This is a genomic window from Vibrio sp. zbq_1 (assembly GCF_043102935.1).
GTDB lineage: Bacteria > Pseudomonadota > Gammaproteobacteria > Enterobacterales > Vibrionaceae > Vibrio > Vibrio parahaemolyticus.
This window is the reverse complement of sequence record NZ_JBICJH010000032.1, coordinates 1-115,343: the sequence shown is the minus strand read 5'-3', so window position 1 is coordinate 115,343 and position 115,343 is coordinate 1. Positions and strand designations below refer to the sequence as shown.

At 44.6% G+C, this 115,343-nt stretch carries 96 protein-coding genes (1 of these 96 running past the window's edge); 50 read left to right on the top strand and 46 right to left on the bottom strand.

All coding sequences use genetic code 11. The features are described 5' to 3' along the window. Nucleotides 1-563, bottom strand: the 5' portion of a protein-coding gene (locus ACF8CV_RS14680) for an OmcA/MtrC family decaheme c-type cytochrome (protein WP_023585474.1). The gene continues 1,702 nt to the left of window position 1, outside the view; the window shows 563 of its 2,265 coding nt (coding positions 1-563); it begins with the start codon at nt 561-563; its stop codon lies off the left edge, out of view. 452 nt (nt 564-1,015) lie between these two features. On the opposite strand from ACF8CV_RS14680, the gene ACF8CV_RS14675 reads away from it, so the two are divergent. Together ACF8CV_RS14675 and ACF8CV_RS14670 are read left to right on the top strand one after the other, a co-directional pair. After that, nucleotides 1,016-1,639 carry a c-type cytochrome gene (locus ACF8CV_RS14675; protein ID WP_023585475.1) on the top strand — a complete coding sequence of 208 codons (624 nt, stop codon included), beginning with the start codon at nt 1,016-1,018 and terminating at the stop codon, nt 1,637-1,639. A 22-nt stretch (nt 1,640-1,661) separates the two neighbouring features. Further along, on the top strand, nt 1,662-2,246 hold the full coding sequence (locus tag ACF8CV_RS14670) for a NapC/NirT family cytochrome c (RefSeq protein WP_023585476.1): 585 nt from the start codon (nt 1,662-1,664) through the stop codon (nt 2,244-2,246). Here ACF8CV_RS14670 and ACF8CV_RS14665 read toward each other — a convergent pair. Then, nucleotides 2,203-3,681, bottom strand: a complete 1,479-nt coding sequence (locus ACF8CV_RS14665; RefSeq protein WP_208871020.1) for a DUF2867 domain-containing protein — start codon at nt 3,679-3,681, stop codon at nt 2,203-2,205. The genes ACF8CV_RS14670 and ACF8CV_RS14665 overlap by 44 nt on opposite strands. A gap of 94 nt (nt 3,682-3,775) precedes the next feature. Between ACF8CV_RS14665 and ACF8CV_RS14660 the strand changes: the two genes are divergently transcribed. The 8 genes from ACF8CV_RS14660 to fabV all read left to right on the top strand — a co-directional run bounded on the left by ACF8CV_RS14660 (nt 3,776) and on the right by fabV (nt 15,934). After that, the gene (locus ACF8CV_RS14660; protein WP_023584323.1) at nt 3,776-5,152 is read left to right on the top strand and encodes an MATE family efflux transporter; all 1,377 of its coding nucleotides are present in this window, start codon (nt 3,776-3,778) and stop codon (nt 5,150-5,152) included. A 273-nt stretch (nt 5,153-5,425) separates the two neighbouring features. Then, nucleotides 5,426-6,097, top strand: a complete 672-nt coding sequence (locus tag ACF8CV_RS14655) for an ABC transporter ATP-binding protein (RefSeq protein WP_005462397.1) — start codon at nt 5,426-5,428, stop codon at nt 6,095-6,097. Continuing rightward, nucleotides 6,078-8,531, top strand: coding sequence for an ABC transporter permease (locus ACF8CV_RS14650; protein ID WP_208871019.1), 2,454 nt, complete (start codon nt 6,078-6,080; stop codon nt 8,529-8,531). Before ACF8CV_RS14655 ends, ACF8CV_RS14650 begins: the two co-directional genes overlap by 20 nt. Before the next feature lie 38 nt (nt 8,532-8,569). Further along, nucleotides 8,570-9,655: a lipocalin-like domain-containing protein gene (locus ACF8CV_RS14645; RefSeq protein ID WP_208871031.1), complete on the top strand. Its 1,086-nt coding sequence runs from the start codon at nt 8,570-8,572 to the stop codon at nt 9,653-9,655. Between the two features lie 330 nt (nt 9,656-9,985). Then, complete coding sequence (nhaA, locus tag ACF8CV_RS14640) at nt 9,986-11,137, top strand: Na+/H+ antiporter NhaA (RefSeq protein ID WP_208871018.1); 1,152 nt, start codon at nt 9,986-9,988, stop codon at nt 11,135-11,137. A gap of 426 nt (nt 11,138-11,563) precedes the next feature. Further along, entirely contained in the window at nt 11,564-12,190 is a 627-nt protein-coding gene (locus ACF8CV_RS14635; protein ID WP_005462382.1) for a TetR/AcrR family transcriptional regulator, read from the top strand. 82 nt (nt 12,191-12,272) lie between these two features. Next, a complete protein-coding gene (locus ACF8CV_RS14630) occupies nt 12,273-14,555 on the top strand; it encodes an acyl-CoA dehydrogenase (protein ID WP_005495596.1) in 2,283 nt (760 codons plus the stop codon). Nucleotides 14,556-14,731: 176 nt separating this feature from the next. Then, entirely contained in the window at nt 14,732-15,934 is a 1,203-nt protein-coding gene (gene fabV, locus ACF8CV_RS14625; protein ID WP_020840437.1) for an enoyl-ACP reductase FabV, read from the top strand. An 84-nt stretch (nt 15,935-16,018) separates the two neighbouring features. Here fabV and ACF8CV_RS14620 read toward each other — a convergent pair whose 3' ends face one another. After that, the gene (locus ACF8CV_RS14620) at nt 16,019-17,701 is read right to left on the bottom strand and encodes an aspartate:alanine antiporter (protein ID WP_005483552.1); all 1,683 of its coding nucleotides are present in this window, start codon (nt 17,699-17,701) and stop codon (nt 16,019-16,021) included. A 176-nt stretch (nt 17,702-17,877) separates the two neighbouring features. Then, nucleotides 17,878-18,144, bottom strand: coding sequence for a GrxA family glutaredoxin (locus ACF8CV_RS14615; protein WP_005459605.1), 267 nt, complete (start codon nt 18,142-18,144; stop codon nt 17,878-17,880). A 357-nt stretch (nt 18,145-18,501) separates the two neighbouring features. On the opposite strand from ACF8CV_RS14615, the gene ACF8CV_RS14610 reads away from it, so the two are divergent. Continuing rightward, nucleotides 18,502-19,740, top strand: coding sequence for an iron-containing alcohol dehydrogenase (locus ACF8CV_RS14610; RefSeq protein ID WP_029809640.1), 1,239 nt, complete (start codon nt 18,502-18,504; stop codon nt 19,738-19,740). Nucleotides 19,741-19,805: 65 nt separating this feature from the next. Here the strand turns inward: ACF8CV_RS14610 and ACF8CV_RS14605 are convergent, their stop codons facing one another. The 5 genes from ACF8CV_RS14605 to ACF8CV_RS14585 form a co-directional block, all read right to left on the bottom strand. Continuing rightward, the gene (locus tag ACF8CV_RS14605) at nt 19,806-20,660 is read right to left on the bottom strand and encodes a MurR/RpiR family transcriptional regulator (RefSeq protein ID WP_005483567.1); all 855 of its coding nucleotides are present in this window, start codon (nt 20,658-20,660) and stop codon (nt 19,806-19,808) included. A 312-nt stretch (nt 20,661-20,972) separates the two neighbouring features. Continuing rightward, on the bottom strand, nt 20,973-22,619 hold the full coding sequence (gene panP, locus ACF8CV_RS14600; protein ID WP_025551080.1) for a pyridoxal-dependent aspartate 1-decarboxylase PanP: 1,647 nt from the start codon (nt 22,617-22,619) through the stop codon (nt 20,973-20,975). A gap of 160 nt (nt 22,620-22,779) precedes the next feature. Then, nucleotides 22,780-23,292: a hypothetical protein gene (locus ACF8CV_RS14595; RefSeq protein WP_005485575.1), complete on the bottom strand. Its 513-nt coding sequence runs from the start codon at nt 23,290-23,292 to the stop codon at nt 22,780-22,782. 207 nt (nt 23,293-23,499) lie between these two features. Next, entirely contained in the window at nt 23,500-24,405 is a 906-nt protein-coding gene (locus tag ACF8CV_RS14590) for a lysine exporter LysO family protein (protein ID WP_005483516.1), read from the bottom strand. Nucleotides 24,406-24,512: 107 nt separating this feature from the next. Continuing rightward, on the bottom strand, nt 24,513-25,433 hold the full coding sequence (locus ACF8CV_RS14585) for an HDOD domain-containing protein (RefSeq protein WP_005483559.1): 921 nt from the start codon (nt 25,431-25,433) through the stop codon (nt 24,513-24,515). Nucleotides 25,434-25,803: 370 nt separating this feature from the next. Here ACF8CV_RS14585 and ACF8CV_RS14580 point away from each other — a divergent pair, with 370 nt between their 5' ends. Next, nucleotides 25,804-26,391 (top strand): TfoX/Sxy family DNA transformation protein, encoded by a 588-nt coding sequence (locus ACF8CV_RS14580; protein ID WP_005459593.1) that lies wholly within the window; start codon nt 25,804-25,806, stop codon nt 26,389-26,391. Nucleotides 26,392-26,564: 173 nt separating this feature from the next. On the opposite strand, the gene ACF8CV_RS14575 is transcribed toward ACF8CV_RS14580, so the two are convergent. From ACF8CV_RS14575 to ACF8CV_RS14565, 3 genes are all read right to left on the bottom strand, one after another. Next, the gene (locus ACF8CV_RS14575; protein ID WP_193288917.1) at nt 26,565-27,110 is read right to left on the bottom strand and encodes a hypothetical protein; all 546 of its coding nucleotides are present in this window, start codon (nt 27,108-27,110) and stop codon (nt 26,565-26,567) included. A 197-nt stretch (nt 27,111-27,307) separates the two neighbouring features. Beyond that, entirely contained in the window at nt 27,308-27,805 is a 498-nt protein-coding gene (locus ACF8CV_RS14570; protein WP_140103392.1) for a response regulator, read from the bottom strand. Then, nucleotides 27,802-29,742, bottom strand: coding sequence for an ATP-binding protein (locus ACF8CV_RS14565; protein ID WP_169615839.1), 1,941 nt, complete (start codon nt 29,740-29,742; stop codon nt 27,802-27,804). The genes ACF8CV_RS14570 and ACF8CV_RS14565 overlap by 4 nt, the downstream gene beginning before the upstream one ends. A 186-nt stretch (nt 29,743-29,928) precedes the next feature. On the opposite strand from ACF8CV_RS14565, the gene ACF8CV_RS14560 reads away from it, so the two are divergent. The 3 genes from ACF8CV_RS14560 (at nt 29,929) to ACF8CV_RS14550 (ending at nt 33,864) form a co-directional block, all read left to right on the top strand. Beyond that, nucleotides 29,929-31,194, top strand: coding sequence for a DUF945 family protein (locus ACF8CV_RS14560; protein ID WP_021822704.1), 1,266 nt, complete (start codon nt 29,929-29,931; stop codon nt 31,192-31,194). Between the two features lie 138 nt (nt 31,195-31,332). Then, nucleotides 31,333-32,427 (top strand): 3-phosphoserine/phosphohydroxythreonine transaminase, encoded by a 1,095-nt coding sequence (gene serC, locus ACF8CV_RS14555; protein WP_069544456.1) that lies wholly within the window; start codon nt 31,333-31,335, stop codon nt 32,425-32,427. A gap of 105 nt (nt 32,428-32,532) precedes the next feature. After that, nucleotides 32,533-33,864: a D-serine ammonia-lyase gene (locus ACF8CV_RS14550; RefSeq protein WP_138937453.1), complete on the top strand. Its 1,332-nt coding sequence runs from the start codon at nt 32,533-32,535 to the stop codon at nt 33,862-33,864. A 70-nt stretch (nt 33,865-33,934) separates the two neighbouring features. Here ACF8CV_RS14550 and cydC read toward each other — a convergent pair whose 3' ends face one another. The 3 genes from cydC to trxB form a co-directional block, all read right to left on the bottom strand. Next, entirely contained in the window at nt 33,935-35,656 is a 1,722-nt protein-coding gene (cydC, locus tag ACF8CV_RS14545) for a cysteine/glutathione ABC transporter ATP-binding protein/permease CydC (protein WP_138937454.1), read from the bottom strand. Beyond that, nucleotides 35,649-37,436 carry a cysteine/glutathione ABC transporter permease/ATP-binding protein CydD gene (cydD, locus tag ACF8CV_RS14540; RefSeq protein ID WP_138937455.1) on the bottom strand — a complete coding sequence of 596 codons (1,788 nt, stop codon included), beginning with the start codon at nt 37,434-37,436 and terminating at the stop codon, nt 35,649-35,651. The genes cydC and cydD overlap by 8 nt, the downstream gene beginning before the upstream one ends. A 103-nt stretch (nt 37,437-37,539) precedes the next feature. Continuing rightward, entirely contained in the window at nt 37,540-38,499 is a 960-nt protein-coding gene (trxB, locus tag ACF8CV_RS14535) for a thioredoxin-disulfide reductase (RefSeq protein ID WP_005495561.1), read from the bottom strand. Between the two features lie 360 nt (nt 38,500-38,859). On the opposite strand from trxB, the gene ACF8CV_RS14530 reads away from it, so the two are divergent. Both ACF8CV_RS14530 and ACF8CV_RS14525 read left to right on the top strand, forming a co-directional pair. Next, complete coding sequence (locus ACF8CV_RS14530) at nt 38,860-39,516, top strand: 2OG-Fe dioxygenase family protein (protein ID WP_015296577.1); 657 nt, start codon at nt 38,860-38,862, stop codon at nt 39,514-39,516. After that, a complete protein-coding gene (locus ACF8CV_RS14525; RefSeq protein ID WP_208871017.1) occupies nt 39,500-40,735 on the top strand; it encodes a cysteine desulfurase-like protein in 1,236 nt (411 codons plus the stop codon). Before ACF8CV_RS14530 ends, ACF8CV_RS14525 begins: the two co-directional genes overlap by 17 nt. 92 nt (nt 40,736-40,827) lie before the next feature. Here the strand turns inward: ACF8CV_RS14525 and ACF8CV_RS14520 are convergent, their stop codons facing one another. Further along, nucleotides 40,828-41,652, bottom strand: coding sequence for a DUF2797 domain-containing protein (locus tag ACF8CV_RS14520; protein WP_083151066.1), 825 nt, complete (start codon nt 41,650-41,652; stop codon nt 40,828-40,830). A 349-nt stretch (nt 41,653-42,001) separates the two neighbouring features. On the opposite strand from ACF8CV_RS14520, the gene ACF8CV_RS14515 reads away from it, so the two are divergent. Next, the gene (locus ACF8CV_RS14515) at nt 42,002-43,339 is read left to right on the top strand and encodes a diguanylate cyclase (RefSeq protein ID WP_208871016.1); all 1,338 of its coding nucleotides are present in this window, start codon (nt 42,002-42,004) and stop codon (nt 43,337-43,339) included. Nucleotides 43,340-43,712: 373 nt separating this feature from the next. Here ACF8CV_RS14515 and ACF8CV_RS14510 read toward each other — a convergent pair whose 3' ends face one another. The 3 genes from ACF8CV_RS14510 to ACF8CV_RS14500 form a co-directional block, all read right to left on the bottom strand. Continuing rightward, nucleotides 43,713-45,083, bottom strand: coding sequence for a DASS family sodium-coupled anion symporter (locus ACF8CV_RS14510; RefSeq protein WP_015296581.1), 1,371 nt, complete (start codon nt 45,081-45,083; stop codon nt 43,713-43,715). 232 nt (nt 45,084-45,315) lie between these two features. Then, complete coding sequence (locus ACF8CV_RS14505) at nt 45,316-46,050, bottom strand: vancomycin high temperature exclusion protein (RefSeq protein WP_005462605.1); 735 nt, start codon at nt 46,048-46,050, stop codon at nt 45,316-45,318. A gap of 165 nt (nt 46,051-46,215) precedes the next feature. Continuing rightward, nucleotides 46,216-47,904, bottom strand: coding sequence for an NAD-dependent malic enzyme (locus ACF8CV_RS14500; protein WP_005462599.1), 1,689 nt, complete (start codon nt 47,902-47,904; stop codon nt 46,216-46,218). Nucleotides 47,905-48,118: 214 nt separating this feature from the next. Here ACF8CV_RS14500 and ACF8CV_RS14495 point away from each other — a divergent pair, with 214 nt between their 5' ends. The 4 genes from ACF8CV_RS14495 to ACF8CV_RS14480 all read left to right on the top strand — a co-directional run bounded on the left by ACF8CV_RS14495 (nt 48,119) and on the right by ACF8CV_RS14480 (nt 54,087). Next, entirely contained in the window at nt 48,119-50,473 is a 2,355-nt protein-coding gene (locus tag ACF8CV_RS14495; RefSeq protein WP_208871015.1) for a helicase-related protein, read from the top strand. A gap of 187 nt (nt 50,474-50,660) precedes the next feature. After that, entirely contained in the window at nt 50,661-51,419 is a 759-nt protein-coding gene (locus ACF8CV_RS14490) for a phospholipase A (RefSeq protein ID WP_097371773.1), read from the top strand. A 236-nt stretch (nt 51,420-51,655) separates the two neighbouring features. After that, on the top strand, nt 51,656-52,033 hold the full coding sequence (locus ACF8CV_RS14485; protein ID WP_005462601.1) for a hypothetical protein: 378 nt from the start codon (nt 51,656-51,658) through the stop codon (nt 52,031-52,033). 380 nt (nt 52,034-52,413) lie between these two features. After that, nucleotides 52,414-54,087 carry an alkaline phosphatase gene (locus ACF8CV_RS14480; protein WP_138937461.1) on the top strand — a complete coding sequence of 558 codons (1,674 nt, stop codon included), beginning with the start codon at nt 52,414-52,416 and terminating at the stop codon, nt 54,085-54,087. 80 nt (nt 54,088-54,167) lie between these two features. Here the strand turns inward: ACF8CV_RS14480 and ACF8CV_RS14475 are convergent, their stop codons facing one another. The 7 genes from ACF8CV_RS14475 to ACF8CV_RS14445 form a co-directional block, all read right to left on the bottom strand. Next, nucleotides 54,168-55,271: a phosphoribosylaminoimidazolesuccinocarboxamide synthase gene (locus ACF8CV_RS14475; protein ID WP_138937462.1), complete on the bottom strand. Its 1,104-nt coding sequence runs from the start codon at nt 55,269-55,271 to the stop codon at nt 54,168-54,170. 202 nt (nt 55,272-55,473) lie between these two features. Beyond that, nucleotides 55,474-55,866: a SulA-like leucine-rich domain-containing protein gene (locus ACF8CV_RS14470; protein WP_138937463.1), complete on the bottom strand. Its 393-nt coding sequence runs from the start codon at nt 55,864-55,866 to the stop codon at nt 55,474-55,476. Between the two features lie 383 nt (nt 55,867-56,249). Beyond that, the gene (locus ACF8CV_RS14465) at nt 56,250-56,435 is read right to left on the bottom strand and encodes a hypothetical protein (protein WP_025526771.1); all 186 of its coding nucleotides are present in this window, start codon (nt 56,433-56,435) and stop codon (nt 56,250-56,252) included. A 177-nt stretch (nt 56,436-56,612) separates the two neighbouring features. Beyond that, nucleotides 56,613-57,590, bottom strand: coding sequence for a J domain-containing protein (locus ACF8CV_RS14460; protein WP_138937464.1), 978 nt, complete (start codon nt 57,588-57,590; stop codon nt 56,613-56,615). 76 nt (nt 57,591-57,666) lie between these two features. Further along, entirely contained in the window at nt 57,667-58,326 is a 660-nt protein-coding gene (locus ACF8CV_RS14455) for an OmpA family protein (protein ID WP_005495535.1), read from the bottom strand. A 187-nt stretch (nt 58,327-58,513) separates the two neighbouring features. Then, nucleotides 58,514-59,209, bottom strand: coding sequence for a DUF2786 domain-containing protein (locus tag ACF8CV_RS14450; RefSeq protein ID WP_005462644.1), 696 nt, complete (start codon nt 59,207-59,209; stop codon nt 58,514-58,516). Nucleotides 59,210-59,421: 212 nt separating this feature from the next. After that, the gene (locus ACF8CV_RS14445) at nt 59,422-60,102 is read right to left on the bottom strand and encodes a DUF3334 family protein (protein WP_005462648.1); all 681 of its coding nucleotides are present in this window, start codon (nt 60,100-60,102) and stop codon (nt 59,422-59,424) included. Nucleotides 60,103-60,365: 263 nt separating this feature from the next. On the opposite strand from ACF8CV_RS14445, the gene ACF8CV_RS14440 reads away from it, so the two are divergent. After that, a complete protein-coding gene (locus ACF8CV_RS14440; protein WP_025576198.1) occupies nt 60,366-63,404 on the top strand; it encodes an FAD-binding and (Fe-S)-binding domain-containing protein in 3,039 nt (1,012 codons plus the stop codon). Between the two features lie 70 nt (nt 63,405-63,474). After that, the gene (locus ACF8CV_RS14435; RefSeq protein WP_020840461.1) at nt 63,475-63,936 is read left to right on the top strand and encodes an isoprenylcysteine carboxylmethyltransferase family protein; all 462 of its coding nucleotides are present in this window, start codon (nt 63,475-63,477) and stop codon (nt 63,934-63,936) included. Nucleotides 63,937-64,041: 105 nt separating this feature from the next. On the opposite strand, the gene ACF8CV_RS14430 is transcribed toward ACF8CV_RS14435, so the two are convergent. The 6 genes from ACF8CV_RS14430 to hutC all read right to left on the bottom strand — a co-directional run bounded on the left by ACF8CV_RS14430 (nt 64,042) and on the right by hutC (nt 71,480). Continuing rightward, nucleotides 64,042-64,767, bottom strand: coding sequence for a DUF3581 domain-containing protein (locus ACF8CV_RS14430; RefSeq protein WP_005462640.1), 726 nt, complete (start codon nt 64,765-64,767; stop codon nt 64,042-64,044). 270 nt (nt 64,768-65,037) lie between these two features. After that, nucleotides 65,038-66,573 carry a histidine ammonia-lyase gene (gene hutH / locus ACF8CV_RS14425; protein WP_138937465.1) on the bottom strand — a complete coding sequence of 512 codons (1,536 nt, stop codon included), beginning with the start codon at nt 66,571-66,573 and terminating at the stop codon, nt 65,038-65,040. An 11-nt stretch (nt 66,574-66,584) separates the two neighbouring features. Continuing rightward, the gene (hutU, locus tag ACF8CV_RS14420) at nt 66,585-68,282 is read right to left on the bottom strand and encodes a urocanate hydratase (protein WP_138937466.1); all 1,698 of its coding nucleotides are present in this window, start codon (nt 68,280-68,282) and stop codon (nt 66,585-66,587) included. A gap of 84 nt (nt 68,283-68,366) precedes the next feature. Further along, on the bottom strand, nt 68,367-69,389 hold the full coding sequence (hutG, locus tag ACF8CV_RS14415) for a formimidoylglutamase (RefSeq protein ID WP_053306232.1): 1,023 nt from the start codon (nt 69,387-69,389) through the stop codon (nt 68,367-68,369). A 1-nt stretch (nt 69,390) separates the two neighbouring features. After that, nucleotides 69,391-70,641 carry an imidazolonepropionase gene (gene hutI, locus ACF8CV_RS14410; protein WP_102600477.1) on the bottom strand — a complete coding sequence of 417 codons (1,251 nt, stop codon included), beginning with the start codon at nt 70,639-70,641 and terminating at the stop codon, nt 69,391-69,393. A gap of 131 nt (nt 70,642-70,772) precedes the next feature. Next, entirely contained in the window at nt 70,773-71,480 is a 708-nt protein-coding gene (gene hutC, locus ACF8CV_RS14405) for a histidine utilization repressor (protein WP_063517396.1), read from the bottom strand. A 248-nt stretch (nt 71,481-71,728) separates the two neighbouring features. On the opposite strand from hutC, the gene ACF8CV_RS14400 reads away from it, so the two are divergent. Then, on the top strand, nt 71,729-72,472 hold the full coding sequence (locus ACF8CV_RS14400) for a sporulation protein (RefSeq protein WP_025518315.1): 744 nt from the start codon (nt 71,729-71,731) through the stop codon (nt 72,470-72,472). Here the strand turns inward: ACF8CV_RS14400 and ACF8CV_RS14395 are convergent. Continuing rightward, nucleotides 72,467-73,462 carry a DUF3187 family protein gene (locus ACF8CV_RS14395; RefSeq protein WP_138937467.1) on the bottom strand — a complete coding sequence of 332 codons (996 nt, stop codon included), beginning with the start codon at nt 73,460-73,462 and terminating at the stop codon, nt 72,467-72,469. The genes ACF8CV_RS14400 and ACF8CV_RS14395 overlap by 6 nt on opposite strands. Nucleotides 73,463-73,766: 304 nt before the next feature. Between ACF8CV_RS14395 and thrS the strand changes: the two genes are divergently transcribed. From thrS to pheT, 13 genes are all read left to right on the top strand, one after another. After that, nucleotides 73,767-75,695: a threonine--tRNA ligase gene (gene thrS, locus ACF8CV_RS14390; RefSeq protein ID WP_005490070.1), complete on the top strand. Its 1,929-nt coding sequence runs from the start codon at nt 73,767-73,769 to the stop codon at nt 75,693-75,695. A 3-nt stretch (nt 75,696-75,698) separates the two neighbouring features. Next, nucleotides 75,699-76,250 carry a translation initiation factor IF-3 gene (gene infC, locus ACF8CV_RS14385; protein ID WP_071651979.1) on the top strand — a complete coding sequence of 184 codons (552 nt, stop codon included), beginning with the start codon at nt 75,699-75,701 and terminating at the stop codon, nt 76,248-76,250. A 119-nt stretch (nt 76,251-76,369) separates the two neighbouring features. Then, nucleotides 76,370-76,564, top strand: coding sequence for a 50S ribosomal protein L35 (gene rpmI / locus ACF8CV_RS14380; RefSeq protein ID WP_005462620.1), 195 nt, complete (start codon nt 76,370-76,372; stop codon nt 76,562-76,564). A gap of 40 nt (nt 76,565-76,604) precedes the next feature. Beyond that, entirely contained in the window at nt 76,605-76,958 is a 354-nt protein-coding gene (rplT, locus tag ACF8CV_RS14375; RefSeq protein WP_004727974.1) for a 50S ribosomal protein L20, read from the top strand. 245 nt (nt 76,959-77,203) lie between these two features. Then, nucleotides 77,204-77,521 (top strand): heavy metal-binding domain-containing protein, encoded by a 318-nt coding sequence (locus ACF8CV_RS14370; protein WP_005462608.1) that lies wholly within the window; start codon nt 77,204-77,206, stop codon nt 77,519-77,521. 476 nt (nt 77,522-77,997) lie between these two features. Next, entirely contained in the window at nt 77,998-78,807 is an 810-nt protein-coding gene (locus tag ACF8CV_RS14365) for a helix-turn-helix transcriptional regulator (RefSeq protein ID WP_005462617.1), read from the top strand. A 322-nt stretch (nt 78,808-79,129) separates the two neighbouring features. Then, nucleotides 79,130-79,918, top strand: a complete 789-nt coding sequence (locus ACF8CV_RS14360) for a TetR/AcrR family transcriptional regulator (RefSeq protein ID WP_392417046.1) — start codon at nt 79,130-79,132, stop codon at nt 79,916-79,918. Nucleotides 79,919-80,120: 202 nt separating this feature from the next. Continuing rightward, nucleotides 80,121-82,499 (top strand): RND family transporter, encoded by a 2,379-nt coding sequence (locus ACF8CV_RS14355; protein ID WP_171055873.1) that lies wholly within the window; start codon nt 80,121-80,123, stop codon nt 82,497-82,499. Between the two features lie 24 nt (nt 82,500-82,523). Then, nucleotides 82,524-83,315, top strand: a complete 792-nt coding sequence (locus ACF8CV_RS14350; protein WP_138937470.1) for an outer membrane lipoprotein-sorting protein — start codon at nt 82,524-82,526, stop codon at nt 83,313-83,315. A 15-nt stretch (nt 83,316-83,330) separates the two neighbouring features. After that, nucleotides 83,331-84,503: a hypothetical protein gene (locus ACF8CV_RS14345; protein WP_031809330.1), complete on the top strand. Its 1,173-nt coding sequence runs from the start codon at nt 83,331-83,333 to the stop codon at nt 84,501-84,503. Between the two features lie 174 nt (nt 84,504-84,677). Continuing rightward, entirely contained in the window at nt 84,678-85,823 is a 1,146-nt protein-coding gene (locus tag ACF8CV_RS14340) for a GGDEF domain-containing protein (RefSeq protein ID WP_029795138.1), read from the top strand. Nucleotides 85,824-86,108: 285 nt separating this feature from the next. Further along, a complete protein-coding gene (gene pheS / locus ACF8CV_RS14335) occupies nt 86,109-87,092 on the top strand; it encodes a phenylalanine--tRNA ligase subunit alpha (RefSeq protein ID WP_005480737.1) in 984 nt (327 codons plus the stop codon). An 18-nt stretch (nt 87,093-87,110) separates the two neighbouring features. Continuing rightward, a complete protein-coding gene (gene pheT, locus ACF8CV_RS14330; protein ID WP_031777705.1) occupies nt 87,111-89,516 on the top strand; it encodes a phenylalanine--tRNA ligase subunit beta in 2,406 nt (801 codons plus the stop codon). Nucleotides 89,517-89,698: 182 nt separating this feature from the next. On the opposite strand, the gene ACF8CV_RS14325 is transcribed toward pheT, so the two are convergent. Then, the gene (locus ACF8CV_RS14325; RefSeq protein ID WP_138937471.1) at nt 89,699-90,577 is read right to left on the bottom strand and encodes an AEC family transporter; all 879 of its coding nucleotides are present in this window, start codon (nt 90,575-90,577) and stop codon (nt 89,699-89,701) included. Nucleotides 90,578-91,123: 546 nt separating this feature from the next. On the opposite strand from ACF8CV_RS14325, the gene ihfA reads away from it, so the two are divergent. Next, a complete protein-coding gene (gene ihfA / locus ACF8CV_RS14320; RefSeq protein ID WP_005462650.1) occupies nt 91,124-91,420 on the top strand; it encodes an integration host factor subunit alpha in 297 nt (98 codons plus the stop codon). Nucleotides 91,421-91,539: 119 nt separating this feature from the next. On the opposite strand, the gene ACF8CV_RS14315 is transcribed toward ihfA, so the two are convergent. Then, on the bottom strand, nt 91,540-92,313 hold the full coding sequence (locus tag ACF8CV_RS14315) for a phosphoribosylglycinamide formyltransferase (protein ID WP_069508512.1): 774 nt from the start codon (nt 92,311-92,313) through the stop codon (nt 91,540-91,542). Between the two features lie 317 nt (nt 92,314-92,630). Here ACF8CV_RS14315 and ACF8CV_RS14310 point away from each other — a divergent pair, with 317 nt between their 5' ends. Continuing rightward, the gene (locus ACF8CV_RS14310) at nt 92,631-93,281 is read left to right on the top strand and encodes a thiopurine S-methyltransferase (RefSeq protein WP_021486580.1); all 651 of its coding nucleotides are present in this window, start codon (nt 92,631-92,633) and stop codon (nt 93,279-93,281) included. 101 nt (nt 93,282-93,382) lie between these two features. Here the strand turns inward: ACF8CV_RS14310 and purT are convergent, their stop codons facing one another. From purT to ACF8CV_RS14275, 7 genes are all read right to left on the bottom strand, one after another. Next, entirely contained in the window at nt 93,383-94,558 is a 1,176-nt protein-coding gene (purT, locus tag ACF8CV_RS14305; protein WP_021453637.1) for a formate-dependent phosphoribosylglycinamide formyltransferase, read from the bottom strand. A 147-nt stretch (nt 94,559-94,705) separates the two neighbouring features. Continuing rightward, the gene (gene cdd, locus ACF8CV_RS14300) at nt 94,706-95,593 is read right to left on the bottom strand and encodes a cytidine deaminase (RefSeq protein ID WP_392417039.1); all 888 of its coding nucleotides are present in this window, start codon (nt 95,591-95,593) and stop codon (nt 94,706-94,708) included. Between the two features lie 363 nt (nt 95,594-95,956). Next, nucleotides 95,957-96,634: an LrgB family protein gene (locus ACF8CV_RS14295; RefSeq protein ID WP_024701131.1), complete on the bottom strand. Its 678-nt coding sequence runs from the start codon at nt 96,632-96,634 to the stop codon at nt 95,957-95,959. A gap of 1 nt (nt 96,635) precedes the next feature. Continuing rightward, a complete protein-coding gene (locus ACF8CV_RS14290) occupies nt 96,636-97,010 on the bottom strand; it encodes a CidA/LrgA family protein (protein ID WP_005455074.1) in 375 nt (124 codons plus the stop codon). A 55-nt stretch (nt 97,011-97,065) separates the two neighbouring features. Then, a complete protein-coding gene (gene sbcB / locus ACF8CV_RS14285) occupies nt 97,066-98,487 on the bottom strand; it encodes an exodeoxyribonuclease I (RefSeq protein WP_138937472.1) in 1,422 nt (473 codons plus the stop codon). Nucleotides 98,488-98,642: 155 nt separating this feature from the next. Further along, nucleotides 98,643-100,016 carry an L-cystine transporter gene (locus tag ACF8CV_RS14280; RefSeq protein WP_138937473.1) on the bottom strand — a complete coding sequence of 458 codons (1,374 nt, stop codon included), beginning with the start codon at nt 100,014-100,016 and terminating at the stop codon, nt 98,643-98,645. A 192-nt stretch (nt 100,017-100,208) separates the two neighbouring features. Further along, nucleotides 100,209-100,904 (bottom strand): NAD(P)H-binding protein, encoded by a 696-nt coding sequence (locus ACF8CV_RS14275; RefSeq protein WP_138937474.1) that lies wholly within the window; start codon nt 100,902-100,904, stop codon nt 100,209-100,211. A 683-nt stretch (nt 100,905-101,587) separates the two neighbouring features. Here ACF8CV_RS14275 and cobT point away from each other — a divergent pair. From cobT to btuD, 8 genes are all read left to right on the top strand, one after another. Continuing rightward, entirely contained in the window at nt 101,588-102,631 is a 1,044-nt protein-coding gene (gene cobT / locus ACF8CV_RS14270; RefSeq protein WP_025627178.1) for a nicotinate-nucleotide--dimethylbenzimidazole phosphoribosyltransferase, read from the top strand. Between the two features lie 44 nt (nt 102,632-102,675). Next, nucleotides 102,676-103,428, top strand: coding sequence for an adenosylcobinamide-GDP ribazoletransferase (locus ACF8CV_RS14265; RefSeq protein WP_031809668.1), 753 nt, complete (start codon nt 102,676-102,678; stop codon nt 103,426-103,428). Beyond that, on the top strand, nt 103,425-103,958 hold the full coding sequence (cobU, locus tag ACF8CV_RS14260; protein WP_138937475.1) for a bifunctional adenosylcobinamide kinase/adenosylcobinamide-phosphate guanylyltransferase: 534 nt from the start codon (nt 103,425-103,427) through the stop codon (nt 103,956-103,958). The genes ACF8CV_RS14265 and cobU overlap by 4 nt, the downstream gene beginning before the upstream one ends. Nucleotides 103,959-103,970: 12 nt before the next feature. Beyond that, on the top strand, nt 103,971-104,585 hold the full coding sequence (cobC, locus tag ACF8CV_RS14255; protein ID WP_138937476.1) for an alpha-ribazole phosphatase: 615 nt from the start codon (nt 103,971-103,973) through the stop codon (nt 104,583-104,585). A gap of 143 nt (nt 104,586-104,728) precedes the next feature. Next, nucleotides 104,729-106,528 carry a M3 family oligoendopeptidase gene (locus ACF8CV_RS14250; RefSeq protein ID WP_138937477.1) on the top strand — a complete coding sequence of 600 codons (1,800 nt, stop codon included), beginning with the start codon at nt 104,729-104,731 and terminating at the stop codon, nt 106,526-106,528. Nucleotides 106,529-106,958: 430 nt separating this feature from the next. After that, a complete protein-coding gene (locus ACF8CV_RS14245) occupies nt 106,959-107,987 on the top strand; it encodes a succinylglutamate desuccinylase (protein WP_138937478.1) in 1,029 nt (342 codons plus the stop codon). Between the two features lie 82 nt (nt 107,988-108,069). Beyond that, nucleotides 108,070-109,065, top strand: coding sequence for a vitamin B12 ABC transporter permease BtuC (btuC, locus tag ACF8CV_RS14240; RefSeq protein ID WP_023667280.1), 996 nt, complete (start codon nt 108,070-108,072; stop codon nt 109,063-109,065). Next, nucleotides 109,052-109,819: a vitamin B12 ABC transporter ATP-binding protein BtuD gene (btuD, locus tag ACF8CV_RS14235; RefSeq protein WP_029854498.1), complete on the top strand. Its 768-nt coding sequence runs from the start codon at nt 109,052-109,054 to the stop codon at nt 109,817-109,819. Before btuC ends, btuD begins: the two co-directional genes overlap by 14 nt. A gap of 79 nt (nt 109,820-109,898) precedes the next feature. Here btuD and ACF8CV_RS14230 read toward each other — a convergent pair whose 3' ends face one another. From ACF8CV_RS14230 to ACF8CV_RS14220, 3 genes are all read right to left on the bottom strand, one after another. Then, nucleotides 109,899-110,474: a nucleoside triphosphate pyrophosphohydrolase family protein gene (locus tag ACF8CV_RS14230; protein ID WP_392417032.1), complete on the bottom strand. Its 576-nt coding sequence runs from the start codon at nt 110,472-110,474 to the stop codon at nt 109,899-109,901. A 113-nt stretch (nt 110,475-110,587) separates the two neighbouring features. Beyond that, nucleotides 110,588-111,169, bottom strand: coding sequence for a DUF1415 domain-containing protein (locus ACF8CV_RS14225; protein ID WP_005495484.1), 582 nt, complete (start codon nt 111,167-111,169; stop codon nt 110,588-110,590). A gap of 50 nt (nt 111,170-111,219) precedes the next feature. Further along, on the bottom strand, nt 111,220-112,443 hold the full coding sequence (locus tag ACF8CV_RS14220; protein WP_017448620.1) for an MFS transporter: 1,224 nt from the start codon (nt 112,441-112,443) through the stop codon (nt 111,220-111,222). 106 nt (nt 112,444-112,549) lie between these two features. On the opposite strand from ACF8CV_RS14220, the gene ACF8CV_RS14215 reads away from it, so the two are divergent. Next, nucleotides 112,550-113,419 carry a LysR family transcriptional regulator gene (locus ACF8CV_RS14215; RefSeq protein WP_029855844.1) on the top strand — a complete coding sequence of 290 codons (870 nt, stop codon included), beginning with the start codon at nt 112,550-112,552 and terminating at the stop codon, nt 113,417-113,419. A gap of 54 nt (nt 113,420-113,473) precedes the next feature. On the opposite strand, the gene ACF8CV_RS14210 is transcribed toward ACF8CV_RS14215, so the two are convergent. After that, nucleotides 113,474-113,704, bottom strand: a complete 231-nt coding sequence (locus ACF8CV_RS14210) for a glutaredoxin family protein (RefSeq protein WP_005454961.1) — start codon at nt 113,702-113,704, stop codon at nt 113,474-113,476. Nucleotides 113,705-114,009: 305 nt separating this feature from the next. Between ACF8CV_RS14210 and ACF8CV_RS14205 the strand changes: the two genes are divergently transcribed. Further along, nucleotides 114,010-115,343 (top strand): hypothetical protein (locus ACF8CV_RS14205; protein WP_392417028.1); only part of this gene is annotated, 1,334 nt, incomplete at its 3' end.

Here is a 115,343-nt window from a genome sequence, read left to right as displayed (position 1 = left end):
CCTTGCTCGCCATACGCCATGACGATTCGGTGGAGTTTATCCGCATCCCAAGCGATAAAACCGTTGTTGCTAGAAGAGTCGGCAGTATAAGGATCGGACACTTTTAAAACGTCAGGAATGGCAAACGTGTAGCGATACCCTTCGTCTGTTTTTACTAGTGTTCCATCCCAAACACTCTCCATGCTGGCACGGTTATTTGTGGTATTACTTGAGTGATGGAAACTCTTCCAATAGGTATTGCCATGACGCCCATTGAAGGCAAAGGCTGGATCGCTCGAATTTTGTGTATCGACACGAGAGGGCATTGCTTTAAGAAGTGCGATGCGAAAGTCTTTCGTTTCGTCTAGCTCATGAGATCTGCCACTGCCGTCTTTGACGGTAAAATCGACCACCAGTTTGGTTTCTCCGGTTTCTTGAGTGACCAATGATGGCTCGGAAACACTGATTTCGAAATCACCAAGTGCAGGTGGTGATGTATTCTGATCGTTTTTGCTGTCTGGACCACATCCGGTGAGCAGTAAAATAAAAAATATTAATGTAGCGATCGACTTTAAACCGTTCATAGTCCCTCTCGATTCGTCCTAAAGTAAGTGGGATTGCGTTGGAATGGTTAAATATCTCAATAAGCAATTGATTGAAATATTAATTTTGTATTCAAGCCAAAAGCAAAATATCCATATTTACATCGCTTGAATAAATCGAAATACATGGCTTGTAAGAGTATAGACGCAATATGAAATATTATGAAAATAAACCGCTTTTTCTATGCGTGAATTTTGGGTTTTAAATTATTGTGTTTTTAAATCAATTATTTGTATTGAGGTTTGTTGTTCTTGAAGAGGTCGGTGCAGAAAAAGTAAGGGTATTGAACTACGCTACTTTAAATGGTTGACGGCTTAATATTTTTATCTTGGATATCGTTGGTTTTAAGTCGCGTTTATAAAATGATTTTCTTATCGTTTATTCGCTGTCTGGTTTTGATTAACAAAGATAATTACTACGGAGTCAGTCTAATATGCACCAACTAATTAAATTATCTCTAAAATTTTCCTCGGTGTTAGCCATTAGCTCAGTTTTGGCCTCCCACAGTTTAGCGTCACCAAGTGAGCTAATTTCACAACATGAATGTGAAGCTTGTCATGGGCCAAACGGTGTTAGCTCAGACACGAATATTCCGACCATCGCAGGGATTCCCGAGTTCAACTTTTTCGACCAGATGTTGCGTTACCTTGAGGGCAGACCCTCAGCTTCGGTTAATCACGTATACGGAGACACGAGCCAAAAAGGCGACATGGTGACGATAGTCACATCTTTATCTGAAGCGCAGATTGAAGAGTTAGCAAAACATTATGCTGGGCTTGAGTTTGTGCCTGCTAAGCAGTCTTTCGATCAAGCGTTAGCGATGAAAGGTAAGGCTATCCACGCGAAAAGTTGCGAGAACTGTCATTCGGATGGTGGCAGTAACGCTCTGGATGAAGCTTCGATTTTAGCTGGTCAGCAGAAGGGCTATCTCGCCACTACGTTACAGCAGTTTAAGCAAGGCAAACGCTCCGTTGATAAAAAAATGGATGAGGCGTTCAAAGGGCTTAGTGCCGATGATTTAAACGCGCTCGTAGAATACTATGCGAGTTATCGCTAGCGCTGCTTTGGGATGAACACCAATGAGTTTATGGCGTAAACCAAACAGAAAATGGATGCTCGGCATACCAATTGGTGGCTTATTGGCGTTTATCCTTGGTGGGGCGGCCCTCAGTGTTTTTCACTTTGGTATGGATTACACCAATCGCAACGAGTTTTGTTACAGTTGCCATATTGGGATGGATACGATAGTTGAGGAGTACCAAGCATCCCCACACTTCAAAAATGCTCAGGGTGTGATTGCCGCTACGTGCAGTGATTGTCATGTCCCTAGGGAGTTTTTTGCTAAAATCGCATTGAAAATAGGCGCTACAGCCGACATCTATCACAAACTGACTGGTGACATTACACTTGAGAATTTCGAGGCGGAGCATCGTCCGAGGTTGGCTGCTGAAGTCACACAGCAGTTTATCGAGAATAAATCAAAACAGTGTCGATATTGCCATTCTGTTGACAAGATGGATTTCGAAGCGCAAGGACGAACCGTTGCGCGTCGACATCAGATGATGGAAAGTCGAGAGCAATCGTGCATTGATTGCCATGCGGGGATTGCTCATCACCTGCCTATTTCTCTAGATTCTCCAGAGACTGTCCCACCTGAGGAGTAACACTGATACTTTCGGCTTCTTTCGCGATGGCTTTGACCATGCCTTTGAATATGAATAGATGGGCTGGCATCATGGCAAACCAGTAAAGCAGCCCGAGAAATCCCTGTGGGTGCCACCAAGCGGTGATATCCAGTTCTCGTTCATCACCATAGTCTTTGATGGTAATTTCTAAACGTCCAAGCCCTGGGCCTTTCATCCCAAAAAACAGTGAGAGGAACTGATCTTCCTCGCAGCGAATCACTTTCCAAGAGTCTATATAATCGCCGACTTTGAGCTCCGGCCCCGGAGGAGAAACGCGAATCGGTTTCCCACCACCAAAAAAGATGTCGAGCCATTCGCGTGTGCGCCACAAAATGTTGGCAAAGTAATAGCCTTTTTCACGACTCCCGATTTTTTGAGCCACTTTCCATAATGCCGCAGCAGAGGCTTGAGTTTTTATGCTCGCACCGGCTTGTTTAGGGTAGTAGCCATACCCCGGCTGCCATCGACGAAGTGCCGCTGGCTCAAAGCCCCAAACATTACTGCGCACAAACGTGCCTTCATCTTGGATGGTATCGGATACCGCTTGCTCGTAGCTGATCAGCGTTTGCGGAAATCGTGCTTCAATCGCTTTGGAATCGGCGATGTAGTCATGCTCTAACCCTGCGAGTAATGCTTTGCCGATGTTTGCTGGCACAGAGGTGACCAAACCGAGCCAGTACGATGCCATTTTGGGTGTAAGCAACGGTGTCGACCACAGCCGATAAGGCTTGTTGGTGATTCGGCAAATGATTTTAAATTGCTCGCGGTAGCTGAGTGTATCTGGCCCACCAACTTCATAAATTTGGCTTTCTTCTGGGGGTGATGCTTCGGCCAACTGCAATAAATAGTGATTGAGGTTGGGTAGGGCGATGGGGTTGGCTTTTGAGTCGACCCATTTAGGCGCAATCAAAATAGGTAAGTTGTAGACAAAATCTCGCATGATCTCGAAAGCGGCGGAGCCGGGACCAATGATGACGCCAGCACGTAACTCTGTCACCGGAACACCAGATTGTCGAATGATCTTTCCAGTGGCTTTACGAGCGGCTAAATGGCGCGAGTTTCCAGTTTGTGGCTGTATGGCACTTAAATAAATAACGTGTTTGACACGGCTTTGCTCCAATGCGTATTTAAAGTTCAAAGCAAGGTTCAATTCGTATTCAACAAAATCATCACCTTGTGCCATGCCGTGCACCAGAAAGAACACCAAATCAAAGTCATCAACTAATGAAAGTGTACTTTCTGCGTCCGCCAAGTCTAAGTAAGTCAGTGTGAGGTTGGGATGTGGGCTAGTCCTAGACTCCAAATAATCAATATGTCGAGATGTTGCGGTTACGCTGTAACCTTTGTCGAGCAGTTGAGGAAGAAGCTGAGAACCAATGTAACCAGAGGCACCTAATACCAACACCTTTTTCATTATCCGTCCTTTTATTGCTGGTGGAAAAATCACCGCTGGGTATAATCATGAGACACTTTTCCCATTCTATCAATAAGTTGTCGTTGGAGTGCTCGTGACTTTTCTATCTCAACTTTCAACTCACGCAGATAAAGCCTTTTTGCGTCGATTGTTCGCAATAGCACTTCCCATCACGCTGCAAAGCATTATGTTTTCCAGCCGAAGCCTAGTCGATGTATTGATGCTAGGGCAACTTGGTGAAGCCGAAATTGCCGCTGTGGGAGTCGCAGCTCGAGCGACGTTTGTTACCACCATCATGTTAGTTGGGGTGACCACGGGTGGCGCACTGCTTACCGCGCAGTACTGGGGAGCGGGAGACAAAATTGGTGTAAGACAAAGTACGTCGCTGACTTGGATGATTGCGATGGTGTTTGCCGCGCTGGCCGTTTGTTTATTCGTCTTTTTCCCGCAGCCAATCATGGGCTTGACCACGGACTCCCAAGAGGTGATTGAGCTTGGGTCAAGCTACTTGGTAATTTCATCAGCCAGTATGTTCGCAGTGGCGTGTGTTGCCAGTATGGCGGTGGGGTTACGTGCTATGCATCAACCAGGGTTGAGTACTTTCTTTAGCGGCATCGGTATTCTCTCTAACGTGTTTTTAAACTGGGTGTTGATTTTCGGTCACCTAGGCTTCCCTGCCCTTGGTATTACCGGTGCCGCAATTGCAACGGTGATCAGTGGAGCCATTGAAGTTGGTTGTTTATTTGGTTATTTGTGGTTGAAAAAACACATTATCGCCTTTGGTTGGTGCGATATTCGTGCCAGCTTAGTGTTGGACAAAATCACTCGTTTTCTTAGCTTATCTTTACCCACGACGTTCAACTTTCTCGCTTGGGCTGGAGGGCTGTTTGCTTACCACGCGATCATGGGACAAGCTGGCGTGCAAGGATTGGCAGCGTTGTCGGTGATGACGCCCGTTGAGTCGATTGCTCTCGCTATGATGATTGGCCTATCGAACGCGGCTGCGGTTTTAGTGGGTAACCAACTCGGCGCGAAAAACTTTGAACCTGTGTATTACCAAGCTTGGGCGACGGTAATCTTGAATGTCCTGATTGCTTTCGGTGTTGCGGTACTTCTATTTTTCACCAATAAGCTCATACTCGATGCGTTCAGTGCATTGAGCGCCGAGACTCGTCATTTGGCAGAGCAGTTCATGGTGATTCTGGCACTTGGTGTCATATTGCGCTCAGTGCCTATGATGGTCATTGTGGGGGGTCTTCGTGCTGGTGGAGATGTGAAATTCTGCCTGTATCAAGATGTGTTTGCTCAATGGATAATCGGTATTCCGCTCGCTGCGTTTGCAGCGATATATTTGGGGTGGGAACCACAGTGGGTGTATCTACTTTTCCTCACTGAAGAGGTAGTGAAGTGGTGTATCTGTTTGCCTCGAATGAAGAGCAAAAAATGGATGAAAAACTTAATTGAAAAGTAGCGATATTGAAGCTGGTTGAAGTTTCTAATAAATCTCGTTCATAGTTTGCTTATATTTCGCATTTTGCAGCCGTTTCAAGTTTTTTGCTTGCTATAGCTAGAAAAATTGCTGCAAAAATCTGCTTATAACGTCAACAAAATCTGTTGTAGAAAGTGAATCGAGTTGCATTTGTACTCTCATAGTGTGATCAAGCATTCAAAATACTTCCTACTAACAGGATTTTAGTGTAGATTCTGATCCCAATTTTTAAACACCATTTGAGCGGCAAAATCAATGTTAAAACTGTCAGACCTATGTAAAGGCTATGTAGACGGGGGAGAGTTTCATCCTGTGCTACAAGGGGCAGAATTAACATTACAGCAAGGTGAGCAAGTCGCTCTGATGGGGGAAAGTGGTTCTGGTAAAAGTACGTTGCTGAACGTCATTGCTGGTTTAGATACCGCCGATTCAGGCGAGGTTCAGTTTCCAAACTTTGCGATGCATGATGCTCCAGAACACTTAAGAACGCTCTACCGCCGCAACAATATTGGTAACATCTTCCAACAATTCAACCTTCTTCCTACTTTGAACATCGCCGATAACATCCGTTTTTGCCGTCAACTAAAAGGGTTACCGGAAGATAAAGGTCTCTGGCGTCAAATTCTTTCGGCTCTGGATCTCATGCCTTTATTAGGACGCTATCCAGAAGAAGTGTCGGGTGGCCAGCAACAACGTGCTGCGATTGCGCGCGCGTTGTACATGGAACCCAAAATTCTGCTTGCCGATGAACCAACGGGAAGTTTGGATGAGCGAAATGCGGAAGCGGTAATGCGTTTGCTGACCAGTCTTGCACGCCAATTGGACTGCACCTTGTTATTAGTGACGCACAGTGAGAAAGTTGCGGCACACATGGAAGGGAAAATTCGTCTTCAAGGAGGGCAACTGCATGTTATGGCCCGTAGTTAAGGCACTACTCGGTCATTACCGTCGTTACCCACTGCAAATTATTCTCGTCTGGTTAGGCTTAACGCTTGGTGTTTCGCTTCTCGTTGGTGTTACTTCTATCAACCAACATGCGAAGCAGAGTTACGAAACAGGTGAGAAGCTTTTCTCAAACCCTCTTCCTTACCGAATTCGTACCAAACATTCTGCAAATAAAATTCCTCAAGGGTTTTACATTCAGTTGCGCCGTGCTGGTTTCAACCAATGTTCGCCTTTTGACGTCCTTCATCTGGATGCCAAAACGGACATGAACTTGATGCTCGTTGGCATCGATCCTGTCGCAATGATCCCCCTTCAGCACGGCAAGTCACTTAATGAGATGCCCGTTCTCTCCTTGATGAAGCCGCCGTATCCGATCTTGATCAGTCAAGATTTGGCGTCTTACATGAACTGGCAAGACGGCGACTTTATTGAGTTGAATGACGGCAGTCGTCTTGGCCCTGTCCAAGTGGATCAAAACAAGCTCTTATCAGGTACACGTTTAGTTACCGACATTTCTTTATTAAGAATGTTGAAGCGAAGCTCGGGCCTTTCAGCGATTTCATGTGGCGAGATGCCAGAAGAAAAACTGATCGCATTAAAAAACATACTGCCAAATGGCATGACCTTGGTACGAAACACTCGTACTGAGCTTGAATCTTTGACCAAAGCATTCCACATGAACCTAACCGCGATGGGGATGTTGTCGTTTTTGGTTGGACTGTTCATCTTCTATCAAGCGATGTCATTGTCTTTTATTCAGCGTCAGCGATTAGTCGGCATTTTGCGTCAAACCGGTGTGAATGGAACCCAATTGGCGCAAGCGCTATTACTTGAGCTCTCGATCCTCGTTTTGGTCGCTTGGGCTTGCGGTAACTTCTTTGGACTCATGTTGGCGAACGAGTTGATCCCTGCAGTATCTTCCAGTTTGAGCGATCTATATGACGCCAACGTTGGCCTTACTATCGGTTGGTCGTGGCAGTCGAGTTTATACAGTTTGATTATGTCGGCGATGGGCGCTTTGATTTCCTGTTTGTGGCCACTGATTCGATTGTTGAAATCGCAACCAATTCGTTTGTCTTCGCGTTTATCGTTAATGCGCTTTGCTGGAAGAGAGTTTTCTTGGCAAGCATTGGCGGCATGTGCTTTCTGTGTAGCCGCGGTTGCGGTTTACCAAGCACCTAAAACGCAAGAGACGGGTTTTGCCATTATCGCATTGATGTTGGTGAGTGTGGCTCTATTCATGCCATTTTTGATGTGGCACATGTTCCAAAGCTTCTCATACACGTTACGCTGGGTTCGTGTGCGTTGGTTCTTTGCTGATGCGGCGGCAAGCATGAGCTATCGTGGTGTCGCAACGATGGCGTTTATGTTGGCACTCGCTGCTAATATTGGTGTTGAGACCATGGTGGGTAGCTTTAGAGACACCACTGACAAATGGTTAAGCCAACGCTTGGCCGCAGATATCTATATTTATCCAACAAACAACTCGGCTGGGCGAATGAGCGCATGGTTACAAGATCAGCCAGAAGTTGAATCGGTTTGGTGGCGCTGGGAAAAAGATGTTCCTACCGAGCATGGCGCGTTGCAAGTGGTCAGCACAGGCCCTTCTGAAGGGGAGCTAGATTCGCTAACGGTTAAGCTGGGTGTTCCAAACTACTGGTATCAGCTGCATCAAACTAAGAGCTTGATGGTCAGTGAATCTATGGCTCTCAAACTGGATATTCGTCCGGGCGATTACATTGATCTGCAAGCGCCACTGGGTGAAGGTTGGCAAGTCGTGGGTGTGTACTACGATTATGGCAACCCATACAACCAAGTGATGATGTCACACCGAAACTGGCTTTATGCGTTTGCCGGAACGGGTAACGTAGGGTTAGGCGTATTGCTGAAAGACAGCGTGAATGGAGAAGGGTTGAAGAATCGTTTAGAAAATGTCTTCCGATTGCCACAAGACCGCGTATTCGACAACAGCAATATCTACAATCAAGCCATGAGAGTATTTGATCACACGTTCGCCATCGCTGGCACGCTAGGCAACATTACTCTTATCATTGCTGTATTTGGTCTTTTCTTTGCAACCCTAGCAGGAGAACTCTCTCGTCAAAGACACTTCTCGCTGCTGAGATGCATGGGTGTTTCTGGCAAAGAGCTGGTTGCCCTAGGGGGCTTGCAACTGTTCGCCTTTGGTGCCATTTCTGCGATTATAGCAGTACCGTTAGGATTGGCCTTGGCCCACCTAATTGTTGATATCATCATTAAACAATCTTTTGGTTGGTCACTCGAACTGCAAACCATTCCTTGGGAATATGCACAAACTATCGCTTGGGCAATGCTCGCGATTATGATCGCCGGGGCGTTACCCGTAATTCGAATGATTAAGAGTACGCCAATGAAGTCGTTGAGGGATGCGTTGTAGTGGAAAAACAAAACTCTAAAAAACGCGTTTTTGCTTCGATGCTGATCGTAGTCGTTTTTGCCATGTTGACTGGAGCGACGTTGTATTCAACGTTTTGGCTAGAGCCTACTGCTACCCAAGAAAACGAAATCAATTCGGTACTGACGCGAGAAAATAAAACCATTTTTGAGCCGGTTTTACCGGACGAGCATGTCTCATTGCCTTCAGACTTTCGCTTCCATCCTGAATATCAACATGAATGGTGGAACTACTTTGCAAAGCTGCAAGATAAGCAAGGTCGCACTTACAACGTGCAGTGGAGCTATTTTCGCGTCGCCACCGATGAACGAGAAACCAGCGGTTGGCAAAACCCGCAACTGTACATTTCACATGTTGTCGTGAGCCATGGTTCGCATGTGTGGAAAGAACAGCGTGTTGCGCGCGGTGGTATTGGTCAAGCTGGCATGACAAACCGACCATTCCGTTTATGGATAGATAACTGGACTTGGCGCTCATTAGGCTCTACACCATTTCCAGGCAACCTCAATGTTACAACGGACACATTCGGACTCGAACTGAATACCATGACAAGCGGGCCGTTTGTGGTAAATGGAGACAAAGGCTTTCAAGTTAAACATGCACTGCAATCTGTGGCGTCGTTTAGCTTTAGCGCACCGTTTCTTAATGTAAAAGGTAGGTTGAACTTAAATGGTCGCCTCATCCCCGTAACAGGCTCAGCCTGGACGCAAAAAGAATGGGGCAGTGGCTTAATCGGCCAAGGCCAACAAGGTTGGGATTGGTTTGTCTTTAACTTGGATGATGGACGTGCGTTAACGGTTAGCCGTTACCGTCACCACGGTCAGACGCCTCATATTTTCGGTACGCTATCGACCCGTTCGGGAAAAGTGGTCAATCTATCAGAGAAAGAGGTCTCGATTACGCCAATGCAGGTAACAAGCCTGTCGAATGGCAGACGTTTACCATTGCAATGGATCATCAATGTACCTGAACACAAAATTAATTTGACGACTCGTATCATAAAATCCGATATGTGGTTGCCATTTGTTATCCCTTACTGGGAAGGTCCAATCTTGGCTTCTGGCTCCAACGAAGCGTGGGGCTTTATGCAGCTCACCGGCTACTAAAATCTATCGAAAGCCACTTAGTAAAGTGGCTTTTTTGTGTCTGAAGCACGTTAGTTCTGTCTAAAAAATCACAGACTTACCGTGAAGTGAGACATCATCTTATGCTACTTTAATAACGATCTTGGTTAATAACTGGATAGACAAGAGGAGGCGAGAAGGCTTACTTCGTCTCAATAGTTTGTTGAAAAATACGATGAGTAATGAAGATAACCTCGGAAAAATCGAAGTTTATACTCTGAACAAGCGATTATTCTAAAATTTTCTGCAGCTATACACTCTTATCATTCTTTGTTAATCGTTTATTAAGATAATAAATATAAGGACGAAACCATGAACGATGTCATCCGTGACTTTTTCAAAATGGAATCCGCAGGTGGTATTCTTCTCGTGATTGCAGCGGCAATTGCGATGACCATTGCAAACTCACCACTGGGCGAAACTTATCAATCTCTACTGCATACTTATGTATTTGGTATGTCTGTTTCTCATTGGATCAACGACGGCCTGATGGCTGTGTTCTTCCTACTTATTGGCCTTGAAGTAAAGCGCGAGCTGCTTGAAGGCGCGCTAAAATCGAAAGAAACTGCCATCTTCCCTGCAATTGCTGCGGTCGGTGGTATGTTGGCTCCGGCACTTATTTACGTTGCTTTTAATGCAAATGACCCTGAAGCGATCTTTGGTTGGGCAATTCCTGCGGCGACAGACATTGCATTTGCTCTGGGTATCATGGCGTTACTTGGTAAGCGCGTACCAGTGAGTCTAAAAGTATTTTTGTTGGCTCTTGCGATCATTGACGACTTAGGTGTTGTAGTCATCATTGCTCTGTTCTACACCGGTGATCTTTCTTCAATGGCATTGCTTGTCGGCTTCGTCATGACAGGTGTACTGTTCATGCTGAACGCGAAAGAAGTCACCAAGCTAACACCGTACATGATTGTAGGTGCTATTTTGTGGTTTGCTGTACTTAAGTCTGGTGTGCACGCAACATTGGCAGGTGTAGTGATCGGTTTCGCGATTCCGCTGAAAGGAAAGCAGGGCGAACACTCTCCACTGAAACACATGGAGCATGCTCTTCACCCTTATGTTGCATTTGGTATTCTTCCTCTGTTTGCATTTGCGAACGCAGGTATCTCGCTAGAAGGCGTATCGATGTCTGGCCTAACTTCAATGCTGCCTCTAGGTATTGCACTAGGTCTATTGATTGGTAAACCTCTAGGCATCTTTAGCTTTAGCTGGGCAGCTGTGAAACTGGGCGTTGCGAAGCTACCAGAGGGTATAAACTTCAAGCATATCTTCGCGGTATCAGTGTTGTGTGGTATTGGCTTTACGATGTCGATCTTTATCTCTTCACTGGCGTTCGGTAATGTAAGCCCTGAGTTTGATACATACGCTCGATTAGGTATTTTGATGGGCTCAACTACTGCGGCGGTACTTGGTTACGCTCTACTGCATTTCTCATTACCAAAGAAAGCGCAAGACTAACTTCGTATTTAACTGATTTTTAACTCAAAGCCTCCCACTTGGGAGGCTTTTTGTTTTTGAAGAGCGTTAGATTAAGCCTGATCGACAGGCGAAAAAAAGCCCAGCCGAAAAGTTGACTGGGCGGATACAAACATAGGAGTTAATAAGAAAAAAGCAGCAACGTAACAATTAGATTGAAACAAGTTTGACGGCCAGTGAAACTTTAAATGCCCTAGTTGTTACATCTATTCAGACCGAGCTATTTCAGAACAGTTCCATTTTTTTTCAAAAAATTTTTCACTGAATTTATTCGTTTCAAATTCATTCTTTTAAGTGGCTTATCTACTTCGTGGTCCGACCAATGTCTGGAAATGTGATGTTAATCATTTGTTAATCTAAAGTTTCGGGAGTATATTTTCAAACAGTTGTTTAATACGAGTGATTAAAATGGCCCCGAGAAGCACAACAAAAGAAAAAATACTCGATGTCGCAGAAGGACTTTTTGCTGAATATGGTTTCAATGATACGTCGCTAAGAACCATTACAGGCAAAGCAAATGTGAATCTTGCATCGGTGAATTATCACTTTGGTGACAAAAAGACGTTAGTGCGCGCGGTATTAGACCGATACCTTGAAGCACTGATGCCGAGCATAAAGGCGTCTCTCATTGAGTTGAATACCCGCGAAAGCTACAACATGGATGAAGTGTTTGAATCATTACGTTTACCACTGCGTACACTTAATGATGTTAGACCAAATGGTACTGCACTATTTATGTTGTTGATTGGTCGAGGTTACACCGATGTACAAGGACATTTGCGTTGGTTTATCAGCACTCGATACTCAGAAGTATTGAATTTGTTTACTTTCTCAATCATGAAAGCAAACCCAGAGTTGACGGAAGAGTTGTTGTTTTGGCGATTACATTTCACGTTGGGAACGTGCGTATTTACGATGGCCTCAAGTCAAGCTTTGACTGAGCTGGCAGAAAGCAAATTTGAAAAAGAAATCGATGTGAAATCTGTCGTCGATTTACTGATTCCTTACTTGTCCGCTGGTATGTCGGCGAAATAGTCGCTCGATAACGACAAGTAAAAAGTGAAACCAATAATAAGGATTAGCCGCAAGCGGTGACGTGAACAAAAGGATCTGAACTATGAGCTCTCTACGAAGAAAATGGATTAGTGACCCAGCATTTAAAGTGTTTAAGAAAGTTCTTCCTCCGCTGTCGAGTACAGAAAAAGAAGCGATGGAAGCCGGTAGTGTATGGTGGGATGCCGAGTTGTTTTCTGGCAAGCCAAACTTTACGACGCTACACCATTACCCAGCGCCGACGTTAACAGCTGAAGAGCAAGCGTTTATGGATAATGAACTTGAAACGCTCTTAGACATGCTAGACGATCAAAAAATCGTGAAAGAAGATCGTGATTTGCCACCGGAGGTGTGGGAATACTTGCGCAAAGAACGTTTCTTCTCACTGATTATCTCGAAAGAGTACGGTGGCCGTGAGTTTTCTGCATTGGCAAACTCAACGATTGTGTCTCGTATTGCAACGCGCAGTATTAGTGTTGCGGTATCGGTAATGGTTCCTAACTCGTTGGGGCCAGGTGAGCTTCTTTCTCACTACGGCACTCAGGAGCAAAAAGATTACTGGTTACCACGTCTTGCTGATGGTACGGACATTCCTTGTTTTGCTTTGACTGGACCGGAAGCAGGTTCAGATGCGGGCGGCATTCCTGACCAGGGTGTGGTGTGTTACGGCATGCACGATGGCGAAGAGGTGCTTGGTGTTCGAGTTAGCTGGAACAAGCGTTACATCACACTTGCACCTGTTGCGACTGTTCTTGGTCTAGCTTTCAAGCTGCAGGACCCAGACGGTTTACTCGGCGATAAGAAAGACGTAGGCATTACTTGTGCGCTCATTCCTGCTGACCATGACGGCGTTGAAATTGGTGAGCGTCACGATCCACTTGGTTCTGCTTTCATGAATGGTCCGACTCGTGGTGAAGATGTTTTCATTCCAATGGATTGGCTCATCGGTGGCTCAGATTACGCGGGCAAAGGCTGGCGTATGTTGGTTGAGTGTTTGTCTGCTGGCCGCGGTATTTCACTGCCAGCACTTGGTACTGCAATCGGCCACCTGACAACCAGAACCACTGGCGCTTATGCATACGTACGTAAGCAGTTTGGTATGTCTATCGGTAAGTTCGAAGGGGTAGCAGAAGCGATGGGCCGTATTGGCGGTCTGACTTATCTTTTGGAAGCAACGCGTACGTTGACGACTACCTCTCTCGATATGAAAGAGAAACCTGGCATTGTTACGGCTATTGCCAAATACCACATGACTGAAATTGCACGTACGATTTTGAACGACTCGTTCGATATTCACGCAGGTCGTGCGATTCAAGATGGTCCAATGAACTATCTTGCGAAACACTACTTGGGTATTCCTGTTGCGATTACAGTTGAAGGTGCAAATATCCTAACGCGTAACTTGATGATCTTTGGTCAAGGTGCGACACGTTGTCATCCATATGTGCTTAAAGAGATGGAAGCGGCGGCGAATCCAGACTCAGAGCAGGGTGCGAAAGAGTTCGATTCTCTATTGTTCAAACATATTGGTCATGCGATGGGGAATACGTTTGGTGCGCTAGGTGCAGCACTAACAGGCTCGCGCTTTGTGAAAGCGAATATGAGTGGTCCAACTCAGCGCTATTATAAAGACATCACCCGCCTGAGCCGAGCGTTAGCAGTAAGCGCCGATTTTGCCATGTTGACGTTAGGTGGTGACTTGAAGCGTAAAGAGATGATTTCTGCACGTTTGGGTGATGGTTTGAGCTACCTGTACATGGCATCCGCGACGCTGAAAAAATACGAAGATGAAGGGCGTCAGCAAGGCGATTTAAACTTCGTGCATTACGCTGTCCAATACTGTTTGCACAACGCGGCTAAATCGCTGAATGAAGCGTACGCAAACTTCCCAGTGAAATATGTTGGTGGCGTGTTGAAAGGCTTGCTATTTCCACTAGGGAATCACTTCGACAAACCAAGTGATGAGTTAAGTGTCAGCATTGCTGAAGCCATGATGACCCCAGGCGTGCAGCGTGACCGTTTAACCCACTTGTGTTACATCGGCAAATCCGAAAATGATAGCGTAGGTTTGATGGAAAATGCCTTCCTAGCCATGTACGACGTCAAACCATTGGAGCGTAAGCTAATGAAAGCAGCGAAAGATGGCAAAGTGGCTCGTAAAGGTCTTCTGCAAGATCGCTTACAGCAAGCACTTGACGCTGGTGTGTTGACAGAGCAAGAGGTTGAAAAGATCACTGCTGCTGACCAACTTCGTTACAAAGCTATTCAAGTAGACCACTTCAGTCATGATTTCTCTGAAGTTCGTACTGATAGCCCGAAAAAATCACACTTGAATCCAGCAGCCTAATGAGTGAACCTCGGTAATGAAAAGCACCTCCTAGAGGTGCTTTTTTGTGTCTTTTATTCGTTACAAGGAGAGATAGTGCTCCAACCACTTGCATTTTCGAAGCATTTTTACAGAAATTAGATGCGAACTTCGAGCGAAACTTTTATCCTAACAAGGTTTTTTAAAGGAAGTTGAATATGATCATCAAACCTAGAATTCGTGGATTTATCTGTACTACAACGCACCCAGTTGGTTGTGAAGCTAACGTAAAAGAACAAATTGCTTACACAAAAGCGCAAGGCCCAATCAAAAACGCGCCTAAACGCGTTCTTGTCGTTGGTGCTTCAAGTGGCTACGGTCTATCTTCTCGTATCGCTGCGGCATTTGGTGGCGGCGCATCAACTATCGGTGTGTTCTTCGAAAAAGAAGGCACAGAGAAGAAACCTGGTACGGCAGGCTTCTACAATGCGGCAGCTTTTGAAAAGCTTGCTCGTGAAGAAGGCCTATACGCTAAAAGCCTAAACGGCGATGCTTTCTCAAACGAAGCGAAACAGAAAACCATTGATCTGATCAAAGAAGACCTAGGTCAGGTTGATATGGTGGTTTACTCACTGGCTTCACCAGTGCGTAAAATGCCAGAAACAGGTGAGCTTATTCGTTCAGCTCTTAAACCTATCGGTGAGACTTACACATCGACAGCGGTTGATACCAACAAAGACGTAATCATTGAAGCAAGCGTTGAGCCTGCGACAGAAGAAGAAATCAAAGACACAGTAACCGTAATGGGCGGTGAAGACTGGGAACTTTGGATCAATGCACTTTCTGACGCTGGTGTATTAGCGGAAGGTTGTAAGACAGTCGCTTACAGCTACATCGGTACTGAACTAACGTGGCCAATCTACTGGGATGGCGCGCTAGGTAAAGCTAAAATGGACCTAGACCGTGCGGCAAAAGCGCTAAACGAGAAACTGGGTGCAACTGGCGGCAGCGCAAATGTTGCTGTACTTAAGTCAGTTGTTACTCAAGCAAGCTCTGCAATTCCGGTTATGCCTCTTTACATCGCAATGGTATTCAAGAAGATGCGTGAAGAAGGTGTACACGAAGGTTGTATGGAGCAAATCTACCGCATGTTCAGCCAACGTCTTTACAAAGAAGATGGCAGCGCAGCAGAAGTGGATGATATGAACCGTCTACGTCTGGATGACTGGGAACTGCGTGAAGATATCCAACAACACTGTCGTGAGCTATGGCCACAAATTACAACTGAAAACCTAAAAGAGCTAACTGACTACGTTGAGTACAAAGAAGAGTTCTTGAAGCTATTCGGTTTTGGTGTCGAAGGTGTTGACTACGACGCTGACGTAAATCCAGCAGTAGAGACAGACTTCATTCAAATCTAATTGATTGGAAAGATATGCAAAAGGCGCTCATTGAGCGCCTTTTTTGTATTTGATGATTGAGCCGTTTCATTAAACTCAAACCGGTTAACTCAAAATTATCAAAATCGTACCAGCTAGCGTCATCAGGATGTTGGCTATCGCATAAGTACCCGCATAACCAAGAGCTGGAATCGTCGACTTCGCGTATTCGTTTACAACATCCATCGCCGGTGCACAAGTACGTGCGCCAATGATCGCCCCGAATAGCAATGCGCGGTTCATCTTCAAAATGTATGCACCAACAAGGTAAGCAATCACAACAGGCACGACACTGACAATAAACGCGAGACCAATCACCTGTGGGCCAACTTGAGTCAAATGCTCGAACATCTTGCCACCAGCACTCAAACCGATACCGACCATAAAGAACATTAAACCAAGATCTTTGACCATGTTTAACGCGCCTTGTGGTACGTAGCCGAAAGTAGGGTGGTTGGCTCTAAGGAAGCCTAGTGTAATACCTGACAGCAAAAGGCCTACTGCATTACCTAAGCTAAACGACACTTGACCAAATGTCATGGTCACTAGGCCAAACATAATGCCAAGAATAAAGAAGCTACAGAACGCCAATAAGTCGGCCATTTGGCTGTGAATCGAGATGAAACCGATTTTCTCAGCAAGGCCATGTACACGACTCTTCTCGCCACTCACCTGAAGTACATCACCTTTGGCAAGAACAATGTCTAAATCCATTGGCATTTCGATTTGCGCACGAACTACGCGGTTAAGGAAACAACCGAACTCAGACAGGTTCAAATCAGATAGACGTTTGCCGGCAATCGCGTCGCTCTTAACGACAATCTCTTCTTCCACAATACGCAGATCGAGAAGGTTACGGTCGAACACTTCTTTACCGTTGCGGAAGCTTGGGTCCAAACGAGCGTGGCTGTCAGGGAAGCCTACCAGTGCTATTTCATCGCCTTCTTGCAAAATCGCATCACCATCAGGGTGGGCGAGAATACCATTACGGCGAATACGCTCAATGTAACAACCCGTTTGGCGATAAATACCAAGTTCTCGTAAGTTTTTGCCGTCTGTCCAATCGATAAGCTCCGGGCCAACTCGATATGCGCGAATAATAGGTAGATAAACTTTGCGCTGGCTTGAGTTACCAAGGCCACGCTCTTGAGCGATTTGTTGAGCAGAGTCTGAAAGGTTCTGCTTTTGTAACTTTGGTAGCAACTTAGCGAACATGATCATGCTGATCAGACCAATCAGATAAGCCATCGCGTAACCTACGGATAGATTTTCTAATACCAAAGAAAAATCCATATTGCGCGGTATTGTCGCAAGACCTGAGTTCAAAGCATCTTGAGCACCAACTAGAACAGGTGTCGCCGTCAATGCTCCTGCCATCATACCGGCAGAAAGACCGAAATCGAGGCCAAAGTAGTGGCTTAAACCGTAAGTTAAGCTCACTGCAGCGACAAGCACGGTCATACTGAGGATGAAGTAGTGTTTACCGTCCCTAAAGAAGATGCCAAAAAAGTTAGGTCCAGCTTCTATGCCAACGCAATAGATAAAAAGCATAAAGCCGATGGTTAGCGCTTCAGCGTTGAAGGAAAAGCCTAAATGACCCATGATCAGCGAGGTAATTAGAACACCTATAGAGTTACCTAACTGTAGGTTTCCAAAGCGAATTTTTCCGATGGCAAGGCCAATGGCTAATACGACGAAGATTAGAAGAATGGGGTTTTGATCGAGAAGTTGTACGACGTCTATGTTCACTGTGTGGCTCGGTAAAGTGTGTGCCAAAAAAAGTTTAGAACTGCAAATTGTAACTAAATATAGCAAAAAGATAAGTGAATTTTTTTAGGTTTTGCTATTAGTTGACTTAGGGAAGTAACAAGCTGAAAAATAATAAAAAAGCCGCATCATGCGGCTTTTAAAAAATCTAATGCTTATTACTCGTCGAATAGACCTAGATGCTCTTTCGCGTAAGCTTCGAAATCGTCACAACCACCGATGTGTTCTTGGTCGATGAAGATTTGAGGAACAGTTTCAACTGGTTTGCCAACTGTCTTCTCAAGGTCTGCTTTAGAAATGCCTTCAGCTTGGATATCAACGTAACGGTAGTTAAAGTCATCACGTTTAGCTTTTAGTGTTTCTGCGTGTTCTTTAGCGCGAACACAGTAAGGACATGCAGGACGACCAAAAATAACAACGAACATATTCTTATTTCTCCTAAATCTATTCTTTTTTGAAAGCGTACAAACATAGAGGCTTGGTGCGCTCTCTTTTGTTGAAGTAACTATGCCTTATCCAGATACGGAAATAAAGCAGCAATTACCTCTTGTATCTATAGGCGAAATCTATCGGATAAAAACTAAACGAGCTTTAAACCAAAAGACGTAAATAACCGCTTAATCGGACAAAAATAAGCCTTAAAAATGACATGGTAACTATGTGAAGTGACGCATAAAAACATACTTTTTGAAGGGTTATTGATGGCAAGGTGGATTTGGTCAACTTTTTTTAACGCAAACCATAGCAATCTATTAAAAGTTGTCGTTTTGGGGAGGAAGTGTATGTTTCAGTTTATGACTGCAACACGGATTATTTTCGGTGAAGGAGCGCTCCAATCTTCACTATCAGTTATCAATCAATTTGGGTATAGCGTCTTGCTCGTGACGGGAAAAGAGACTCAGCGCGCCACGCCCATCATCAATTATCTCAAAGCTCAAAATATGCGTTATCAGCACGTCGCCATCAATGGGGAGCCCAACATTACGATGGTGGAAGAAACGGCGGTGCTCGGGCGAAAATTTCAACCTGATATGGTCATCGCGATCGGCGGTGGTAGCGTCATCGACATGGGCAAGGCATTGGCCGCAATCATTCCCAATCAGGGTAATGTCTACGATTATGTGGAAGTAGTTGGAAGAAACGTTCCTCTCAAAGCAAAACCGATTCACTTCATCGCGATTCCCACAACTGCGAGTACTGGCTCAGAAGTGACTAGAAATGCCGTTCTTAAGTCTGGGCAGGACAAAGTAAAAGTAAGTTTAAGAAGTCCGGACATGTTCGCTGACGTTGCGATTGTCGACCCAACATTGACTTATGGGACTGATCAATACACATCTGGACGAGGCGCTATGGATGCATTTACGCATCTGATGGAAGCTTATGTGTGCGGCGAGCCGAATCCTCTCACTGACATGGTATGCGAAGAAGGGCTTCGTCGATTGAGTCGATCAGTGATTGCAGGCTGCAAGCAGGATAATCATAAGGCTCGTTCGGATTTATCTTTTGCGGCTTTGCTTGGAGGGATGGCGATCACTAACGCTAAATTGGGCGCTGCTCATGGGTTAGCCTCTGCACTTGGTGGGAAACTTGATGCTCCGCACAGTGTGATAACTGCACGTTTAGCACCTCATGTGATGCAAGAAAACATCAATGCAGCAAAGCAAGCGGGCAGAAATGATGTGATCAATCGTTATCGAAAACTGGCTCAACTTGTCACGGACAGAGCGAATGCGAATGAACATGACGGCGTGCTTTGGGTCAAGATGGTGTTAGATAGGCTAGAGTTGCCATTGCTTGGTAAGTTTGGTGTTTGCCAAACTTCGTTTGAACAGGTAGCAAACGATGCGCTTAAGTCTGTTGCGATTAAAGGTAACCCTTTACCTCTTAATCAGGAGCGTTTGGTGTTCATACTAAAACAAGTGTGCGATTGCAGCGGAGATTGCGCTGCAGAAACCACGCCGCACATGAGTTCAGTAGAGGTATTGGAATCGAGAAGCGATTTATCAAGTGTGAACGAGTAAATACAAGTAAAGTCGTTGCGAGAAGAAATAAAAAGGGGAGCCAATTGGCTCCCCTTAATCAATGCTTAGTACTGACTTAGCTTGTCATAACGACTGTCTTTTAAGGCATCTTTCACGCGTTTTAGATTTTCGCGGAAACCTGTACCTCGGCGAAGTGTAAAGCCTGTGGCTAATACGTCGATAACGGTCATTTGAACGACACGGCTTGCCATTGGCATGTATACGTCCGTATCTTCAGGAATATCTAAAGTGATAGCCAGTGAACTTGCTTTCTCTAATGGAGAATCTTTCGCAGTGATAGCGATGACAGTTGCACCGTTCTCACGAGCCAGATTCGCAATTTCAACTTGGCTTTTCGTGCGACCAGTATGAGAAATGAGAACAATCACGTCGTTGTCGCTGCAGTTAATACAGCTCATGCGTTGCATGACAATATCTTCAAAACAAGTAATTGGGATATTAAAACGGATGAACTTGTTTTGAGCATCGCGAGCAACAGATGAAGACGCACCAAGACCAAAGAAAGAAATACGTTTTGCTTGAGTCAGCAAGTCAACCGCACGGTTTACTTGCATCGGGTCTAGGCTATTTTTAGCAACATCCAAACACGCCATTGTCGATTCGAAAATCTTATGCGTGTATGCATCTGGGCCATCATCTTCTTCCACATTACGGTTTACATATGGCGTACCGTTAGCAAGGCTCTGAGCTAAGTGAAGTTTAAAATCCGGGAAACCTTTGGTATCCAGGCGGCGACAGAAGCGGTTTACAGTGGGCTCACTCACGTCAGCCATTTTTGCTAACGTTGCAATGCTAGAATGAATCGCAGTTTGTGGAGACGCCATAATTACTTCTGCAACTTTGCGCTCTGACTTACTGAAATTCTCCAGGTTTTTTTGAATTTTTTCTAATGTATTCATAGTGTTCACGAGGGTATAGAGAACAACTCGCTGGCTCTGTTAACGGGTGGAAACACATCGGTTTCTAAGTTAGAGAGGGGCGTTAACGAAAACTACCAGCGCCATAGTTTCAGTATAAACCTGATCTTCAATCTGGCTAAACCAAATACGGTTACTATTTAGTGAGAATTTGACAGGCCTCAAACAAAATGTTGTAAAAACTACAGAATTGAATGTGGAATCGTAGTTTTGTTGCGCCAGTCGCACGAGAATGATGTTTGAGTTACATCAAAAAGAAAGAAATTTTCAAGTTGATGTAACTCATTCTTAGGCTTACACGCCTAAAATATCTGAGACCATTTCTTCGATTTTTGCTGTCAAACTTGGTGCTTGTTTGGCGATTTCGCGTTGTTCGTCCAGTACTGAGCTCAAGATATCTCTGGTCGTCAATGGGTTGGCAAGTACCACTCGGAATACGATGGTGTTCATTCTTTGCCATTGGTCAGGGTTCAGTCTTGTACGAGAAACAAACGATTTGCCCGTTTCACGTTGACGCTTCTGGATAAACTGCGTGAGCTGGTTGATGAGCTCGTTTAGTTTTTCCTTTTGAGTCCCTTCCGCTTTATCTAGCGCTTCACGAATCAATGGCGGTAGATAGCGGTAGGTCAGTAGGCAAAGCTCCGGTTCAGAAACGAGTTCGAAGTCATCTTGCTGTTTGATGAGGTCAGCAAAGTAGCGCGCTTTCTCGATACTTTGATCGATCAATAGTTCGTAGCCTGGGCGACTAATAATGTGCATCGCCGCATACACTAACATGGCCATACCTGAGCGAGAACCTTCTAGCGTATGACTACCTAAGTCTTTTGAACCTTTACGTAAGATGTATTGCGCATGGTGTTCAATGGATTTCATCGCGTCTGGGTCTTTGAACAACACCATGCCTGCACCCATAGGGATGTACAGTTGTTTGTGCGCGTCGATAGTTACTGAGTCAGCCAGTTCAACACCTTCGAGAAGGTGACGGTAATGATTAGACATCAACGTTGCACCACCCCAAGCGGCATCTACATGGAAGTGACAATTGTGCTCTTGGCACACTTGAGCGATCTGCGACAGAGGATCGACGTTCCCCGTTTCTGTTGTGCCAGCTACACCGATAACCGCAATTGGTTTGATGTTTTGTTCTTTAAGCTCGGCAATTTTTGCTTTTAGGTCGTCAACAACAATACGGTTGTTTGCATCGGTTTTCACCGCGACTAAACCCTCTTGACCTAAGCCAAGTACGTCTGCTGCTTTTTTCAGTGAATAGTGACCACGTTCAGAAACCAGAACTGCAAGGCCTTCGTAGCCATAGTGCTTCATGGCTTTGAATAGACCTTCTTTTTCTACCCCTTTGAAATCACCATCTGCTTTCAACGCTTTATTGCGTGCAACCCAAAGTGCCGTAATGTTCGCGATTGTGCCACCAGAGCAAAACGCACCAAGTGAATGGTTCGCGCTGTGCATCCATTTACGATAAAACTTGTCGTTTTGACCGTAAATTAATCGGTGTAACATCCCTAAAACTTGACGTTCAAGAGGTGTGAATGCTTTTGATGTTTCGATCTTAACCAAGTTTTGGTTTAGCGCGATCATGATCTTGGACAAAGGCATCAAGAAGTAGGGTAGCGCCGAGGTCATGTGACCGATAAAACTTGGGGCTGAAGTGTGAACCGAGTGCGACACTAACGTGTCTAGCAGGTGCTCGGTGTGATCTGACACGAATTCAGGTTGCTCAGGAATCTGAGCAGAAGAAAAGTCTTTCTCGATTTCACGTAAAGGCTTTTCTTCTGCCACGATGTGTTCACGAAGAAATTGGTTCAAGTTTCGGGAGAGACTTTCGTCAATTTTTGTCAACGTAGAATCAGGACCTTCAGGTACGGTGAAGATCTTTAGCAAGCTCTCAAAGCTAACGTCAGCGGTTTTTTGTTCCTTAACCATGGCAAAGAATCATTTGTAGTTATTTTGGTAATGCGAGCGGCACAATCTAAACTAAAACGGGCGCAAAGTCCCGTTTTAATTATTGAAACCCATGTTACTGAAATGAAAGCGTGGTCATATCTAATCGCTCTAAACCGGAGGTTTTAGAGTCAGTTAGAGATTAGTCACACTTTTGTTTTTCAAGCTTCTCAATCGATTGGTTGTACTTGTTGAGTGCTGAGTCAATTTGTTGAGGGTGACTTAACAAATCAGCAAACGCTGAGCGAAGTTCGTAGTTTTTCGGATGATTGGTTGATTGACGATCACTAAATGTTTTCTTAGCGGCTTCACCTAAATCATCACTGCGACTTGCAAGCTGTTTGACATCGTGTTGCTCTAATTTCAACCAAGCTTCGATAGGTTGTTCTGTTGCTACGCGGCTTGGATCATTTTTAAGAAAGTAATGAACAGCCTCACGATTAAGTTCAAAGTGGTGTTTGCGACCATCTAAGAACCACTGGCTGACTTCTTTTAAGTCAGGATATTGGGAGACCGTTAAATCAACAAGATCTTGATACCATTGTAGTGAAGCATCGACATAGCCATCGTACTTGTTAGCAAGACACTGTTGATCTGCGGCAAACGTAAAAGTTGAGCTTGTAGCGAGGAGCGCTGCAACGACAAAGCGTTTCATTCTTCTTCCTTCTGGTTGTTATCCCTTCATTAACGTCAAAGCGCATCGAATGATGTTGCTCTTATCAATTGGATTTGTTGTATAAATCGTTGGGCTAAATAACAAAATTCAAATTAATAAGTTGTCAGTGTACTGACCAATTTAACGTTAACTGGGTATTTAAATTTTTGCCGTATTGTAATGGATGTTAAAGATAAAACCTGAGATCTAGCTAGCAAGTGATACAAAGAAAAGCATCATAACGGGCACAAGTAAACTCAAGATAAAACCACTAACAATAGCGACAGGGACGCAGCGGACGCCACCTGTGGTTTGAATCACAGGTAATGTAAAGTCCATCGCAGTTGCGCCCGCATAACCGATAGCTGTACAAGGGTAGCTACGGATAAAGAGTGGGATCGCGACCAGCGCTATCAACTCACGCATGAGTTCGATAAGGAAAGACGCCCCACCAAACACAGGACCAAATGCGTCGCCCATCAAAATGCCTGCTAATGAATACCAGCCAAATCCGGAAGACATCGCTAATGCTTGATAAAGTGGTAAGTCTAAAATCACAGAAGCGATAACGCCGCCGAGCATACAAGTGGCGATAACAATGGCAGCAATCGCCATGCCTTGTTTGTTGAGCAAGATCTGTCTCAGAGTTAAACCGCTGTTTCTGAGTTGAATGCCGATGAAAAAGAGCAGAAGGAAGAGGATCCATTCGCTCGCGGTATCTACCCACTCCAGACCTATCGGCAAAATGAGACCAGCAATTAAGCCTCCACCAACGACAACAATCAGTTTTACTGATTCTAATGCCATAGAAGAAAGTGGAAGCTTGTTTTGGTTGTGATTGGTCTGTAACGGGATAATCTTATCGATTATTGGCAGAGCGAGTAAGTTACATACACTCAAGCAGACGAAAAAAGTACCAGCGTACAGTAGTATACTCTGCAAGTTGCTACTCAAGTTGTCTAAGGCAGCTAAACTTAAACCCATCAACGAAAGAATGACGTAAATAAGGTATGAAGTTGATTGGTTAATTTTCTCTAGTAAAGCTGCGCGAGAAATAGGAATTAAGTACCCCACAACAAGAGGGGCAAAAATGAATAGCATCCCTGAGAACATAAAACTTGATAATTCCTTAGTGAGACAAGCCGGAGACAAAAGCCACTGACAAAACAACACTCGACCTTGAGTTTAATGTTTATCGTGGATGACGTTAGTTAACTTAATTACAAGCCGCTAGCACTGAGTACTGCGTTGATTTCGTTTTGAAAGTCAGTATCACTCATATTGCTTAGGTCATACAAGACCTCTGCACCTGTTAAATTGAATTCCACTTCATGTTCATCAATACGTTCGTCTTGATTGCGGAACATCAATAAGTGGTTTGCAATTCGAGCAATGTCTAAATAACTGACTTCTGGACGAGCGGTAACAAACTTTTCGTTTGAAGAGACTTCTCGAAAATCGTTGTCGAACCCCCAGCGTTCTAGCACCAACTTACTGGTTGCAGAGCAGCGAGTTTGGAAGATTTGCAATGCGATATCAGGGTCGAGGTAATTGCCACTATCCAGATACAGGTGATATTCGTTAATGAGGCAGAACAAGCCAATATCGGCCAATAAACCAACTAGAAGTGCCTTTTCCAGCTCTAGATGTGTGTAAACAGAAGGCTCGTGTTTGTGGAATTCTTGTACGACCAGCACCATCGTGGCGCCAAGCTCTCGAGAGACGGCCGCACTTTTTACCAGTATGTCATTACACTCTTTACTCAGATTGACCGCGTGTTTCAATTGCTCGATAGCTTGTGCGGTCACGATGTCTCGGACGCGGAAGATACCTAAACGAGAGACGGCGGTAGTTAAATCACTACAAGTAATGTTTCTTCGGTTAAAAATCACCGAGTTGGCTACGCGAATCACAATAGCAGCTAACCCTGGATCTTCTAAAAGGCAATTTGCGACATCAGAAACCGTGGTGTTTTCTTCTATACAAAGTTTTTGAATTTTGATGACTACATCGGGGATGGGTGGTAACGAAATTTTACCGGTAGATATGGATTGTTCGACCAATTGGGCGAATTCAGATTCAAGCGCTTGTATAAGCTTATCTTTGTTATTTGGTAGCCAAAAAAATGATAGATGTTCCATTGTGACGTGGTGTTAGAGAACTTTCGTACAGTGTACCCTTACCCGAAGAACATTATCAATGAAATGCGTACTAAGTTCTCTATAAATGGTATACGGATCATAACGATGCGTGGTTTTTGGCACGCCATGCGTCAAAAAAATATCGCTAAATACCCAATAAGTGTGAAACTAATCACGTATGATGAATTTATACTTTTTTATATGTGACCTATGTCCTAACTTATTTTTCAACGTTAAGTATGATTAAGCAAGTTGGTGAGCACAACTCACAAAAATATCGCCAACAAATCGACATTTTAAATTCGCTACAAGCTGCTGTTTATCTGGTGACATCGCTAATCGGGGTAATTTATTCAGATTAAAGAGGTCAATGGACATGACAGACCAAGCTTTTTTTAAATATGTACGCAATTTTAATGAGTATCAGAAACGTTCTATGTTTGGTGGTATCGGCTTGTTTAGCGATGACGCCATGTTTGCGCTTGTCAGCAATGATTGCTGTTATTTGCGCGGCGGTAATGGTTTAGACGAAGAATTTACTCTGCTTAATTGTGAAAAATACAAGCACGTCAAAAAACAGACGACGGCTACTGTAAACTATTATGACGTAACCGATTTATTTGAGTCCGGATTTACTGGCCTTGACGATTTGTTACGCAAATCTATTGATTGCTCAATTAAGGAGCGAAAATACCAAAAGTCTTCTGCAAGTAAACGTTTGAGAGATCTACCGAACATGCAGCTTACATTAGAGCGCATGGTTAAAAAGGCGGGTATTGATGATGTTGAAACCTTTTTGGAACTTGGTCCAGTTGAAGTGTTCAACAAAGTAAGAGTTGCTTACGGCAATGATGTTGACGTTAAACTGCTGTGGAAGTTCGCTGGTGCCATTGATGGTGTGCACTGGAAACTAATCCAAGAGCCGCGCAAAAAACAGTTACTGGCACTGTGTGAATAAGGCAACTGAACCACACAATGATTGACTCGTTTCTAATGGAGTTAGCGAGTCAGAAAAGTAAGTGTTAAAAGCAGAAAAGGGATGTTGATGTTTTTGACCACTTCATTTGAGTTAGTCATTTTATGAATAAAAAAACCGAGGCAATTGCCTCGGTTTTGCTTTTTTCACGCCAATTAGAACTTGAAGCGTGTAGTGAGCATGATTTGATCACCGTAGAAATCGTTGATGCGAGCTTCAGCACCAAGAGAGAAAAGCTCTGTTGAATGGAAGCGTGCGTAAGCAGAACCTGTCCAATCATCATCGTTGTCGATTGAAACGTAACCAACTTTACCACCCACTTCAAGTTGAGGACCAAGCCATTGGCGAACGCCTAGGTTTAGCTCCATACCAACATCTGTGCTGCTTGAGCTTGTTGGCTGAACCACACGCATTAGCATTTCACCTGTAAGGTCTGCCCAGTTGTTTAGCGGTGAGTGAAAGCCAAAACCTGCAGCAGAATCAAAGTCGCTATCAAACTCAGAGTCGATACGAGCAATAACGTGCGCATTCGGGTGAATAGATTTGCTGAAGCCAGCACCAAATGTCACAGGGCTTGCGCCGATACGAGCTTCGAAATAATCGTAGCTAAAGTTGCTCATAGTTGCAGGCGCGTTGCGGTCTGCGGCTAGGGCATGGCTTGATGCCATTAATAGGGCAGCGGCTAATAGTGTTTTACGCATAACTAACGATAAACCTTGTTCTTTATTTCCATGGATTCAGGCAAATGCTTGAACCGTAATCTGATTTGTCCGACATCATAATAAAAACGAAGGTCTACGACCAACAAAAATGTGTCGAGGTTTTGTCAATTGACTTAATGGTGACGTAACAAAAGCAAAAAGCGCGCCACTAGTTGTTAGAGAGCTACTCTCAACTATTACTCTCCGAAGCTAGCTCTGCGATCTGCCATTGCATTCAAGATTGCTTCTGAATCGAGAATCGTCGTCCAAGACAACAAATTGTCATCATTTTCAATAACAAAGGCTGTTAGCTGGGATGTAATTGCTTGTCTTAGATCCTCACCTTTCCAAGGCTTGGCAATGTAATAATCTAAGCTAGCATGGTTTACCGCTTCAACGGTGTCTTCAAGACCCGCTTGCCCGGTTAGGAGTACTTTTCTTGCTGCTTTGGTGTCACCATTTTGACTCAGTTCTATAAGAAAGCTGATGCCCGTTTGTTCTGGCATGATGTGGTCGCACAAAATCAGCGCAAGCTGAACTTCTTCTTCCGCCATGTCTTCAATCACTTGCTTTGCTTCCGTAACGGACTCTGCGCCTTCAACGATGAAATGTTCTTCGAATGGTGCTAAATCTTGAAGGACACTATCCAAGACTTCTCGTTCGTCATCGACACATAAAATCAGATACTTAGTCATGTTTCATCTCCTTCTTCAATGACTGGTAACCAGACGGTCATACAAGTAAAGGCATTGAGTTCCGATTGAACATCAATCCAGCCTTTGTGTGCTGCAACGATTTGTTGGCAAATAGACAGTCCAATACCTAAGCCAAAGTTGCCTTCTTTTTTGGTTGTAAAGTTGAGTTCAAAAATTGCTTTTTTCTGCGAATCCGGAATACCGCATCCATTATCTTCAAATGAAATCACGGCATAACGCTGTTGGTTTTTGTCAACTTCTCTCGTTTGTATTTTTAACGACCCTTTTTCAGGAAAGGCGTCAATCGCATTGGATATTAGGTTGGTCCATACTTGTTGCAATGCAATAGGTTGGCAAAGCATACGCGGAAGTGGGGCGTAATCTGTTGAAACTTGATGTACCTTTAGCTTGTTTTCGAAAATCACTAAAGTGTCTTCGATGCCTTCATGGATATCGGCGTAGTGCATGCGTTCATCATCAGATCTCGCGTAGCCTTTTAGGCTCTTCACCATGTCAGCGATGCGAGCGGCACAAACATTGATAGAACGGAGAGAAGCACCTGCTTGATGGTATTGTTCTAACGTCTCTAGCGTAGAGGAGGCATTGTCTTTCTTCTTGGCGAGCTGGGAAACGAGTTCGGAATCGCTCTCTAGGCCTAAATTGACGACTTTTTTGGCAATGGCACGATCAGGTAACGTGCTGTTGAGCTCTTTGACGCGTGAGCGCAGTTCCGCAGTCGAGGCTGGCTTGGCGGTTTGAGCTCTGGTTAGAAGCTGAACGCCTTTGATTTGTACTTCTGCTGTCGGAAGTTGAGTTAATAGCCCTTCGAGGGTATGAGTGAGGTTTTCTACACCACGCAAAATCGCAGCTATTGGGTTGTTCAGCTCATGGGCCACTCCCGCAACCAACTGGCCGAGCATGGCCATTTTTTCTCTTTCAATCAGTTGTTGATGAGCAGATTCAAGTGACTCGAGTGTTTTCTGCAATTGTAATTTTGTGTTGATGCTTCTCTGTAATCGGCGATTGAAATGACGAAGAAGTAAGTTCGTAAATAGAGGGAGAAGGTTTGAGTCACTCTGCATTACTTTACGGAACACATTTCTATCAAGTTTAATTACTTTTGTTTCGGTAAGCGTAAGTGCAGTAGAAAAGGAGCATTCCCCAGTTACAAATGACATGCCGCCGACAATGTTCCCTTTGGTATGGCGAACCACTTCTCGTTGCATACCTTGTTCGTCTCTTTTGTAAAGCGCCACTTCTCCGCTGGTTATGAACCATAAAAAGCTGTTAGGTTCCCCTTCAACCGTCAGCAAATGCTCAGGAGAGTAGGTTCGACAAGCTTTTGTTTCGTCATTTTCTTTGAAAAATTGTTGCAAGGCAGAGATTACTTGTTCTGCCAGTTCATTATCAGACATCGAGTGATAGTCGTGTAAGAAACCGGCTTGGTAATTGCTCATCTGATTTTCGATATGAGCACGTAGCAATTTGTGCTGGTCCAAGATTTGGCTATAACTGAGCAAGTCTTCTTTGCAATTACGTAAGATAAACTGCGTCAGCTCTTTTTGAGCCGTATTAAAAAGGACGTTATCTGGTAGAGGCTTGGTCAAACAATGATCCAAACGACCTTCATTGACGGCCGTGAGTATCGCGTCAATATCTGAAGAGCAACTGATGAGAATTTTACGAGCGCGCTCTGTGTGCGGTGTTTTGTCCAGCCCAATGAGAAAATCCACACCATTAAAGTGCGCGTGATGGCTGGCGATCACTAACGCGACAGTTTGTTCTCTTTCTTCAAGATATTCCAACGCGCTTTGCGCTTCTTCTATCGACTCGACAGAAAAAATATCAAACTTGCTAGAGAAAGCCGACAGTTCCAATCGAAACTGCTCTGCACTGATTGGATTATTGTCGAGACACAATACAGCGTAACGATTCACAGGTGGTTGAGCTCCGGTTAAAACTTGGCCAAGCAAACTTTATCAATAAAACGGCGTAATGAGTGCGAGCTGCGTATGATTCCTGACTAATGGACTAGAATTAGCATCAATAGTCTGATTTATCTCAATGTTTTATCCGTTAATAGTTTCGGGTAGACTGAGCGCAAATACCTGAAAAGTGATGTTATGCAAAACTTAAAAAAACTAGGCGCCATCGGTGGTGCAATCTCATTGGCGTTGTGTTGGCCGCTTGCGGTTGGTCAAATTGGTCAGTCGATCATTGAAGACGGTATCGCCAATATGAACGATAAGATGATCAAAGGCGAAGTTGTTGAATACCAACGCGGCTACCTTTCTTCCGTTGTATTAACTCGATACTCAGTGGTTGACCCTGAACTGAAAACACAGTTTGAACGCGATGGTTTGCCGATTATGTTCGAAGTCACGAGTGATGTAAGCCATGGCTTAACTAGCCTGACAGCAGACTCTAAGCTGGTGGATAATGATTTTCTGCCGCTTACCATGCATAGCAAAACACAGCTTAATGGTAACACTGCGTTTACGTTGGATTTAGACAGCTGGAACTATCGCAATGAAGCGCAAGGCGTATCGGTTTCGACAAGTCCTGCGCAAGTGACTGGCGATGTTACCGTGCTCGGTGATTTGAAGTACCAAGTATCGATTCCTTCGGTTCAAGTCGATTTTGAAAATGGTGACGAGCTACACCTGAATGATCTGAGTGGACAAGGTAAGGGTAAGCAAGCGAAAGGCTATTGGCTTGGTGAACAAACCTTTTCTCTAGAAAAGTTAGATGTGGTTGATTCATCGCTTAAACAGGTATTTTTGATTGAAAAGGCGAGCTACAGCGGTAACACGTCGAATGACGAAGCCGGTGAGAAGCTAAACAGCCAATTGAACATTAATGCTCAAAAAATGCGCCTAACGGATGGCACTGATGTTGATAACTTTAAGTTGAATTTTGCTATTGCAGATGTAGATAGTAATTCGTTCGATCAAATCATGTCGATCTATCAAAGCTCACCAGTACTTGATGAACAACAGGTGTCCGAATTAATGCCTCACATCGACACGCTATTTAGTAAGGGCTTTAAGCTTTCAGTTAATGAGCTTTCTTTGGCGTTTGGTGAAGGTAAATTCCGCAACGAGTGGCAATTATCTGTCCCTCAAGGTACAGACCATATCACGCAAGACCCAATGAAGTTGATGACCGCAACAAACGGCGAATTGAGTACTTACTTCTCAGATGAACTTGTTAAACACTATCCATTTATCCAAGAAGGCATTGATGAGCTTTTGATCATGGAGTTGATTGAAAAAGTCGATGGTGGTTATGAACTTAAAGCTCAAATCGGTGAAGGCAAGCTTAAGTTTGAAAATGGTCATGAATTTCCATTGATTGGTCTGTTAATGCCCGCGTTGATGCAGAAATAAGCCGATTACGATTCGAGCTTTCCGTTAATTTGACGTTTTCAGTTTAAAAGAGGTCTTAAGACCTCTTTTCTTGTTTTTATCACCATAAAAACGTGATATTAATTTCGTAATATTTACATAGCAGGAGCAATGAGCATCATGGAACAAAATACGGACAACGTATTTAACTTCAGTGCAGGGCCAGCGGCTTTGCCAAAAGCTGTCATGCAGCAAGCACAACAGGAACTGGTCGACTGGCAAGGCCTTGGTACTTCGGTAATGGAAATCAGTCACCGAAGTAAAGAGTTCATCAAAGTTGCAGAAGAAGCAGAGCAAGATCTACGTGATTTGCTGAATATTCCAGACAACTACAAAGTACTGTTCTGCCAAGGTGGTGCTCGTGCTCAGTTTGCCGCTGTTCCGCTAAACTTACTTGGTGATGCAGAAACTGCAACCTACATCGATGGTGGCTACTGGGCTGAAAGTGCAGTCGAAGAGGCGAAGAAGTACTGCGAACCTGACGTATTTGATGCCAAAACAGAGATTGACGGTAAAGTCGCTGTTCTACCTGCAAGCGAATGGAAAATTGCCCCAGAAGCGGCTTATGTTCACTTTTGCCCAAATGAAACCATCGATGGCATCGAAATCAATGATCTTCCGATCACCGACAAACCAATTGTTGCTGATATGTCTTCGACAATTCTTTCTCGTGAAATCGACGTGTCGAAATACGGTGTGATTTACGCGGGCGCTCAGAAAAACATTGGCCCATCAGGTATTGCCATCGCGATCGTTCGTGACGATCTACTCGGCATGGCAAAACAAGTGCTGCCAAGTATTCTTGATTACAAAGTTCTTGCTGAAAAAGAATCAATGTTTAACACGCCACCAACGTTTGCTTGGTACTTGTCTGGCCTTGTTTTCAAATGGCTTAAAGCACAAGGCGGCGTTAAGAGCATTGAAACAGTGAATCGCGAAAAAGCAAAACTGCTTTACGATTACATTGATCAGTCTGATTTCTACCGCAACGGCGTTCATCCATCGAACCGTTCATTAATGAACGTTCCTTTCCAATTAGCGAAGCCTGAACTTGACGCGACTTTCCTTGAGCTTGCAGATGCAAAAGGACTAAAGGCGCTAAAAGGTCACCGTGTGGTGGGCGGTATGCGCGCATCGATTTACAATGCAATGCCGCTAGAAGGTGTGCAAGCGTTGGTCGACTTCATGAAAGAGTTCGAGCAAAACTACGCATAGAGCACAAATTGAATGAGTTAAAAGCGTCGCAATTGCGGCGCTTTTGTTTATGTGCGTAACCAATTGAATGGAAGATTCTAAAGAACGAATTGCAGGATAGAGGATATGAACAAGCTGAATGTGGAAGTGCTTAAAAAACAATTCCCACTTGTAGAGCAACTGATCAACCTAGATGAAGTTTGCTGGTTTAATCCCAACGTGACCTCGCTTGAAGAAGGTTTGCCGCACGTAGGATTGAACGCAGAAGATATTCATGTCGCGAGTGCAAGGCTCAAGCGCTTTGCTCCTTATCTTATGAAAGCTTTTCCTGAAACCAAAGCCGCTTCTGGTCTCATTGAGTCGCCTGTAGTGGACATTCCAAAGATGAAAGCGGCTTTGGAAACTCAGTACAACGTCCCAATATTCGGCCGCCTTATGCTCAAGCTAGATAGTCACCTACCAATATCCGGCTCGATAAAAGCCCGTGGTGGCATTTATGAAGTGTTAGTTCATGCAGAAGAACTGGCGATTGCCGCAGGGTTGTTAAGTGAGAGTGATGATTACAGCAAGCTGCTGAGTGGTGAGTTCCGACAATTTTTCCAACAATACAGCATCGCGGTTGGTTCAACGGGAAATCTAGGCATGTCGATAGGCATGATGAGTGCCAAGCTTGGCTTTTCAGTATCGGTTCATATGTCCGCCGATGCGAGAGAGTGGAAGAAAAACAAACTTCGATCGCACGGTGTCAACGTGGTTGAGTACGAGCAAGATTATGGTGTTGCGGTTGAGCAAGGTCGAAAACAGGCAGAGAGCGATCCCAACTGCTTCTTTATCGATGATGAAAACTCACAAACCTTGTTCCTAGGTTACTCGGTTGTAGGTGAACGCTTAAAACAACAATTTGATGATTTAGGTATTGTGGTTGATGAACGTCATCCACTGTTTGTGTATTTACCATGCGGTGTTGGTGGTGGGCCAGGTGGTGTTGCTTTTGGGCTCAAGGTGGCTTTTGGTGACCACGTGCATTGCATCTTCGCTGAGCCAACACATTCTCCTTGCATGTTGTTGGGAGTACATACTGGTTTGCATGATGAGATAGCGGTGCAAGATATTGGTATAGATAATCTCACCGCGGCAGATGGCTTGGCCGTTGGTCGTCCTTCTGGTTTTGTTGGGCGAGCCATGGAGCGGCTAATTGATGGTTACTACACAGTGACGGACGAACGTATGTATCAGCTTTTAGGAGAGTTGAGCGAACGAGAAGGCCTCAATTTGGAGCCCTCTGCATTAGCCGGAATGATGGGCGCGGTGCATGTCTCGAGTTCTCTACACTACCAGACTCGTTTACAGCTTACGGATGAACGTTTGAAAAATGCCACACACTTAGTTTGGGCGACCGGGGGAGGGATGGTGCCAGAAGCTGAAATGTCAGCTTACTTGGCGAAGTCTGGTCGTTAGAGCGTTCTTCAAATTTTTTGAGTTAGTCAAAATGAAAAAGCTCATCCGAAGATGAGCTTTTTAGTCTTACTTATAGAGATTGAAGCAACTGGTAGTAACGACCGTGTTGAGCGAGTAGCGTTTGATGGTCGCCTTGCTCAATGATCTCGCCCTGTTCCATAAGGCAAATGTTGTCCATGTTCTCTAATTCGATGAGTCGGTGAGTGATGAATACAACCGTCTTGTTGGCAAAATACTCGTTGAAAAGCGCCATGACTTTTTGTTCGGTACGCTTGTCGAGGCCTTCGGTTGGCTCATCAAGAAGCAAAATCGGAGCATCTCGTAGTAACGCTCGCGCAATACCAATACGACGTTTCTCGCCACCAGAAAGCTGACGACCGCCATCACCCAACCAAGCATCAAGACCCGGCTCTTCAAGCAGTGCACCCAGTTCTACTTTCGTTAGGATCTCCGCTAGTTGCTCATCAGTCGCATTTGGTGACGCCATTAACAAGTTGTCACGTAGTGTGCCGTTTAACACATCTACTCGTTGGCTCACTACGGTAATTGCTGAGCGCAGATCGGATTCGCACCAATCTTTTAGTGAAGCGCCACCAATGCGAACCTCACCTTGGTTTACATCCCAGTAGCGACAAAGTAGTTGAATCAGAGTCGATTTGCCTGAACCCGTTTGACCAACAATTGCGGTTTTTGAGCCTAAAGGAAGTGAAAGCGAAAGGTCTTTCAGCACTTTCTGTTGTCCATCAGGGTATGCAAAATCAATGTTGTCGAACTCGATATCCAGTGGCTTTTCTTCGCGTTTAGATTGCTCAGGGAAGACAACATCAGGCTCTGCGAGAATCACTTCGTTCAAGCGACGGGCAGAAGTCAGCGTTTGACCAAGGTATTGGAACGCACCCGCAATAGGCATCAAAATTTCAAAACTTGCCATTGTTGCAAAAGCGAATAGGGCGATCCAAGGATCAGGTGCCCGACCACCAACGCCATCAGCAGCAAACCAAAGCATGACAACTAAAGTCAGGCCGTTCACCAACATCAGAAGTCCTGACGCCATACCAGTCAGATTAGCGTTTACAAACTGGTTTGAAAGCAGTTGTTTTTGCTTTTCAAGAATCAGGTTACGGTAGCGTTCTTCTGCACCAAAAATACTCAGCTCGCTATAGCCTTGTAGCCAATCGAGTGTCGCGACACGAAGCTGAGCTTTGTTATGCGTTAAGTGCTCACCATTGTTTTTGCCCAGTTTGTAAAAAAGCACTGGCCACACCAAAAGCATGATCGTAAGAATTGAGCCTAAAAGTAGCGCAAGATGCCAGTCAAAGAACGCTAAGACTGCGGTTAAACTCAGAATGCCAAAGATGCCAATAATGACTGGGCTGACAAGTCGCAGATAAACGTGATCCATTGCGTCCACATCGGCTACCAGACGGTTCAGCAGATCAGCATCGCGCATTGTTGATACTCGGCCTGGGATCAGCGGAGCAAGTTTCTTGAAGAAGAAGATGCGCAGGTCTGTTAGCAACTTAAATGTCGCATTGTGGCTTACAACGCGCTCACCCCAACGGCCAGCTGTTCGTGCCATTGCAGCACCGCGCACGCCAGCACCTGGCAGCATGTAGTTGAAGGTTTCACGCGCAACGGTTAAACCAGCCACTGCTGCTGCGGAGATAAACCAACCAGACAGAGTGAGCAAGCCGATAGATGCAGCAAGTGTTAGGAACGCCAATAGCATACCCAGCGACAAACCGAACCAATGTTTTTTATACAGTTTTAGATAAGGGAGTAAATCACGCATCTAGGTTCCCCTTGTCTGATTCACGCTGCGCTAGGTTTGCAGCTAACAAGTCTTTAAACAAACCTTCTTGTGAGGCTAGGGTAGCGTAGTCGCCACGTTGTACGATTTGACCATCTTGCATCACGAGAATTTGTGAAACGTTTTGCAAAGGCGCAAGTTGGTGAGTGATCATCAAGTTAGTGGTGGATTGGGTATACTTATTAATTCCCTCCATCACCAGTTTTTCACTGCGCGCATCTAAGCTTGCTGTTGGTTCGTCAAGCAACCAGAAACGGCCGTTTTGTAGCATTGCTCGAGCAAGTGCAAGACGTTGAGCTTGTCCTACAGATAAACCGCCTGAACGGTCAGAGATTGCGTAATCCAGGCCATGCATTTCAACAAACTCAGCTGCGTAAGAATCTTTGAGCACTGTATTCACTTGTGTGTCTGGAATATCGTGTTTACCAAGCGTGACGTTATCACGAATGCTGCCGTGCAATAACATTGGGTTTTGACCAATCCAGCTGACAGCTTCGCGCCAAGTCGATAGATCAAGTTGAGACAACTCGCAGCCGTTAATTTTCAAACTGCCCTTGTATGGCATAAAGCCAAGAATGGTATTAACCAAACTGGTTTTACCTGCGCCACTTGGGCCAACAAGCGCAGTGCTTTGATTGGCTTCCAATGAAAATGACAGAGGGCCAGCCAATTGTTTCCCTTCAGGGCTGAAAACAACCAAATCTTGAGCTTCGATTTGAATTGGCGTGTTCTGTTCAAGAGATTGAGTTCCATCTTTCACTTGATCTACCTCTAGTTCAAGAAACTCGACAATACTTTCGGCAGCGCCCACCGCTTGTTGCTTCGCGTGATAGAAAGTGCCGAGATCTCGAAGTGGTTGGTAAAACTCAGGAGCTAAAATCAGGATGAACAGGCCAGCAAACAAGGTGACGCCAGCACCGTAGTAACCAAAGTTCAATTCACCGATGTAACTGAAGCCGAAGTAAACCGCAGTAATAGCGATAGAAATAGAAGTGAAGAACTCCAGTACCGCAGAAGAAAGGAATGCGATTTTTAGTACATCCATCGTGCGGGTACGAAATACCTCTGATGCCCCTTTTAGGGTCTCAGTTTCTGACTTTGTACGGTCGAAAAGGCGAATAGTCGTCATCGCTTGCAATCGGTCATAGAAGTGACCGGACAAGCGTTGCATTGCTTTGAAGTTTTTACGGTTAGCTTCCGCGGCTTTGATACCAACTAATGCCATAAAAATAGGCACTAGCGGGGCCGTCACAAGGAAGATTAAACCTGCCGCCCAGTTAACTGGGAATACCACAACCAAAATGATGAAAGGAACTAATACCGACAGCGACATTTGAGGTAAGTAGCGAGAGAAGAAGTCTTGCATGTTCTCAACTTGCTCTAGAATCAATGTTGCCCAACTGCCTGCTGGTTTGCCTTTAATGTAAGCAGGCCCCAGCTTGTGGACTTTGTCTAAAATGAGCTGTCGAATGTAAACTCGGATTTGTTCGCCACAGCGGTAGCCCGCAATTTCGCGGCCCCACGTACATGCAGCGCGGCCGATGACGGTTCCGACTAATCCGACAAAGTGCCAAATGAGCTCACTTTTATCGACTTGTTCGATGATTAATTGGTGAAGAATGGAGGCGAGCAGGGCTGCTTGAGCCAATAAAAACACGCTTGAAAGTACGCCTAGGCCTATCGCAATCATGAGCCAGCGCTTGGCTAACTTGCTCTGTTGCTTAAGCCACTTATTCAAGCTGCTTTGCTTTTTCTTATCCATCGTGAAGGCTTAATGATAATTGTTTTAATGAGGCGGTAGTATACAAAAGAAAACCCAGCGGGAATACCGCTGGGCTTTAAGGATATGACACAAATGTGAAAAGTTATTTGTCACTAAGTGCGTCTAGGAAGCGTTCCGCATCCAGAGCTGCCATACAGCCTGTACCTGCTGATGTGATTGCTTGACGATAGTTGTGATCCATTACGTCACCAGCTGCAAATACACCTTCAATGCTAGTTTGCGTCGCGTTGCCTTCTAGACCCGACTTCACAACGATGTAGCCATCTTTCATTTCTAGCTGGCCTTCAAAGATCTGGGTGTTTGGCTGGTGGCCGATCGCGATAAACGCGCCCATCACTTCAAGATCTTCAGTTGTGCCTGTGTTTACATCTTTAATGCGAACACCAGTTACGCCCATATCGTCGCCCAGAACTTCATCTAGTGTGCGATCGGTGTGAAGAATGATGTTGCCATTTTCCACTTTGTCCATAAGACGATTAATGAGGATCTTCTCCGCACGGAATGAATCACGACGGTGGATCAAGTGAACTTCAGATGCGATGTTAGATAGGTACAGCGCTTCTTCAACCGCTGTGTTACCGCCGCCGACAACCGCAACTTTTTGGTTGCGGTAGAAGAAACCGTCACACGTAGCACATGCCGATACGCCGCGACCTTTGAACGCTTCTTCTGATTCCAGACCTAGGTATTTAGCGGATGCACCTGTTGAAATGATCAAAGCATCACAGGTGTACTCACCAGAATCACCTTTTAAACGGAATGGACGTTGAGACAGTTCAACTTCGTTGATGTGATCGAATACAATTTCTGTTTCGAAACGTTCCGCATGTTCTTTCATGCGTTCCATTAATGCTGGGCCTGTTAGGCCTTCTGCATCACCTGGCCAGTTTTCTACTTCTGTTGTAGTGGTTAGCTGACCACCTTGTTGCATTCCCGTCACAAGCACAGGGTTTAGATTCGCGCGCGCAGCGTATACTGCCGCGGTGTAACCTGCTGGACCAGAACCAAGAATTAATAGTTTACAGTGTTTTACGTCGCTCATTGTGGCTCCAAAGAGGGCTGAACATTTCTCTCGATTGTATGGAAATTCTTATAGCTTTAAAAGCATAAACGGCGATTGAGATCGAATAAATGGTTATAGATTAGAACTCACTATCGCGTGATAGAAATTGTCTCAATCCAGCATAAAATTCTATTTACAGTAGAGAAATCTAGTTTCAAATGTTGCTTAAGCTTTAATCTAAAACATATACCTAATTTAACTTTTGTTTGTGGGTTTTCATCTCGTTTTTTTATTTATGTTGAAGCTATCAACGTTAAAAGCTGGTAATTGCAGAATATTTGCGTAATCTATGTTGTAAATTAAATGTTAATTAAATGTGCCTCATTAAAGGAGTCAATGATGTTACATTCGCGTGAGAACACTCTACATTTAACTCAGCTCAGCATGGCAGCAATTGAGCAACTTTCGCCTTCATTTGAAGCGTTACCTCATACTGAGCACGCTGATGGGCAATATCGATTACGACGCTACTCAGTCGTGAGTTTTGAAGATGGACAAGTGATCGATTTGAACAAGAACAGCTTTGTACAGTCTTCAGATATCAACCGATTTCAGGGTGATGTCATTCGTCAATTTGAACCTATCGAGAAAGACATTTTAGCAAGTGAAGGCTTTCGCGAAATGTGTGCGCTATTCGTGAGCGCGAACCACCTTCCAAATGGTCAAGAAATCGAAATTCACCAGATTCGAATCACTGCATTAGATAGCGAAACGCAGGTCGCGCCAGAAGGTGTGCACCAAGACGGTTTTGATCATATCGCGATGGTTGGTGTTGGTCGTCACAACATCATTGGTGGTGACATCATGCTATACAGTAGCCATAACCAAGCCCCATTTTTCCGCAAAGTATTAGAAAACGGGGAAGTGGCGATGTTGGCTGACAGCAAACTTTGGCACAACGCTTGTCCAATTCGTTCTGTGATTGATGACCAAGCAGGCCACATGGATGTCTTTGTATTAACCGCAACGGACAAACGTAATGAACTTCAATCTTAATCAAATTAGAGAACAGTTTCCCGCGCTGGCTCAGTATCATAATGACAAACCAGTTACGTTTTTTGATGGGCCTGGCGGCTCGCAAGTTCCTCAATCTGTGCTTGATTCAATGGTCGGTTACCTTGGGCGTTTTAATTCCAACTTGGGTGGGCATTACTTCTCTAGCCAAGCTACAGTCGATGTCATGCAGAGTGCGCGCGAGTCGGCACAAGCGCTATTGAATGCCCCTTCGTCTGGTAATATTGTCTTTGGCGCGAACATGACATCACTGACGTTCCAGTTAAGCCGTGCAATCAGTCGTGATTGGCAAGAAGGGGATGAGATCATTGTCTCAGCGCTTGACCATTACTCGAACGTTTCAAGCTGGCAACAAGCAGCGGAAGACAAAGGTGCTAAGGTTCACCAAGTTCGAATCAATAAAGCTGATTGCACTTTAGATCTTGAGCACTTACAAAGCCTGCTTTCAGAAAAAACACGTTTGGTTGCAGTGACATATGCGTCAAACACCACGGGATCGATAGTCGATATTCAGCGCGTAGTTGAAATGGCGCACGGTGTTGGTGCTCAAGTTTATGTCGATGCCGTGCATTATGCACCCCACCACTTAGTCGATGTACAAGCGCTGGGCTGTGATTTCTTAGCGTGTTCAGCTTATAAGTTCTTTGGACCGCATGTAGGTATCGCTTACGTGGCCGACCAATGGTTGCACAGCCTTCGTCCTTATAAAGTAGAACCGGCTACGAATATTGGTCCGGGTCGTTTTGAAACGGGGACACAAAGCTTCGAAGGCCTTGCTGGTGTTGCGGCCTCAGTGGAATATTTGGCTCAGTTTGGCGACAACGACTTATCACTTCGTCAGCGATTAGAACAAAGTTACGCGCTTTACAATCAACACGAACAGCGTTTAAGTGAGCGTTTTTTGCAACGACTCGATGCGCTAGAAGGTGTGAAACTGTATGGCATTGAGAGCGAAGATTGTCAGCAACGTACGCCGACGTTTGCCCTAACATTTGACAAGTATTCACCAGAGTTTATCGCTAAGACCTTAGGTGAGCACAATATCTGTGTTTGGAATGGCCACTTTTATGCACTTGGTTTGGTTCGTCAGCTTGGCATTGAAGAATCAGGTGGGGTCGTACGAATTGGTTGTATGCATTACAACACTATTGAAGAAGTGGATATGTTGTTTGATGTGCTAGAAAGCATCCTTGATGCTTAATCTCTTATCGCTCTGAACGAAGAAAAACAAAAGCTCGAGCCAGTGCTCGAGCTTTTTCTATCTAGGAAGTTTGTATAGTAAAGCAGACGTATCTACGCGCTTACTTCAACTTCGTAAGATGTAAATTTGCGGACGTTAATCACACCGGTATCAAAAATCAGATACTGACCTTTGATGCCTTGCAAAATGCCAGTCACAACCGGGTTTTTGTCGAAGTTATGAGAGGTGATTTTCGTTGGGTGTTGCTGAACGGGGTAGCTAAGATCGGTAATGGTTTCGCTCAGCACCTCGATGGCATCTTCACCAAATTGCTGTTTGATTTCAGCAATCTTGTCTTGCACAAGAGGAAGCAGTTCAGCAAAATGATCTTGTAATTCAATCGGTTCACCATCGCCTTTAAGCAAAGTGCGCCAGTTTGTTTTGTCTGCAATATGCTTTGCCAGTTCCACTTCAATCAAGCCTGAAATATGACGCGTTTTGACTTTGAAAATTGGCAGACCCTGAGTTGCACCTTGATCAATCCAACGTGTTGGAATTTGAGTGTGGCGAGTGATGCCCACTTTCAAGCTTGATGTATTTGATAGATACACGAAGTGATCCACCATACAGTTTTCTTCTCCCCACTGCGGTTCGCGGCATGTGCCTTGGTCGTAGTGGCAAGTCTCTGGCTTCATGATGCACATATCGCAGCTCGCAAGTTTCTTCATACACACGAAACAGTGACCTTGAGAATAGCTCTTCTTGGTTTTCTTACCGCATGAGCAACAAAAAATATTGCCAGTATGCGTCAACGTGAGTGTTTTACCGAGAAACGGTGACAGATCGACTTCTTCATCACCCACAGGAAGACGATAGCTGACAGCACCATCGAGAGAAGCACGCATTTTGTTTAGCGTACCAGTAGCAATTAATGACATGACATTACTCGTTATTGTGTTTTTCGACAGTATATAACGAAGTGCGCTCAAGATGCAGGGTTGACAGGGTTAATAACTGGCAATGTTTCCACAATGAATGACCATTGTTTCTCGTCGCAAAGCATGATGGTGCCTCGCTTGAGTGGTTGTGAATTGCTTCGCAAATAACAAGTAAGTCATCAAATTGGACGATTTTAAACCGTGATAACGGTTCAAAACGCGTTACCATGTATCGGAAGTAAGAACTCAAGCCAAAAGTAATTTTGTTTCTTGATAAATGACTTTATTTGAAGTTCGAAATATCATTGAGTACACTGTGTTGTATATAAGTTAAGCAGGTCACTTGCCTATGAAGTGGATACACAAATTAATCTTCGCTCTTTCGATTTGTACGATAAGTTTAGTTGCTCTGTACAGTGTGTTAGGTGACACGCGTAAGCTCGTCATCACACCTGAACAATTCAATATTTATGCGACAAAAGATGCGAGTGAAGGTGGGCTAAGCTCGGCCGATATCACCTATGATGCACAAAGCTTGGTACTCAATTGTGAGCTGAAAAAAAGCAGTTATGCTTGGCCGTATTGCGGTATCTCGGTTTATACCGATGTAGCGAAGCCAACGCATGGCATCGATCTTTCTAATTACCATACCATCCGATTAAAGCTTCATTATGAAGAGGCGGGAGATGGGCAAAACCCAAGCCATGACTTGCGTCTTTATCTGAGAAACTACAATCCGGAATACTCGAAACCGGATGATGAATACACCATCAAATACAATGGCATGCAGTTTTCTCCATCGAGTTTTAGTGAAACCATCGAGATTCCGATTAAGAACTTACAGGTAATGACGTGGTGGCTTGCGGATAACAAGGTCGATATTGAACATTCTGCGCCAGAGTTTTCGAACATTACGCGTATTGATATTGCCACTGGTTCAGGTGCTGCGCTTGGTCAGCACAAAATTGTGATTGATAAGATCGAATTTGAAGGTGCCTATCTTGCACAAGAGACGTTGTTGTTTGCTCTATTGTTTTCTTGGATGGCTTTAGGGCTGGCTTTCTCTCTGCATGAACTACGGAAAAACAGAGCGGCGTATGAAAAAGCGAAGCGTCGTCATCGTCATCTAGAAAAAGTGAATGGCACTTTGCGCGCGCAGAATTATGAATTTGCCGAGTTGGCGCACCGAGATGCGCTAACCGGAGCGATGAACCGTCATGCTGTACAAACTTGGTTAGAACAGCAAGCACGCCAAGTACGTTGGGGGCACTCGACGTTGAGCATCCTTTATATGGATTTAGACAACTTTAAGAAGATTAACGATAAGTTCGGGCATCAAATGGGGGACGACATTCTGCGTGAGTTCGTCATGGTCGTTGCCAGTTCTATTACACCTGATGACCGTTTGGTTCGTTGGGGTGGTGAAGAGTTTGTGGTTTTCTGTCCAGATACCAATATCGAACAAGCCGTGAAAAAGGCCGAGATGATACGCAAGAATGTCGCAAACCACTTGTGGGTTCATGGAGAGGCACTTACTTGCAGTATTGGTGTGGCTCAAATGCAAAATGAGCGCGTAACCGAGACCATGGCAAGAGCCGATGAAGTATTGTATCTCGCTAAACGTAATGGTCGAAACCGCGTTGAAGTGAATTACGGATTGTTGAGTTGCCAAAGGAATGAGGCATAAATAAATAGCATGACGTTCTAGCGATTCACACTTTTCGTTTAAACGCGCCGTTGTACTGAGCTTATGAAAGCAAAGTATGACGGCTTTTTTGTGTCTACAGTTTGTGTTGGCAGGCTATTGAGCTCGATTGTTCATTGAAGCTGGTATGAGAGTTTGTTCAGGCTTTAAGAGTTGAGGTTGATTGAGCGCTAGGAATTCCCCTATAGAGGGACGAATGCAAAGTGAATCTGCCAATACGAGGTAAGAAAGAATAAAAAAAGGTGGCCAACTGGCCACCAAGAGGGAAACTGCTGAACACCACTTTAGGGGAAGTTTGGGCTATCAATTCGATCACCGTGAACAGCAGTGTAGTGCTAATCGAGTCAGTGTTTCTTTACCAGAACAACCAAGCGAACAGTGTCAGTGCACCGATACAAGCAATGTTTAGTACGAAGCCGATTCTCATCATTTCTTTTTGCTTGATGTGACCCGTACCGAACACAATTGCATTTGGTGGCGTTGCAACTGGCAACATGAAGGCACAAGATGCGGCTACCGCGATAAGCGCTGACAGAATCACTGGTGATAGACCGAGTGCTTCGGCAATGGTCGCGAACACTGGGACCAGTAGCGCAGCACTTGCTGTGTTACTTGCAAACTCAGTCAAGAAGACGACAAAGGCAACAACAGAAAGGATAGTGAGTAATACACCTGCTTGCTCGAGGAAGCCAGTTAGGCTGTGCGCTAGGAAAACGCTGGTGCCTGTCGCTTTTAGAACGTTACTCAAACAGATACCGCCGCCGAACAGGATCAGAACACCCCAGTCTGTTGTCTTTTCAATGTCCTTCCATTCGACTGCTCGAGATGCGCCTAGCAGCAAGATGGCACCAATTGCAACCAAGGTGTCGAATTTTGCAAAACCGCCAAGCATGGTGTTGATCGGCTTGCTGAAAATCCACAAAGTGACGGTAAGTAAGAAGATTGCCAGTGTGACCATTTTGCCGTTTGTCCACTCAACAGGTTTGTGGTCAAGTTCAAACTTGTGGCTCAAATCTGGCTTGGTCATGGTGTACAGAACCAAAATCGCAATTGGCATCAAAATCAAAGAGATTGGCAGACCTAGCTTCATCCATTCCGTGAAGTTCAAACCTACTTCGGCCGCAGCAATTGCGTTTGGCGGGCTACCAACTAGCGTAGCAATACCGCCGATAGAGGCGCTGTAAGCAATACCGAGAAGAACGAACAAGAAAGTGTTGTGGTTTTTCTTCGCGTCCAGTTTCGTCATGACACCTAATACCAAAGGAAGCATCATCGCAGCTGTTGCTGTGTTGGAAATCCACATTGAAAGACCTGCGCTCACACCGAACAGCATAAATACCGCGACAGACATTCGACCACGAGCAATCAGCAACACTTTGTCAGCAAGTGCTTGGTCAAGTTTCTGCTTGTGCAAAGCAGCGGCGAGAGCAAAGCCACCCAAGAACAAGAAGATGATTGAGTTCGAGAAGTTATTCAGTGCTGTTTGGGTGTTAAACACGCCCAAGAAGACGGCAAGCATCGGGATCAGCAAAGCAGTAATGCTGACGTGAATCGCTTCTGTTAACCAAAGAATCGCAACAAAGACTAAGATGCTGATGCCGGTTACGACTTTTGGTTCAAAGGGTAGGGTATTAAACAAGATAATGAACAGCAGAATGTTGGCATTCAAAATCATGCTGTTGCGAGTGAAGAACCAATTCTTCAGTGTCACAGCGAGTGCGGTCATGGGTGTGCTCCTTTTGCATTGCCTTTTTGTCGGTTTTTTATGGCAAGGTAACTGACTTGTAGTTATTTATTGATTAAATGTTACTGCGAATGCGAAGGGCAATTTGGCCTGAATCGTTGGCGAAATAAGAAAATGTGAGGTTGAGATTTGGAAATGGGTAGAACTCTACCCATTTGTTTTTAACGAATTGTTATTCATGTGTGACGTGATGCACGAAAATGGTGCCAGCCGATTATTCTATAGGAATGTTGCGCTCAGCATTTGATGCTTCTGTTGGGTCTTCTACCGCAAGAATTGGCTCTTGAGGGCCAAGGAAGCGTGGCTGCGTATTCATCACGTAGAGATCCAAAAATGCTTTCACACGAGCAAGCAGTTCACGAATTCGCATCGAAGTTTTTTGTTTGTTCGCCGTTGGGCCTGCGACTGCAAGGCACTGTGCATCAATGTTATACGCATCGGCAATGAACAACGCGCGCTCACAGTGAAAGCGTTGAGTCACTATCAAAAAACGCTCTGAGGCGAAGATCTTTTTTGCTCGCACTATGGAATCCAAAGTCCGAAATCCAGCGTAATCGAGATGGATGACTTCTTCTGGAACTCCGGCTTTAAGCAGATCTCGTTTCATGGTCCATGGCTCATTGTAAGAGCGATGTGCGTTGTCTCCGCTAAGCAAAAACTGTTTCACTTTGCCTTGCTTATAAAGCTCGATCGCTGCATTGATGCGATGAGTGTAATAGGTGTTGAGTGTCTTTCCGATGTATTTACTCGTACCAAGCACCACCGCGACTTCGTGCTGGGGTATTTGGTCGTAATCGATAAAGATATTGTCTTTGGCCTGCAATGCGACCCAGCGGTCGATGGCAACAACAGACAGGAGGAGTCCAAATAAAGAGATCGACAAAATCAAAGCAATTCGCTTCCACGAACACTTAAGCTTCCACTTTGACCTTATACGAGAAAACAGCAAAACGTCTTATACCCTTTAATAAATGTGTATTCCTCATCATATCTGATAGAAACAAAAAGAGAGAAGCCCATTTATGCCAAAATCTGGTTAGGATGATAAAAAACAGCTTAAAAAACAAAAGCCCCTACAGAGTAGGGGCTAATAATTATACAAGTTGTCTCAAGCTTAGAATGCTGTGCGTTTGTAGCGGCGGTAAACTGGCTGCCAGAACGCTTGGTCAATAGCATCGTTTAGCGCTTCGTCTGTGATTTCCAGTGCCACACCTTGCTCGATTGCTTTCTTCGCAACGGCAAAAGCAATCTTCTTCGATACTAGGTGGATTTCTTCCAAAGGCGGTAGAAGTGCACCACGACCATTAATCGCAAGTGGAGAGCATGTAGCCAGCGCTCGGCTTGATTCCATTAGCATTTCATCAGTCACGCGTTTTGCGTTAACCGCTAAAACGCCAAGACCGATACCTGGGAAGATGTAGCTGTTGTTACATTGTGCGATAGGGTAAGTGCGACCTTCGTGAACCACAGGATCAAACGGACTACCCGTTGCCACTAGCGCTTCACCGTTTGTCCAACGGATGATGTCGTTTGGTGTTGCTTCAACACGGCTGGTTGGGTTTGACAGCGGGAAGACAATCGGACGCTTGCAGTGTTTGTGCATCTCTTCGATGACTTCTTGGCTAAATAGGCCAGGAGCACCTGATACACCAATCAGTACCGTTGGTTTCGCGTTACGCATTACATCCAGTAGTGAGAAGCCATTTCCTTCATTTTCCCACTCTTTTGTGTTGCTGTGTTTTTGGACCAAACGCTGTTGGAAATCAAGCAGGTTAGGCATACCTTCTTGTAACAGACCCCAGCGATCGACCATGTAAACTTGAGAGCGTGCTTTCTCGTCAGAAATCCCTTCCGATACCATTTGCGCAATGATCGCTTCTGCGATACCACAACCCGCAGAACCCGCACCTAAGAAAGTGATGCGCTGTTTAGAAAGTTGAGTACCCGCCGCTTTACATGCTGCCAGTAGAGAGCCTACGGTTACTGCTGCCGTACCTTGGATGTCATCGTTGAAACAACAAATACGGTCTTTGTAGCGCTCTAGTAGAGGCATCGCATTTTTCTGCGCGAAGTCTTCAAACTGGATAAGTGCATCCGGCCAACGGCGTTGTACTGCTTGGATGAATTCTTCTACAAATGCATCGTAGTCAGGGCCCGTAATACGAGGATGACGCCAGCCCATGTACATCGGATCAGCAAGACGTTGAGGGTTGTTTGTACCCACATCCAGAACGATAGGCAATGTGTAAGCAGGGCTGATACCACCACATGCGGTGTACAGAGAAAGCTTACCGATAGGAATACCCATACCGCCGATACCTTGGTCACCCAAACCTAGGATTCGTTCGCCATCAGTCACAACAATCACTTTTACGTTGTGGTTGGCTGCGTTGTTTAGCAGGTCATCGATACGATCACGGTTCGGGTAAGAGATAAATAGACCACGACCACGACGGTAAATGTTCGAGAAGTTTTCACACGCAGCACCAACGGTTGGCGTGTAGATGATCGGCATCATCTCAGAAATATGGTTTTGTACTAAACGGTAGAATAGGGTTTCGTTGGTATCTTGGATATTGCGCAGGTAAATGTGCTTATCCATGTCGCTTTCGAAACTCTTGTATTGTTGGTAGGCACGTTCTACCTGTTCTTGAATTGTTTCTGTTGTCTCTGGAAGCAGACCTTCTAAGTTGAATGAACTACGTTCTTCAGCAGAAAAAGCACTGCCTTTGTTCAATAGAGGGGTTGCCATAAGAGCCGGACCCGCATATGGAATATATAGTGGGCGTTTATCGTTGTTCATTGGGTGCCTTAATGTAGGGTTGAAGGATGCGCACGAAATTTTAACGGGTTCACCATTTAGTTGTAAACATGCGTTGACGCACATCAATGTAATGTCGCAAAAAAACTCGTTTACCGACGAAAATATCGTCAATATTTGTTGTAAGAGATACCTAAAGCAGGATTTTTTCACTTGGGTATAATGCTCAGCATTATCACAACAAAATCCATTCTTTATGTTTCAACTGCCTATCGATAGCTTACAAGCTGAATTTGACCAACACGTGAAGCACCACCACCTCGTTGTGGAAGCCGAAACGGGTTCGGGTAAGTCAACACGCCTTCCTCTTTGGGCGGCAAAGCACGGACGTGTTTTGGTCATCGAGCCACGTCGAATTGCTTGTACCTCATTAGCTGAGTTTCTTGCGGAGCAATCTGGTGAGCCGATAGGTAACAAAATTGGTTACGCGATCAAGCTGCATGCGTATTTCGATGAGAACACGGAAGTCGTGTTTGTGACGCCGGGTGTAGCGCTGCGTTGGTTTGCGGAAGACAAACTTGCAAGCTTCGACATCGTGATAGTGGACGAATTTCACGAGCGTCGCTGGGACATTGATCTACTAACCGCAATTTTGAAGCAAGAAAATCAGCATCGATTGATAGTGACATCTGCCACATTAGAGGGCGAAAAACTCGCACATTATCTTAATGCTCATCGTCTTCGCTCAGAAGGGCGCTGTTTTCCTGTCTCGGTGACTCATCGAGTACTAGACAGCCGTCATCTGCCCAATAAAAAAGGGTGTGAAAATGACGTGGTTAAAACAGTAAAAGAAGCCCTTGAAGATGAGGAAGGCGATATCTTGGTGTTTTTACCGGGTCGAAAAGAGATCACTCAGTGCGCGCAGATGTTACAGCACTTGGATGATGTGCTGGTGGTGAAGCTTCATGCTTCGGTCAGTGATGAAGAGCGACATCGAGCTTTAACTGTTCAAGCGCAGCGCAAAGTGGTGCTGGCAACCAATGTCGCGGAAACGTCGCTTACCATTCCTAACATCCGCGTTGTGATTGATAGCGGTTTGGAGCGAAGAACGGTTCAGCGCAACGGACGTACTGCTCTCACATTAGCCAACATTTCAAAAGCCAGTGCAGCACAGCGAATGGGGCGTGCAGGGCGCGTAGCAGAAGGCTCCTGTATCCGTTTATTTGGCGAACATGCTCCATTAGAGTTGGTCACGCCACCGGAGTTGCATCGTGAAGAGCTGGTGGAGCCCATGCTTGCGGCGGCGTGTTGTGGCTATCGTTTATCTGAGTTGCATTTCCTTGATGCAGTTCCAGAAAAGTCATTGAACGCGGCACTTCTGTATTTGCAAGAGATGGGTGCATTAGACGACAACGGTGACGTAACAGAGCACGGCAAAAAAGTTTATCCGCTGCCAATTGACGCGTTATTCGCCGATCTGGTGACTCGTATTCCGACCAAAGCCGAAAAAGAAGCCATGATCGATTTAGCGGCAGCGCTCTCCGTGCCTGCACAGCTGTATCAACTGCAAAGGGGAGAGGCAGCAGAGGCACTAGAGCGAGAAGAACCTTTGGGGTGTGACGCGTCGCTAATGATTCGGTTGGTGCGTGGAGAACAGCTTCCTGCTGTGATTGTTGATACCAGTGTGCTGGAAGAAGCGCAAGGCTTAGCAAAGCAGATGCGGGACGTATTTGAATTGCCTCAATTGGAAGTGGCTTCGCGCTATCGACGAGATCAACTGACTCAAGCGATAGCGGCTTTGCATCCTGAATTGGTGTTTGTGCGCAGAGAGCGTCGCCGAGATGCACTTGGCAATGGTTCGATGGAAATGGTCGTTGGTCGAAACAGTCGTTTTCCGGATAAAAGTGAAGCGGCTTTGGTGCTAGATAGCCACAGCGTACCGGGTAGGGGAGTTAAACAAACGCTCAACCTTGCATCTGTCATGATGCCGATTTCGCTCGACCTCATTAAAACGCTCGAACTGGGAGAATGGCACCAAGGTGATACTCAATACGAAGATGATACTCCGCTAGCAACTATGCACTTAGTGTACGCTGGTCGGACAATATTCACCGAGCATCAAGCGTTACAAGGTGAAGTGGCGATTCAATCTATTGCCGAGATGATCGAACAAGAAATGTTGTTGCCAGGCTTTGCTCCATTACGAAAACAACAAATTCAGCACTGGAAAATCTACAACTCTCTAGGTCTGAATACTGAACTGGTGGATAAGAAAGTCATTGATGAACTTTGTTTTTCTACTTGGCTGACTGAACAACTGGCAACGCTCGGCGTTGAAAGTGTTGATGACATCGAGTTGTTCGAGGCAGATGACCTTCCATTTGAAGGCATTCCCGAGTGGGAATACAACGACTTCGCAGAGCTGTACCCTCTGAAACTTGTGTTAGCTGAGCTTAAGCTTGATGTGGAATATTTTGTGTCTCGCAAGTTGGTTCATGTCATCTACACAGAAGGAAATCGCAAAGGTGACCCTAAACGCTGGGAACTTCCAAGATGGGCTGGGTGGAAAGTTCAGTACAAAAAAGCCAGCCGTGTAGTGGATGTCAAATAAACGAATTTTATCAACGAGTTGGTAGAAATTGAGCTGTGTATCTACGGCTTATTGTAAAATCTTCAGCTAATTATAAAATCCGGAATGAAAATTGCTTTAACCGCTTTTCCCTTGCTGTTTATTGTCGAAGTTATCGATGATAAGGAATGATATTGCCGCTTTATGATTTTGCGGCAAAAGGATAACGATGAAGTATAAAGTAATTCCTCTCTTGTTGTGCCCCGTACTTGCTTACGGAAAAGACATTACCCATATCTCAACCTACGAAGACAACTACGTTCTGGGTACATACACCACAGACATCAACCAAAGCGCCTACAGCGAAATGGGCTCAGAGATGGATTCATTGCAAGATTTTGAAGTGAAGTTTCAGATCTCTGCATCAATTCCATTTTATCGCTTCAGCTCAGGCACTGCTTTGATGGGGGCTTATACTCAAAAGTCCCTATGGCAACTGGCAAACTCTGATATCTCATCGCCATTTAGAGAAACAAACTACAAGCCGCAAGTGTTCTTAGCGCATCAATCGAACATGTTGTTGTTCAATCATGTTGAGGCCGGTTACAAACATGAATCGAACGGTCAATCCAGCAAACTGTCACGCAGTTGGGACCGTCTATATGTCGCTGCCGAGCGTTTTTCTGGCCCAGTCGAGTATGGCGTACATGCATGGTGGGTGATTACCACAGAAAATGACGACATGGAAAATTACTACGCACCTTACGAGTTGTGGGCGAAAGTTTATACCCGTGCGGGCGTGGTCAATACACGCGGTTTTTACAACTTTGCTGATGATAAAGGAGGGGTTGAACTAGGTTACACATTCTATTTCAATGACATTCTTGGTGTATATCTTCAAGGTTACCATGGCTATGGTGAAACGCTGATCGACTATGATCATTCTCAAACCCGTGTTGGGCTTGGTATTAAGCTGGTGAATCTATAAGCTTTTGGTATTGACATCGTCACTTAAGCCCTGTTTTTAGTTTGCTGTTTGAAATATTAATCAATTGAATGCTTATATATGGCGAAGCTGTGCATCACTTGTTACAAAGCTGGTTTTAATATTTCCTTTTGAATGTAATTAAGGGCATAAAAGACTATTCTTTTATATCCCATTGCTATATCAAAATAGTTGAACGATATTTGGTATATCTCATTTTCGAGTGTCGGGGGCAGAGAATGGATCAACAAGGAAAGACATGCATCGAGTTCGACTACACCAGCTTTTTAGGAGCTACAGGAAGTAAGAAATGGACCTTCTTAGAGGCGTTCGCGACCATTGCGCCCATTTTTGGTTTGATGTGGAAGCAGAACATTGCAGAGTTGAGCCGACCGGAAGATCGACTCTGGGATGCGGCATTAAAATCGATGTCTTCACGCCAAAGTGACGAATCGAACTTAGTTCGTTTAACTCAGCTCGCAAAGCATGAAGGGATAAATGAATTACGTGTTGTCATGCCATATTCACTCGACTCAAAGCAGATTGAATATATTGAATCTCGCAGTAAGTTGAAGGTCGATGCGTCGGAGCAAGATGTTCTGAATATCAAGTTTTAAGCGTGGCCTTCTAATCTCACTTATACGCTTAAATAGAATCACCACAAAAGCGACCTCTCTGGGTCGCTTTTTTCGTATCTCAAGTGCTATGCATTCCACCTACTCTGTCTAGCTCATATTATTGATTGGCTTAGTCCCATGCCACTTTTGTTGGAAGTGTGATGAATATAGAGTATTTACACTTAATTTAACAAAAATGTAACTTTTGGAAATGCAATTGTCATAACTAACTTCTAACTTAGTGTTTTTAGGACAAATTACCGACCCAAATCATCGGCGCTGTGAGCTCGAATCAATACTCTTTTGTCTGCGGATAGGGAGATTTTTATTCGTTGCGTTATTTGGGCAAAAATAAAAACACAATAAGAAAGGAAGTCAGTATGTCTTTGTCTCGTCGAGACTTTATGAAAGTTGTCTCTTCAACCGCCGTTGCTACCGGTTTAATCGGTTGTGGCAGCGACGATAATGAATCCGTTGCCGTTAGTTTTGAACATGGTGTTGCCAGTGGCGATCCGACTCAAACACAAGTGATTATTTGGACGCGGGTGACTACAGCCGCGAGTTACGTGGATGTGAGCTGGCAAGTCGCATCCGACATGGAGTTTTCCAATGTTGTGCAAAGTGGCGTATTCACTACCGATACAGGACGTGATTTCACGGTAAAAGTGGACGTACAAAACCTCAACGCCAACTCTCAGTACTACTACCGATTTATAGTCGGCGAGATGATGAGTGAGGTAGGGCAAACTCAAACTCTGCCTGAGGATGGTGTAGAAAAAGCATCGATGGCTGTGGTGTCTTGCGCCAACTATCCAGCGGGTTATTTCCACGTTTATCGCGAGATCTTAAATCAACATGAACAATCGCCATTTGACGTTGTGTTACATCTTGGTGACTACATTTATGAATATGGGGCTGGAGGCTATGCCAGTGAAGATGCCGCTGCATTAGGGCGCGAACCGAGCAAAGGTGCAGAATGTATCACGCTGGACGATTACCGAAAAAGATACGCCCAATATCGTCAAGATGCCGATCTGCAAGCATTACATGCCAAACTGCCCATGATTGCAGTTTGGGATGATCACGAGTTAGCTAATGACACATGGAAAAATGGCGCCGAGAACCATCAGGATGATGAAGGTAGCTTTATCGACCGTCGAGCCGCCGCTGCGGCTGCATGGACTGAGTGGTTGCCAGTTCGTGAGAATACATTCTCAAACATGTTGATTTATCGTCAGTTCTCATTTGGCAGCTTAGTGAATCTCATGATGCTCGATACGCGCCTTGTCGGTCGTGATAAGCCGTTGGATTACTTCTCACTCAGTGCTCCAACAATGGAAGCTATCGGTGGGTTAGTTGCTCAATCACGCAGTGCAGACAGAGAACTGCTAGGCACTGAACAACTTGCTTGGTTGATGAATGAATTCAACACGCACGATGCAAAATGGAACGTTTTAGGCCAACAAGTTTTGATGTCGCGAATGGAGCTACCAAGTTCAGTGATGACGGCGATGTTCCAACTGTTTACGTCAACAGAAGAGAAGAAAACAGAAGCGTTGTTGGCGGTCAATACAGCGATCACGGGTTATCTTGCCGATCCAAGTGCAGATCCCATTTCTCTGCCTTACAACCTCGATGCTTGGGATGGTTACTATGTCGAGCGTGAAAAAGTCTACCAACTGGCCAAAGCAAGTAGTGGCAATTTTGTGTGTTTAGCGGGCGATACTCACAACGCGTGGGCAAGTGAGTTAAAAGATGTGTCAAACAATCCGATAGGGGTCGAGTTTGCGACGAGCTCGGTGAGCTCTCCGGGGTTAGAAGAGTATTTGGCGTTGGATCCGGTGGCGATTGCTCAAATGGAATACACCTTGCCGCATTTAGTCTCCGAGCTGCAATGGGCTGACATCAAACAACGTGGCTTTATGCGAGTGACCTTTACTGCTGAGGCCGCTCAATCAACGTGGTACTTGGTGTCGACCATCAAAGATAAAAAGTATCAGGTGACGACGAAGTCGGCGTCTACGACAAATGGCACAACGTTAGACATTATCTAATCTAAACTGGCGAAAAAAGTAAAAGTCCGCTCATCAAGGCGGACTTTTTTGTTGGCAATTTTCAATCAGCTTTCAGATAGCTAGTCGATCAAACCGTACTCTTTGCTGAGAATTTCGATGATTTCAGCTTTTGGATTTTCGCTTAGCGTAATTGGGTTACCTGTAATTTTCTCGGCGATACCAGTGTAGGTTCTTGAAATATCCATCAAAGATTCAACAGGAAGATCGTTATCGCGTGCAAGAGCTTCGCGCTCTGGCATACGTTCTTTGTTTAATAAGATATCTGGGTCAGGGAAGTGGTTAAGTAGGAACTGACGGAAACCTTCTTTCGAGTTTTCAACGATGTTACCTGCTCGGTACTCCTTTGCATCCCAAATACGAGAAGAATCTGGCGTGCCAACTTCATCCATGTAGATCAGCTTTTCATTACCTGCGGCGTCATGAACATAACCAAATTCGAATTTGGTATCGACAAAGATTTGGTCGATTTCTTCTAACGCTTGGCTGATAACGTTAAAGCCTTCTTTCAACAATTTTTCGTACTGAGCGATATCTTCTGCACTTGAGAAGTTAAACGCTTCATAGTTGTCCACGATATTTTGGCGAGTGATGTTCACATCGTCTGCTTCTGGTACACCAGGAATGCCTTTTAGGATGCCTTTGGTTGACGGCGTCATTAGCAAATCCGGTAGAGCCTTATCTTTTTCTAACCCTTCAGGAAGTTGGATACCACAAAACTCGCGCTCACCATTTGCGTATGCACGCCACATGGAACCAGTGATGTATTTACGGCAGATTGCCTCAATTTTTACCGGTTTTGCTTTTTGAACGATCCAAACAAATGGGTGAGGAATATCTAAGATGTGGCTGTCAGCTAAGCCGTTGTCTTTAAAAAGCTTAAACCAATGATTTGAAATGGCATTCAATGCGGCACCTTTACCCGGTACACCTTTAAGCCCACCTTCACCATGCCAAATACAATCGAAAGCAGAAATACGATCGCTGATCACCATGATGGCCAGGGGCGCATCTGGTGCGACATCGTATCCTTTCTCTTTGATCAGTCGGGCACTGTCTTCTTCAGTTAACCAGTAAACTGAACGAACTTTTCCGCTGTGTACGGGTTTGTGGGTGCGAATTGGCAGGTCGTCATTGACGGCAAGTACTTGATTAGCAAGGCTCATTGCGACATTCCTATCATCTTAATCAAACGTCTTAAGGAGAAGATATTCAGCGGAAAATATCAGCTGAATAAATCGAATGAGGGCATCATACCAGAACTATTTTAACTCGCCAGAGAAAAAGCAAACGTTTGCCTCTTTTCTTTAATACAAAAAATGCCCCCTTAAAAGGAGGCGAGATGCAGGATGGATAACGTCGATCTTGTTAGTGATACTGGTTTACTCTGCCATCGACGAAAAAGACTTCACACTGATAACGCTGAGCGATGTCACGCAACATGGATTGGCTCATAAGAGCAATTTTGTTTGATGCGACAACCGCGCTGGCATTGCCAGACTGAATGGCTTTGATAACGATTTCGACTTCAGAAAGCTGTTGAGACGGCTTCATCTGAATAACGTTTTTGCAGCAAATATTGGAAGCAGTGAGTTGCTCAAAATCAGGACGAGGACACTCAGCGGTAAACAGAATCCATTGTTTTTGCTGTGACAATACTGCCAACTTAGAAAGAAGCTGATCAGACACATCCATTGGTTGAGTGGTTTGTGCCAGTACGTTGTAACGTGAGTATGTACGAGATTGACTTTGTAACTGCATCTTACTGTTCCTTTATACATGCTGTATGTGTATACAGTAGTTTGTTTTGGGTATCTGATCAACCCATTTTTACTGATGAGTACGTGAGATAACGCTCACTGATAGTTGAGCGATTTGCTTAAAGTATTGATTTGTAATGAATTGTCTTTGTTCTTGATATGTTGGGTATGGATTGAAAAGTGTGAAGTTAGCAACATTATCCGAGTGGTATATACAGGTGTTTACTACTGTATATACAGTGGTTTTTGATGGTCGATACAGGTATGAGTCACACGATGAGCGTGTTTACGTCGTGATTATGGGGAAGAGATGTGAATCATAAGCGATCAAAAAAGCGCCCTAAAAGGCGCTTTTGAAAATCAGTTCCATTGATTCTAACCGGATTAGCTCGCTCGTTGTGCCATGCGCTCACGCATTTGCATTTCGCCTTGGTTAAACAGACGAACATCGATCTTCGCCATGTCGTAGCAGGTTTGGCAAGAGTGATGATATTTGCCATCTACATAATCGTGACGAGTAACAAAACTAGGTTTTTTACACCAATCGCAGGTGCCTTCTTCAGTGAACATTGATTTTCTCCCCACCTAGATAAATATGAGTCGTTAGGTGTTATTTTTCGCCGGGCATTATGGCATGAAAAAGAGATTGACGTTAAATGTCTGTTAATTTGTTTGAGAGCGAAATCGATTGCGAACCTTGTTTTACTTAGACTTAAAGCTAGCCATCAAGCGCCCTCTAGTTGTGCTTTACGATTTTGTAACATTTTGTGAGATGATTTTAAACGCCTGGTTCAAACGTTTCATTTCTTCTTCACTTCCACGAGTATCTGGATGATAGAGTTTTGAAAGTTGTCGATAGCGGAGTTTCACTGCTTGGTTATCAGGAATGGTTTGTGGTGTGTAACCAAACATCGCGCAGGCAACCGCAACTTTATGATTGTCGGATTGGCTACGAGTCTTTTTAAACTCTTTGAATACTTTCTCCAGCTGACGCTTCAATTGTTTATTCGTGAACTCTAACTCTTTTACTTTCGCATCAAGTTGCTGAGTTTGGTTTGCCTCTTGGGAAGACAGTGCGGCCAAGGCTCGTTGTTGTTTCCTTAGAGTTACCCATCCACCGAAGCCTGCTAGAGCGATCACCAATCCACCAATAGCCAACCACATAATCGTGCCATTATCAGACGTTACGGTTGATTGTGGAGCGACAGGCAGCTCTTCTTTTGTCGCTTCTTTATCTAATTCCACAATTTCGGAGACTTGCTTTGCACGCAGTTGATTGAAGCGCTCTTCGAGATAATGATTGTAAGCTTCTTCCGCTTGAGGGTTTGTGTCCGAGGCTAATTGGTACCACGCCTCAACGAGATCGCTGGTGGTGATGTCTTTTTGGTGATGCTGAACAAAGTCCGCTAACAAGAACCCGCGGTCGCGAGGGTCATTCAACGCTACAGAGGTAAACCAATACGTTGCCTGTGAGTAATTAACCGCACCGGTCAATCCTCGGGAATAGTCTTCGGCCAGCTGTTTCTGTGCAGGTAAATAGCCTTGGCTTGCGGATTGCTCTAGCCAATAGCGAACATCCGATGGCGAATCTGATTTTGGAGGAAGAGCCAGTTGCTGCGCCAGTTCAAATTGTTCTGCTGGGGATGTTGGTGCTTGAGAAGCAAATGCAGATACAGAAAGACAGCTGCTTAACGTAAAGGATAGGGCGATGGTTTTGAATGACATTGAATGTGTCAGGCCTAGCGTAAGTTGCTAGGCCTGCTCCGGTAATTTTTGTTATTACCGTTATGGTGCTACCAAATTACTTCAGTGGCAAGATCTGGATTTCAACACGGCGGTTGCAAGCTCGACCTTCAGAAGTTTGGTTTGAGCAAATTGGATTGCGCTCACCGTAGCCACGTGCAATTGCACGGCCTGGAGCCACTTTTTGAGACACTAGGAACTGACGAACAGATTCCGCGCGACGCTCAGAAAGCGTTTGGTTGTATGATTCGCTACCAGTGCTGTCTGTGTAGCCATCAATGACTAGGCTTGTATCTGGGTATTCAACCAGAATACGAGCAACACCACGTAGAGTATTGTGGATGCTTGCATCCAGTTGGTATGAGCTTGAAGAGAAGCCAATGCCATTTTCCATGCGAAGTAGAAGTTGGTTTTCACCTACACGCTGTACTTGTACGCCAGAGTTTAGCAACGCACGACGCAGTTCTGCTTCTTGTTGGTCAAAGTAATAACCGACGCCTGCTCCAGTAGCACCGCCTGCCGCCGCACCAATAAGAGCATGTTTACGACGTTCTTTTGCGTTATCACCAGTTGCCAAACCGATCGCTGCACCAGCAATAGCACCAATTAGCGCGCCTTGCGTGGTAGAGTTCGTTTCGTATTCACCCGTTGTTGCATTTTGGCGTTGAGTAGCTTGACAGCCTGTAAGAGCTAGCACTAGTGCCAGTGCAATAGACATCTTTTTCAAGGGAAAATCTCCGTATAAAACTGAGGCGAAAGAGTGCCTCATAATGGGATGCGAATTATGAATCAGTAGATATTGATATTTGTTATGCGAAAGTAAGATTGATAGAAAGCTGTGTAAGAATTTTCTTATAACGCTCAATATCAACCCACTTTTACGTATCTAGTTGAGTATGTTGCGCTTATTTAGAGGTGTTGCCCAACATTTTTCTGGCTTGTTCTCCACCGACACCACGGTTTACAGAGACTTTTCTGCCTTTCTTTAATCCGACTTCGTAGTCTTCCGTCAGATTCTTCATGGCTTCTCTTAATTGCTTTTTGAACGTTTCGCGGTCGATGTTCTGAAACTCTTTATCAATGTAATCATTGATTTTGTTTGCAGACTCTTCATCTGGTGAGATCACAGGTAGCTTTTCAAGTGCGCCTTCTACCCAGCCAGAAACAAAAGAGTTAACGCGACGAGTCACTTCCATTGAAGACGTACCAGAACCTGCAAAGCTATTACGGAACTGGCCGGTGCTTTCATTCAATTCTCGATAGATGATGTCGAAAGCAAAGGCAGCAAAGATAGCGCGATCGGCTTCACCAATAAACTCAACGCGTTTAAGCCCTTTGTGATTCAACAAGACGGCTTCAACACCAAACTTAGTGTTAATGCCACGAATCACGCGCAATAGGGTAGAACTGATGTTGGACGGCAACAAATGAGAAGATTGAGTTTTTCCCATTTTGATAAACTCAATATCGTCTTTGTCCAAACCATATTTGAGCATAAGGCGATGCGCCATCTTGATGGCGTTAGCCGCCTCATTCACGTTGGCGGAGTTACCCAGTTCCAAACACTTGGCGATTTTTTTCAGAGCTTTTTGTTTATCCATCGACAACCAGTAACGAAAGCAGAAAATTTACGAAGTCAGACATATTACCTTTTTTGACATAAAAACGAAATACAAGGCGAGGTGGAAGTGGGTTCTTCCGAGAAAAAATAAGCCCCGCGAGGAGCGAGGCTAGGCGTTTTTAGGTCGTCTTAATTAGGCGAAACGATATTACCTTATCGAGATGACTTCTCTTGGGATGGCGTGGCTGACGGTTACAAACCCAGTTGGCTCAGTAAGTCGTCAGCGTCATCTTTAGAGTTCGAAGATTCCGACTCTTTTTCTGCCATGTTTTTACGCGCGGCTTCTAAGATGTCATCTGGGTTTTCATCTTCTGCAATTTCGAATTCTTCAAGCTGGATGAACTCTGTTTTGTCCATCGCTAGCTCTAAATAGAAAATGTTGTTGTTCGCGGTCGAGAACGTCACACGACGTGCTTGAGGGCGATCCAAATTGGTATCAACTTGCAAAATTACCTGCTTGTTCAGCGCCAGCATCTTCGGTTGGTTTTGCGTGATGTTGGTTTGCAGTTCTTTACGGATTTTATTGGTAAAGTCACCGACCAATTGATTCATGAGTTCACCCAATACGTCTGCAACTTCATCAGAAGTATGGGAGATAGCCAGTTCTTCTTCTGGCATGCCCATGTTACGCATGTAGTTGGTGTAAATCTCTAAAGCGGCTTTTGCAGTAAAGTTAATCACTACAAGTCCGGTAAATCCGCCATCAAATAGGACAAAACAGCCAAAATCTGGTTTGAGGCTGGTCTTGTTGATCTTTTGAACCATTGCGGAGTAATTAACTTGAGAAGAGGTGGCCGAAGTAAGAACGCCAGAAACAGACTGGCAAAGTTTTAGAAGGATATCTTCCGTGGTAACAACTTTATTTTTTTTCATTCTGAAAGCTCATCTAGAAACGCGATTTCTATCCCAATGTAAGGCATCAAGCCTCAAAAAATAAAGCATAAGTTTAATTATTGTATTGAGATTCTGATTTGATCGCCTTTTTAAATGTTGTAAAGTGACGAAATTCAAAGAATATTACTCCTCTCACTTTTTTGCGGCGTCTTGTTGTGCTGACAGCTGCGCTGTATGAGAAATGAGCAAATAATTAGATAACCCGCAGCTGATGGGATCAGCGTCGTAGGGGCAGGAAGCAAATGTTACCAAGATTACACTCGCAAACTGATGTCGATCCTCTTGTTCTTCGTTTTCTGAAAGAGCTTGAACAAGCCGGATTCACTGGCGACATCGAAAGCCAATATTCAAGTCGTTTAGCTGTCGCTACTGACAACAGCGTTTACCAGCAACTTCCTCAAGCAGTCGTCCATCCTCGAACGACTCAAGATGTTTCTCTCATCGGAAAACTGAGCAATCAAGAAAAGTACGAAAGAATCACGTTCTCCCCTCGTGGTGGCGGTACCGGTACAAATGGCCAGTCGCTGACCAAAGGCATTGTGGTGGATTTGTCTCGCCACATGAACAAAGTATTGGAAGTGAATGAAGATGAAGGGTGGGTTCGCGTTCAAACTGGTGTTGTGAAAGATCAGTTGAATGATGCGGTTCGTCCTTACGGCTACTTTTTCTCTCCAGATTTGTCGACCAGCAACCGCGCAACGATTGGCGGGATGGTGAATACCGACGCCTCTGGTCAAGGCTCTCTTAAATACGGGAAAACGTCTGATCATGTACTGTCGTTGCAAGCGGTGTTTGCTGATGGCTCGATTTTAGAGTCTGATTTGTCTCATGGTTATCCAAAAGAAGGCGAGTTTGCCGCTACGGCGTTACAAGTGACGGAATCAGTTTGTCGAGATAAACGCCAGCAGATCGTGGATAAATTTCCTCCTCTCAACCGCTTCCTAACGGGCTACGACTTAAAGAACGCGTTAAATGAAGAAGATGACCGCTTCGATATCACACGAGTGCTGTGTGGAGCAGAAGGCTCATTGGCCTTTATTACGGAAGCGAAGCTAAACCTGACGCCAATTCCGAAAGCGCGTACCTTAGTTAACGTGAAATACAACAGCTTTGACTCTGCACTGCGCAACGCGCCATTTATGGTCGAAGCGAAAGCACTTTCTGTCGAAACTGTTGACTCAAAAGTACTTAATCTCGCGAAGCAAGACATTGTCTGGCACACCGTGAGCGATCTGATCACCGACGTGCCAAACAAAGAAATGCTTGGCATCAATATGGTGGAATACGCAGGGCAAGACGAAGAAGAAGTTGCTGCGCAGGTCGCGGCGTTAACCGCCAAACTCGATATCATGTTGGAAACAGAAGAAGCGGGCATTATCGGCTACCAAGTTTGTAATGATGTAGCGAGTATTGGACGTATCTACAACATGCGTAAAAAAGCGGTGGGTTTGTTAGGCGCTGCAAAAGGCCGCGCTAAACCGGTCGCATTCGCTGAAGATACGTGTGTACCACCAGAAAACTTGGCCGATTTCATTGTAGAGTTCCGCGAACTATTAGATAGCAAATCTCTGAATTACGGTATGTTTGGTCACGTTGATGCAGGGGTGCTGCACGTGCGTCCTGCGTTGGATTTGTGTGACCCGCACCAAGAAGCATTGATGCATGAAGTCTCTGATGAAGTCGTCAAGCTGGTAGCGAAATACGGCGGCCTGATGTGGGGTGAGCACGGTAAAGGTTTCCGCTCGGAATATGGTCCGGAGTTCTTTGGCAAAGAGTTGTTTACTGAGCTTCGACGCGTAAAAGCTGCATTCGACCCACATAATAAAATGAACCCAGGCAAAATCTGTACGCCACTTGATAGCGATGCAGAGTTGGTAAAAGTAACCGACACCAAACGTGGTTACTATGATCGCCAAATTGACGTACAAGTACGTGACAGCTTTAAGCAAGCGATGGAATGTAACGGGAACGGTTTGTGCTTTAACTACGATACCAGTTCGCCGATGTGTCCATCGATGAAAGTGACGGCTGATCGTCGTCATTCGCCAAAAGGGCGCGCTGGATTGGTTCGTGAATGGTTGCGTCAGCTTACTGAGCAAGGTATTGATATTCTTGACCTAGAAAAGCAAACGTTAGAAAACAAAACATCGATCAAAACCATGATTGATCGTGTGCGTCATTCCATTAATCGTCGTCACGAATACGATTTCTCTCATGAAGTTTATGAAGCAATGAACGGCTGCTTAGCGTGTAAAGCGTGTGCGAGCCAATGTCCGATCAAAGTGGATGTTCCAAGTTTCCGTTCCCGCTTTTTAAACATTTATCACTCGCGCTATCAGCGTCCGGCAAAAGATTATTTGGTTGCCAACATTGAAACCATGCTGCCAATGATGGCAAAGGCACCAGCAGTCGTGAACGGCGTATTGAAACAGTCGTGGGTGAAGAGTTTAACGGCTTCAACAGTAGGGTATGTGGATGCGCCGTTGTTGTCTGTTCCTACGTTGAAACAGCGCGTAGAGTCGCTGACAACGCCGTATGATCTGCAAGCGTTGAGTGGTTTGTCTTCGACTGAAAAGAGCAAGCACGTATTAATCGTTCAAGACCCATTTACCAGTTATTACGATGCGGACGTTGTTGAAGACTTCGTCAAGTTGGTTAAAAAGCTAGGTATGCATCCAGTGCTTTTGCCATTTAAGCCAAATGGTAAAGCGCAACACATCAAAGGTTTCCTACGCCAGTTTAAAGAGACCGCGGCTGATACGGCGAAGTTCTTGGCTATGGTGGCGGACTTAGACATTCCGTTGGTCGGCGTTGATCCGGCATTGGTGCTGTGCTATCGAGATGAGTACGCGGAAGTACTCGGTAGCAAGCGAGGCGATTTCGATGTGCTAACGGCACACGAATGGCTGTACCCAAGGTTGGAAGCGTTTGAAGTAGCAAAGCAACGGGAAAATCAGGAACCGTGGTACTTGTTTGCGCACTGCACTGAAAAAACTAAAATGCCGAACGCAGAGAAAGAATGGGGCGCTATTTTTGCTCACTTTGGCGCGGTATTGAACACAGTACCGGTTGGTTGTTGTGGCATGGCGGGGACATTTGGCCACGAGGTGGATAAGCTGTCGATGTCGAAAGACATATACAATTTAAGTTGGAAACCAAACCTAGATAAGTTAGATAACGAAAGATGTTTGATTACTGGTTATTCTTGCCGAAGCCAAGTAAAACGCTTTGAAGGAACAAAGCCTAAGCATCCCGTTCAAGCACTGTTAACTTTGGTATAATGACATCAAGCCCAGTCCAACTGGGCTTTTTTGCCCAATGATGAACATTCCATTTCAAAGGATCTGAACCTTGAGAAAACTTGAACTCAAAGTCCCACCTGTTGCGGTGTTTTTGCTGGTCATACTCTTGATGTACGGGCTAAAAGTCTTGACGCCGAGCATGAACATTCGAGTGCCCTTTGTTGAGTTTGTAGTCGGCGCACTAACTTTGTTGTCTGGCTACATGGGGATTGCCGGTGTATATGAATTTCGCAAAGTAAAGACTACCGTGAACCCAGTAAAACCTGATGCAGCATCTTCCGTTGTAAGAACTGGTGTGTTTGCCTTCTCACGTAACCCAATGTACATGGCGTTGTTACTGCTCATCATTGCGGTGGGTTTATGGTGGCAACATTTAAGTGTGGTGCTTTGCGGTGTGCTGTTTGTTAGTTATATGAATCGATTTCAAATCAAACCAGAAGAACATGTATTGGAAAGGTTGTTTGGTGAGGAATACTTGGATTATAAAAACCAAGTTCGTCGCTGGATTTGAATACCGAGCTGCCATCGAATCATTTTTTAAGTAAAAAGAAAGCCCAACATCAATCGTTGGGCTTTCTTTTTGGTATCCGATTGTTATCGCTAATTCGGCAGTCTGTTACGCTGCCTTAACGAACTTTGCTAGGAATGCATCCTTACGCTCATTAAAGCGGTGTACAAGGTCGTCAACGGCTTCTTGATCGTATGGCTTCAAACCACTCGCTACCATACGTTTAATGCCTTTACCGACCACTTCACCATCTTCTTTGAATGCGAAGTTCAAAGTCACCACGCCGCGCTTACCATCTACATCAAACGTCGCACCAGTGAAATCCACTTCAGGATGTGTAAGGTCTAAGCGTGAAAATTCCACTTCCATGCTTTCATAAATAACCAGTGGACGCTGACAGTTGATCATCATTTGTTTCTCTTCCATAAGAGGAACCATGATGTGCGGGAAGTTCATGCCAGAAAACTGCACGTAATTCGTTACCACGTGCTCAATAAAAGCCGGGTTGTGATTGGTTTCGCCTTCACGAGACATGTGCAAGTATTCTTTGCCTGCCTCATCTACGACTGCGCTTTCTTTTTCACACTTATTTTCAATATGCAGCTCAATGCCATCATTTACCATGCCAGAGAAACGAAAGCGCATTTTTTGGCTGATGCCTTCTTTACTTAGTAGAACGGCAAATAGCAGGTCGCCAGGCACACAAAAGCGTTTGTTATCTTCATCATGAATAGGGTTGTAATCACCAGCCACGCGCTTAGCAAAGTGACTTGCTTGTTCACGAGTGAATTGAAATTGATGATTATTGTTTGAAAAATAAGGTGTTAGAAACATAATTATTAAGTAGTAACCAAAACTGTAAGGGATTATATGCGAATATCTGAGTAGCAATGGTCCATCCAGTAGAAAGTTCACTGCATTTTGACAATGCGCACCCAAATCAGCAGATAAACGTTTAAAAACACATGCTTGAATGGCTTATCCATTTATGATGCGAATAAGTGCGTCGCGCGACTCTGATATCACTCACGAATTGTTAAGAGTATAGACACAAAAAAGGCTCCACGAAGAGGTGGAGCCTAGACTGAAGTTTGCTTCTACAGATTAATGTACGCTTGGCAGAAGGTTCTTTGGCATCAGTGCGTTATGTAGAGCGAGTTTCAACAATGTGTTTGCTTGCTCGATATCGGGTGCAAAGTAACGGTCTTTATCGTAGAACGACACTTTTTCACGCAGCATCTGTTTTGCAATTTCGATTCGCTCAGACGATTTATTTGGCGCCCTGAAATCCAAACCTTGCGCCGCCGATAGATATTCGACAGCCAGAATGCCGCGAGTGTTTTCACCCATTTCTCTCAGTCTTCGAGCCGCGAATGTCGCCATTGACACGTGGTCTTCTTGGTTTGCTGATGTTGGTAAGCTGTCTACTGAGGCTGGGTGAGCAAGGGTCTTATTTTCACTTGCTAATGCCGCAGAGGTTACTTGAGCAATCATGAAGCCAGAGTTCACGCCACCATTATCGACTAAGAATGGCGGTAGTTTTGATAGCGCGCTGTCGATGAGAAGTGCCATACGACGTTCAGACAAACTGCCAATTTCTGCAATGGCGAGAGCTAAGTTATCGGCTGCCATCGCAACAGGTTCTGCATGGAAGTTACCGCCGGAGATGATGTCGTTATCTTCTGCAAATACTAATGGGTTATCAGAAACGGAGTTCGCTTCTACTTGCAATACTTCAGCGGAGTTACGAATTTGCTGCAAACACGCGCCCATTACTTGCGGCTGACAACGCAGTGAGTATGGGTCTTGCACTTTTTCACAGTTGGTGTGCGATTCACCAATTTCACTCGATGTATCCAGTAGGTGACGATATGCCATTGCCGCGTCCATTTGGCTACGATGACCACGTACGCGGTGGATTCGAGGGTCGAACGGACGTCGACTACCTAGCGCAGCCTCTACAGACATGGCTCCACACACGGTTGCTGACGCGAAAAGATCTTCGGCAATAAACAGACCTTCTAGCGCGAATGCTGTTGAAGCCTGTGTACCATTGAGTAACGCTAAGCCCTCTTTTGGCGCTAGTGTGATAGGCTCAAGACCAGCAATTTTTAGTGCTTCGTAGCCGGATACGATTTGGCCATTGTGACGTGCTTGACCTTCACCAAGCAGCACCGTACTCATGTGGGCTAGGGGAGCCAAATCGCCTGAAGCACCCACTGAGCCTTTTTGAGGAACGCATGGATAAACTTGTGCATTGACCAAATCAATCAACATGTTGATGACTTTTAAACGAATGCCAGAAAATCCACGAGCCAAGCTGTTGATTTTTAAAACCATCATGAGGCGGACGGTTTCATCAGACATGAATTTGCCGATACCCGCAGCGTGAGATAAAACAATGCTTCTTTGCAGCGTTTCTAAGTCTTCTGGTGCAATTCGTGTGTTTGCCAAAAGACCGAAACCGGTGTTGATACCATAGACGGTGCGATCTTCTGCGATGACGCGGTCGACGACTTGAGTACTTTCTTCAATGCCCGGAATGGCCTCTGGGTCCAAAGTAAGGTTGACCGGGGAACGGCTCACTTGACGCAGTTCGTTTAAGCTAATATGACCTGGCTTTAGCGTTAAATTTAACATCTCTTTCATCCTTACTTGAGCTTCTTCAATTCTTCGTTGAGCATTGGTAAATCCAGTCCTTGCTCGGCTGCACATTGTTTGGCGATATCATATCCCGCATCAGCATGACGCATTACACCCGTTGCAGGGTCGTTATGCAGTACGCGAGCAATGCGTTGAGAAGCATCGTCACTACCGTCACAACAAATGACCATACCCGAGTGTTGTGAGAAGCCCATACCTACGCCACCACCGTGATGAAGTGATACCCATGTTGCGCCGCCAGCAGTGTTCAATAATGCGTTTAATAGTGGCCAGTCTGATACTGCGTCAGAGCCGTCCATCATGCCTTCTGTTTCTCGGTTCGGGCTTGCTACAGAGCCTGAATCTAAGTGGTCGCGACCAATAACGATAGGAGCTTTCAGCTCACCATTTTTCACCATTTCGTTGAACGCTTGACCAAGGCGCTCACGATCTTTCAAACCTACCCAACAAATACGAGCCGGAAGACCTTGGAACTGAATACGCTCACGCGCCATATCTAACCAGTTATGCAGATGTGGGTTGTCAGGAATCAACTCTTTTACTTTTTGGTCGGTTTTGTAAATGTCTTCTGGATCACCTGATAGAGCTGCCCAACGGAAAGGCCCAATGCCTTCACAGAATAAAGGACGAATATAAGCAGGAACGAAACCTGGGAAATCAAACGCATTTTCTACGCCTTCTTCCAATGCCATCTGACGAATGTTGTTACCGTAATCGAGTGTCGCCGCGCCACGGCTTTGCAGATCAAGCATCGCTTGCACTTGTACTGCCATGGATTTCTTCGCTGCTTTTACAACAGCGGCTTCATCTTGCAGACGCATTTCTGCTGCGTGAGACATGCTCCAACCTTGTGGTAGGTAACCATTTAGTGGGTCATGCGCAGAGGTTTGGTCTGTAACTACATCTGGTGTGATATTGCGCTCAACAAGCTCTGAGAAAACATCAGCCGCGTTACCTAGAAGAGCTACAGATACTGGCGTGTCCGATTCTGTGATGATTGCGAGTGCTTCGTCTAGAGACGTCGCTTTTTGGTCAACATAACCAGTACGCAGACGGTAATCGATACGTGATTCGTCACACTCAACGGCAATCATTGAAAAACCTGCCATGGTGCCCGCAAGTGGTTGAGCGCCACCCATGCCACCAAGACCACCAGTTAGAACCCAGCGACCTTTTGCATCGCCGTTAAAGTGCTTTTTCGCAACTGACACGAAGGTTTCGTAAGTGCCTTGTACGATGCCTTGTGAACCGATATAAATCCAGCTACCCGCGGTCATTTGGCCGTACATCATCAAACCTTGCTTATCAAGCTCGTTGAAGTGTTCCCAATTTGCCCAATGCGGAACCAAGTTTGAGTTGGCAATGAGCACGCGCGGTGCGTTTTTGTGGGTTGGAAAAACGCCTACAGGCTTACCTGATTGCACTAAAAGCGTTTGGTCATCTTCGAGTCGTTCCAGTACTTCTACAATCTTGTCGTAACATTCCCAGTTTCGTGCTGCGCGACCAATGCCGCCGTATACCACTAATGAATGTGGATGTTCTGCCACATCAGGATCTAGGTTGTTCATCAGCATACGAAGTGGGGCTTCTGTAAGCCAAGATTTTGCGCGCAGTTTATTTCCGTGAGGTGCACGAATTGTTCTGCTTGTATCAAGTCGTGGATCTTGTCCCTGGCGCTGTGTCATTTTCAGACTCCTTTAGTTTCTCGTGATGACCAAGTGCTTGCTTGGTCTTGTTATTCCAAATTCACTTAGGTTTCAAAGTGATGGTTATTTAATAGGCTGACGTTTATGTTCTTTATCCGCCATGGCGTTGGCGATGTCCCAACACAAACGGGCAGCTAAGCGAGCGGTTTGACTATCGACATCGTAATTCGGGTTGTACTCTGCGATGTCGGCTAACATAAGCTTGTTTTTGTAGTGAAGAATTCGTTCTAAAAAAGGTGCGATTGTGTCGTAACTTACACCTCTAGCCGCAGGAGCACTTACGCCTGGCGCGGTTGCTGCTGGGAATACATCCAAATCAATGGTGAGATAGAGATAGTCACAATCGTCGATAAAGTGTTGCAGTTGGGTTAGGTGGTAGCTGTGATTCAAGTAATTGAGTTGACTATCTTCTACATACCATACGTTCAGTTCGTCTGCTTTTTGGAACAAAGCTTGCGTGTTGCTGCTGCGACTCACCCCCAAACAGGCGTAATGGAAAGCCCAATTATTACGCTGACAAAAATGATGAATTTGGTTGAATGGTGTACCTGAGCTTGGTTTTACATCCGCTAATGAACTTTCGAACGCACGCAAATCGAAGTGCGCATCGAAGTTAATGATGCCAATTTTTGGCTTTTTTTCTGGATGATGCGTTTTGAAATATTCCGCTAGACCAGAAAACGATGCCCACGCAATTTCGTGTCCGCCCCCCAAAACGATAGTTGGCGTGTGAGGTAGCGCTTCTGAAATGAGGTTTGCACAGCGTGATTGGCTTTCTTCTAACAAGTCATCATCGCAAACGACAGTCCCAAGATCATAAAGCGGGGCATCTTTATGCCAAGCGAGATTCGCTAACGCTCTACGAATCAAATCTGGTGCTTTTTTCGCTCCAATTCGGCCTTTGTTTCTCGCAACGCCTGCGTCGGTAGCAAAACCCAGAATGGATACGCCTTGAGAGGCTCTCTCTAGCTCGCTTGTTTTTTGATGTTTAACGACGTGGTGAATGCGTTGACCCAATTTGCCATCTTCAGCATCATGACGGCCTTGCCAGTGAAATTTTTGCTGGTGTAAATCTGACTGAGACATATTAAAAGCCTCCATGTGAAACATATTCACCATTTACTATACGACCTACGAGACGTTTTGCTCCGACTTGGTAACTTAAATCTGCTGGGTGTTCGATATCCCAGATAGCAAAGTCCGCATCGAAACCTGTTTTTATCACTCCTCGTGAGTTGGTGTAGCCAAGTGCTTGTGCAGCATGTTGCGTTACGCCGCGCAATGCTTCTTGTGGCGTGAGACGAAATAGGGTGCACGCCATATTCATCATCAGAGTCAGGTCGGAAAAGGGTGACGTACCTGGGTTTACATCGGTGGCGATAGCCATTGGCACGTGGTACTTCCTTAGTAGCTCAATCGGTGGTAACTGAGTTTCTCTCAAAAAGTAAAAAGCACCGGGGAGTAGTGTGGCGACGGTATCGGACTTCGAAAGGGCTACCACACCGTCTTCATCGAGATATTCGATATGGTCAGCCGAAAGGCCTTTGTATCGTGCGGTCAATTCAGTGCCACCAAGGTTTGATAGCTGCTCTGTGTGGCCTTTTACGTGTAAGCCATATTGTTTCGCTGTCGCAAATACTTTTTCGGTTTGATCCAAATTAAAACCGATAGACTCACAAAACACATCCACACTGGTAGCCAAGTTTTCCTCTGCGACGATTGGGATGATTTCCTGACAAATATGTTCGATGTAATCGTCTGCGCGACCTTCAAATTCAGGCGGTAAAGCATGAGCGGCAAGAAGGGTAGTTGTGATTTTGACTTTACGCTCTTGTTCTAAGGCTTTTGCAGCACGCAGCATTTTTAGTTCGTCTTTGAGCGTCAAGCCGTAGCCTGATTTTACTTCAACCGACGTAACCCCACTTGCTAACAAGCCATCTAAACGAGGCAACGCGAGCTCAATTAATTGCTCTTCAGTAGCAGCTCGAGTGGCGTTTACACTGGAAAGGATACCGCCACCTTGCTTCGCTATTTCCTGATAAGGCACGCCGTTTAAGCGCATCTCAAATTCATTCGCGCGATTCCCCGCGTAAATTAAGTGGGTGTGGCAATCAATGAGTCCCGGCGTCAGAAGTTGACCTTGTAGGTCGATAGTTTGCGAATAGTGCTGAGGAGACAGAAGCGCTTCTATTTGAGGGGTGTCACTTCCAACTGGATGAGCACTGATAGCAGCGATTTTACCAGTTTGAATACCAACACGGGCTGGTGGCGTTGGTAAGTAACCTGCTTCACCTCGTTCCATGCTAACTAATCGGGCATTCTCAATCAGCAAATCCATTCTCTCAGTTCCTACTTTGATTTGTATCTTTAAATGTATATACAAATAAATAGGTCAAAAAGAATGCGGTGACAAGCGTGATGTTGCTAAAATGTGATCAAAACGTAGTGAAAAAGGCTATTTATATGCACCTAGAGCAGAACTTTAGAGCTCAGCTTGTACTTGTTACCTGGGTGGTAGAGTAGAGCTGTACTGACCAATTTGTCTTGGCTCCATGTTCTACGATTAAGAAGAAGACAAGGTTCATTGGCCTGCATTTTCAAATCCAGTTTGATGCGACTATCGGGAACAATGGCTTCAACCGTGTGTTCAATCGCGCTCAACGGACAGTTATTAGATAGGTATTGATTAGGAGTAATTTGGGTGAAGTCTTGGTTAAGATAACTCGGGGCGTATTGGCTGTTTACCCAACGCAGTTCTAACTGAATAGGTGTGCTGTCTTCATAGTGAATGATCTCACTGTAAAACACCGTTGTACCAAGCATTACACCAAGTTTTATTGCGATGCTATCATCCGCTTTTATCGCGACTTGCTGAACTACTTTACTGCTGTATTGGCATCCTCGGTCACTGACTTCTTCCGCTATATTGCGAATATCTAGTAATGGGGATTCTGATTTCTCACTAGGGTCACAAACGAACGTTCCCAACCTTGGGCGACGTTGTAGTTTCCCTTCATTCACCAGATCTCGTATCGCTTTGTTTACTGTCATTCGGCTTACACCAAACTGTTCAGTCAGCTCGATTTCAGTCGCAATGCGCTGTCCGACCATCCAATCTCCGGAATCAATTTTATCGAGGATAAATTGTTTGATTTGCATGTAGAGTGGCGCAGACATAATGATACCTTTTAAATTGACTATACAAATACTGCTCAATTTAAGTACAAATTGCAAATAGTTATCGACAAATACGACATTTAGAGACAAATAACGGGCATTTGCTTGCTGAATGATTTGGCTGATTTGATATTTTTTGAATCGATAATGGAATCAAGCCGTATTCTTGCGGTCTATTGCTTGCAGCTTATAAGGCAATTGTGTAAACAAAGCACAACTAATAAAAACAGTCGCAAAAAAGGAAAGGCATGTTTAAGAAATTAAAAGCATCGTTGGGTATTGGATCTGCAAAAGTGGATACTATTTTGGATGAAATGAGCGTGTTTCAAGGTGCGACGCTGAAGGGACATGTTCATATCAAAGGTGGGGATGTTGAACAGCAGATCGACGCTATTACCATTAAATTGAACACAGAAATGAAAGTTGAAGTGGACGATAGCGTAAGTTATCAAACCTTCACTATCGACCAGCTCAAGGCGGTTGAACCGTTTGTGATTCAACCTAATGAAGAAAAACAAGTGCCTTTCGAGCTAAAACTGCATGATGAAACACCTATCACTGCGGTTAGCGCATTGAAGAACCAGTGCAATGTTTGGGTAGAAACCACTCTGGATATTGATTTTGCCATCGACCCACGAGATCGCGATTACATTGAAGTGAAACCACTACCAGTGGCATCTCGCGTTATTCGAGCGATTGAACAAGCTGGTTTTACTATGGTGAAAGCAGATGTCGAAAAAGGCTTCTTGCGCGGCGGCTCTTTTGCCTCCCGTTCTGGTATCTATCAAGAGCTTGAGTTTCGCAATAGCGGGTTTGTGTCTTCAAAGGAAATTGAGCTGTCTTTCATTTTGGAAGGGCAGGTGATGCACTGTTTGGCTGAAATTGACCGTTCTTTGAGCTTCTCAGGTGATCAGTATCGCTCATTCACATTGCCAATCACTGCCACTGATGCGCAAGTGGCAGCTGCAGTAGCACCAACCTTGAGTCTATAAAAACTCGCTTTCCGAGTCAGATGAAAGTAGGTACCGATATCCAATCGTGAATGCGATATCGGTACTGTTATCCATATTTCTCGCATTCTCTATCGCCATGATTTCAAGGGCAGAGTTGCCCATGAGATAGCGATATCCCATCACAATTTCATTTGACGCATCGGCAAATTCTGCTGGCCCCTCTGTGGATCCTTTATACCAGTGGTATTCAACAATAAAGTGGTGGTTTTCCCAAGGTGCATAACGATATCCGCCCGCCATTGCAGCGGTGTTGTGGCGGTAAGGTAAATCGAGAAGAGCACGATCGTCAGAACGAAAAGTCATCCCGAACATTGAATAGAAAGCGTGTGCTCCGTACAGATAAGAGTAATTGAGTTGCACGCCTTGCTCAAAGTTACTGCCTTTAAAGGTACCGTGCGCGACTTTGTTATAATAGAGGCTTCCTCCTAGCGAAAGACCATGACGTTCATTTTGCAATATTTGGTATTGAACGTACGTCGAGAGGTTGTTCGCGATGGTTTGGCCTTCGAAGCCGTCTTCCAACACATCATATTGCGGCATTGAGATGTAAAAGCGGTTTTTATCAACTTTATCTCGCCCGTTTTGTCCAATTCCAAATAGGTCATGAAAGCTTTCTGTTAAGCCATCCAGATGATTATCCGCGGCAAATACCCAGCGATAATTGAGTTCCCATTGCCATTGAGAACTGACTTGCCACTTAGCTCCAATTTCTAATTGGTTGTGGTAATAATCCAAAGCGTATTCGTCGGTATGAGCCCAAACACTCGCTATTGTCGCCGAGCCATAAGCTTCTATGTACTCTGAAGGCAAGCTAAACCCAGAGCGGAGATGGTTGGTATGACTGACCACTTGCATTGGCGATTGAGCGTAAGATCGAAGTGGTCCGTAAAGGTCGTTAGAGGCAAAAGTGGAAGCAGGCAACCAAAAAGCAAAAGCCAATATTGTAGGTTGCCATCGTTTTTTCTTCATGATGAATACCTAAATATAGATTACTCAATAAATTAACTATAGTGTCACTCATTGTTTCGTGCCGCTTATTATATCAATGGTGTTTTTCGCCGAGTAGCTTATTTAGTAGTGAACTTTCAATGACAAACTGAAATCGCGCTTTGCAATCTAAATGTGAGCTAGGTACAATCGCTCTTCCGATAGCGGTCCGGTATTCGTGTTACTGAGCGACCTCTATCGCTTCTCAACTATTTATCAACAAATAGCTTCTAAATTTGAATAACATGTGTTGCTTGGTATGCAACACCACTGTAAAGGACATAGCATGCCTATTATTACTCTTCCTGACGGCAGTCAGCGTCAATTTGACAACCCAGTATCTACAATGGAAGTTGCGCAATCGATCGGTCCCGGTCTTGCAAAAGCAACGATTGCTGGTCGTGTTAACGGTAACCGCGTTGATGCGTGTGATCTAATTGAAGAAGACGCAAGCCTAGAAATCATCACAGTAAAAGATGAAGTTGACGGTCTAGAAATCGTTCGTCACTCTTGTGCTCACCTTCTTGGTCACGCTCTAAAACAGCTATACCCACAAGCTAAAATGGCGATTGGTCCTACCATCGACAATGGCTTCTACTACGACATCGACCTAGACGAGTCTCTAACGCAAGAAGATCTTGAAAAGATCGAAAAGCGTATGAAAGAACTTGCGAAAACCAAGTACGAAGTTGTTAAGAAAAAAGTAAGCTGGCAGGAAGCACGTGATACATTTGAATCACGTGGTGAACCGTACAAAGTGGAAATCCTAGACGAAAACGTATCTCGCGATGATCGTCCGGGCCTATACCACCATGAAGAATACATTGACATGTGTCGTGGTCCTCACGTTCCTAACATGGGCTTCTGTCAACACTTCACTTTATTGAATGTTGCAGGCGCTTACTGGCGTGGTAACAGCGACAACAAAATGCTTCAACGTATCTACGGTACTGCTTTCCACGATAAGAAAGCACTGAAAGCGCACCTAACTCGTCTAGAAGAAGCGGCGAAGCGTGACCACCGTAAAATCGGTAAGCAATTAGACCTATTCCACATGCAACAAGAAGCACCGGGTATGGTGTTCTGGCATCACAATGGTTGGTCTATCTTCCGTGATCTAGAAGTGTTCGTTCGTGACAAACTAAACGAATACGACTACCAAGAAGTGAAAGGCCCACTAATGATGGACCGCGTTCTTTGGGAACGTTCTGGTCACTGGGATAAATACGCAGACGCGATGTTCACAACTTCTTCTGAAAACCGTGAATACGCAATCAAACCAATGAACTGTCCTGGTCACGTTCAGATCTTTAACCAAGGTCTGAAATCGTACCGTGATCTTCCGCTACGTATGGCAGAGTTTGGCTCATGTCACCGTAACGAACCATCTGGCGCACTACACGGCATCATGCGTGTACGTGGCTTTACTCAGGATGACGCTCACATCTTCTGTACTGAGAGTCAAATCCAAGAGGAAGTAACAAGCTGTATTAAGATGGTTTACGATACGTACCAAACATTTGGTTTTGACAACATCGTAGTGAAACTGTCTACTCGTCCGGAAAAACGTGTAGGTTCAGATGAAATCTGGGATCAATCTGAAGAAGCATTGAAACAGTCTCTAGAATCAATGGAAATTCCATACGAGATTCAAGAAGGCGAGGGTGCATTCTACGGTCCTAAGATCGAGTTTACGCTATATGACTGTCTAGACCGTGCATGGCAATGTGGTACAGTTCAGCTAGACTTCAACCTACCTGGTCGCCTAGGTGCAACTTACGTAGGTGAAAACAACGAACGTCTTGTTCCGGTAATGATTCACCGTGCAATTCTAGGTTCTCTAGAACGTTTCATCGGTATCCTTATCGAAGAATATGCTGGTTTCTTCCCAACTTGGTTGGCGCCAGAACAAGCAGTTCTTATGAACATTACTGATAAACAGTCAGGTTATGTTCAAGAAATCGTACAAAAACTACAAAAAAGTGGAATTAGAGCTAAAGCGGACTTGAGAAATGAGAAGATTGGCTTTAAAATCCGCGAACATACTTTGAAGCGTGTACCGTATATGCTTGTTGTTGGTGACCAAGAAATGGAAGCTGGCGAAATTGCAGTACGTACTCGTAAAGGCAAAGATCTTGGTAAATTTAAAGTGGATGACTTCATCGCATACATCCAAGACGAGATCTCTAGCCGTAAGCTCAATCTGGAGGAATAAGCTATTAAAGGCGGAAGACGTGGCCAACAGCCGGTAAAACAAAACCCGCACCGTATCAACGGTGAAATTCGTGGTATTCGTGAAGTTCGACTAACAGGCGCTGACGGTGAATCAGTTGGTGTTGTATCGATTCAAGAAGCCATTGCAGCTGCTGAAGAAGCTGGTATGGATCTCGTTGAGATCAGCCCTAACGCCGAGCCACCAGTTTGTCGTGTGATGGACTATGGTAAGTTCCTCTTCGAGAAGAGCAAATCTGCTAAAGAGCAGAAGAAGAAGCAAAAGCAGGTCCAGATCAAGGAAGTAAAATTCCGTCCTGGAACTGATATTGGAGACTATCAGGTAAAACTACGCAACCTGACGCGTTTCCTTGAAGAAGGCAACAAAGTGAAGGTAACAATTCGCTTCCGTGGCCGAGAGATGGCACACCAAGACATCGGTGTCGACGTTCTAAACCGCTTGAAAGAAGACACTGCAGAAATTGCTGTAGTAGAAGCTTTCCCTAGCCGTATTGAAGGTCGTCAGATGATCATGGTGCTAGCCCCTAAAAAGAAGTAATTAACGGCTCATAAAGTAATTGAAACCCAGCCGTTTCCCTTTGAATAAAAGGTAACGGATGGGTTTTGTTCGCCCTAATTACATTGTTTATTAAACTACTCAATGCGGAGTTATTCATCATGCCTAAGATGAAAACCAACAAAGGTGCTGCTAAGCGTTTTAAGAAAACTGCTGGTGGTATTAAGTACAAGCACGCTACTAAACGTCACATCCTGACTAAGCGTACTACTAAGAACAAGCGTCAACTACGTCCAAATGCAATCCTTCCACGTTGTGAAGTGGCTGCAGTAATCCGTATGTTGCCATACGCTTAATTCTTTTTAGTTATCAATCGTTTAGTTTAGGAGAAGCATAATGCCTCGCGTAAAACGTGGTGTACAAGCTCGTGCACGTCATAAGAAAGTTCTAAAACAAGCTAAAGGTTACTACGGTGCACGTTCACGTGTTTACCGCGTAGCTTTCCAAGCAGTTACTAAAGCTGGTCAATACGCTTACCGTGACCGTCGCGCTAAGAAACGTCAATTCCGTCAACTATGGATTGCACGTATCAACGCGGCATCTCGTCAAAATGGTCTATCTTACAGCCGTTTCATCAACGGTCTTAAGAAAGCATCTATCGAGATCGACCGTAAGATCCTTGCGGACATCGCAGTATTCGACAAAGCTGCATTTGCAGTTCTAGTTGAAAAAGCGAAAGCTGCTCTTTAATTAGCAGTTTAGGTTTAAGGAAAGGAGAGCATTCGCTCTCCTTTTTTATTATCTGTAATTTCTCTTCTGTGTGTTTTCTTACTTGTTTGCATCACTTCTGGTTACACTCCTCTCACATTGAATACTTTCAATAAAGGTACTCACGCACAGCCACTTCTATATAACTTACTAACACTATCCTGATTTCATATTTAAAGGCTTGGTGGTAACGTACTGTACTTACTTCATAGCATTAAGGGCACGACATGATTTACACAACAACAGATACGATTCCAGGCAAGGAAATAGCAGAAGTTAGAGGAGTGGTGACGGGCAACGTTGTTCAATCTAAGCATATCGGCAGAGACCTAATGGCTGGTCTAAAAAGCATTGTTGGTGGAGAGATCCGCGGATACACCGAAATGATGACCGAAGCACGTGATATTGCTATTCAACGTATGGTCGAGCAAGCGAACCAGAAAGGCGCTGATGCGATTGTAGGAATTCGCTTTACTACAAGCTCAATTGTCGATGGTTCATCTGAAATCCTTGCTTTTGGTACCGCTGTAAAGCTCGTGGAATAGAATTGCTTTTGATTGGCGAGGCAACATCGGTTCTTCGCCTTCTTTAGACTCTCCCTTAAGTGGTTTGAGTAAGCCATGGCTTCACTCCAAAATGTTAAAAAACTCAAATTCTAATCCTAGGGTTTTATTGGTATATTTTTTATGAATGTGAATTTTTATTCATTTTATTGGCTGACTTTAAGTAGGGTAAATATTCTAAAACTAGTTATGTGATCTGGTGTTATCTTCTTGTTTTAATTATCTAAGCCATACAAATTGCGATCAGGTAAACTGATTTTATTTCTTTTATTATTAAATGACTTAGATATATATAACTACGTCCAATGTCTTTTGAGTTATGTCATTTGCGTGTTGAATGATGTTGTTGGTATATTAATTCAAGAATTTATTATAAAAATATGAACTTATAGCTTGCTAATAAGCTCTAAATTGTTACAAGTACTATAAAGCTGTAACATTGCCAAAAGGAATAGTAGATGAGAGATCTGACTCCCGAATATTTGCTAGCCGCTCTACGACAAGCGATTAAAACAAAGGGGCTAACATATCGAGAGCTATCTGAAAAAATGGGTATGCCACTGTCCACTTTTAAGAGACATTTAACCAGTACCAACCTCGCGTTAGATAAACTGCTTGAATACTGTCGTGCGATTGACTGTACATTGGATGAATTGCAAAAGTTAGCCAATCAGTTGCAAGGTGAAGATGAAGATTATTTTAGTCGAACACAAGATGAAGTGTTTTTTCAGTTCCCACATCTTTACGATTTTTATCGTGAACTGAGGATGTTGCGCGGAAAAGATGGATACACAATTTTAAAGAAGAAATACGACTTATCAGAGCAAAGCATGTCTGATTATCTGGGTGCACTAGAGTTGCTAGACCTTGTTTACGTAGATGAAAACAAAAGTATTACGTTGCACGGCCCGCTGTACTACAGCTACGCAGAAAACTCGAAGTTAAACGATAAGTACACCGAGATAATCAAAGAGCAAACAACGACACATGATAAATGCGTTCGTGTTGCTTTGGCGCGAATGAAAATTACGGAAGAACAGTTGCTGGAGCTTGAAGATCAAGTAGCGAAAACGGTGATTGATTTTCACTCGAAGAATGTTGTCGCTGAAAACTTTAATGTTTCCGACTTCACAAACGTAGTTCTACTTGCTGGGCCACATCAACCAGTGACATTCTCTGATGGAATTGTAGAAACAGAATCTCGTTTTATTGACGATATTCGCTACGCAATTGCAGCAGCAGGGGATAAACCAAGCCTTTCAATTTAATCCATTCACTTATCTCTCAGAGCCAATGGCTTGCATCTTAGGTATTGGGAAATATCGAGTTTGTAAGCTCTTGGCTTAACGTCTATCTCTCGCCTAAATCTTCAGCACATCAGTTTGTCTAGCCTTTGTTTTTCATTTTAATGATAAAACTATAGATTTTTGTAATTTTTCGTTATGGATAAATTCATACTTGTAATGTTTGTTTTTTGATCTATTATGACGAAGTGTCAATTATGACGGTTCGTCAAAAATGGTGACGTTCCTGTTTTACATAATCGTGTTACAATTATCAGGAGTGTGTGGGTATACGGATCAAAGGATTATGTTTAACTTTCGCTGTAAAAAGGATGGTAAGCGAGACGGGTGTAGTGTCTCGTCCGGGCTAACCAAAAAGCAACAAGCGATTGCGGATAGAGAAGTTGAGCTTATTCAACTGGCTAAGTCACTCGTCCAAGAGCAGGGGTTTGCGAACCTCACTATGGATAAGCTGACCTCGGCTAGCTCTTATTCTAAGGGCACCATCTACAATCATTTTTGCAGCAAAGAAGACGTAATACTTGCGCTTTGTATCCATTCGTTAAAAAGCGAAGCGATATTTTTCGAGCGCACGGCAAACTTCGATGGCAATACTCGAGAGAAAATTATTGCGATGCATGTAGGCTATCGTATTTACGCTCGAATGGATCCAGTGCTGTCGACTTGCGCGATTGTAGCTAAAACGCCTTGGGTGTTGGAAAAAGCATCACCTGAACGTTTGAATGAGCTGAATCGGCTAGAAGAAGAAGTGATTTCCGGTGCAGATGCGTTGGTCAATAATGCAGTAGAGTGCGGAGATCTAAAGTTTTCTCCTGCTATAGGTGCGGATGCTATTGTGTTTGCTAACTGGTCTATCGCATTTGGTTCTAACGCGCTTGCGCAAAACGCATCGAATAGTCGCTGTATACAACGAATCCAAGACCCATTTTCTGTGTTGCACAATGCGAATATGTTATTAGACGGCTTAGGTTGGGCGCCACTTTCTACAGAGTGGGACTATCGGAAAACCTGGCGTCGAGTAGAACAGGAACTCTTTAGCGAAGAGATTGCTTACTTAGAAACAGTGAACCGCTAAATCGGTTACAGAAGCCAATCCAAACGATGATTGGCTTTTTTATCACTCTAAAGTGACGAATCGTCAATATTTGACTTAAAAGATGATGCTTAAGGTGAAGAACCTAGAGAGGCATTTGAAAAGTTACGTAAAAACTAGAAAACAGCGCTGGCTGATTTTTTTTAGTTTTCAAATTTGACGAAACGTCACAAAGGAGAGTGTGATGCCACACCGTAAAGCTCAGCAACACCAAGGAATTGGTTTGGGGAAGATACCCACCAAATACAGTTTGCTCGTTCTACTAGCAACTATTTTCTTGATTATTGTCGCTACAATAGGAGGTAAAAACCTTTATTTCAGAGGAGATTACGACATTTTCTTTGATGGTACTAACAAGCAACTGCTTGCGTTTGATGAAATCCAAACCACGTTCGCAAAAACGGACAACCTTGCCATCGTCATCGCGCCTGAAGATGGCGACATTTTTACCCCGCAGACCTTGTCTCTTATTCAGAAAATAACAGTCGACGCTTGGCAAGTCCCATACTCGAGCCGTGTTGACTCTATTGCTAACTATCAACACACAGAAGCCTTTGACGATGAGCTGTTGGTTGAAGATCTTCTATACAGTGAATACGAACTGACCCCAGAACGAATTTCCAAGGTCAAAAGCATTGCACTCAGTGAACCTGTTTTAAAAAGCGCATTGGTGTCAGAGAAAGGTGATGTCACCGTGGTGAATATTACCGTCCAGTTGCCCGAGATGGATAAGACCGCAGAAGTGGAGGAGGTGGTGTCGAGTATCAATGCCATGATTGACCGCTACCAACGCGCGTATCCTGACGTGACTTTTCATAAAGCGGGCATTATTGCTATGAACCACGCTTTTATGACTGCTGCGCAAGATGACAGCTCGACATTAGTGCCAACCATGCTCGTTGTGATTTTGGTCTTTTTGACTATCATGCTGCGTTCCATTCTAAGTGTGATAGCGACGCTGATTGTCATCATTGGTTCTGTGATGGCGACCATGGGCATTTCCGGTTGGGCTGGAATGTACTTAAGCACTGCGACGGTAAACGTTCCAACGTTGATCATGACGCTTGCGGTTGCTGACTGTGTTCATGTGATTGCGACCATGCGTCAATCAATGAAAAACGGGTTCACGAAAGCGCAGTCAATCGAGCGCAGTATCGCTTTGAATTTCGTGCCTATTCTGATTACATCCGTAACAACCGCGATTGGCTTCTTGATGATGAACATGTCCGATTCTCCTGTCCTGCGAGACTTCGGTAACTTGTCTGCTTTAGGTGTTATGGTCGCCTGTTTTCTTTCCGTTACCTTGTTGCCGGCGTTGCTCAAGTTGCTGCCTATCCGCGTAAAAATGGAAACGTCACAAGACCAAAAACATGTCATGGATCGCTTAGGTGACTTTGTTGTTTCGCAACGAAGAGCCTTGTTGCCACTTTCGGTTGTTGTCATTGTCGTGTGCGCGAGTCTTATCCCACTTAACAAGGTGAATGACGAATCGGTAGAGTACTTTGGTCAACGTAACGAGTTTCGTCAGGCTGCTGATTTTATGGAAGAGCGAATCAGCGGTATGACCAACATCAGCATTGCGATTAAAACCAACGAGTCTCAAGGTATTGCCGCTCCTGATTTTCTTAACACGATAGGTGAGTTTTCTAGTTGGCTACGAGACCAACCTGAAACAGACCATGTGGCGACATTGGCAGATGTTTATAAGCGTCTCAACAAGAACATGCATGGTGATGATGAGGCGTATTACTTGCTCCCTCAAGAGCGAGAGCTCGCAGCGCAATATCTACTGCTTTACGAAATGTCTTTGCCGTACGGCCTAGACCTCAATAATCAAATTAACGTCGATAAATCCTCGATCAAAATGGTGTTGACCGTGGCAAACCTCGGCAGTGTGGAACTGGTCGATTTAGAAAACAGAATCTATCAATGGTTTGCAGAGCATGCCCCTCAGTATCAAGTGGTTGCATCAAGCCCGTCATTAATGTTCGCCCATATTGGAGAGACGAATATGGCGAGCATGCTGTCCACTTTACCGATCACGCTTGTTTTAATTTCTGCCTTGCTGATTTTTGCACTTCGCTCCGTGAGATTAGGGCTAATTAGTTTGATGCCCAATATTGCGCCAGCGGTCATTGGCTTTGGTTTGTGGGCACTGATATCGGGTGAAATCAACCTCGGCTTATCCGTTGTTGTGACATTGACGCTTGGGATTGTGGTCGATGATGCCGTTCACTTCCTTTCCAAATATCAAAGAGCGCGCCGCGAGGGGCAAACTGCAGAGCAAGCCGTTCGTTACGCCTTTCATACCGTTGGCCGCGCACTGTGGATCACTACGGTGGTTTTAGTGGCAGGTTTTTCTGTATTGGCAATGTCTAGCTTCAGGCTGAATGCGGATATGGGGCAGCTCAGCGCCATTGTTATCTTCATCGCTTTGGTTGTGGACTTTTTATTCCTCCCAACCTTACTAATGCTATTCGATAAAAAAGCGTACTTACAAGAAAGTCTGTCTGATAACGCGCGCTTGAAAGCGTCGTCCACCATCTCTGCAACTCAGTCATAACTCAGAATTAAAAGGAATTGAACCATGAAAAAAATGAACCACGTATTGCAAGTTTTGATGTTGTCGGCTTCGCTAGTTGCATCGCCATTCACTTATGCGAATGAAGATAAAGGGCTGGAAATTGCTCAGGAGCGAAAATCAAGAGATGAAGGTTGGGGCGACTCTATCGCAACCATGGAGATGATTTTAAAGAACGCACAAGGTGAAAGCAGTACGCGCCTTATGCGATTGAAATCTCTCGAAGTTGAAGGGGATGGCGACAAAGGGCTGACCATTTTTGACCAGCCTCGGGATGTCACGGGCACGGCTTTTCTCAACCATTCTCATACCATTGGTACGGATGACCAATGGTTGTATTTACCTGCCTTAAAGCGAGTAAAGCGAATTTCGTCACGTAATAAGTCGGGCCCGTTTATGGGAAGCGAGTTTGCGTATGAAGATTTGAGTTCATTTGAAATCGAAAAATACCGCTTTAACCACCTCAAGGATGAGAAGTTTAACGGGCAAGACGTATTCGTTCTAGAGCAAATTCCAACGGACAAGAACTCCGGTTATACCAAGCAGGTAGTATGGCTTGACAAGGCGCATTATCGCCCTCTCAAAGTCGAGTTTTACGACCGAAAAGGCGCGTTATTGAAAACTCTAACTTTCGCTAATTATAAGCAGTACCTCGATAAATATTGGCGTGCACATACCATGGCAATGACGAATCACCAAACTGGCAAAAGTACAGAATTGAACACTAGCGATTTGCGCTTTCAAACAGGGTTGGAAGAGAACGACTTCAACAAAAACGTGCTCAAGCGAGTTAAATAAGGGAGTGGTATGAATATGGGCAAAGGAGTAAACCAACTTGGCGGATTACTCGCGATGTTGGTAACGCCCTCGCTGTTCGCATTTGAGCTTGCGGGGCAATTGAATGTTGAGCATCGACAGTTTCTCTCTCACGGGCTGCAAGGGCAGAGTAAAGGCCAAAGCTCTGTTGTAGTTCAGCCTGAACTTTACTGGGACTTCCAAAGCGGAGATAGTAGCTTCACCTTCACACCGTTTTTTCGAGTCGATAGCCTCGATGATGAAAGAACCCACGGTGACATTAGAGAAGCGCTTTTTCTCACGTATTGGGATGATTACGAGCTTAGAGTTGGGATCAGTAAAGTGTTTTGGGGCGTCACCGAGTCCGCGCATCTGGTTGATGTTGTTAACCAAACAGATGCCGTGGAAGCGGTTGATGGCGAAGATAAACTGGGTCAGCCAATGGTACATTTTACGGCGATTAAAGATTGGGGCGCTTTTCATGCCATGGTACTTCCTTATTTTCGGGAGCGTACTTTTGCTGGTCAAGACGGACGTTTACGTACGGAGCCTGTTATTTCTGACAACGCTATTTATGAATCGAGTAGGGAAGAGAAACACATTGATGTGGCATTTCGATATTCCAAAATGCTGGGTGATTGGGATATTGGTTTGAGCTATTTGTATGGGACCAATCGAGATCCTTATTTTCGATTCGAGCAAGGTGAACTCAAACCATATTATGCGCTGATGAGTCATGTCGGTATTGATGTTCAAGGCATTGTCGGAGATTGGTTATGGAAGCTTGAAAGTGTATATCGAGATAGTTATGACCATCATGTCGGCGCGGTGACTGGTTTCGAATATACCATCGTCGGCGCTTTTGATACGGTTTGGGATGTCGGCCTTATTGGAGAGTACCTCTATGACAGTCGGGGAAATAACGCACAGAACATTGGTCAAAATGATGTGTTTGCAGGTGTCCGCTTTGCCTTAAATGATGAGGATGGAACTGAAATTCTCACTGGGATTACGCAAGATTTGGATAACTCAGATGTTTATAACGCAAAGTTAGAAGCCTCTAGCAGAATATCGAACCATCTGAAGTGGCAAGTTGATGCGTGGTTATTTAAAAATGATACGCCGACAGACTTACTTTATTTTGCTCGAGACGACGATTTTATTGAACTCTCTATACAGTATTATTTTTAGATTTGCTGAATTGCTTAGCGAAAATAATCCATCATGGAGATCTTTGTCATTATTTTGACTACTCAGTGAGGCGTTAGAAAACTTTTATCGTTACTATTCCCTATATTTATTGTGGTATTTCAGGTTGCGGCATGGTGACTTGATATAGACTCGTTGATATTGGGAGTAGTAACGTTGAATTCATTTCGTTGGGACATCTATTTTGAAACAGGAATCGAAGATGTTGACGATCAACACCAGTATCTCGTTGAGTTTATTAATAAGTACGGCAAACTTTTGACGCGAAACACGATTTCGATAGCGGATATTCAGAGCGCGTTATTTGAACTCTCTCGTTACGCCGAATTTCACTTCAAAGAAGAGGAAAATTTAATGAGAGAAGTGGGGATTCATCACGAGCATCTCCAAAAGCATATTCAAGTACATCGCACTTTTATGGGCGATATTGTCAGCATGCAAAGTTTTATTAACGAAGATAATCGGCAATCAGCGGAGCAGTTATTGGATTTTCTCATTCATTGGTTGGCGTACCACATTCTTGGCATCGATCAAAATATGGCGAAACAGATCAAAGCCATCGAACGAGGCGTTTCTCCTTTAGAAGCTTATCGCGAACAAGAGCAACAAGCTAACGCGTCTACCGAGCCATTACTAGAAGCACTCAATGCGCTGTTTTCTCAAGTGTCCGAACGTAATCGTGATCTCTTAAAACTCAATTTGGAATTAGAAGAAAAAGTAGAAGCAAGAACGAACCAGTTGTTAACGGCAAATAAGCAGCTGGAAGCGCTGTCATTAACGGACTCATTAACTCAACTTCCTAATCGACGCAGTGCAATCAAAACGTTGAAAAAGCTTTGGGATGACATGGAGCACAAAACACTGCCTTTGGTTTGTATCATGATTGATGCGGATTATTTTAAACAAGTCAATGATACGTGTGGGCATGAGGCCGGGGACTTGGTGTTAATCGAGCTTGCACAGGCACTTAAATATCATTTTCGTAGCGATGATATCGTGTGCAGATTGGGAGGTGATGAGTTCTTTGTTATTTGTCCAGACACAGGATTGGACGGCGGGTTATATGTTGCGGAAATGGTAAGAAAACAGGTGTCTCAAATGCTCGTTCCAACGTGTTATGAACCGTGGAGAGGGAGCATCAGTGTTGGTGTTGCAGAACGAACAGAAAACATGAGTACGTACACCGATTTGATTCGCGCAGCCGATGAATCCGTTTATTTAGCGAAGCAAGAAGGTAAAAATAAAGTTCGGGCTGTTCAAAAGTACGTAACGCAAGAGCCGGTTTCTGTCCGACAAAACTAATCAGTGCAGAATGATTTGAATGGTGAGATTCTGCTACCAAGTTAATGCATTTTCCCCTTCTATGTTTGTAAGCTTATTTATGAAACTGGTGCTTGTTACACAGGCGCTTGCACACTGTTAAGTTCGATAACAGTGCTTTTTTTACGTTTTTGTGTTCTTTTTATTCAATAACCTCTTCTTTTCATAATTCAATTTGGCATTGGTGTCTGGTTTGGCTACTATGTACAGCTATCAAAAAACCAATCACTCCCTTATGGACACTACCAGCAGGTAGATGAGGAAACGATGCAACATCTAGAAGAGATCATTGCTAGCGCGAGCACTGCAATTGAAGCTGCCGAATCGCTAGTCGCACTTGATGAAGTGCGTGTTCAGTATCTGGGTAAAAAAGGTGAGCTAACTGCTCAACTTCAAAGCCTAGGTAAACTACCACCAGAAGAGCGCCGTGAAGCTGGTCAAGAGATCAACAAAGCGAAAGGCGTAGTTCAGCAAGCTATCGCAGCTCGTAAAGACGCACTACAAAGTGCAGAGCTTGAAGCGAAATTAGCAGCAGAAACAATCGACGTAACACTACCAGGTCGTCGTATTGAAAACGGTGGTTTACACCCAGTAACTCGTACTGTAGAGCGTATCGAAAAGTTCTTTGGCGAACTTGGTTTTAACACCGAAGCAGGCCCAGAGATCGAAGATGCATTCCACAACTTCGATGCGCTAAACATCGCCGCTGATCACCCAGCGCGTACTGACCACGATACTTTCTTCTTCAATCCAGATTTGATGCTTCGTACTCATACGTCAGGCGTACAGATCCGTACGATGGAAAATGGTAAACCACCATTCCGTTTCATCGCACCGGGCCGTGTATACCGTAACGACTACGACCAAACTCATACCCCAATGTTCCACCAAGTGGAAGGTATGCTGGTTGATGAGAACGTAAACTTCGCACAGCTGAAAGGCATTCTGCACGATTTCCTATGTAACTTCTTCGAAGAAGAAGTAGAAGTACGTTTCCGTCCATCTTACTTCCCATTCACTGAGCCTTCAGCAGAAGTAGACGTGAAAGGCAAAAACGGTAAATGGTTAGAAGTACTAGGCTGCGGTATGGTTCACCCGAACGTACTACGTAGCGTAGGCATCGATCCTGAAAAATACTCTGGTTTCGCATTCGGTATGGGTGTTGAGCGTCTAACAATGCTTCGTTACGGCGTGAACGACCTACGTGCGTTCTTCGAGAACGACCTTCGTTTCCTAAAACAGTTCAAGTAATCCAGAGGGTTCATCAACATGAAATTCAGCGAATCATGGCTTCGTGAGTGGGTAAACCCTGCGGTTACTACTGACGAGCTAACTCACCAAATTACAATGGCCGGCCTAGAGGTAGACGACGTTCTTCCTGTTGCTGGTTCTTTTACTGGCGTTAAAGTCGGTCACGTTGTTGAATGTGGTCAACACCCAGATGCAGACAAACTGCGCGTAACTAAAGTTGATGTTGGCGAAGAAGAGCTTCTAGACATCGTTTGTGGCGCGCACAACTGTCGCCAAGGTCTGAAAGTAGCAGTAGCAACAGTTGGTGCTGTTCTTCCTGGTGATTTCAAAATCAAAAAAGCGAAACTACGTGGCCAACCATCTCACGGCATGCTTTGTTCATTCACGGAACTAGGCATCGACGTTGAGTCAGACGGCATCATGGAGCTAGCAGAAGACGCAGTAATCGGTACCGATTTCCGTGAATTCCTAGGTCTAGACGACGTAACTGTAGACGTTGACCTAACAGCAAACCGCGCTGACTGTTTCAGCATTCGTGGCCTAGCTCGTGAAGTTGGCGTACTAAACCGCGCTGACGTGACTGAGCCATCAGTAGAAGCAGTAGCGACTTCAATCGAAGACAAAGTGTCTATCGAAGTGAAAGCACCTGCTGCATGTCCCCGTTACCTAGGTCGTGTGGTTAAGAACGTAAACGTTCAAGCTGAAACGCCACTATGGATGCAAGAGAAATTGCGTCGTTGTGGTATCCGCTCTATCGACCCTGTAGTAGACATCACTAACTACGTGCTTCTAGAGCAAGGCCAACCAATGCACGCGTTCGATCTAGCGAAGATCGAAGGTGGCATCGTCGTTCGTATGGCTGAGCAAGGTGAGAAGCTAACTCTTCTAGACGGCAGCGAAGCAGAACTAAACGCAGATACACTAGTAGTAGCAGACCACAACAAAGCACTTGCAATCGCAGGTATCTTTGGTGGTGAAGAGTCTGGTGTAACAACTGAGACTAAAGACGTTTTACTAGAGTGTGCATTCTTTGCACCTGACCACATCCGTGGTCGCGCTCGTAGCTACGGTCTGCACACTGATTCTTCAATGCGTTTCGAGCGTGGTGTGGATTACGCACTACAAGTGAGCGCTATGGAGCGTGCAACTCAGCTTCTTGTTGAAATCTGTGGCGGTGAAGTAGCTCCTGTTGTTGCAGTAGAGTCTGAAGCAGACCTACCTAAGCCAAACAAAGTTGCTCTACGTCGTACTAAACTAGACAACCTACTAGGTCACCACATCGCTGATGCTGACGTAGTAGAAATCCTAGAGCGCCTAGGTTTGACTGTTGAAGCTTCTGAAGAAGGTTGGGTGGCAGTAGCGCCAACATGGCGTTTCGATATCGCTATCGAGCAAGACCTGATTGAAGAAGTTGGCCGTATCTACGGTTACGACAACATTCCTAACCAAAACCCAGCAGCAGCACTTAAGATGCACAACCACGTTGAAGCGGATCTTCCACTGAAACGCGTTCGTGATCTTCTTGTTGACCGTGGTTATCACGAAGCAATCACATACAGCTTCGTTGAGCCTGAGCAGCAAAAGCTAGTTGTACCTGGTGTTGAGCCTCTAGTACTTCCAAACCCAATTTCTGCAGACATGTCAGCAATGCGTCTTGGTCTTATCCAAGGTCTGTTGAACACGGTTGTTCACAACCAGAAGCGTCAACAGCCACGCGTTCGTCTATTCGAATACGGCCTACGTTTCATCCCATGTGAATCTGCAGAAAACGGCATGCGCCAAGAGCCTATGCTTGCAGGTGTTATCGCTGGTACTCGCGGTGAAGAACATTGGGATATCGAAACTAATACGGTTGATTTCTTCGACCTTAAAGGCGACCTAGAAGCAGTTCTAGAACTGTCTGCTAACGAAAAAGCGTACTCTTTCGCTGCACTGTCACCTGAAAGCAAAAAAGCTAACCCAGCTCTTCACCCAGGTCAATCTGCGGCAATCATCGTAGATGGCAAAGAAGTGGGCGTGATCGGTACTGTTCACCCTGAGCTTGAGCGTAAGTTCGGTCTAAACGGTCGCACAATCGTATTCGAAATCGAATGGTCTGCAATCAACAGCAAAGTGATCCCAGAAGCGGTAGCGCTTTCTAAGTTCCCTTCAAACCGTCGTGATATCGCAGTAGTCGTGGACGAAGCTGTTGCATCTGGTGACATCGTTAACGCTTGTCTAGAGCAAGGTGGCGAGTTCCTTAAAGATGCGAAGCTGTTCGACGTTTACGTAGGTAAAGGCGTTGAAGAAGGTAAGAAGAGCTTAGCTATCGCTCTGACTCTACAGTCACTTGAGCGTACGCTTGAAGATGCAGACATCGCTGGTGCGGTTGATGCTATCGTTGCTCACGTATCTGAGAAGTTTGGTGCAGCTCTGCGCGACTAATTAACGCAGCGTAACAAACTGTTTAAGAGACTGAAAACCCTGCCAAGTTGGCAGGGTTTTTTTATGCCTATTCCACTCATGCAACCATAGATTGTGAAACAAGATTACATAGAAAGATTGTGTCGAAAATCCAAACCTTCAGGTTTGCCTACCAACAGCAACGATGGACTCTCAAGGTTCACTTACGCCAACGACAGCGTGTAACTTAGGAGCAATGGCAACGTCAATACGCTAAAGAAGTTCCCAAACAACACCATGGATGCCACTGTCATCGGTTCGATATTCAGTCGCTCTGCAAATAGATAATTCATGACCGCTGGAGGTAGCATGGTGAACAGCACCATCATTTGTAGTTGCATGGTTGGTAAAGGAATAAACCAATAAATGATTGCAAACGCGATTGCGCCAGTCGTTAACGATTGAACGGTACACCAAACTCCAACTTTTAATCCATCCAGTCTTAGATGGCACATTTGTGAGCCAAGAGAAAGCAGCATTACCGGAACAGCGGCTTGCCCTAGTAGTGCTGTTGCTTCATACAACGGTGTCCACGCGCCAATACCTGATAAGTTCAAACATAATGCGAGTGACGCTGATAAGAAAATTGGCATCTTTATGATTTGTTTCAATGGATTACCGTTACTTAACAACATCACACCTACGCTGATATGTAAGCAAGCTGATACTACAAACAGCAGTACAGCAGAAGAAAGGGCAACTTCGCCAAATGTATAAGTGAACAACGGTATCGCAAGGTTCCCGCTATTTCGAAACATATGAGGTGGAGCCCAAGCTTTAAATGTTAGCCCAGTGATTTTACAAATCGGAATCATGAGTAACCCCGGAATTAAAACCGCAATGATGGCGGCTAAGAGCAGGGGACCTTGTTCAGAGTCGAGCGGCATGCTCACTAATGAGGAAAACACCAGAGCTGGCGTGAATACATCGATATTAATTCGATTGATGGGGCGAAAATCAGGTTTGATATGGCGTCCGACTAGATAGCCCACACCGACAAGAGCGAACACAGGAAAAAGAATATTAATGATCTGATTAATCATGGTCGCCTTAGTGTATATGAGGTAGATGTGCGCTTAGTTGGTTAATCAACTAAGTGGTAATCACAGTATCAAACCTTTATGCATTGCGTCATGGTGAAACAATGAGAACCGTGGATTAAATCAAGCTTTCTCAAAGCACATTAGCTATATGGAGTGGTCGTACCTTTGAACTAATTATTACGTATCAAGTTACATACAAATCACTGAAATACCGATAAGTTTTATGTCATGTGTCTGTAAAATAGCCAATCTCTGATATTTTTATTAAATAGTGATTAATGTCGTTTTGTTATTATTGTTTAGTCATATTGACTGGATATTTTTTGTAATTAAGCATTCACTAAACAAAAAATATTGAAATGTCGCTATTTAACAATAATTTATACATCGGCATTCCTTTTATTCGCAAAGAAAAAAGTTGGCGAAAATCATAAGCTTGTCATACACTTCCTGATGTAACCCCGATATGTTGTTGAATTGGTAGGGTAAAACTGCTCTGGCGCTACACTAGGTAGCATTGTTTAACATAGCTTTGAGGAAAGTTTTATGGCGCTCACAAAAGCCGAATTGGCAGAAAACCTGTTTGATAAATTAGGATTTAGTAAACGGGACGCCAAGGAAACGGTGGAAGTGTTCTTTGAAGAGATTCGTAAGGCACTGGAAAGTGGCGAACAGGTAAAACTGTCAGGTTTTGGTAACTTTGATCTTCGTGACAAGAATGAACGACCTGGTCGTAACCCGAAAACCGGTGAAGATATTCCAATTACTGCTCGACGTGTAGTTACGTTTCGCCCGGGCCAGAAGTTAAAAGCTCGTGTAGAAAATCTAAAAAAAGAACAGTAAAACCAATCAAATAGATCACGCTTAGTCGTGGTCTTTTGTTATGTATGAAATTTGATGTTTCATACAAACGAAAACCACCGCATTGCGGTGGTTTTGTTGTTTCTCAGGCTGCGTTTTGTTTATGCCGCTTCTAAATGCGTCGTTAAGTAAGGCTGCCATGCTTGTTGGTATAAGTTTTTCGCTTGGCTACGCATATTCTTAATGGAAGCCATTTCAAGCTCGCTTAGATTTCGCTTTTCCATTGATGCTTGACGTTCAAGCTTTTGAATTTGCTCATACAGGTCGTGTTCAGGACCATTTTTTACATCCGCAATCGCTTTTAAGTGCAGCTGTACTTCTGCAATCAAATTCGTTTTTGGCAAACGGACTAACAAGTTCAGATCACGGTAGCCAGAAGGGCCAGGTTTCTTAAAGCGGTTTTTGACTTTAACGATAGTTGTTTCGCGCTCTAGCGTTTCGTAAATAGAGACCAAACTTGCCACATCTTCCGCCACAATAGTCGCACGAGCTAAGTCGGTAATACGTTCTACTTGGCCATCCAGTTCATGTGCGATTTTTTCTTCGGCGCGATGTTTAGATTTTACGCCAGCGAAATATGGCTGAGCATCGTTGAGTAGGGCGGTACTTTTACAAATGGTTTCAAGCTCGAATTGGGCTTGATGCGCTTTGCTGTAAAGAATATCGAAATCTGAATAAGGCTGGGTTGGACGAGAGTCGATGGATTGGATTCCATACAAGCCGCTAAGGCTGTGTTTAAATAGTTTAGAACAAACCTCGTTTTGACTAGGGGAACGATTTTGTTCATTACTTGGGGCATTAGGAAGTGCGGCGAATGCCGGCGCACGGCTTAGTACCAAAAGCATCAATGCTGTAGTACGTAGAAATAAGCTCATTCACTCTCCTTAACTTGCTTGCACTTAGAAAATGGGAACGTAAAAGTCGCTAAGACTGGGCAAATTAGGTACTAACTTATTTATGGGGACTTTCCGAAAGATCCCAAGGCTAAAAATTAACCTTTTGGAGGAATCGTGCGTTAGATCACCATTTCTCTTTTCTTTATTCTGCTTAGAGAATAAAGAGTTTGTTCTCCAAGGAACGATGACATCCTATCATCGCAGTATTAACCAAAGATGAACGGCATAGACAAATTTAAAAAAATCATTAGTCTTACCCCACAAAACGAAAATCAGCCAACAAGTAGAAAGTAAGAATGAGAGATCAAGAATTTTGGCACAGTAAGTGGGCCAGTAATCAAATCGGTTTTCATTTGGAAGATGTGAACCCTCTATTGCCAGCGTACTGGCACCATGCGAATCCGAAACGTGAAGACAAAGTCTTGGTTCCTTTGTGTGGTAAGTCTGAAGATCTCGTTTGGTTAGCAACGAAACATGATTCTGTGGAAGGGGTTGAGCTGAGCCAAATAGCGGTGCGTTCTTTCTTTGCCGAACACTTTTATACACCAACTGTGACCCCAATTAGTGGTATGCACGAGTTGTATCAGTTTGATGAACTGTCGATTTATGCTGGTGATTTCTTTACTGCTCCGGTTTCTCAAGCCGATATCGTTTATGATCGCGCTGCGTTGGTGGCTTTGCCGCAAGATATGCGAGAAGAGTACGTAGCGCGCTTGAAGCAGCTTTTGAATCCGGGCGGTCGTATTTTGCTTGTGACATTGAACTATCCGCAAGAGGAAATGGCTGGTCCTCCATTTAGTGTGCCATTGGAAGAAATTCAACAGTTGTTTGCAGGCTACAAGGTAACATGCTTAAACGTCGACCAAGCTGATGAACATCATCCAAAGATCGCGAAAAAGGGTTTAAGCCGTTTCTCTGAAGAAGTGTACTTAATTGAAGCTCAGTAAGACGATTTCCGTACTAGTGAGTTTATAAATAGAACTCGCAAATAAAAGAAAAGCGCAGCGATATAAAGCTGCGCTTTTTTGGATTGTTGAGAACTCAAAGATTAGTAAACGATTTTTACTTTCTTTGCGTTTTCGACCGCGTCTTGAACAGACTCTTCAATAGTTTTACGGCGAGTTAACACGACACCCAAACGACGACGACCATCGATTTCTGGTTTGCCAAATAAGCGCACTTGAGTTTGAGGCTGCGCTAAAGCCTTCGCAACGTTGTCGAAACGAATGTCCGTTGAAGTGCCTTGACCTAGGATCACCGCTGATGCAGAAGGGCCATACTGAACGATTTTATTAATCGGCATTCCAGTAAATGCGCGAACATGAAGAGCAAACTCGGACATTTCTTGAGAAATCATCGTAACCATGCCAGTGTCGTGCGGGCGAGGAGAGACTTCATTGAAAATAACCTTATCACCTTTAACAAAGAGCTCTACGCCGAAAATACCGTACCCACCTAAAGCGTTTACGACTTTCTCTGCCGTGTACTCTGCTGCTTTGATTGCATTTTCCGACATTGCTTGTGGCTGCCATGATTCACGGTAATCACCATCTTCTTGACGGTGACCAATTGGCGCGCAGAAGTGAACACCGTCCACTGCTCTAACGGTCAACAAAGTAATCTCGTAATCAAAATCGATAAAGCCTTCAACGATGACTCGACCTGCGCCAGTTCGGCCGCCTTCTTGTGCGTAGTCCCATGCTTTTTCAATATCGTCTTCCGTTTTGATGACACTCTGTCCCTTGCCAGATGAACTCATGACAGGTTTGACCACACATGGGATACCTACGTGCTCTACTGCGGCTTTAAAGTCATCGTAGTTGTCTGCAAATCGGTAAGGGGAGGTGGATAGGTCTAGTTCTTCTGCGGCTAAGCGACGAATGCCTTCACGGTTCATGGTGAGCTTGGTCGCTTTCGCAGTTGGCACAACATTCAGGCCTTTCTCTTCAAGCTCGACAAGTTTATCGGTCGCGATAGCTTCTATTTCTGGAACAACGTAAGCTGGCTGCTCTTTGTTTATGATCTCTTCTAGAGCTTTACCATCCAACATATCGAGCACGTAGCTACGATGAGCGACTTGCATCGCAGGTGCGTCTGCATAACGGTCACAAGCAATCACTTCTAGACCTAGTCGTTGGCATTCAATTGCCACTTCTTTACCAAGCTCACCAGAGCCTAATAGTAATACACGGGTAGCATTTGCGCTGGTTGCAGTACCGAACATAGTGTTCCCTTACAAAATAAAGTGATGAGACAGAAATTGCAGGGGATCATACTGATTTTTCATTGCGAAGCAAACGTTTGCTTGTGGTTTTTTGTCAATAAAAAAGCTCTACATGTTGTAGAGCTTTTAATGACATATTAGTGAATTTTATACGTTAACAAAACTGACGGGAATATCTGGGTTTAGCGCTTCTAACGTAGACTGTGTGTCTGCTAGGTGACTGATTTTACCCTCAGAGTTTTCAACTAGAGCGGCAGCCTTAATGCTGTCGAAGGTTTCGCCTGCCAACAACACTTGAATCAGTGCTACTTGCAGCGGTGGAAGGCTTGGGTTAAATGCGGCGTTTTCTGCATAAGCACCTTTAAACACACGACCGTTCGCGAGCTCTAATGCCAAACCACCGAGGTTATTGGTATACGGCGCATGGCTCATGTTCATCGCTTCGACGGCTTGTTGAATCAATGCGTCTTCATCATCACACACAAATTGGTGTTTTACTTCGGTCATCAAACCAGACTCAATACCAAGGTCTGCTGGACCAAAAGCTTCTGGTAAGTATTCATGTAATGACTTTTCGTCGCGCTCAGGTAGCTGAACTTTCAACTCTTTAGCTGTCGACAGTTCGTTCATAAACTGGCGGCAGTGACCACAAGGGCTAAAGTTGATGGTGATGTCTTTGACACCGTGTTCGCCTTTCATCCAAGCGTGGCTAATTGCAGATTGTTCTGCGTGAACAGTTTGGCCTAACTGAACACCAAAGAACTCCATGTTTGCACCAAAGTACAGACGGCCAGACAAGCCTCGAACAATTGCACCAACATAGAACTCAGAAATAGGAGCGTAAGAATATGCAGCGGCAAAAGGAAGTAGAGCAACACGCAGCTCTTTATCTGATAGGCTGGTAGCTGAAAGCAATTGCTCAAACTGCTGCGCTGAAAGAGTAGCATCAAAATCGTCGGCTAGGACGATAGGAGCAAGTTGTTTTGAAAGTGCTTCAGGAGCGCTTGCTAGCGCCTGTTCAATGCGACTTTTCATGTTGAATCCTTGTTATTGCATGGACAGTTATTCTATGCAAAGGAGAGAAATGTTCCGTGCTTTGGATCACGTTAAATAATGTAATTGATATTTCTGTTACATAATTAGAGTGAGCTCACACATGTATTCGATTGCAATCGTGTTGAGCGTTAACTTCGTCTCATAAATAACTATATCAATGGATATTCATATACCCAAGTAATGAAAATATGCTAGCAGCGAAAGATAGTGTTTAGTATGAATCTTGTTAGAGCACGTTAGATGGGAAGTGTGCTTTGTAGCGAAAAGCGTTTTCAACGGCGCACTACGATGAGAAAAGGAAAGTGACGGCCTGTCGGAAGGAGGACAGACCGTCACAATGACTTATTGATATAGCCAGACTGCTAAACCAAAAAAGCTCGGAGCGAGAATGGAAGTGATGATGCCGCATAGCACCAACGCTAACGATGAAAATGCAGCGTCGACAGGTTGTTTCTCTGCGCAAGTCGCAGTACCAAGCGCGTGCGATACTGTGCCCATCGTCAAACCACGAGCAATTGGATGCTTAATGCCGATTAGGTTGTAGATTGGGTACGCCAAAATAGCGCCAAGAAGACCTACGATCAGTACTAAGATTGCAGCGACTGCCGCTTCGCCACCAAGGTGGCTTGAGATTTCCATTGCAATCGGAGTGGTCACTGACTTACCTACTAGGCTCGCGATTAAACTGATGTCAGCTTTAAACGCAACGGCGATGAGGGTTGTGGTTGCCATTGACATAATACTTCCGAGCGTACAAGCAAACGTGATGATTCGCCAGTTGGCTTTGATTTGAGGGAGTTGCTCGTACAAAGGGTAAGCCAACGCTACAACAGCTGGTTGTAGTAAAAAGCTGATGCCTTCGTTGTCGGCGTAGTATGTCTCAAACGGTACATTGAGGTACGTTAATAAAGGAATCAGTACTGCAATACTGATCAACAAAGGGTTTGCAAGTGGGCTGTTGATCTTAATTGCGATTTGGCGAGCAATCAGGAAAACGACAATAGTGACAATTAACCACATATTAATGTTTCTCCTTTAGCAAGTAGTCCAGTAGCCAAGCAAGGCTGACCAAGACAATGAGTGAACCACCGACGGCACTGGCGATGATTGGCAATGCATTCGCAAGTAGCATATCGAAGTGCTGCATGAGTCCCACACTGATTGGGACAAAGAGTAAGATCATGTAGCGAATGAATAGCGTTGCGCCCGGTTTTACCCAATCCACTTTGACAAGGCCAAGTGTCATGGAGAAAAACAGTACAAGCATACCGATGACACTTCCGGGAACAGAAACGCCAGTGAATTTTTGAATAGTAATTCCGATTCCAAGTGCTCCCATGATGAGGAAGAGGGAGATGAGCAGTTGGATCAGTTGTAAGAATCGATCTTTTATCATTTTGACAGCATATAAACGACAAGCACACCATAAGGTGCGCTTGGATAAGTAGAAATTAGGAGGCTAGGCTCTCTACATAACGGTAAACGGATTTTAATATTGCAATCTTCTTTTCGTCACTTTCATGTTCGTGAACTAAGTTTTCTAAATTCAGCATATACTCTTCGATTTGGCTTTCAAATACCTCTCGGCAATGAAGTGCCCAGCGTCGTTGCTCTTGCTCATCGAGAGTGCCTGGGAAGTTACGAGCACGGTATCTGAATAGCAGCGGTTTGATGCGTTTATCGTCAAACTCGATATCTAAGGCAGCAAGATTGTTTGGATCGGTTTCGCGGATAATATCCATCGCTGCACGGTCAGCTGGAGAGAAGAACCCATCGTAAAGTTGAGTGTCCACATCATCGCTTTTTTCAAATTGACGTTCGATAGAGAACAAGCCGATTAGTTTTTCTCGAATCTCAGGGTGCTGGCGAAGTAGTGCCAAATTATCGAGACACTTCTGACGATCAATACCGATGTTTTCTGCGTTTTCCGCCGTCAACGTTTTCGCTGGTGCTAAAATAGGGCACTTATTGAGGTGAACCAGTTTCACCGGTACGGGTAGTAGGTCGCCGAGGTCTTCACGCTTGGTGTAGAGACGTTCGTGCAACTCTTCGGTTGAAAGTTCAAGAATTGGCTGCGGATCTTTGGCTAAATCAATCGTAATAACCGCGTTGTTATTCGTTGGATGCCACGCGACAGGCACAATCCAGCTGGTGTATTGGCATTCGCGACCTAACATGCCTGAGACATGCATCAGCGGTGTCATGTTTACAATATCAACCAGTTCATTCAGCTTACGTTTGTGGCGCATAGAGAAGAAGTAATCGAACAGTTTTGGCTGTGCGGCTTTGACTTTCTTTGCCATCTCAATCGTTGCGATAACGTCAGCCATCGCGTCGTGCGCATTACTGTGCTCAATGCCATTTTTAACCGATAAATGTTCTAACTTGAAACTGGTGAAGCCGTCTTCATTCTCGGGCCATTCTACGCCTTCAGGACGCAACGCATGGCATGCACGCAATACATCGAGCAAGTCCCAACGCGAGTTGCCGTTTTGCCAGCTCCACGCGTATGGGTCGATAAAGTTGCGGTAACAGGTGTAACGCGTCACTTCGTCATCAAAACGAATGCTGTTGTAGCCTAGGCTGGTGGTTTTGGGTTTCGATAACTCGGCGTGAATCTTAACAATGAACTCAGGCTCGGATAGACCTTCTTGCATCGCCTTTTGCGGCGTAATACCCGTAATTAATGCAGCTTCCGGAGAAGGTAGATAATCAGCAGGAAGCTGGCAGTACATCACCAGAGGTTCGCCGATGATATTGAAGTTTTCATCTGTGCGAACACCAGCAAATTGGCTTGGACGATCTTTCGCGGGATTTGTACCCCAAGTCTCGTAGTCAAAGAAGAAAAAAGTGGGCTGATTATCTTGGTGCATTCTGCTTACCGTTTACGGAACCGATAAGAGTATTAGACCATTCAACGCCTTGACTAGCAACGAAAGATGCAAGGTGAAGTTGTGAAAATGAAAAAGCCGATGGCGAACCATCGGCTTGAAGTTTTGCATTTGTCTGCTTAGGCAGCAAATAAGGATTAGGCTTTCGTTTCTTCAAGAGCCGTTTCAGCTTCTGAGGACTTCAACACTCGGCTTGCAATGGTGCCTGCCGTCATTGAGCCAGAAACGTTCAGCGCAGTACGAGCCATATCAATCAGAGGTTCAATTGAGATCAAAAGTGCAGCGATCGTTACAGGCAAGCCCATTGCTGGAAGAACAATCAATGCCGCAAATGTTGCGCCGCCACCAACGCCCGCAATACCAAACGAGCTGATAGTAATGATCGCAATCAGAGAAAGAATGAAGTTTACGTCTAGTGGGTTAATACCCATTGTTGGGGCAACCATCACAGCTAGCATCGCAGGGTAGATACCCGCACAACCATTCTGACCAATTGTTGCACCGAAAGAAGCAGATAGGTTCGCGATCGCTGGTGGCACATTGAGCTTGGTCACTTGCGCATCAATATTCAATGGGATGGTTGCCGCCGAACTGCGAGAAGTGAACGCAAACGTCAATACAGGCCAAATTTTCTTGAAGTATTCAACAGGGCTAACGCCAACGAATGAAACCAAAATGCCGTGCACAACAAACATCAAACCAATAGCGACGTATGACGCGACGATAAAACCAAGTAGGTTTAGGATGTCGGATGCATTTGAGGTTGCAACCACTTTCGCCATCAATGCAGCAATACCGTAAGGTGTAAGCGCCATGATCATTTTTACTAAGCGCATAACGATAGATTGAGCCGCTTCAACAAACGTGCGAATTGGTGATTCCAATTCCTCTTTTTCCATCATTACTTTGCGAGCTGCAATACCAGTTAGTACACCAAAAATGACAACAGCAATGATTGAGGTTGAGCGTGCTCCCGTTAAGTCTGCAAATGGGTTTGTCGGAATAAAGCTTACTAGCATTTGTGGAATGGTTAGATCGCTTACTGTACCCGCTCGGCTTTCAAGAACCGCAATTCGAGCCGTTTCACGAGCGCCTTCAGTTAGCCCTTCCGCTGACAGACCAAACGCAGAAGTAACAAGAATACCGATCAAAGCCGAAATTGCTGTGGTGACTAGCAACACAGAAATCGTCAGACCAGAGATTTTGCCAAGTGAGCCACCTTTCTCCAGTTTTACTACCGCAGAAATCATCGAAACCAACACAAGTGGCATGATCACCATTTTTAGCAAGCCGACATAGCCGCTACCAACAATACCAACCCATTCTAGTGTTTTCGAAATGACGTCGCTGCCTTCACCGTGAATAAGCTGAAGAGCCAAGCCAAAAAGAGAGCCAGTAACAAGACCAATTAAAACGAGACGAGAAAGGGTGTTCTGTTTTTGTTGCTGGGTAAAAAGAAAGAATAATATGCCTATAAACACGGCAAGAGAGGCTATCACTGCAAAATCCATAATCTGACCTTATCAATCTGGCGTGAAACGCCGACTGTTTTTTATACGGGGTTATATACTGATGCCGTAAGATAACGCTCAGGATATAACTTTAAAAATGACAAACAGGCATTAGATAGATCTAAAATGAATATAAAAATGAGAGATAAATCTCGTGAACTTACTGTTTAGCGTGATTTTTAAGCAAAATGACTAGTCATAATGATGCAGTAGGTCGAGCATTTCTTTTCTTTGTAGATAAACAACCGAATTTTCCTGATAACTGTAAACTTGATAAATCATCGCTTTGGCCACTTCTTCGGCTTTAATCGGCAGAAAGTTAGACAATTTCCCTATCATAAGTGGGCGAATGACTTTGAATAAAGCTTGAACAAGCTTTTCATCACTTCGCGGGTGATCGCGTTCACCAACTAAAGGGCCTGGACGCACAAACACCACTTCATCAAATCCCATTTTTTCAATGTTCTGCTCCATTTGTCCTTTGTAAGCAAGGTAGTGAGAAGGAGAGAAACGGTTGGCACCTAAACTAGACACCACCGCAAGGCGTTTTACGCCGACCATTTTCATTTGCTGTGCGACCGAAGTGACCAGTTCGACATCGACTTTACGTAGGTTTTCTTTACTGCCTGCTTGCTTGAGAGTCGTGCCCAAACAAATGAAACCTATATCGGGCGTTGTTTGATTTTCATTCCATTGATGAATAGTGAGCTCTGCATCGATGATTGGGATGATCTTGTTTGTTGGGTCATAAATATCTTTAAGTGGGCATCTGGAGAGGGAGTACAAATGAGAAATACCTGACTGAGAAATAAGGTTTTCGACCACTTTGCTGCCGACTAACCCAGTTGCGCCAGCGATGATTACGCAAGTGTTAACATCGTTTGTCATTGTATGCTTCCTCTTTAGAGAACAAGTGCTTAGGCATTAGTAGCTTATGCCAACACGCTGAAAGAGCAAGAATAAGCCGCAACTCTCCATCAAATTTGTGCAGTGGCGAGCTCGATATCGCATGTTAAAAAAAGACCCGTTATTTACGGGTCTTAGGCTCAGGAGAGTGATAAGGGAATTGAGCGCCGGGTTTTGCGCTGCGGTTTGGGCTTGCTTCTCTTAGCAGGGCGACGACTTTGATTGGCAAACATAATTCTCTCTCCATTTTATTGGGACAAGTTAATTCAAGCATTTGTTGTGCCAATCGTTGAGTTTATTAGGTGTTAGACATGTTATAAATGCTTGGTTTTAGTCACTTTGGTTTGTTTTTTGGTTATAGATTTCAATGATTTTCTTGGTTGTATGGGCTTGGTTTTTTGTGCTGGATACCCAGGTGATATGTATTCGTATCACTTTTCTATTTATGTAAAAACAGCGGCCTAGAATCATATTCTTATCAATATGACAGTCAGAATGCTAAAAACATAAGCAAAAAGAGAAAATCAGATGAAATAGAATGAAAGAGGCGTACACTTATTCTCTCATTCGTCGTCAGCCTTTTATCTTGTCTCGTCGTAATGTATACGCAACTGTAGACAACGTTTCTATCGAACGAACACCAATTACTTGAAGGAATACCAAACATGGATTGCTCTTTTTCCGCCGATATTCAAACGCGCATCGATAACAAAACCAAACCCTTAGGTGCTCTAGGGTTGCTAGAAAAAGTCGCATTGCAGTTAGCGTTGATTCAAAGCCAAGATCAAGCACAAGCCGTAGAAGAGATTGTTATTCGCAAGCCAACGATGTTGGTGTTTGCTGGCGACCATGGTGTTGCGAAAGAAGGCATTAGCATCGCACCGAGTGAAGTTACCCAGCAAATGGTTGCGAACTTCCTTGCTGGAGGTGCGGCAATTAACTGCTTTTGCGATGTAAACCAAATCGAATTCAAAGTGATTGACTGCGGTATGCTTGCGCCAATCGAAGTCATGGTTCCTGAGTTTAAATCTCATCCGAATTTAATTGAGCAGCGTTTAGGAAATGGCACTGCCAATTTTTCAAAGCAAGCGGCGATGTCTTCTGAACAAGTGGCGCTTGGTTTGGAATATGGTGCAAGAGTGGCGCAAAGCACCATCTATTCAGGCTCTAACTTACTGATGTTTGGCGAGATGGGCATTGGAAATACCAGCTCGGCTTCCGCATTATTGGCTGCACTCAGCCCGCTTGAGGTAAACCATTGTGTTGGTCTTGGTACGGGCATCAACTCAGAGCAGTTGAGCCGAAAGTTAAAGTTGGTTGCCCAAGGGGTAAGTCGTTGTCGAGATCTAGACACCAAAGCCGTATTATCGCAAGTTGGTGGATTTGAAATCGTACAGATGGTCGGGGCGTTCCTTGAGGCGAAGCGTTTAAAAACGCCAGTGCTTGTCGATGGTTTTATTGTCTCTGTCGCGGCGTATGTTGCCACGTTACTAGACGAAGAAACACGTGACTACATGCTGTTTGCACATCGCTCAGAAGAAAACGGACACAAGTTTGTGTTGGAGTCATTAAAAGCCGAACCTTTGCTAGATTTAGGGCTCCGCCTTGGTGAAGGAACAGGTGCTGCGTTGGCATTGCCGCTATTGAAGGCCGCTGCGCAGTTCTATAATAAAATGGCCAGTTTTGAGAGTGCGGGAGTAACGGTTTAGTGTCTGAGTCAAAAAGTTCACGACAAGCAACGCTACGCTATCAAATGGAGCTATTCCTCTTGGCTGTGAGCTTTTTTAGCCGCTTGCCTGTACCGAGTGACTTACCTTACAGCGAAGAACGTATGAACCAAGCTGGGCGATATTTTGCCTTGGTTGGTGTGATTCTTGGTGTGCTTTGCGCGCTTGTGTTCTACTTCACTCAACTTATTTTCCCTGATTCTGTTGCTATTGTATTAACCATGGCGTTCAGCTTGTTGCTCACCGGTGCTTTTCACGAAGATGGTTTGACTGATATGGCGGATGGCATTGGCGGCGGTATGACGGTTGAGCGTCGTCTTTCTATCATGAAGGACAGCCGCATCGGGACTTATGGCGCCGCAACATTAGTGATGGCGTTGTTGGCGAAGTTTGTCCTTTGGAGCGAGTTGGTGCATTTGCCTGATTTTTGGCTCGTTATTGTTGTGGCCTACACCACGAGTCGTGCCCTCGCTGCAACGCTAATTTACGACATGCCTTATGTGAGTGACAGTGACACCTCAAAAAGCAAGCCGCTTGCGAACAAGCAGTCCTCGTCTGAAGTTGCCATTTTGCTGTTTACTGCGGGCGTGGCTTCGCTCTTTCTCGGAGTAATGCAGACATCATTTATCGTCATCGTTTTGTTTGCATTTCGATTTGCATTCAAACGTTGGCTGACTAAGCGCATTGGCGGTTTTACTGGCGATTGCTTAGGTGCAGCGCAGCAGCTTTCTGAGCTCTTGGTTTACCTTACTCTAATCGCGTTTTATCAAAATATATGAAGCAGTTAATTCTCGGTGGTGCTCGTTCAGGAAAATCGAAACTTGCTGAACAAACCGCAAGACAGTTGTCCGAAAAGCAGAACAAGTCATTACATTATGTCGCTACTGCGTTGCCATTTGATGATGAGATGCGAGAGCGGATTAAGCATCATCAAGCTCAACGTGGGGAAGGGTGGCATGAACACGAATGCCACCTTCGACTTCCTGATTTACTTGCTCATTTTGATGCTAATGACGTTGTATTGGTTGATTGCTTAACGCTGTGGCTGAACAACTGGATTTTTGAGCTAGGTGAAGCCTGCAGTAACGAGTTATTAAAACAAGAGATAGAAAAGCTCACTCAAGCGGTTGAAAATTCTCGCGCGACACTGATTTTTGTCTCTAACGAGGTGGGAATGGGCATCGTGCCGCTGGGTGCTGTGAGCCGCTATTTTGTTGATAATGCAGGGCGCATGAATCAACAGCTTGCTCAAGTATGCTCTCGAGTAACGTTTGTTGCGGCAGGGTTGCCATTGGTTCTTAAAGAATAGGATACGAAGGTAATGAAAACGCTCAATATCTATCTTATGCGTCATGGAAAAGTAGACGCCGCGCCTGGCTTACATGGTCAGACTGATCTCAAAGTGAAAGAGGCCGAGCAGCAGCGAATCGCCATGGCTTGGAAAACCAAAGGATACGACGTAGCGGGGATAATATCGTCGCCGCTTTCTCGTTGTCACGATTTGGCGCAAGTATTAGCTGAGCAACAATTGTTGCCTATGACCACCGAAGACGATCTGCAAGAAATGGACTTTGGTGACTTCGACGGCATGCCATTTGATTTGCTTACTGAACATTGGAAAAAACTCGATGCCTTTTGGCAATCACCCGCTCACCATCCGTTGCCTAATGCCGAGAGCTTAAGCACATTTTCTCAGCGCGTTAGTCGCGCTTGGTCTCAAATCATTAACGATATCAATGACAACTTGTTAATTGTCACGCATGGTGGCGTAATTCGAATAATTCTCGCTCATGTTTTGGGCGTGGATTGGCGCAATCCTCAATGGTATTCGACATTGGCGATAGGAAATGCCTCAGTCACTCATATAACAATTACTATTGATGACCAAATTTACGCCTCAGTTCGTTCAATAGGCGTGCCTCTTGTAGAAGATTAAAATCAGGCGCTGTTGGCCTTCAACGCGAAACAAATCAAGGAAGAAAAGCAGCCCTAGTCATGGAAGAAATCGGCTTTCTAAATCCTATCTTGTCAGGAGGAAGAGGAAAGACCGATTCGATTACATCAAAAGGAACTCTAAAAATGACCACTCCTAGTTGGGACTTATCCATCGTTTACAACGACCTTGCCGACCCTCGAATTCAAGACGATATCGCACTTGTTGAGCAATGCATTGATCTGTTGAATAAGCAATCGCAAGACTGTGAAAATGTTGAAGTGATGCAAAATGCCATTCTGACCAACGAAGCAGCAAGTCGCTTGGCTGGCACGGTCTACAACTTCGCCAATTGCTACTCATCAGTGAACGCTACTAACGCCGAAGCGAAAGCGCTTTCTGGTCGTATGATGCGCATTTTCTCTGAATTGTCTCAAGCGTTTAGTGCTTTCGAACTTACCTTAACGCATGCAGATGATGAGTTCATTGCTCGCGTTCTCGATCACGAAAATCCAGACATCAGCGGTCAAGCTTTCTCTATTATGGAGTCGAGAAAACTGGCAGATACACGCTTGAGTATGGAAGAAGAAAAGCTTTTAGCTGCGATGAGTGTGGACGGAAAATCCGCGTGGGGCAATTTGTACGACAACTTGACGGGTTCGTTAAAGGTTACGTTAGACCATGCTGATGGCACTACTGAAGAGCTCGGTTTCTCCCAAGCTGCAAGTATCCTTTACGGTTCAGAGTTTGACCGCCAAGAAGCGGCATGGCGTGGCGTCCAAAAAGCAATGGAAACGCACCAAGAGCCTTTCGCCGCGATTTTAAATGCACTTGCAGGCTGGCGTTTAACTGAAAACAAAAAGCGCTCGACTAAGCGAGAGGTACACTTTTTAGATCCAAGTTTGTACGGTAGCCGCATTCAATCTGAAACCTTGGCTGCCATGATGAAAGTGGCGAAGGACAGTCGTGATATTGGCCAAAAAGCCGGTAAACTGATGGCGCAAGTGCACGGTTTGGATGAGATGAAGCCGTGGAACCACCTTGCCGCAATGCCTGCATTAAGCGGTGATGCTAAAGTCTACGATTTCAATGAAGCAATCGATGTGATTTGCGAAGCGTTTGAAACCGTCAACCCAGAGATGTCTGAGTTTGTGCGTTTAATGGTTCAAAACGGTTGGATTGATGCCGCGCCAAATGCCAATAAACGTTTGGGGGCGTACTGCACTAAACTACCAGCCACGCGCACACCGTTGGTATTCATGACGTGGAGTGGTAGCCGTTCTGATTTGATGACATTGGCTCACGAACTTGGTCATGCCTTCCATAACTGGGTTATTCGAGATCTGCCGCTTTGCCAAACTTACTACCCAATGACACTTGCAGAAACCGCTTCTATTTTTGCAGAGAATATCGTACGCGATCATTTGATCTCGAAAGCAGAAAGTGTGGATGACAAACTCGAAATGCTTTGGGAAGAGCTGTCTTCTGCGCTGGCGTTAATGATCAATATTCCTGTTCGATACGAGTTTGAAAAAGCATTCTACGAACGTCGTCAGGAGGGAGAATTAACCGCTCAGGATTTCTGTAATCTGATGTCAGAAACGTGGGAAGATTGGTACGGAGACGTGATGAGTGAAGCTGACCCCTATTTTTGGGCAAGCAAGCTGCACTTCTCGATTGCCGATGTGAGTTTCTATAACTATCCGTATCTATTCGGCTTCTTGTTCAGTAAAGGCATTTATGCGCAACGTGAAGCTAAAGGTGAAAACTTCTACATTGATTACGTTAATTTACTGCGTGATACTGGCAACATGATGGCAGAAGAGGTGGTTGAAAAACATCTATCGATGGACTTAACCAAACCAGACTTCTGGCAACAAAGCGTGGAGCTCGTACGCGACAAAGTCGATGAGTTTGAACGCCTACTTGCGCAGCGTAGCCAATAAGAGGTTGAGTTCTGTTGACCCTAGTCGATAAATCTTGCTCGGATAGGGCTTCAGTTCGAACTATTTGGTGGTACTGGCGGTATCTTTGGTTCGCATAGCCGTTTGCTCATAGAAGCAGTGACAAAGCAAATGACCATGTGTTGTATAAAGAATCCGCACACCGCCGAAAAAATCGGCTCAAAAGGTTAACAGACACTCAAACTTGATCAAATCATAATGATCTTACAGAAGGCTGTGGTAAAGTTCACAGCCCTAACACTTTGTAATTGTTTAAAAAATAAACGCCTCAATGCTTGATTTGAGTGCATGGCGCAAATGGGTATCGGATTTTTGATAAATTTAGCGGTTTCTACTCATAAGTGAGATCGCAGCAACAAAAATTCTTTGTACAATTTATTAACATACCCGCCGTGCTATTAAGGAGTAACGCATGACGAAGTCTCTCTTTCGCCAATCGTTTTTAACTGACACGTTAGATGTTCATATTGATGTAGCGCCAGCGGAGCAGGTGCTATCAAACGGCGTACAACTCAAACTCTATCAGCGTGGTGTGCTAGAAGTCATTCCTGAAAACCCGACTCAGGAAACGAAGAACATCATCATCTCTTGTGGTATTCACGGGGATGAAACCGCACCGATGGAGCTGGTGGATTCGATCATTAAAGACATCGAATCTGGATTCCAGAAAGTCGATGCACGTTGCCTATTCATTATTGCTCACCCTGAGTCAACTCTGGCGCATACACGATTCCTAGAAGAAAACCTCAATCGTCTATTCGATGAAAAAGAGCACGAACCAACGAAAGAACTGGCGATTGCTGATACGCTGAAACTGTTGGTGCGAGATTTCTATCAAGATACAGACCCAAAAACGCGTTGGCACCTGGATTTGCATTGTGCAATTCGTGGTTCGAAACATTATACGTTTGCGGTAAGCCCAAAAACGCGCCACCCAGTTCGCAGCAAAGCGTTGGTGGATTTTCTCGATAGTGCGCATATTGAAGCTGTGTTGTTATCCAATTCACCATCAAGTACGTTCAGTTGGTACAGTGCAGAGAATTACGGTGCACAAGCGCTTACGATGGAGCTTGGCCGCGTCGCTAGAATTGGTGAAAACGCTCTGGACAGATTAACGGCATTTGACTTGGCTCTGCGTAATTTGATTGCAGAAACTCAGCCAGAGCACTTATCGAAACCGTGTATTAAATATCGCGTAAGTCGCACTATCGTCCGCTTGCATGATGATTTCGATTTCATGTTTGACGACAACGTGGAGAATTTTACTTCGTTTGTTCATGGTGAAGTCTTTGGTCATGATGGCGACAAGCCTCTGATGGCTAAAAATGACAACGAAGCGATTGTCTTCCCAAATCGTCATGTTGCTATTGGTCAACGTGCCGCACTGATGGTTTGTGAAGTGAAAACGCGTTTTGAAGAGGGTGAGTTGGTTTACGATTAATCCAACATTACTCTTAGAAGTTAATTGCAATCTACCGAGGCTTAACTGTAAGGTTAAGCCTCGTTTGTTTTTATCGGCCACTATGGATTTTCAACAACTTATCTTGAACAAGGAGCGACGCTGGCAGCGTAATCTCGTGATTATGTCAGTCGTACTCGTTTTACTCTCTACTATTCATTTGATGGTCGGGGAGGTTTTCCTTTCTCCTTTTCAATCCCTCTCTGTATTTGAGCAAAAGCTATTACTGGATTTGCGTCTGCCAAGATTGGTCGCAGCAGCAATGATAGGAGCTGCATTGGCCGTATCTGGTGCCACACTACAAGTTTTGTTGGGGAATGTGCTGGCAGAGCCGGGCGTGCTTGGCATTTCTGGTGGTGCAAGTTTGGCGATGGTTTTGGTGATGTTTGCATTGCCTGTGCTGCCAACGCCTATGATCTTTATGCTTGCGGCGATAGCTGGCTCGATGTTGTTCACGCTGATATTGGTTGGTATTGCTCGGGCGATGCATCTCACGACAGCGCGTTTACTGTTAGTCGGTGTCGCGTTGGGTATTTTATCCAGTGCCATCGTGACATGGGCCTTTTACTTCAGTGACGATTTAAGCCTACGCCAGCTAATGTACTGGCTTATGGGGAGCATTGGTGGCGCGAGTTGGTATCAGCACACGGTAACATTAGTCATGTTCCCTGTTCTAGTTTGGCTATGTTGCCAAGGTAAACCGCTCGATAAGTTAATGCTTGGAGAGATTCATGCCACTCAACTCGGTGTCGATGTTCATCAGATGCGCTGGAAGTTGATTTTAGCCATCTCAGTGTTGGTTGGTTGCTCCGTCGCATTAGGTGGCATCATTAGCTTTGTTGGCTTGGTGGTTCCGCATTTGCTGCGATTAGCGTTTGGCACAGAAAACCGTTACTTGTTGCCACTGTCGGCAATATCTGGCGCAGCTTTGCTTGTTTTTGCAGATATTGGTGCGCGACTATTGCTGGATTCCGCAGAACTGCCTTTAGGTGTGATGACGACTTCTATCGGTGCGCCTATTTTCATTTGGATGTTGGTGAAGAGTCATGATGCGCGTTAAGCATATAGCGGTTGGAAGTCGTTTGCTGCCACTTTCATTTGAATGCAAAGCTGGCGAAGTCGTCCACGTTGTCGGACCAAACGGCTCTGGTAAGAGTACGTTACTCGCAGCGATTTCTGGCACATTAACTGGCAGAGATGGAGCGAGCGGTGAAGTTCATGTGGACGACAAAAACTTGCTTACGTTATCTTTGTCGGAACAAGCTCATGTTCGCGGTTACTTATGTCAGCAATCTAGACCTGCATTTAACGTCGATGTTTTTCAATATCTTGCGTTGTCCTTGCCAAGTGGCACTGCGATCACTGATGGTAAAGTTCGTGATGCCGTTAATATGGTGGTCGAGCTCGTCCAACTGCAAGATAAGTTGCACCGCAGCATTCAAACGCTATCAGGCGGCGAGTGGCAACGCGTACGCTTAGCGGGTGTATGCCTACAAGTGTGGAGAACGATAAATCCATACTCGCAGTTGTTGATTTTAGATGAGCCAGCCGCTCCGCTCGACATCGCTCAAGAAGGTTTGTTGTATCAGTTAATCAATGCTATCGCGGCGCAAGGTATTAGCGTGCTCGTGGCGAACCATGATTTGAATCGCACCCTTAAACATGCCGATAAAGTGTTATTGCTCAGTAATGGTGTGTTGCATGCGTCGGGCAGGGCGGATGACGTGCTCTCCGAGACTGGTCTCGCTGAAGTGTTCAAAACTCAGGTCAGAAAAGTGATGATAGACGAGAGACCGTATTTGATCTTCGATTAGAGCCTAGGTTTGTGCTGATAAAATAAAAACGACCCGTATAAGGTCGTTTTTTTTGTTTCTTGAATACTTAACCAAGTATTTATTGAGTTAGCGGTTTTAAGTCCGCTGGACGGTAGTAAACCGACTTGAGCACTTTGCCTTTACGTACGGTTTTTCCTTCAGACACGAAGTCTTGTGCACATTTTGCGATGATGTATTCGCCTTTTTGTACAGCCATCAACTTGATACCTTGCTCTGCGTAGAAGGCTTCGGTCTCAGTATACTCTTGCTCATTGCGGCATACTTTGCTCATGTTGCTTGAATGAACTTCGTCCCAACAAGGAATAAAGTCGATTCCGCGGTTTACTGCAACGTTCAGTAAAAGATCAATGAGGTAGCTGATCGCTAGGTTATCTTCTACTTTGCTGTGACCAAGGTGAACTAGACGACCCATTAGAACGTAAACGCTGTCTACAATCGCATCGGCTTGTTCAGTTTTACAATCTGCTTCTGCTAGCTCTGTTAGCTCTTCGATCGCCAAAGAGGTGTGTAGTGTGTCTGCTTGTGCATCTAGGCTTGCAGCGTCTGCGACTGGTAGGTCGAACGTACTACGGAACTCGGTGATGTCACGGTATAAGTGATCAAAAATCTCTTGGGTTAGCTTTGACTGTTGCATTCTAATGTCCATTGAATCGATTGAAGGGGCAATGATACCAAACCGCACTTTAATCCCCAAGAGATCAGAATCTAACTGATTAGAAATCGTCTCTTGAGGTTCTAAACTGTGGCTTAACGAAATAGATAAGGGAAGAGCTTTTTACGTTCTTCTTCTGAAAGAGCAGAAACTCGCGCGATGTTTGTGTCAGGAATCGATTCAGGGTCAGGGTAGTGTTTCAACACCTTTTCCATACTCTCTTCTCGAATAAGATGGAAGATTGGGTATGGTGATCGATTGGTTAAGTTCTCGTCATCTTCTGGCGCTGCACCACCGAAGCAATAGTCGGGATGGAAAGTCGCCACTTGGAATATACCTTCCCAATCCTGTTGTTTTATCAGTCCTTCAACCCAATCGATGCAGAAGTTGTAGTCCCAGAAATCTTTCAGCATGTTAGGTACGACGACCAATGTTGTTTCCAGCTTTTCTGGTTCGGTGGTGCTGAGTTCAATAAGTTGCAGCAGAATATCCTCAAGCAACGCTTCTTCTTGTGTTGCTTCGCTGACAAAAATCTTGATTTGTTTGTTACGCTGCGGCTTTGCAGCGAAAGGACACAAATTCAGACCAATCACGACATCATTAAGCCATTGATCGACTTGTTGCGTGATCGCATTAATATCTGTATTCGGTGTTTCTTGTGTTGAGCGCGTTGGCATACGACTTTCTTGCTTTTATGAATTTGGCGCAAGCATAACAGAGAAGCCGATTAACTTCTTCCCAAGCTTGCTACATCAGTGTTGCTGTCGGTATCTACGCTTTCACAAATGTGTTTTAAGTAGGCAATGGCAGCAAACATCACGGCATACAAAACGCTTCCGCCAAGCAGTACGGTTGACCAACCGCCATGTTGCCAACAGTAGAGCAATAAAAACCCACCTAAACTTCCGCCAACATAGTAGTGCACCAAGTACAAAGCTGTTGCGGTTGCTTTTGCTTGTGTTGCGTTTTGGCCTACCCAGCCGTAAGCCAAAGTATGGGTAAAAAACGCGCCAAAACTAATCAGCAGAAGACCGATAAGCATAGCGGCGAGGCTCTCAAAAGCCGCAATCCACATGCCTGCCATGCTAACCACAGCGCCTAAGAACATACCTAGAATAGAAGAATAACGTTTGCTCCAATGCCCTGCGCATCGAGAAGAAAAAGTTCCTCCCAAATAACAGATGAATATCAACGATGCCAGACCGACCGGAACGTTGTGCGGCGCACTAACTAAGCGAAACCCCATTACGGAGTAAAGATTGACGAACAACGCAAAGTTAAGGCCGCCGATGAGCATTGCAAACCAAACCCGCTGATTTCGGAAGTGGCCAATAATGGCGCGATTTTGGTGTCTTAAGCTGCTGGATGAAGGTGTGAAGTTGCGCTGCTTTGGCAATAAGTAGTGCACGCAGATTACGCCAATCAGTGTTACAACCATCATGACTTCGATGGCGACATCGACACTAAAGTTATCCGCCAACAAACCGCCGCTAATACGTCCTGCGATACCACCTAATGAGTTTGCTGCAATGTAAGTACCAATGGCCATTGAAAATGCGTGCTTATCAAGTTCTTCTGCCATGTATGCGACGGCAACAGCGGCAAATGCGGCCAAAGCGATTCCGATTAATGCTCGGCATGCCACCAAAAATATAAATGAGTCTCCGAGTAGCATCAACGCAGAAATGGCAGGAATAGAGAACAAGCCAACCATCATCACTGGCTTACGACCGATGGATTCGGACAAGACCGCCATTGGCACCAAACTGAATGAAAGCGCTAACGTTGAGGCGGCAAACAACCAGTTAACCTGCGTTTCTGAAATGGAAAACAGCGTTGCGAAGGTCGGCAGCATAGGTTGTAAAAGGTATAGGTTAGAAAAAACCAAAAAAGAACCAAGCGCCAGAGATAGCGTAATGCGTTTGTATTCCGGAGTACCAAAGCTGACCATGTTTCCTGCCTGATAGGAGCAATAAAGGAGATTGTGATCAATCTATCAGTTGGATATGGATTAAAAAAATATATTAAAAATATGGATACGATATATTTTTGATCTTATGGAATCGAAACAACTGAAACATTTTCTAGCTGTCGCTGAGCATGGCAATATCACCCACGCAGCTAAGGCACTTCATATCGCGCAACCAGCGTTAAGCATTTCGATAAAAAAATTCGAACAGTCACTCGGCGTGACGTTGTTTCGTCGTGAAGATAAGAAAATCAGCCTAACGAAAGAGGGGGAAACCTTACTCATTCACGCGCAGCGAGTGATTCAACAACTGCACGATGCGCAATTAGCGATTGATGAGCTAAAAGGTTTAGCGAAAGGAGAAGTTCGCCTCGGCACGCCTTCTATGATGGGGAGTTACTTCTTCCCGAGAATCGTGATGGCGTTTAAGAGCCAGTTTCCTGATCTGAAATTGACGCTCGTTGAGGCTGGCACGCAATCTATTCGTCGAATGTTGCTCAATGGACAACTCGATATCGGCGTGATCAGCTGTGACGATGTACCCGAAGATCTAGAAACGGACCATTTGTTCAGCAGCCAAATGGTGGCCGTTGTTGCTCCCGAGCATGAGCTAGCGCAGCGTGAAGCCATAACGTTTGATGAATTTTTCGAGCATGAATTGGTGATGTTTCAGCACGGATATTTTCATCGAGAATTCTTAGACCATGTCAGTGAAGAGCACGGTTTCAGCATGAAGTCTTCCTTTGAAACCAACTTGCTGCCGCTGATATTGAGCATCGTCAGGCAGGAGTTTGCCATTACGGCCCTGCTTGAGCTTGTTACTCAAAACGAGAAGGGGGTTGTTGGCATTCCGTTTTATCCACCAGTAACGCTCGATTTGGCACTAGCTTGGCGGAAAGAAGGGTATTTATCTATCGCAGATCGGACGTTTATTGATTTTGTGAAACGTTACGTCTGATACAAAAAGAGCTTCTTATTTCAGAAGCTCTTGTCACTATCCATTTATAGGCGATTAACTGCCACTGTACATCTTTTCGAAGTTCTTCGGATTCCAACCGATCATTACTCGGTCACCAATCTTCAATACAGGCACAGAGCGAGCACCAAGTGCATCAAGCTCTTTACGACCACGTTGCATTTTCGCGTTACAAAGGCGGTAATTAATGTTTTTCGAATCAAGATAACGTTGAGCATCTTTGCAGTGAGGGCATTTGTCTTTGACGTAAAGAACGACACGTTTCATTGAATTTCTCTCCATTATCATTGGGAGGCGAAGTCTACTATATGCTTCTTCAACTCTCCAGAACTTGATTTGTTGAGTAAAAGAATGAGGTTTGGAAAGTGAAAGTCATAAAAATGTAATGCCAATTAAGAACGTAAGGTTGGGAAAAAGTACCAAACGCTTTGATTGGTACCTGTAGCAATAGAACTTAAATATCCTTTTATCTACTATCTGAATACTAATTGTTGCATTGATATGATGTTTTTATGAATTGTTGTAACTAATTCACTTAAACGTCGAGTTTTACTTTAAATTCGGAAGAGAAAATGTCAGGGAAGCGGGTCGCGAAAAATACTCTTTTTCAGATCGTCAAAATGCTAATTACGACCGTAGTTAACCTGTATATGGTACGTGTTTTACTCCATCAACTTGGTGTTGAAGGTTACGGTGTTTTCAACCTTATTGCCGGCGTTTTGGCGTTAATGCTGTTTTTAAATGGAGCAATGACAACATCAAGCCAGCGTTATTTGTCTTTTTACAGTACCCAACAGTTAGAAAAAAGAACTAGCGTCTTTGCTACCACAAAATCGCTACATATTGTTGTTGCTATGATTATTTTTTTACTGTTATTTTCACTGCAAACTTTTATTTTTGAAGATTTAATTAACATACCAGTATCAGTTGTTTCTTCCGCTCAATCGTTATACCAGATTATGGCTGTCGGCGTATTAGCATCTGTAGTAACCGTGCCATTTAATGCGCAAATTAATGCCAATGAAGATTTAGGTATTGATGCTGTGTTTAGTGTTTTTGAATCACTGCTTAAGTTGATTTCGACATTTTTGATTATCCTCTTTGAAAATCAACTAGTCGCTCTGGGAACGTTGTTTGTCTCAGTTTCTTGGACAATGCTTATTGTGAAGGTGGTTTACTGTCGGATTAAATATGAAGAATGTAACCTTCTAAACTTCAAATTAGATATTGCCTTATTTAAAGAAATGATTGGCTTCACTAGTTGGAACTCGTTTGGCGCCATTTGTGGCGTTGCTAGAGTTCAAGGCTTAGCTGTTGTGCTTAATCATTTCTTTGGCGTTTATATCAATGCTGTTTATGCCATTGCTGTTCAAGTAAATGGAAAGCTAAAGGAATTTAGCATTAACATCATGAAAGCATTCAATCCACGAATCGTAAAGGCAGAAAGCAAGGGTAATAGGGAGGAAATGCTCCACTTATCCATGTTAGCAAGTCGTTTTAGCTTGTTGCTTTACTCAGTCATCGCGCTGCCGATCTTTTTTGAAACAGATTTTATGTTGTCGATATGGTTGGGAGATTATCCTGATGGTGTACTGACTTTTATCAAGCTATTTTTAGTACTTGCGTTTGTAAACCTTACGACGGTTGGTCTTCAAACGGCTATACAAGCAACCGGAGACGTAAAGGCTTACCAGTCAACAATTGGGTCAGTGCTGCTGCTAACTGTGCCATTGGCCTATATTTTCCTATCGTTAGGTTATCCCCCTTACACCGTTATCGTTGTTTCCATTTTTATGGAGGTAGTTTCTTGTGGAATGAGGCTCGCTTTTCTCAAGCTCAAAGCCGGGTTATCCATTAAGAAATATATATTGTTTGTAATCAACAAAGCGCTTCAAGTACTAATACC

What these genes read in the sequence shown, in the direction of transcription:
- ACF8CV_RS14675 (WP_023585475.1), top strand. Translation starts at nt 1,016, where the DNA reads ATGCACCAACTAATTAAATTATCTCTAAAATTTTCCTCGGTGTTAGCC.
- ACF8CV_RS14670 (WP_023585476.1), top strand. Translation starts at nt 1,662, where the DNA reads ATGAGTTTATGGCGTAAACCAAACAGAAAATGGATGCTCGGCATACCA.
- ACF8CV_RS14665 (WP_208871020.1), bottom strand. Translation starts at nt 3,681, where the DNA reads ATGAAAAAGGTGTTGGTATTAGGTGCCTCTGGTTACATTGGTTCTCAG.
- ACF8CV_RS14655 (WP_005462397.1), top strand. Translation starts at nt 5,426, where the DNA reads ATGTTAAAACTGTCAGACCTATGTAAAGGCTATGTAGACGGGGGAGAG.
- ACF8CV_RS14650 (WP_208871019.1), top strand. Translation starts at nt 6,078, where the DNA reads ATGTTATGGCCCGTAGTTAAGGCACTACTCGGTCATTACCGTCGTTAC.
- ACF8CV_RS14645 (WP_208871031.1), top strand. Translation starts at nt 8,570, where the DNA reads ATGCTGATCGTAGTCGTTTTTGCCATGTTGACTGGAGCGACGTTGTAT.
- nhaA (WP_208871018.1), top strand. Translation starts at nt 9,986, where the DNA reads ATGAACGATGTCATCCGTGACTTTTTCAAAATGGAATCCGCAGGTGGT.
- ACF8CV_RS14635 (WP_005462382.1), top strand. Translation starts at nt 11,564, where the DNA reads ATGGCCCCGAGAAGCACAACAAAAGAAAAAATACTCGATGTCGCAGAA.
- ACF8CV_RS14630 (WP_005495596.1), top strand. Translation starts at nt 12,273, where the DNA reads ATGAGCTCTCTACGAAGAAAATGGATTAGTGACCCAGCATTTAAAGTG.
- fabV (WP_020840437.1), top strand. Translation starts at nt 14,732, where the DNA reads ATGATCATCAAACCTAGAATTCGTGGATTTATCTGTACTACAACGCAC.
- ACF8CV_RS14615 (WP_005459605.1), bottom strand. Translation starts at nt 18,144, where the DNA reads ATGTTCGTTGTTATTTTTGGTCGTCCTGCATGTCCTTACTGTGTTCGC.
- ACF8CV_RS14610 (WP_029809640.1), top strand. Translation starts at nt 18,502, where the DNA reads ATGTTTCAGTTTATGACTGCAACACGGATTATTTTCGGTGAAGGAGCG.
- ACF8CV_RS14605 (WP_005483567.1), bottom strand. Translation starts at nt 20,660, where the DNA reads ATGAATACATTAGAAAAAATTCAAAAAAACCTGGAGAATTTCAGTAAG.
- panP (WP_025551080.1), bottom strand. Translation starts at nt 22,619, where the DNA reads ATGGTTAAGGAACAAAAAACCGCTGACGTTAGCTTTGAGAGCTTGCTA.
- ACF8CV_RS14595 (WP_005485575.1), bottom strand. Translation starts at nt 23,292, where the DNA reads ATGAAACGCTTTGTCGTTGCAGCGCTCCTCGCTACAAGCTCAACTTTT.
- ACF8CV_RS14590 (WP_005483516.1), bottom strand. Translation starts at nt 24,405, where the DNA reads ATGTTCTCAGGGATGCTATTCATTTTTGCCCCTCTTGTTGTGGGGTAC.
- ACF8CV_RS14585 (WP_005483559.1), bottom strand. Translation starts at nt 25,433, where the DNA reads ATGGAACATCTATCATTTTTTTGGCTACCAAATAACAAAGATAAGCTT.
- ACF8CV_RS14580 (WP_005459593.1), top strand. Translation starts at nt 25,804, where the DNA reads ATGGACATGACAGACCAAGCTTTTTTTAAATATGTACGCAATTTTAAT.
- ACF8CV_RS14575 (WP_193288917.1), bottom strand. Translation starts at nt 27,110, where the DNA reads ATGCGTAAAACACTATTAGCCGCTGCCCTATTAATGGCATCAAGCCAT.
- ACF8CV_RS14570 (WP_140103392.1), bottom strand. Translation starts at nt 27,805, where the DNA reads ATGACTAAGTATCTGATTTTATGTGTCGATGACGAACGAGAAGTCTTG.
- ACF8CV_RS14560 (WP_021822704.1), top strand. Translation starts at nt 29,929, where the DNA reads ATGCAAAACTTAAAAAAACTAGGCGCCATCGGTGGTGCAATCTCATTG.
- serC (WP_069544456.1), top strand. Translation starts at nt 31,333, where the DNA reads ATGGAACAAAATACGGACAACGTATTTAACTTCAGTGCAGGGCCAGCG.
- ACF8CV_RS14550 (WP_138937453.1), top strand. Translation starts at nt 32,533, where the DNA reads ATGAACAAGCTGAATGTGGAAGTGCTTAAAAAACAATTCCCACTTGTA.
- cydC (WP_138937454.1), bottom strand. Translation starts at nt 35,656, where the DNA reads ATGCGTGATTTACTCCCTTATCTAAAACTGTATAAAAAACATTGGTTC.
- cydD (WP_138937455.1), bottom strand. Translation starts at nt 37,436, where the DNA reads ATGGATAAGAAAAAGCAAAGCAGCTTGAATAAGTGGCTTAAGCAACAG.
- trxB (WP_005495561.1), bottom strand. Translation starts at nt 38,499, where the DNA reads ATGAGCGACGTAAAACACTGTAAACTATTAATTCTTGGTTCTGGTCCA.
- ACF8CV_RS14530 (WP_015296577.1), top strand. Translation starts at nt 38,860, where the DNA reads ATGTTACATTCGCGTGAGAACACTCTACATTTAACTCAGCTCAGCATG.
- ACF8CV_RS14525 (WP_208871017.1), top strand. Translation starts at nt 39,500, where the DNA reads ATGAACTTCAATCTTAATCAAATTAGAGAACAGTTTCCCGCGCTGGCT.
- ACF8CV_RS14520 (WP_083151066.1), bottom strand. Translation starts at nt 41,652, where the DNA reads ATGTCATTAATTGCTACTGGTACGCTAAACAAAATGCGTGCTTCTCTC.
- ACF8CV_RS14515 (WP_208871016.1), top strand. Translation starts at nt 42,002, where the DNA reads ATGAAGTGGATACACAAATTAATCTTCGCTCTTTCGATTTGTACGATA.
- ACF8CV_RS14510 (WP_015296581.1), bottom strand. Translation starts at nt 45,083, where the DNA reads ATGACCGCACTCGCTGTGACACTGAAGAATTGGTTCTTCACTCGCAAC.
- ACF8CV_RS14500 (WP_005462599.1), bottom strand. Translation starts at nt 47,904, where the DNA reads ATGAACAACGATAAACGCCCACTATATATTCCATATGCGGGTCCGGCT.
- ACF8CV_RS14495 (WP_208871015.1), top strand. Translation starts at nt 48,119, where the DNA reads ATGTTTCAACTGCCTATCGATAGCTTACAAGCTGAATTTGACCAACAC.
- ACF8CV_RS14490 (WP_097371773.1), top strand. Translation starts at nt 50,661, where the DNA reads ATGAAGTATAAAGTAATTCCTCTCTTGTTGTGCCCCGTACTTGCTTAC.
- ACF8CV_RS14485 (WP_005462601.1), top strand. Translation starts at nt 51,656, where the DNA reads ATGGATCAACAAGGAAAGACATGCATCGAGTTCGACTACACCAGCTTT.
- ACF8CV_RS14480 (WP_138937461.1), top strand. Translation starts at nt 52,414, where the DNA reads ATGTCTTTGTCTCGTCGAGACTTTATGAAAGTTGTCTCTTCAACCGCC.
- ACF8CV_RS14475 (WP_138937462.1), bottom strand. Translation starts at nt 55,271, where the DNA reads ATGAGCCTTGCTAATCAAGTACTTGCCGTCAATGACGACCTGCCAATT.
- ACF8CV_RS14470 (WP_138937463.1), bottom strand. Translation starts at nt 55,866, where the DNA reads ATGCAGTTACAAAGTCAATCTCGTACATACTCACGTTACAACGTACTG.
- ACF8CV_RS14465 (WP_025526771.1), bottom strand. Translation starts at nt 56,435, where the DNA reads ATGTTCACTGAAGAAGGCACCTGCGATTGGTGTAAAAAACCTAGTTTT.
- ACF8CV_RS14460 (WP_138937464.1), bottom strand. Translation starts at nt 57,590, where the DNA reads ATGTCATTCAAAACCATCGCCCTATCCTTTACGTTAAGCAGCTGTCTT.
- ACF8CV_RS14455 (WP_005495535.1), bottom strand. Translation starts at nt 58,326, where the DNA reads ATGTCTATTGCACTGGCACTAGTGCTAGCTCTTACAGGCTGTCAAGCT.
- ACF8CV_RS14450 (WP_005462644.1), bottom strand. Translation starts at nt 59,209, where the DNA reads ATGGATAAACAAAAAGCTCTGAAAAAAATCGCCAAGTGTTTGGAACTG.
- ACF8CV_RS14445 (WP_005462648.1), bottom strand. Translation starts at nt 60,102, where the DNA reads ATGAAAAAAAATAAAGTTGTTACCACGGAAGATATCCTTCTAAAACTT.
- ACF8CV_RS14440 (WP_025576198.1), top strand. Translation starts at nt 60,366, where the DNA reads ATGTTACCAAGATTACACTCGCAAACTGATGTCGATCCTCTTGTTCTT.
- ACF8CV_RS14430 (WP_005462640.1), bottom strand. Translation starts at nt 64,767, where the DNA reads ATGTTTCTAACACCTTATTTTTCAAACAATAATCATCAATTTCAATTC.
- hutH (WP_138937465.1), bottom strand. Translation starts at nt 66,573, where the DNA reads ATGTTAAATTTAACGCTAAAGCCAGGTCATATTAGCTTAAACGAACTG.
- hutU (WP_138937466.1), bottom strand. Translation starts at nt 68,282, where the DNA reads ATGACACAGCGCCAGGGACAAGATCCACGACTTGATACAAGCAGAACA.
- hutG (WP_053306232.1), bottom strand. Translation starts at nt 69,389, where the DNA reads ATGTCTCAGTCAGATTTACACCAGCAAAAATTTCACTGGCAAGGCCGT.
- hutI (WP_102600477.1), bottom strand. Translation starts at nt 70,641, where the DNA reads ATGGATTTGCTGATTGAGAATGCCCGATTAGTTAGCATGGAACGAGGT.
- hutC (WP_063517396.1), bottom strand. Translation starts at nt 71,480, where the DNA reads ATGTCTGCGCCACTCTACATGCAAATCAAACAATTTATCCTCGATAAA.
- ACF8CV_RS14400 (WP_025518315.1), top strand. Translation starts at nt 71,729, where the DNA reads ATGTTTAAGAAATTAAAAGCATCGTTGGGTATTGGATCTGCAAAAGTG.
- ACF8CV_RS14395 (WP_138937467.1), bottom strand. Translation starts at nt 73,462, where the DNA reads ATGAAGAAAAAACGATGGCAACCTACAATATTGGCTTTTGCTTTTTGG.
- thrS (WP_005490070.1), top strand. Translation starts at nt 73,767, where the DNA reads ATGCCTATTATTACTCTTCCTGACGGCAGTCAGCGTCAATTTGACAAC.
- rpmI (WP_005462620.1), top strand. Translation starts at nt 76,370, where the DNA reads ATGCCTAAGATGAAAACCAACAAAGGTGCTGCTAAGCGTTTTAAGAAA.
- rplT (WP_004727974.1), top strand. Translation starts at nt 76,605, where the DNA reads ATGCCTCGCGTAAAACGTGGTGTACAAGCTCGTGCACGTCATAAGAAA.
- ACF8CV_RS14370 (WP_005462608.1), top strand. Translation starts at nt 77,204, where the DNA reads ATGATTTACACAACAACAGATACGATTCCAGGCAAGGAAATAGCAGAA.
- ACF8CV_RS14365 (WP_005462617.1), top strand. Translation starts at nt 77,998, where the DNA reads ATGAGAGATCTGACTCCCGAATATTTGCTAGCCGCTCTACGACAAGCG.
- ACF8CV_RS14360 (WP_392417046.1), top strand. Translation starts at nt 79,130, where the DNA reads ATGTTTAACTTTCGCTGTAAAAAGGATGGTAAGCGAGACGGGTGTAGT.
- ACF8CV_RS14355 (WP_171055873.1), top strand. Translation starts at nt 80,121, where the DNA reads ATGCCACACCGTAAAGCTCAGCAACACCAAGGAATTGGTTTGGGGAAG.
- ACF8CV_RS14350 (WP_138937470.1), top strand. Translation starts at nt 82,524, where the DNA reads ATGAAAAAAATGAACCACGTATTGCAAGTTTTGATGTTGTCGGCTTCG.
- ACF8CV_RS14345 (WP_031809330.1), top strand. Translation starts at nt 83,331, where the DNA reads ATGGGCAAAGGAGTAAACCAACTTGGCGGATTACTCGCGATGTTGGTA.
- pheS (WP_005480737.1), top strand. Translation starts at nt 86,109, where the DNA reads ATGCAACATCTAGAAGAGATCATTGCTAGCGCGAGCACTGCAATTGAA.
- pheT (WP_031777705.1), top strand. Translation starts at nt 87,111, where the DNA reads ATGAAATTCAGCGAATCATGGCTTCGTGAGTGGGTAAACCCTGCGGTT.
- ACF8CV_RS14325 (WP_138937471.1), bottom strand. Translation starts at nt 90,577, where the DNA reads ATGATTAATCAGATCATTAATATTCTTTTTCCTGTGTTCGCTCTTGTC.
- ihfA (WP_005462650.1), top strand. Translation starts at nt 91,124, where the DNA reads ATGGCGCTCACAAAAGCCGAATTGGCAGAAAACCTGTTTGATAAATTA.
- ACF8CV_RS14315 (WP_069508512.1), bottom strand. Translation starts at nt 92,313, where the DNA reads ATGAGCTTATTTCTACGTACTACAGCATTGATGCTTTTGGTACTAAGC.
- ACF8CV_RS14310 (WP_021486580.1), top strand. Translation starts at nt 92,631, where the DNA reads ATGAGAGATCAAGAATTTTGGCACAGTAAGTGGGCCAGTAATCAAATC.
- purT (WP_021453637.1), bottom strand. Translation starts at nt 94,558, where the DNA reads ATGTTCGGTACTGCAACCAGCGCAAATGCTACCCGTGTATTACTATTA.
- cdd (WP_392417039.1), bottom strand. Translation starts at nt 95,593, where the DNA reads ATGAAAAGTCGCATTGAACAGGCGCTAGCAAGCGCTCCTGAAGCACTT.
- ACF8CV_RS14295 (WP_024701131.1), bottom strand. Translation starts at nt 96,634, where the DNA reads ATGTGGTTAATTGTCACTATTGTCGTTTTCCTGATTGCTCGCCAAATC.
- ACF8CV_RS14290 (WP_005455074.1), bottom strand. Translation starts at nt 97,010, where the DNA reads ATGATAAAAGATCGATTCTTACAACTGATCCAACTGCTCATCTCCCTC.
- sbcB (WP_138937472.1), bottom strand. Translation starts at nt 98,487, where the DNA reads ATGCACCAAGATAATCAGCCCACTTTTTTCTTCTTTGACTACGAGACT.
- ACF8CV_RS14280 (WP_138937473.1), bottom strand. Translation starts at nt 100,016, where the DNA reads ATGGATTTTGCAGTGATAGCCTCTCTTGCCGTGTTTATAGGCATATTA.
- ACF8CV_RS14275 (WP_138937474.1), bottom strand. Translation starts at nt 100,904, where the DNA reads ATGACAAACGATGTTAACACTTGCGTAATCATCGCTGGCGCAACTGGG.
- cobT (WP_025627178.1), top strand. Translation starts at nt 101,588, where the DNA reads ATGGATTGCTCTTTTTCCGCCGATATTCAAACGCGCATCGATAACAAA.
- ACF8CV_RS14265 (WP_031809668.1), top strand. Translation starts at nt 102,676, where the DNA reads ATGGAGCTATTCCTCTTGGCTGTGAGCTTTTTTAGCCGCTTGCCTGTA.
- cobU (WP_138937475.1), top strand. Translation starts at nt 103,425, where the DNA reads ATGAAGCAGTTAATTCTCGGTGGTGCTCGTTCAGGAAAATCGAAACTT.
- cobC (WP_138937476.1), top strand. Translation starts at nt 103,971, where the DNA reads ATGAAAACGCTCAATATCTATCTTATGCGTCATGGAAAAGTAGACGCC.
- ACF8CV_RS14250 (WP_138937477.1), top strand. Translation starts at nt 104,729, where the DNA reads ATGACCACTCCTAGTTGGGACTTATCCATCGTTTACAACGACCTTGCC.
- ACF8CV_RS14245 (WP_138937478.1), top strand. Translation starts at nt 106,959, where the DNA reads ATGACGAAGTCTCTCTTTCGCCAATCGTTTTTAACTGACACGTTAGAT.
- btuC (WP_023667280.1), top strand. Translation starts at nt 108,070, where the DNA reads ATGGATTTTCAACAACTTATCTTGAACAAGGAGCGACGCTGGCAGCGT.
- btuD (WP_029854498.1), top strand. Translation starts at nt 109,052, where the DNA reads ATGATGCGCGTTAAGCATATAGCGGTTGGAAGTCGTTTGCTGCCACTT.
- ACF8CV_RS14230 (WP_392417032.1), bottom strand. Translation starts at nt 110,474, where the DNA reads ATGCAACAGTCAAAGCTAACCCAAGAGATTTTTGATCACTTATACCGT.
- ACF8CV_RS14225 (WP_005495484.1), bottom strand. Translation starts at nt 111,169, where the DNA reads ATGCCAACGCGCTCAACACAAGAAACACCGAATACAGATATTAATGCG.
- ACF8CV_RS14220 (WP_017448620.1), bottom strand. Translation starts at nt 112,443, where the DNA reads ATGGTCAGCTTTGGTACTCCGGAATACAAACGCATTACGCTATCTCTG.
- ACF8CV_RS14215 (WP_029855844.1), top strand. Translation starts at nt 112,550, where the DNA reads ATGGAATCGAAACAACTGAAACATTTTCTAGCTGTCGCTGAGCATGGC.
- ACF8CV_RS14210 (WP_005454961.1), bottom strand. Translation starts at nt 113,704, where the DNA reads ATGAAACGTGTCGTTCTTTACGTCAAAGACAAATGCCCTCACTGCAAA.